General features: G+C 44.0%; 62 protein-coding genes, 12 tRNA genes, 1 pseudogene and 1 other annotated feature (1 of these 76 running past the window's edge). Of the genes and pseudogenes, 56 read left to right on the top strand and 19 right to left on the bottom strand.

What is annotated here, in order from left to right; all coding sequences use genetic code 11:
• The first annotated feature begins 482 nt into the window (after positions 1 to 482).
• From ACRC53_RS12110 to luxS, 13 genes are all read left to right on the top strand, one after another.
• Positions 483 to 572 (top strand) — tRNA-Ser (locus tag ACRC53_RS12110).
• 9 nt (positions 573 to 581) lie between these two features.
• Positions 582 to 658 (top strand) — tRNA-Arg (locus tag ACRC53_RS12105).
• A 34-nt stretch (positions 659 to 692) separates the two neighbouring features.
• Positions 693 to 769, top strand: a tRNA-Arg gene (locus ACRC53_RS12100).
• A 49-nt stretch (positions 770 to 818) separates the two neighbouring features.
• Positions 819 to 908, top strand: a tRNA-Ser gene (locus ACRC53_RS12095).
• A 34-nt stretch (positions 909 to 942) separates the two neighbouring features.
• Positions 943 to 1,019 (top strand) — tRNA-Arg (locus tag ACRC53_RS12090).
• 41 nt (positions 1,020 to 1,060) lie between these two features.
• A tRNA-Arg gene (locus ACRC53_RS12085) sits at positions 1,061 to 1,137 on the top strand.
• Positions 1,138 to 1,256: 119 nt separating this feature from the next.
• Positions 1,257 to 1,333: transfer RNA gene (locus tag ACRC53_RS12080), tRNA-Arg, on the top strand.
• 22 nt (positions 1,334 to 1,355) lie between these two features.
• A tRNA-Arg gene (locus tag ACRC53_RS12075) sits at positions 1,356 to 1,432 on the top strand.
• A 69-nt stretch (positions 1,433 to 1,501) separates the two neighbouring features.
• Positions 1,502 to 1,578 (top strand) — tRNA-Arg (locus ACRC53_RS12070).
• A 362-nt stretch (positions 1,579 to 1,940) separates the two neighbouring features.
• The gene (yqaB, locus tag ACRC53_RS12065; protein ID WP_438643633.1) at positions 1,941 to 2,510 is read left to right on the top strand and encodes a fructose-1-phosphate/6-phosphogluconate phosphatase; all 570 of its coding nucleotides are present in this window, start codon (positions 1,941 to 1,943) and stop codon (positions 2,508 to 2,510) included.
• Positions 2,510 to 2,962: a YqaA family protein gene (locus ACRC53_RS12060; protein ID WP_438643632.1), complete on the top strand. Its 453-nt coding sequence runs from the start codon at positions 2,510 to 2,512 to the stop codon at positions 2,960 to 2,962. Before yqaB ends, ACRC53_RS12060 begins: the two co-directional genes overlap by 1 nt.
• A gap of 97 nt (positions 2,963 to 3,059) precedes the next feature.
• A complete protein-coding gene (gene gshA / locus ACRC53_RS12055; RefSeq protein ID WP_438643631.1) occupies positions 3,060 to 4,619 on the top strand; it encodes a glutamate--cysteine ligase in 1,560 nt (519 codons plus the stop codon).
• Positions 4,620 to 4,845: 226 nt separating this feature from the next.
• On the top strand, positions 4,846 to 5,364 hold the full coding sequence (gene luxS / locus ACRC53_RS12050) for an S-ribosylhomocysteine lyase (protein WP_438643630.1): 519 nt from the start codon (positions 4,846 to 4,848) through the stop codon (positions 5,362 to 5,364).
• A 135-nt stretch (positions 5,365 to 5,499) separates the two neighbouring features.
• Here the strand turns inward: luxS and ACRC53_RS12045 are convergent, their stop codons facing one another.
• Together ACRC53_RS12045 and ACRC53_RS12040 are read right to left on the bottom strand one after the other, a co-directional pair.
• Positions 5,500 to 6,774, bottom strand: a complete 1,275-nt coding sequence (locus tag ACRC53_RS12045; protein ID WP_438643629.1) for a CNNM domain-containing protein — start codon at positions 6,772 to 6,774, stop codon at positions 5,500 to 5,502.
• A gap of 350 nt (positions 6,775 to 7,124) precedes the next feature.
• On the bottom strand, positions 7,125 to 7,916 hold the full coding sequence (locus tag ACRC53_RS12040; RefSeq protein ID WP_438643628.1) for a cytochrome C assembly family protein: 792 nt from the start codon (positions 7,914 to 7,916) through the stop codon (positions 7,125 to 7,127).
• A gap of 161 nt (positions 7,917 to 8,077) precedes the next feature.
• Between ACRC53_RS12040 and ffh the strand changes: the two genes are divergently transcribed.
• From ffh to ACRC53_RS12010, 6 genes are all read left to right on the top strand, one after another.
• Complete coding sequence (ffh, locus tag ACRC53_RS12035) at positions 8,078 to 9,439, top strand: signal recognition particle protein (RefSeq protein ID WP_438643627.1); 1,362 nt, start codon at positions 8,078 to 8,080, stop codon at positions 9,437 to 9,439.
• Between the two features lie 152 nt (positions 9,440 to 9,591).
• Complete coding sequence (gene rpsP, locus ACRC53_RS12030) at positions 9,592 to 9,840, top strand: 30S ribosomal protein S16 (RefSeq protein ID WP_438622498.1); 249 nt, start codon at positions 9,592 to 9,594, stop codon at positions 9,838 to 9,840.
• An 18-nt stretch (positions 9,841 to 9,858) separates the two neighbouring features.
• Positions 9,859 to 10,389: a ribosome maturation factor RimM gene (gene rimM / locus ACRC53_RS12025; RefSeq protein ID WP_438643626.1), complete on the top strand. Its 531-nt coding sequence runs from the start codon at positions 9,859 to 9,861 to the stop codon at positions 10,387 to 10,389.
• 84 nt (positions 10,390 to 10,473) lie between these two features.
• A complete protein-coding gene (gene trmD / locus ACRC53_RS12020) occupies positions 10,474 to 11,226 on the top strand; it encodes a tRNA (guanosine(37)-N1)-methyltransferase TrmD (RefSeq protein WP_438643653.1) in 753 nt (250 codons plus the stop codon).
• Between the two features lie 33 nt (positions 11,227 to 11,259).
• Complete coding sequence (rplS, locus tag ACRC53_RS12015; protein WP_438622501.1) at positions 11,260 to 11,607, top strand: 50S ribosomal protein L19; 348 nt, start codon at positions 11,260 to 11,262, stop codon at positions 11,605 to 11,607.
• Between the two features lie 303 nt (positions 11,608 to 11,910).
• Entirely contained in the window at positions 11,911 to 12,285 is a 375-nt protein-coding gene (locus tag ACRC53_RS12010; RefSeq protein WP_438643625.1) for a hypothetical protein, read from the top strand.
• Between the two features lie 167 nt (positions 12,286 to 12,452).
• On the opposite strand, the gene ACRC53_RS12005 is transcribed toward ACRC53_RS12010, so the two are convergent.
• The 3 genes from ACRC53_RS12005 to ACRC53_RS11995 all read right to left on the bottom strand — a co-directional run bounded on the left by ACRC53_RS12005 (position 12,453) and on the right by ACRC53_RS11995 (position 18,351).
• On the bottom strand, positions 12,453 to 12,932 hold the full coding sequence (locus ACRC53_RS12005; protein WP_438643624.1) for a GNAT family N-acetyltransferase: 480 nt from the start codon (positions 12,930 to 12,932) through the stop codon (positions 12,453 to 12,455).
• A 359-nt stretch (positions 12,933 to 13,291) separates the two neighbouring features.
• On the bottom strand, positions 13,292 to 16,510 hold the full coding sequence (locus tag ACRC53_RS12000) for a M66 family metalloprotease (RefSeq protein WP_438643623.1): 3,219 nt from the start codon (positions 16,508 to 16,510) through the stop codon (positions 13,292 to 13,294).
• A 494-nt stretch (positions 16,511 to 17,004) separates the two neighbouring features.
• A complete protein-coding gene (locus tag ACRC53_RS11995) occupies positions 17,005 to 18,351 on the bottom strand; it encodes an anaerobic C4-dicarboxylate transporter (protein WP_438643622.1) in 1,347 nt (448 codons plus the stop codon).
• 385 nt (positions 18,352 to 18,736) lie between these two features.
• Between ACRC53_RS11995 and ACRC53_RS11990 the strand changes: the two genes are divergently transcribed.
• Together ACRC53_RS11990 and tyrA are read left to right on the top strand one after the other, a co-directional pair.
• Entirely contained in the window at positions 18,737 to 19,801 is a 1,065-nt protein-coding gene (locus tag ACRC53_RS11990; protein WP_438643621.1) for a 3-deoxy-7-phosphoheptulonate synthase, read from the top strand.
• Between the two features lie 24 nt (positions 19,802 to 19,825).
• Positions 19,826 to 20,956 carry a bifunctional chorismate mutase/prephenate dehydrogenase gene (gene tyrA, locus ACRC53_RS11985; protein WP_438643620.1) on the top strand — a complete coding sequence of 377 codons (1,131 nt, stop codon included), beginning with the start codon at positions 19,826 to 19,828 and terminating at the stop codon, positions 20,954 to 20,956.
• A gap of 131 nt (positions 20,957 to 21,087) precedes the next feature.
• Here tyrA and pheA read toward each other — a convergent pair whose 3' ends face one another.
• From pheA to bamD, 3 genes are all read right to left on the bottom strand, one after another.
• A complete protein-coding gene (pheA, locus tag ACRC53_RS11980) occupies positions 21,088 to 22,245 on the bottom strand; it encodes a prephenate dehydratase (protein ID WP_438643619.1) in 1,158 nt (385 codons plus the stop codon).
• Between the two features lie 57 nt (positions 22,246 to 22,302).
• Positions 22,303 to 22,437: a sequence feature (Phe leader region), on the bottom strand.
• 245 nt (positions 22,438 to 22,682) lie between these two features.
• A complete protein-coding gene (raiA, locus tag ACRC53_RS11975) occupies positions 22,683 to 23,057 on the bottom strand; it encodes a ribosome-associated translation inhibitor RaiA (RefSeq protein ID WP_438622509.1) in 375 nt (124 codons plus the stop codon).
• A gap of 496 nt (positions 23,058 to 23,553) precedes the next feature.
• Positions 23,554 to 24,291, bottom strand: a complete 738-nt coding sequence (gene bamD, locus ACRC53_RS11970; RefSeq protein WP_438643618.1) for an outer membrane protein assembly factor BamD — start codon at positions 24,289 to 24,291, stop codon at positions 23,554 to 23,556.
• Between the two features lie 144 nt (positions 24,292 to 24,435).
• Between bamD and rluD the strand changes: the two genes are divergently transcribed.
• The 4 genes from rluD (at position 24,436) to dcuC (ending at position 30,720) form a co-directional block, all read left to right on the top strand.
• The gene (gene rluD, locus ACRC53_RS11965; protein ID WP_438643617.1) at positions 24,436 to 25,413 is read left to right on the top strand and encodes a 23S rRNA pseudouridine(1911/1915/1917) synthase RluD; all 978 of its coding nucleotides are present in this window, start codon (positions 24,436 to 24,438) and stop codon (positions 25,411 to 25,413) included.
• Between the two features lie 58 nt (positions 25,414 to 25,471).
• Positions 25,472 to 26,200: a purine nucleoside phosphorylase YfiH gene (gene yfiH, locus ACRC53_RS11960; protein ID WP_438643616.1), complete on the top strand. Its 729-nt coding sequence runs from the start codon at positions 25,472 to 25,474 to the stop codon at positions 26,198 to 26,200.
• A 203-nt stretch (positions 26,201 to 26,403) separates the two neighbouring features.
• Positions 26,404 to 28,977: an ATP-dependent chaperone ClpB gene (gene clpB, locus ACRC53_RS11955; RefSeq protein WP_438643615.1), complete on the top strand. Its 2,574-nt coding sequence runs from the start codon at positions 26,404 to 26,406 to the stop codon at positions 28,975 to 28,977.
• A gap of 390 nt (positions 28,978 to 29,367) precedes the next feature.
• The gene (gene dcuC, locus ACRC53_RS11950; RefSeq protein WP_438643614.1) at positions 29,368 to 30,720 is read left to right on the top strand and encodes an anaerobic C4-dicarboxylate transporter DcuC; all 1,353 of its coding nucleotides are present in this window, start codon (positions 29,368 to 29,370) and stop codon (positions 30,718 to 30,720) included.
• A 191-nt stretch (positions 30,721 to 30,911) separates the two neighbouring features.
• Here dcuC and ACRC53_RS11945 read toward each other — a convergent pair whose 3' ends face one another.
• Positions 30,912 to 32,129, bottom strand: coding sequence for an acetylornithine transaminase (locus ACRC53_RS11945; RefSeq protein WP_438643613.1), 1,218 nt, complete (start codon positions 32,127 to 32,129; stop codon positions 30,912 to 30,914).
• Between the two features lie 299 nt (positions 32,130 to 32,428).
• On the opposite strand from ACRC53_RS11945, the gene ACRC53_RS11940 reads away from it, so the two are divergent.
• The 25 genes from ACRC53_RS11940 (at position 32,429) to ACRC53_RS11820 (ending at position 65,510) form a co-directional block, all read left to right on the top strand.
• On the top strand, positions 32,429 to 32,956 hold the full coding sequence (locus ACRC53_RS11940) for a DinB family protein (RefSeq protein WP_438643612.1): 528 nt from the start codon (positions 32,429 to 32,431) through the stop codon (positions 32,954 to 32,956).
• Positions 32,957 to 33,058: 102 nt separating this feature from the next.
• Complete coding sequence (gene trhA, locus ACRC53_RS11935; RefSeq protein ID WP_438643611.1) at positions 33,059 to 33,703, top strand: PAQR family membrane homeostasis protein TrhA; 645 nt, start codon at positions 33,059 to 33,061, stop codon at positions 33,701 to 33,703.
• Between the two features lie 473 nt (positions 33,704 to 34,176).
• On the top strand, positions 34,177 to 36,873 hold the full coding sequence (locus ACRC53_RS11930; protein WP_438643610.1) for a glycosyl hydrolase family 18 protein: 2,697 nt from the start codon (positions 34,177 to 34,179) through the stop codon (positions 36,871 to 36,873).
• A 313-nt stretch (positions 36,874 to 37,186) separates the two neighbouring features.
• Positions 37,187 to 37,262 (top strand) — tRNA-Ala (locus ACRC53_RS11925).
• A 113-nt stretch (positions 37,263 to 37,375) separates the two neighbouring features.
• A tRNA-Ala gene (locus ACRC53_RS11920) sits at positions 37,376 to 37,451 on the top strand.
• Positions 37,452 to 37,530: 79 nt separating this feature from the next.
• Positions 37,531 to 37,606, top strand: a tRNA-Ala gene (locus tag ACRC53_RS11915).
• Positions 37,607 to 38,382: 776 nt separating this feature from the next.
• Entirely contained in the window at positions 38,383 to 38,886 is a 504-nt protein-coding gene (tssB, locus tag ACRC53_RS11910) for a type VI secretion system contractile sheath small subunit (RefSeq protein WP_438640319.1), read from the top strand.
• A gap of 33 nt (positions 38,887 to 38,919) precedes the next feature.
• Positions 38,920 to 40,398, top strand: a complete 1,479-nt coding sequence (gene tssC / locus ACRC53_RS11905; RefSeq protein WP_438643609.1) for a type VI secretion system contractile sheath large subunit — start codon at positions 38,920 to 38,922, stop codon at positions 40,396 to 40,398.
• Between the two features lie 5 nt (positions 40,399 to 40,403).
• On the top strand, positions 40,404 to 40,835 hold the full coding sequence (gene tssE / locus ACRC53_RS11900) for a type VI secretion system baseplate subunit TssE (protein ID WP_438643608.1): 432 nt from the start codon (positions 40,404 to 40,406) through the stop codon (positions 40,833 to 40,835).
• 6 nt (positions 40,836 to 40,841) lie between these two features.
• Entirely contained in the window at positions 40,842 to 42,608 is a 1,767-nt protein-coding gene (tssF, locus tag ACRC53_RS11895) for a type VI secretion system baseplate subunit TssF (RefSeq protein WP_438643607.1), read from the top strand.
• Complete coding sequence (gene tssG, locus ACRC53_RS11890; protein ID WP_438643606.1) at positions 42,572 to 43,570, top strand: type VI secretion system baseplate subunit TssG; 999 nt, start codon at positions 42,572 to 42,574, stop codon at positions 43,568 to 43,570. The genes tssF and tssG overlap by 37 nt, the downstream gene beginning before the upstream one ends.
• Positions 43,571 to 43,572: 2 nt before the next feature.
• A complete protein-coding gene (gene tagH, locus ACRC53_RS11885; protein ID WP_438643605.1) occupies positions 43,573 to 44,802 on the top strand; it encodes a type VI secretion system-associated FHA domain protein TagH in 1,230 nt (409 codons plus the stop codon).
• Positions 44,802 to 45,317: a type VI secretion system lipoprotein TssJ gene (gene tssJ / locus ACRC53_RS11880; protein ID WP_438643604.1), complete on the top strand. Its 516-nt coding sequence runs from the start codon at positions 44,802 to 44,804 to the stop codon at positions 45,315 to 45,317. Before tagH ends, tssJ begins: the two co-directional genes overlap by 1 nt.
• A gap of 2 nt (positions 45,318 to 45,319) precedes the next feature.
• The gene (gene tssK / locus ACRC53_RS11875; protein ID WP_438643603.1) at positions 45,320 to 46,660 is read left to right on the top strand and encodes a type VI secretion system baseplate subunit TssK; all 1,341 of its coding nucleotides are present in this window, start codon (positions 45,320 to 45,322) and stop codon (positions 46,658 to 46,660) included.
• Positions 46,661 to 46,668: 8 nt separating this feature from the next.
• A complete protein-coding gene (gene icmH / locus ACRC53_RS11870; RefSeq protein ID WP_438643602.1) occupies positions 46,669 to 47,445 on the top strand; it encodes a type IVB secretion system protein IcmH/DotU in 777 nt (258 codons plus the stop codon).
• Between the two features lie 32 nt (positions 47,446 to 47,477).
• The gene (tssH, locus tag ACRC53_RS11865) at positions 47,478 to 50,153 is read left to right on the top strand and encodes a type VI secretion system ATPase TssH (RefSeq protein WP_438643601.1); all 2,676 of its coding nucleotides are present in this window, start codon (positions 47,478 to 47,480) and stop codon (positions 50,151 to 50,153) included.
• Between the two features lie 2 nt (positions 50,154 to 50,155).
• Positions 50,156 to 51,697, top strand: a complete 1,542-nt coding sequence (locus ACRC53_RS11860) for a sigma-54 interaction domain-containing protein (RefSeq protein ID WP_438643600.1) — start codon at positions 50,156 to 50,158, stop codon at positions 51,695 to 51,697.
• Positions 51,694 to 52,320 carry a type VI secretion system-associated protein VasI gene (gene vasI, locus ACRC53_RS11855; protein ID WP_438643599.1) on the top strand — a complete coding sequence of 209 codons (627 nt, stop codon included), beginning with the start codon at positions 51,694 to 51,696 and terminating at the stop codon, positions 52,318 to 52,320. The genes ACRC53_RS11860 and vasI overlap by 4 nt, the downstream gene beginning before the upstream one ends.
• An 8-nt stretch (positions 52,321 to 52,328) precedes the next feature.
• Positions 52,329 to 53,762 carry a type VI secretion system protein TssA gene (tssA, locus tag ACRC53_RS11850; RefSeq protein WP_438643598.1) on the top strand — a complete coding sequence of 478 codons (1,434 nt, stop codon included), beginning with the start codon at positions 52,329 to 52,331 and terminating at the stop codon, positions 53,760 to 53,762.
• A gap of 58 nt (positions 53,763 to 53,820) precedes the next feature.
• Positions 53,821 to 57,276 carry a type VI secretion system membrane subunit TssM gene (gene tssM / locus ACRC53_RS11845; protein WP_438643597.1) on the top strand — a complete coding sequence of 1,152 codons (3,456 nt, stop codon included), beginning with the start codon at positions 53,821 to 53,823 and terminating at the stop codon, positions 57,274 to 57,276.
• A 15-nt stretch (positions 57,277 to 57,291) separates the two neighbouring features.
• Positions 57,292 to 57,579 carry a type VI secretion system PAAR protein gene (locus ACRC53_RS11840; protein WP_438643596.1) on the top strand — a complete coding sequence of 96 codons (288 nt, stop codon included), beginning with the start codon at positions 57,292 to 57,294 and terminating at the stop codon, positions 57,577 to 57,579.
• A gap of 50 nt (positions 57,580 to 57,629) precedes the next feature.
• The gene (locus ACRC53_RS11835; RefSeq protein ID WP_438643595.1) at positions 57,630 to 59,660 is read left to right on the top strand and encodes a type VI secretion system Vgr family protein; all 2,031 of its coding nucleotides are present in this window, start codon (positions 57,630 to 57,632) and stop codon (positions 59,658 to 59,660) included.
• 611 nt (positions 59,661 to 60,271) lie between these two features.
• Positions 60,272 to 61,738 carry a C69 family dipeptidase gene (locus ACRC53_RS11830; protein ID WP_438643594.1) on the top strand — a complete coding sequence of 489 codons (1,467 nt, stop codon included), beginning with the start codon at positions 60,272 to 60,274 and terminating at the stop codon, positions 61,736 to 61,738.
• A gap of 804 nt (positions 61,739 to 62,542) precedes the next feature.
• Positions 62,543 to 63,187 carry an outer membrane beta-barrel protein gene (locus tag ACRC53_RS11825; protein ID WP_438643593.1) on the top strand — a complete coding sequence of 215 codons (645 nt, stop codon included), beginning with the start codon at positions 62,543 to 62,545 and terminating at the stop codon, positions 63,185 to 63,187.
• Between the two features lie 61 nt (positions 63,188 to 63,248).
• The gene (locus ACRC53_RS11820) at positions 63,249 to 65,510 is read left to right on the top strand and encodes an Ig-like domain-containing protein (protein ID WP_438643592.1); all 2,262 of its coding nucleotides are present in this window, start codon (positions 63,249 to 63,251) and stop codon (positions 65,508 to 65,510) included.
• A 179-nt stretch (positions 65,511 to 65,689) separates the two neighbouring features.
• On the opposite strand, the gene ACRC53_RS11815 is transcribed toward ACRC53_RS11820, so the two are convergent.
• Positions 65,690 to 67,051, bottom strand: a complete 1,362-nt coding sequence (locus tag ACRC53_RS11815) for an esterase-like activity of phytase family protein (RefSeq protein ID WP_438643591.1) — start codon at positions 67,049 to 67,051, stop codon at positions 65,690 to 65,692.
• 207 nt (positions 67,052 to 67,258) lie between these two features.
• Here ACRC53_RS11815 and ACRC53_RS11810 point away from each other — a divergent pair.
• Together ACRC53_RS11810 and ACRC53_RS11805 are read left to right on the top strand one after the other, a co-directional pair.
• A pseudogene (locus tag ACRC53_RS11810) lies at positions 67,259 to 67,543 on the top strand (type I restriction enzyme endonuclease domain-containing protein); the annotation flags it as partial.
• 687 nt (positions 67,544 to 68,230) lie between these two features.
• Entirely contained in the window at positions 68,231 to 72,736 is a 4,506-nt protein-coding gene (locus tag ACRC53_RS11805) for an SslE/AcfD family lipoprotein zinc metalloprotease (RefSeq protein WP_438643590.1), read from the top strand.
• A gap of 55 nt (positions 72,737 to 72,791) precedes the next feature.
• Here the strand turns inward: ACRC53_RS11805 and ACRC53_RS11800 are convergent, their stop codons facing one another.
• From ACRC53_RS11800 to ACRC53_RS11760, 9 genes are all read right to left on the bottom strand, one after another.
• Complete coding sequence (locus ACRC53_RS11800) at positions 72,792 to 74,153, bottom strand: esterase-like activity of phytase family protein (RefSeq protein WP_438643589.1); 1,362 nt, start codon at positions 74,151 to 74,153, stop codon at positions 72,792 to 72,794.
• 157 nt (positions 74,154 to 74,310) lie between these two features.
• On the bottom strand, positions 74,311 to 74,454 hold the full coding sequence (locus tag ACRC53_RS11795) for a DUF2256 domain-containing protein (RefSeq protein WP_438640100.1): 144 nt from the start codon (positions 74,452 to 74,454) through the stop codon (positions 74,311 to 74,313).
• Positions 74,455 to 74,505: 51 nt separating this feature from the next.
• Positions 74,506 to 75,036 (bottom strand): DUF3833 domain-containing protein, encoded by a 531-nt coding sequence (locus tag ACRC53_RS11790; protein ID WP_438622525.1) that lies wholly within the window; start codon positions 75,034 to 75,036, stop codon positions 74,506 to 74,508.
• On the bottom strand, positions 75,033 to 75,605 hold the full coding sequence (locus ACRC53_RS11785; protein ID WP_438643588.1) for a chalcone isomerase family protein: 573 nt from the start codon (positions 75,603 to 75,605) through the stop codon (positions 75,033 to 75,035). The genes ACRC53_RS11790 and ACRC53_RS11785 overlap by 4 nt, the downstream gene beginning before the upstream one ends.
• Positions 75,589 to 76,104, bottom strand: coding sequence for a DUF2878 domain-containing protein (locus ACRC53_RS11780; RefSeq protein WP_438643587.1), 516 nt, complete (start codon positions 76,102 to 76,104; stop codon positions 75,589 to 75,591). The genes ACRC53_RS11785 and ACRC53_RS11780 overlap by 17 nt, the downstream gene beginning before the upstream one ends.
• Positions 76,085 to 77,338 (bottom strand): class I SAM-dependent methyltransferase, encoded by a 1,254-nt coding sequence (locus ACRC53_RS11775; RefSeq protein WP_438643586.1) that lies wholly within the window; start codon positions 77,336 to 77,338, stop codon positions 76,085 to 76,087. Before ACRC53_RS11775 ends, ACRC53_RS11780 begins: the two co-directional genes overlap by 20 nt.
• Positions 77,339 to 77,345: 7 nt before the next feature.
• Entirely contained in the window at positions 77,346 to 78,098 is a 753-nt protein-coding gene (locus ACRC53_RS11770; protein WP_438643585.1) for a DUF1365 domain-containing protein, read from the bottom strand.
• The gene (locus ACRC53_RS11765) at positions 78,095 to 79,345 is read right to left on the bottom strand and encodes an NAD(P)/FAD-dependent oxidoreductase (protein ID WP_438643584.1); all 1,251 of its coding nucleotides are present in this window, start codon (positions 79,343 to 79,345) and stop codon (positions 78,095 to 78,097) included. Before ACRC53_RS11765 ends, ACRC53_RS11770 begins: the two co-directional genes overlap by 4 nt.
• A 3-nt stretch (positions 79,346 to 79,348) precedes the next feature.
• Positions 79,349 to 80,089: an SDR family NAD(P)-dependent oxidoreductase gene (locus ACRC53_RS11760; RefSeq protein ID WP_438643583.1), complete on the bottom strand. Its 741-nt coding sequence runs from the start codon at positions 80,087 to 80,089 to the stop codon at positions 79,349 to 79,351.
• A gap of 314 nt (positions 80,090 to 80,403) precedes the next feature.
• Here ACRC53_RS11760 and ACRC53_RS11755 point away from each other — a divergent pair, with 314 nt between their 5' ends.
• From ACRC53_RS11755 to dptH, 4 genes are all read left to right on the top strand, one after another.
• Positions 80,404 to 80,700: a hypothetical protein gene (locus ACRC53_RS11755; RefSeq protein WP_438643582.1), complete on the top strand. Its 297-nt coding sequence runs from the start codon at positions 80,404 to 80,406 to the stop codon at positions 80,698 to 80,700.
• Between the two features lie 335 nt (positions 80,701 to 81,035).
• Positions 81,036 to 82,655, top strand: a complete 1,620-nt coding sequence (gene dptF, locus ACRC53_RS11750; RefSeq protein WP_438643581.1) for a DNA phosphorothioation-dependent restriction protein DptF — start codon at positions 81,036 to 81,038, stop codon at positions 82,653 to 82,655.
• Positions 82,656 to 82,663: 8 nt separating this feature from the next.
• On the top strand, positions 82,664 to 83,986 hold the full coding sequence (dptG, locus tag ACRC53_RS11745) for a DNA phosphorothioation-dependent restriction protein DptG (protein WP_438643652.1): 1,323 nt from the start codon (positions 82,664 to 82,666) through the stop codon (positions 83,984 to 83,986).
• Positions 83,967 to 88,408: the 5' portion of a DNA phosphorothioation-dependent restriction protein DptH gene (gene dptH / locus ACRC53_RS11740; RefSeq protein ID WP_438643580.1), read on the top strand. The gene runs 643 nt beyond the window's last position; only the first 4,442 of its 5,085 coding nucleotides appear in the window; the start codon lies at positions 83,967 to 83,969; the stop codon falls past the right edge of the window. Before dptG ends, dptH begins: the two co-directional genes overlap by 20 nt.

Genomic DNA, 88,408 nt, shown 5'->3' with positions numbered 1-88,408 from the left:
CATCTTTCATCTTTCATCTTTCATCTTTCATCTTTCATCTTTCATCTTTCATCTTTCATCTTTCATCTTTCATCTTTCATCTTTCATCTTTCATCTTTCATCTTTCATCTTTCATCTTTCATCTTTCATCTTTCATTTTTTCGGTTTTATTTTGCGTGGATTAAAGTGACACGACGTGGCTTTTGATAAGCATACTGCAATTGAATGCCAATATAGTGTATATATTTAAGAATTTACTGAAATAAAATTAAGATCAGGGCCTGTATAACACCGAACGACTACTTTTTGCTATTACGGTATGTTTTCTATGGTGAAGATCTGAGTCGGTGAATAGCACACGAAGATAAGATATTTAGGATAAATGAACTGAAAAATCAGCATATTGTCTGTTAAATGTGCAATTGATGGCATTTTACCAACGAGTGCACCAAAAGTATTTGACTTATAAAGCAGGGAAAGTAATATGTGCGCCACACAACGCCGGTGAGATGGCCGAGAGGCTGAAGGCGCACCCCTGCTAAGGGTGTATAGGGGAAACTCTATCGAGGGTTCGAATCCCTCTCTCACCGCCATTTTGAATTGCATCTGTAGCTCAGCTGGATAGAGTACTCGGCTACGAACCGAGCGGTCAGAGGTTCGAATCCTCTCAGATGCACCATTCAATTTGCATGCGGTCATAGGGAATATGCAGTGCATCTGTAGCTCAGCTGGATAGAGTACTCGGCTACGAACCGAGCGGTCAGAGGTTCGAATCCTCTCAGATGCACCATTTATAGCAATTAATCGCAGATATACATGCGCGGTTAATTAAAGCACACGGTGAGATGGCCGAGAGGCTGAAGGCGCACCCCTGCTAAGGGTGTATAGGGGAAACTCTATCGAGGGTTCGAATCCCTCTCTCACCGCCATTCTTCTTGTAAAATAAGAAAAGTTATTTTCGATGCATCCGTAGCTCAGCTGGATAGAGTACTCGGCTACGAACCGAGCGGTCAGAGGTTCGAATCCTCTCGGATGCACCATCTATTTTTCTTTATCTACAATAGGATTGGCACTGTATTTTGCATCTGTAGCTCAGCTGGATAGAGTACTCGGCTACGAACCGAGCGGTCAGAGGTTCGAATCCTCTCAGATGCACCATGAGTAAAGAAAGATTGGCAACGTAGTGTATGTTTAATAAAATATATTTTATGCCATATCTATTCTGTTTATAGTCAATAGCTGCCAACCAATATGTTGGTTGTTAAAGATAAAAGAGCGCATCCGTAGCTCAGCTGGATAGAGTACTCGGCTACGAACCGAGCGGTCAGAGGTTCGAATCCTCTCGGATGCACCATCTTTATAAAGTAAGTACTTTTGCATCCGTAGCTCAGCTGGATAGAGTACCCGGCTACGAACCGGGCGGTCAGAGGTTCGAATCCTCTCGGATGCACCATATTTTTCTGTAAAGTGTATGGTTAAATAATCAATACTCTTTGCAGCGCAGTGAGTAAGATTAAATATTGCATCTGTAGCTCAGCTGGATAGAGTACTCGGCTACGAACCGAGCGGTCAGAGGTTCGAATCCTCTCAGATGCACCATATTAGTAAAAAGCCTCGTCAATGACGGGGCTTTTTGCGTTTGTTGGCGACTTAAAGGTAAATTGTTTTTTGTTGTTAACATCTCTCCATATTTGTTACTGTTGTATACCTCTGATTTTGGTGTTTCTTTCCCTTTATTGACTCGTTAGTTCTTATCTTTTGTCTTTTTCTTCCCTCTATTTATTCTGTTGTATTTTTGAATATGCACTAACTTAACGGATGCTCAACGCATTGCATAAACCGGTGAAAATATCACAAAACAGCATACGGCCACTGCAAGCGACAGGAGATTACGGTACAGTAACTTAGTTTGCACTGTTTTAGTGTGGTTTAGGGGATTACCCTGTTCAGTAGGAGTTGTTATGTACGATAGCTACCAAGGCTTGATTTTTGATATGGATGGCACGATTATCGAGTCACTGCCAGCACATCGTCAGGCATGGATAGAGATCTTAGGAAAATATGGTCTGCCGTATGAACCTGAGTTGATGGCTTCACTCAGTGGTGCGCCAACATGGTCAATTGCTCAGTCGATTATTGATCGCCACGGTGTTGATTTAAATGCAGTGGCATTGGCTAAAGAGAAGATGCAGCAATCGCAGAAATATCTGTTTGACTTGTGTGAGCCTCTGCCTTTGGTTGAGGTGGTTAAGGCGTATCATGGTCGTCGCCCTATGGCAGTAGGTACAGGCAGTGATACGGCGATGGCTGAGGCTATTTTACAGCATATGGGGTTACGCCACTATTTTGATGTGTTAGTTGGCGCAAATGATGTTACTGCGCATAAACCACATCCAGAGACGTTTTTACTCTGTGCATCGCGAATGGGCGTTGCACCTGAGCATTGTGTGGTGTTTGAAGATGCCGATTTTGGTATTCAAGCAGCCCGCAGTGCAGGAATGGCTGTGGTTGATGTGAGAACGCTGGCCTGATGTTGGCAGCATTTGATGCCTGGGGCGCCAGTAGCGGGCTGTGGGGCCTGCTACTAAGTAGTTTTCTCAGTGCTACGCTGCTTCCGGGGAATTCTGAAGTGCTGCTGGTGATGCTTTTACAGCAAGAACAGTGGCCCGTTTGGCAGCTAATTGTGGTTGCTTCTGTGGGGAATACGCTCGGAAGTGTGGTGAGTTTGCTGATGGGGCGAGGTGTTGCTGAAATAGCGCCACAGCGTGGTCTCACTACAGCGACCCGCTGGGTAAAAAAATACGGTGTCTGGTCATTACTGTTTAGTTGGTTACCACTTATTGGCGATATTTTGTGTCTGTTGGCGGGGTGGTTTCGGCTCTCTTTTTGGCCAGCTACGCTGTTTATTTTATGGGGGAAAACGTTGCGTTATCTTGTTGTTGCACTTATATTTCAAGGTGTTAACCAGATATTTACCTTGTAGTATAAAGAGTAACCGATTGTTCTACCGTAGAAATTTGAGCATTTAACCAGTATCCTTATTAGATCAAAAGTTCAGGTTGGTTGAAGGAAGGGTTATTTTGATTCCTGACGTATCTGCTGCACTCTCATGGTTGGCAGCAAACCCACATGTAGTTCAAGGTCTGGGGCGGGGTATTGAGCGTGAAACATTGCGGATTACGCCTGATGGTCATTTGGCTCAAACTGGCCATGCGCCCGCATTAGGCTCTGCCCTAACTCACAGTTGGATCACTACCGACTTTGCAGAAAGCCTGCTTGAATTTATTACTCCTGTAGAACGAGATGTTGATACTTTACTGACATTCCTGCGCGATATTCAACGTTATACCGCACGCAATATCGGTGATGAGCTGTTCTGGCCGCTCAGTATGCCCTGTTTTATTGGCAAAGAGAGTGACATTGTTCTTGCTCAATACGGAAAATCGAATGTAGGTCGGTTAAAAACACTCTACCGTGAGGGGTTGAAAAATCGCTACGGTGCACTGATGCAAGTGATCTCTGGTGTGCACTATAATTTCTCGCTGCCGGATAGCTTTTGGCTGGCAAGGTTTGGCAACGATCTTGATCCTCAGGCTCTGCAAGATAAGATCTCTGACGGCTACTTAAAGCTTATTCGTAATTATTATCGCTTTGGCTGGGTGATCCCGTATCTGTTTGGTGCTTCTCCGGCGCTGTGCCGCTCATTTATTGCTGGGCGTGAAGATGTGCTGCCGTTTGAGTCAAACAGCAAGGGATTGATGTATCTGCAGTATGCTACCTCATTGCGAATGAGCGATCTGGGTTACACCAATAAAGAGCAGAGCAAACTGGGTATTACGTTTAATCAGTTACGCCCGTATGTGGATGCACTGAAAAAAGCGATCCATCAGCCTTCTCTGCAATATGCCAACATTGGTGTGAAAGTGGGAGGAGAGTATCGTCAGCTCAACAGTAATGTGCTGCAAATTGAGAATGAGTTTTACGCACCTATTCGCCCTAAACGCGTGACACTCGCTGGGGAATCACCGTCTGATGCATTATTGCGTGGTGGTATCCAATACATTGAAGTGCGCGCACTAGACAATAACCCATTTTCTGCGATAGGTATTGATGCCGAGCAGGTGCGCTTTTTAGACCTATTTATGATCTGGTGTGCCTTAGCTGATGCGCCAGAAATGAGTGAAAGTGAGTTACTTTGTTGCCGTAAAAACTGGAATCGAGTGATCCTTGAAGGGCGAAAACCAGGGCAGACAGTGGGTATAGGGTGTGAAGAGGCCCGTCAACCACTGGCTGATGTTGGGCAGCGTTTATTTACAGATCTGCTGAGTGTGGCGATTGTGCTTGATGGTGCGGACTCTGATATCTATCAGCAGTTATGTACTAAACTGATGAAAGCGTTTGTTGATCCCTCGTTGACTCTTTCAGCTCAAGTGCTAGATCAGATGTTGGCAAAAGGGATTCGCGGTTTTGGCTTAGAGTTAGCCAAACAGTATCAGCAGCAGTTATCCAGTGAGGCGTTAGCCATGCTTTCTGATGCACAGTTTGCGCAAGAGCAGGCTGACTCTTTTGCCAAACAAACGGCCATTGAAGCAGCCGATACTCTTAGCTTTGATGATTACTTAGCCAGTCAGAAAGGGTAATAGCCAGTTTTAGACGGGTACAATAGTTTTGACAAGATAAAAAAAAGCCACATCAACCGATGTGGCTAAAAATAACATCTCTGCAGGTGTATTCAGGGATGTGATGACAACAAATAGCGCGTCTTACTGTAAATTAAGACCGGCGTTGTATTCAAAAGTTTCCCAGCTCAAGCAAATAAATTTATTTATTTTCATGTAAGTCAAAATAGTCAAGGAAGTCAATCTCATGCCGTTACTGGATAGCTTTACTGTTGATCATACCCGAATGAAAGCACCTGCCGTGCGTATTGCAAAAATCATGAAAACACCACACTCTGACACCATTACTGTTTTTGATTTACGCTTTTGCATCCCAAATCAAGAACTCTTGAGTGAGAAAGGTATTCATACTCTTGAGCACCTGTTTGCTGGATTTATGCGTGATCACTTAAATGGCCAAGGCGTTGAGATTATTGATATTTCACCGATGGGTTGCCGTACCGGATTCTATATGAGTCTCATTGGTGTGCCAGATGAAGATCGTGTTGCTGCTGCATGGTTAGCCGCAATGCATGATGTGCAGGCAGTACAGCAGCAATCGGATATTCCAGAGCTCAATGAATATCAGTGTGGCACGTGTACAATGCATTCACTGAGCGAGGCTCAAGCTATTGCTGCGCAAGTGATTGCTCGTGGTATTGTGGCAAACTCAAACAGTGAGCTGGCACTTGATGATATACAGCTAAAAACATTAGCTGCTCGCTAATCTTATCTTGATTTACAGATAACACATGTATGTGTATTGGATATAAACCAGTGTGTTTATTATATAAATAATACCTATAAAAAAGCCTTGAACGTGCGCTGCGAACAAGGCTTATTTGTGTTAATCAATGTGGATTTATTCAACAACCGTTGTTTTGGGGTGAATTCTCACCTGTTTAATCATGTTATCGCTAACTGCCAGAATATCAATTTGATTGCCGTACAAATGCACACTAGTGCCAAGCTCAGGAATATCTTCTAGATGCTCAAGCAGTAATCCATTCATCGTGCGTGGGCCAGTGGTCGGGAAATCCCAGCCGAATGCCTTGTTCAGATCGCGAATATTGGCTGAACCATCAACATAAATGGTGCCGTCACTCTGTGGCGTAGTTTCGTCAGCCAGTGTAGGAGACATTGAGGTAGTAAATTCACCCACAATCTCTTCGAGAATATCCTCTAGTGTGATCAGCCCCTGAATATCGCCGTATTCATCCACAACCAGACCAAAACGCTGTTTATTGCGCTGAAATTTGATTAGCTGAACATTCAGCGGCGTACCTTCTGGGACAAAGTAGATCTCATCGGTCGCGCGAAGTAAGGTCTCTTTATTGAACTCATTTTTTTCCATCATGAGCCGGTAGGCTTCTCGCACGCGCAGCATACCAATCGCGTTGTCAAAAGTATCGCGGTACAACACCAAGCGCGCATGTTGGGCGTGATTGAGCTGGCGAACAATGCTCTTCCAATCATCATTAATATCAATGCCAACCACTTCATTGCGCGGCACCATAATATCTTCTACCGTGATCTGCTCAAGATCAAAGATAGACAGCAGCATATCCTGATTACGGCGGGTAATGCGTGGGCCGGCTTCATACACAATGGTGCGCAACTCCTCTTTGCTGACTGATGCTTCATTTTTAACATCAGAGCGCAAACCAAATAGCCGCATTAAGCCGCTGGTGATCAAGTTAGTTAGCAGTACGATAGGCATCATCACCTTTAACAGCAAAGACAACAAAAACGTACTGGGGAAGGCGATTTTTTCAGGATACAGTGCTGCAATGGTTTTTGGCATCACTTCAGAGAAGATCAGTACAACCAACGTTAGCGCACCCGTGGCTACTGCAACACCGGCATCACCAAACAGGCGCATTCCAAGAATGGTGGCAATGGCTGAGGCAAGAATATTAACTAAATTATTACCGATGAGGATCAAGCTAAGTAAACGTTCAGGCCGTTTTAGCAGTTGTTCTGCGCGTTTAGCACCACGATGTCCCTCTTTGGCCATATGCCGTAGTCGGTAACGGTTCAAAGACATCATGCTAGTTTCGGAGCCAGAAAAATAGGCAGAAATTAACAACATTAAAATCAGCACAACAAAGAGCGTGCCGGTATGTATGTCGTTCAAGTAATGGTTCCTTTCAAGAGTAAACAGAAGATAATTATGAATTTAACTGCGAGTTAATGCTACTTTTTCATAGCAAATAAGTAGATAAAGCCAAATGTAGGATAAATATCTAAAGATAAAAAAGAACAGAGAAGGGCAACGCTCACTGTCCTGTTATATGTGATTTTCACCTTTTCTAAAGGCATTATGTCTTTGATATTGACATTACATGATGACGAGAAAATAGAGTCTAAGATTGTGCGTATGTCTCCCTTAGGCTGATAATACGCACAATGCAGAAGGTATATGGTTGTCAATAAAGTTTACATTTTTGTAAATAGAGCTGGCTTGTTGACAATAGTACAAGATAGTTAGCGCAAAATAATCTCTTGTACAAAACGGCTACCAAAATAGGCTAACGTCAATAAAAACGCACCTATCATACTAATGTACACCACACGGCGACCACGCCAACCTTGTTTAAAATGCCCCCACAATAGCGTGCCATAAACAAACCATGCAAACAGTGAAAGCACCGCTTTGTGTGATTGCCCTTGTGCAAATATATCGTGGATAAAAAAATAACCTGAGACAAGGGTTAATGTCAGTAATACTTCCCCCGCGATAATGATCTGAAATAACTGACGTTCAACGGTCATTAACGGTGGGAACATCGGGCTGACGGGTAATTTTTTATACTTTAAACGATAATCAAGCCAAGCCAGTTGAATGGCATACAGCGTGGCAATCATTAACGTAGCATAAGCAAATAGCGCAAGCGTAATGTGCGCTAAAATACCCGGATGTGACTCTAAATGTGTAATAAATGCACCGGGTAAAAAGCGCGCTGCCGCAAGATTTATTCCGGCAAAGCTATAGACAATTGGCATTAAAAACCAAACACGATAACGCAACAATGAGAGCGTCATTAACGCAGTGATGATCACACCAACAAGTGATGCAACGGTTAATAAACTAAGATTTTGGCCATTTACCGCATTGAAAATCAACTCTTTTAGCGTCAGAGTATGAAATATAAGTGCAAACCCAGCGCAACAAAAAACGGCTAACTTATGAGGGCCATTTTTTTGTAGCAAACTTGGAATAATTAACACCAAGCAAGCGGTATAACCGAGTAAAGCCAACATTGCAAATAGAGGCATAAGTTCGGTGTCTGTTATCACATAACTTGAAAATAGGGTATCTAGTATACCGCCCTCTGGGCGCTGCTCCAACCTTGCGACTGCCACATAAGTAGAATAATCAGGTATAATCCCCTCATTACTAAGTCACACAGAACTTGTGCAAGCGGATAATGACTACGATGTTTGAGAATCTTTCTGATCGACTATCGCGCACTCTGCGCAATATCAGTGGCCGTGGTCGGCTTACTGATGAAAATATTAAAGATACTTTACGTGAAGTTCGCATGGCGCTGCTTGAGGCTGATGTTGCTTTACCGGTAGTGCGAGAGTTTATTGCTCGTGTTAAAGAGCGTGCTGTTGGGCAAGAAGTTAATAAAAGTCTTACGCCAGGGCAGGAGTTCGTTAAAATTGTACGAGACGAGCTCGAAACCTCAATGGGCGAGGCAAACAATGACTTAAACCTTGCCGCACAGCCGCCAGCCGTTGTGCTGATGGCTGGTTTGCAAGGCGCAGGTAAAACAACCAGTGTGGCAAAACTGGGGAAGTTTTTGCTTGAGCGTAAAAAGAAAAAAGTTTTAGTTGTTTCTGCTGACGTATATCGCCCTGCGGCAATTAAACAACTAGAAACGCTGGCTGAAACAGTTGGGATTGATTTCTTTCCTTCTGATGCACAGCAAAAGCCACTTGATATCGTGGCAAAAGCACTGCAGCACGCCAAACTAAAATTCTATGACGTGCTATTAGTTGATACCGCAGGCCGTTTGCATGTTGACAGCGAAATGATGGAAGAGATCCAGCAAGTGCATGCTGCGATTAATCCAGTCGAAACGCTGTTCGTGGTGGATGCCATGACCGGTCAGGATGCGGCAAATACAGCCAAAGCATTTAATGAAGCCCTACCGTTGACCGGTGTGATCCTGACGAAAGTTGACGGTGATGCGCGTGGTGGTGCGGCACTGTCGATTCGCCATATCACCGGTAAACCGATTAAGTTTTTGGGTGTCGGTGAAAAAACCGATGCTCTCGAACCGTTCTTCCCAGACCGTGTAGCCTCCCGTATTCTGGGAATGGGCGATATGCTGTCGCTGATTGAAGATCTTGAGCGTAACGTTGACCGTGAACAAGCCGAAAAAATGGCTGAAAAGTTCAAAAAAGGTGACGGCTTTGATCTGGAAGATTTCCGCGATCAGCTAAAACAGATGCGCAGCATGGGCGGCATGATGAGCATGCTTGAGAAGTTACCGGGTGCCGGTCAGCTTCCTGACAACATCAAAGCCCAGATGGATGACAAAGTCACCGTCAAAATGGAAGCGATGATTAACTCAATGACCAAAGCCGAGCGCCGTAACCCTGAGCTGATTAAAGGTTCGCGTAAGCGCCGTATCGCACTGGGTTCTGGGGTTCAGGTTCAAGATGTCAACCGCCTGTTAAAACAGTTCACCGAAATGCAGCGCATGATGAAAAAAATGCGCAAAGGCGGTATGGCAAAAATGATGCGCGGCATGAAAGGAATGTTGCCACCCGGTATGCTAGGCCGTTAATTTTAGCTATAAAATCAATGTGTTTTAGCTAATTATAGAGAGTAGGTTGCTTTTTACCCTAAAACGAGTAAAATTCGACAGCTTTTTCGCAAACTCCCGGAGCCGACCCTCAATACGGTCTCTGGGTGTTGTTGTTAATATAAGAGGACGTTATGGTAACTATTCGTTTGGCACGTGGCGGCGCAAAAAAGCGTCCGTTCTATCAAGTAGTCGTAGCTGACAGCCGTTGTGCACGTGATGGCCGTTTCATCGAAAGCGTTGGTTTTTTCAACCCAATCGCTGCTGGTTCTGCTGAAAAGGTTCGTCTGGACCTGGATCGCATCAACCATTGGATCGGTCAAGGCGCTGCGATGACTGATCGTGTCGCTAAGCTGTTAAAAGACGCGCAGAAAGCTGCGTAATCCGTCTAGGTGGTCACAATGAGTAAGCTGCTTGAGCCTGTTGTGCTTGGGAAACTGGGCTCTACATACGGTATTCGTGGTTGGCTCAGGGTGTACTCTTCCACCGAAAATTCAGAAAGCATTTTTGCATACCAACCTTGGTATCTGAAAATCAGGGGTCAATGGTGTGAGACTGAGCTGGAAAGCTGGCGTCATCACAACAGTGATCTGATTGTCAAACTGAAAGGTATTGATGATCGCGAAGCGGCACATGCAATGACCAATGTGGAAATTGCTGTTGAAGCTTCACAGTTGCCCTCACTAGATAACGGCGATTACTACTGGCGTGACCTGATGGGTTGCAAGGTAGTTAACGTAAGCGGTTATGAGTTTGGTAAAATCATCGACATGATGGAAACCGGCTCTAACGACGTTATGGTAGTCAAAGCAAACCTGAATGATGCTTTCGGAGTTAAGGAGCGGTTAATTCCGTTCCTCGATGGGCAGGTTATCAAAAAAGTCGATCTTGCCGCCCAAACCATTGAGGTTGAGTGGGATCCTGGTTTCTGACCCACAGGTAAAACATTGGTTTTATCTGACGAGTATTGGCACTAAATCTATTTTGGATAGATCTATGTGGATAGGCCGAAACCTATGTGGATAGGCATTGTAAGCTTGTTCCCTGAGATGTTCCGAACAGTGACCGATTTCGGGGTAACTGGCCGAGCGGTAAAAAATGGCTTGCTCAGCATTGAGTGTTGGAATCCACGTGATTTCACACATGACCGGCACCGTACTGTCGATGACAGACCTTTCGGGGGCGGTCCGGGAATGCTGATGATGGTGCAACCTTTACGGGATGCAATTCATGCAGCAAAAGCTGCAGCAGGTGACGGTACAAAAGTTATCTATCTATCCCCACAGGGGCGCACGCTGGATCAGTCTGGTGTGAGTGAGTTGGCAACTAACAAGAAGTTAATTCTGGTTTGTGGCCGCTACGAAGGGATAGATGAGCGCGTGATCCAAACCGAAATTGACGAAGAGTGGTCAATCGGCGATTACGTGTTAAGTGGAGGGGAGCTGCCCGCCATGACCTTGTTAGATGCAGTCGCACGGTTTATTCCGGGTGTGCTGGGTCATCAGGCGTCAGCAGAAGAGGACTCTTTTGCAAATGGCTTGTTAGATTGCCCACACTACACCCGACCTGAGGTGTTGGATGACATGCAAGTGCCTCCGGTACTGTTATCGGGGAACCATGCGCATATCCGTCGCTGGCGATTAAAGCAATCGCTAGGCCGTACTTGGCTGAGAAGACCTGAGCTTCTAGAAAGCCTAGCTCTGACTGACGAGCAAGCGGTGCTTCTGACTGAGTTCCAAGAGGAATCTCAGGGCAGTAAGCAGAACTAAAGATTCAGTTAATTCTAGGGTAAAGAGAGAATTATGAGCAATATCATTAAGCAATTGGAAGATGAGCAGCTAAAACAAGACGTACCTGCGTTCCGTCCTGGTGACACCGTAGTTGTACAAGTTTGGGTTGTTGAAGGTGACAAAAAGCGTCTGCAGGCATTCGAGGGCGTGGTAATCGCTAAGCGTAACCGCGGTCTGCATTCTGCGTTCACAGTACGTAAGATCTCTAACGGCGAAGGTGTTGAGCGTGTGTTCCAGACTCACTCTCCACTGATCGACAGCATGGCTGTTAAGCGTCGTGGTGCTGTTCGTAAAGCGAAACTGTACTACCTGCGTGAGCGTTCTGGTAAGTCTGCTCGTATTAAAGAGCGTCTGAACTAATCGCTGCGCGATACGTTCTCAAAATAGTTAAGTCTATTTCTGGCGGTTAGCAAAAGCTAACCGCTTTTTTTTTATCATACAGTATGATAAATAGTATTTTTTCTCTGTTTTTTTATCTTATTGTGCTCTTTTTGTTTTTGCTCCGTATAACTACTGAAATTGCCTCTATTTGGTTAACTCTTTTATTTACGATTATTTTTTATCTGAACCTTTCTATTTCTGGTTGTCTCAATCAATATAGTGACGTTTTTTGTTAAAGCGCATAACCTGTGTTGACGTGTGTTGTAGGGGCTTGAAATAACTATGATCAAAAAAATCATTCTATCCATAGCATTAATGTTATCGGCATCAAGTGTTTATGCTGCAAATGATCCGATCCAAGTGAAAGGGATGTATGTATGGGGTGAGGATGTTGAAACCTTTCAACCTTGTAATGATCCTAGTGTGTATTGGTTAAACGGAGAGCCAGAGGCTTTAGCGCAATTGCGGACACAAGCGAAAGAGGCTGCAGATAAAAATAACCAACCTTATCAGCCAATTTATGTTGATCTTGAAGTGACAGAAGATGTACCACAGGGAGAGTTTGCTGAGGATTATGATGGTGTTTATCGGTTAGTCAATGTTAATTCAGTCAGCGCCAAAATCCCAGCAGAGTGCAAACGCCAACAAGTATACTAATACATAAGTAGAGACATTGTTTGTTTAGCGTAGATTGGTGCTTTGACAGTGTGTATTTACTTATTTTTATTGTGTTAAATAATAAAATACTAACTCTTTAGCAAAGAGTTAGTATTTTATATTATGATTTTTATCTATATAGGTAAGCAATAGCTTAATTGATGCTGTTATAACGATTGCATATAAGTATAAAACTCAGTATCACGCTGATAACCCATTTTTTCATACAGTCGTTGCGCTGTTGTATTCTCTACACCAGTCTGTAAGAAAACAAAGCCTGCTCCTGTTTTCTCTCCAAATTGTTTGCAATGGGTCAGTAATGCTTCACCAATACCTTGTTTACGGGCATTCGGTGAAACAAACAGATCGTATAAATACCAAATAGGTTTCATTTGCAAAGAGCAAAATGCAGGGTAGAGTTGAGTAAAGCCAACAGTATTTTGCTTTTCATCTTGTGCATAGAAAATCACTGATTGATTCTGTTCTAGACGTTCGTGCAAAAAAGCCTGTGCTTGTTGGGGTTGTGGATCGACATGATAAAATTCACGGTATTGCACATACAACGGTGCAACTTTTGCTGTGTCAGCAACATTTGCACGTAATATAGTAATATTAGCTTTTTTTTCAGTGTGTTGAGATGTGCTCATTTTGTTTATCTCGCATAATGTATAAGTTTTAGTCAGTATGTAAATACGTTAGTAATACAGTATGATCTCACCGACTGAGTGCTTTTTTTTATTGCTCGTTTCAATAGTGTATTTCTTACTGTCTTAGACATTAGCAAAAATTTGCTTCTGAAAACGGGCTTTTAAAAGAATGAAACAATAAAACAGAGTCTGCAATAGAATATAGAATGAGGCATTATTGGCGATATAAACATTTCTTATATTAAAAAAGGCGATCATAAGATCGCCTTGCGCTTTATTTACAGCTATTTTCCTACTAAGTATGGGGCTAATGCTTACCAGAATAAACTGTGTAGGGGTTAATGTCGGGTATTTTCGCGTTAACGGAATGTATATTGCTGATATTTTCCTGAAAATATCCAACGGTTGCCGTTTGACCAATAAACTTCAGGGGTTTGAACACATTGCCCTTGTTCATTCATAAAACCTGCACCATAAAAATTGGCCTGATTGATATAACATAACGCACGATCATCATTGTCTAGAGCAGTGACTTTATGACCAATACTTTGCGGGTTATTCAGTGATAGCCATTCAAACTGGTTAATTTCAGATTGAAAATGTACTTTTTCGCCTTTTTGTGTTTGGTATGTGATGTTTTGGCCACCAGTACAACGGTACTGTTGATCATTGATTGTTTCAACGTAACCATGCAATATGCGCGTTTGATCTTCATCGGTAAAAGTAAAACGACATACGGGGAAGCTTTCACCAAATACAGGTATTTGTGCAAGAAATGCTTTATCCAGTGCCGATATATTTAAAGGATTAAAATCGTTTGGATGTGAGAACCAACCTGATGGCAATTGTGATAGGACCGCATTATAGGCTTCTTGTTGCCCAATAATGGCAGGGCCACTGAGTTGACTCGCTTGTGGATTAACCGGTGTTTGCAGAGTATCAAGTACGGTTTGTGATTGGCCATCATCACAGAGCACTTTTATCTCTGTTGGGTGGTTATCTGCCGGTAAATTAAGATGGAATTTATTACTCTGATTTTGTAAGTATCGGGTGTTATGCAATGCAATACGCTGCTCTTGCCCATCTTGCGTATTAACAACTAGCATACACTGACGTTGCGATTGTGTGGAATAAGTGGTTACCGTACTGTTATTTACTCGGAAGCTCCAATTTTTCCTGTTTTTCCATTTAACCCCTTCAACCTGACGGCATTGGCTATTTTCGATATAACCTGCGCCATAGAAGCCATCAAGATTGAGATAACAGAGAGTTTTTTCATCACTGCCAATTTGTGGGGTGTACGTGATTTGCTCATCACCAAATTTAGAGCGTAAGCTAAATGCATTTACCTCTGAAGAGATCGTGTGGCGCTGGCCGTTACTATCTGCAAAATAGATATCTGAGCCGCCTGTACACTGCTGAGTTGCCGGATCAACATAGCCGACAAAATCCATACGTGTACCTGATGGAGAGGCATAATCAAACTTACATAATAGATATTCATTACCTGCAACAGGTAATGTTTGCCAGATATTGGCTGTTTTTTGTTCTGGTGTTAGGTCTTGATACGAGATCCAGCCCTCAGGATAGGCGGTGGCAACATTGGGTGCTGGTTGGCGGAATAAGTTACCGTAATTTGAGTACAATAACGGGTAAATTTGGCTTGGATTTGTGTTCAGCGGATCGTAAATACCGAGTACCGTAATTACAGGTACACCTATTTCCAAAGGAACTGGGCGATCAGTTTCTGCAGCTTGATAAGTTTGTTGCTCATCGTTCCAACGGGCATAACCACTAGGGCTATTTTTATCCAGTTTTAAACTGGCATTGAGCCACTGCTGAGTTTGGCGTGCTGTAGCTTGGTGATGCAAAGTATAGCGGCTGATTAAACCTTGTGCCATTCCTCCTGCCATAGTATCGCGCAGATACGTAAATTGATTAGCAAAAGGTTCAATGGTTTCATTCCCTGCAGTGTTGCTAATAGGTGCGCTACTCCAGTTTAGGTTGCCAATAAAACGTTGATAGCGAGCATCATATCCCCAGCCGGTAAATTGACTCTGTACCGAGGCTTTATTCGGATAGTGGCCAAGCCCATAATTATGTCCTAATTCATGTGACCACTCATTTCCAATTGTATCATAGAGGGTAACAATACCACCGCCACCACTTAAACCATGTATAACGGTACCATTTTGGTAAATACCAATACTAGTGTGGGCAGTAATATGGTTAAAATAGCGATCATAGTATTGTGAATTTCCTGCTGTATCAGTAATACCAAAGTTAGCATTATTAATACCGATAGAGACCAAGGCTTTGCCTATATCGCCACGCATATCTCCGTCATATACACCGCCATCAACATCACTGCGTTCGGTATATACTTTACCGTTTGGCAGCGTTACCTTTGGGAAATATCCCATAGTGTAGTCAGCCATAATAAGACGTGATACAGGTATTTTTTGGAAATAATCAGCAGCTAATACAGCTAACTCTTTTAATACAAGATTTTTATCGCGAGGCTGTGTTAAAAACCCCAAATCAATATTTTGGATGACTAATTCCGGTGCGCCAGAGAATCCTATTTGTTGAGTAGGCAACTCACCATAACGGCCTTGTCCATCAATAAAACGCAATGAGAGACCAGGTTTCATATATTTCCATGAAAGAGGAATACTCCATGCTGTACGTGAATAGATAACCTTTTGGCGACCATTATCAGGTTGATCACTCAGAGGTAATGCACTGGGTGGAGACATATCTAAGCGTTCGATTAAAACACCTTGCTGATAAATCTCTACAGCCACACGATGCACATCATATTGTTGTTCAGGTATGTTATTTACGGGGGTGAACATTAACAGAGCATCACGTTCAATGACTAAATCTGGGCGGCGAACGTCAGCATTTTTCGCTTTATTACTGCTGGTTGTGTGCGTTTGGGCGAAGGTAATTTGGCCGTGTAAATCACCAGAGAGCTCATTAATGGGGATTAATGCATCAGTAAAGCCTAACTGTGCTGTTGTAGTTGTAAATGTCATGCTCTGGGGTTTACTACACGCATTACCTTGGCAGGCTTTAACCTCTAGCTGATATGCGGTGCTGGCTTGTAAACCCCCAATATATTCATTTGGTGCACTGCCTGACCATGCTCGTGCTGGTGTACTATTATCTTGCGAGCGTAATATCATTGAGTATTGTGTATCCTCGATATGATCTTCCCAGCTAAATGCAGCTCCAGTATCAGATATACTACTAACAATCAGGTTATTTGGGGCTATAGGAGGCTGTTGTTCATTTGCACATTGCCCTAATAGTGACCACTCTTGGTAGGCATTAGAGTATTGTCCGGGATTATTCCCCTGCGTCCACCAATTTGCTTTATATGCAGCATTATTATGTTGAGCTTGATCTCCCCCAACAAAAATTTGGGTGTTATTCCATAGAGAAAGTGAACGACAGTCAATTTCCGCTGCATACAATGGATAGGCAGTTAAAAAAGACAGAGAGAATAAACTTAATGATATTGTTTTTTGCTTGTTTTTTTTATTTGTCAGATGGTGAGTATTCAATGCCATGCTCCCTTTTAAAATTAATAAAATGGCTCGTTATTATCTTTCGTTTAATATGAAATGCAATGATTTATTATTGGCGAACAATGTACGAGAATGTCTTTATTATTTTTGTTTTCTATTTTATGATTTAAATAAGTTGCATATTTAAATGGAAATGGGTTCTGTTTCTGTCATTTATTTGAATTATTTTTTATGGATATTCGATTGTAGTGTCGGTTATTTGACTTTTTATTTTATTAATTTATTTAAAATCAACTTTCATTTTATAGAAGTGATAGAGAACAGATAATTGATATTAAATTAGATGGGCATCAGAGAAAGGGCAAGTTTTCAAGAATATATTGGACTACTTATAATAAATATGTATATAAAATATTTTGACTTTATCAATTTTCATATAGCCATATATGCTCTAGATAGCCACACATGGCTACATCATTCGATATAAGGGGGAGGAACTGTCTCAATCAACCCCGTGTTATTTTTCTTAAAAGAGCTTAAAAAAACGTTTTGACCAACAAGAAACCCACAGCACTGGCAGTAGAAACACCGATTAACCCAGGAGCAATAAAACTGTGGTTAATAATGAATTTACCAATATGGGTTGTTCCTGAGCGATCAAAACCGATACAGGCGAGATCACTTGGGTAGGTTGGCAACACAAAATAGCCATAACACGCCGGAAAGAACGCCACAATCATTTTGGGATCAACACCTAACGCCAAGCCCATCGGTGCGATAGCCGTGAGTGCCGCCGCTTGACTATTAACCAGCTTTGACACTAAAAAGAGTACCAGCGCATAAGTCCATGGGTGGGCAACCACAACATCGGCCAGACTCTCTTTAAGCAAAACCATGTGTGCTTGGAAAAAGGTATCGCTCATCCATGCCACACCAAATACAGAAAATATGGCAACCATACCTGCTTTAAATACGGCACTGTTTGCTATTTCACCCGGTTTAACTTTGCACAGCATTAAGATCAGCGCACCGGCAATCAACATCATCATCTGAATAGCGATGTTCATTGATAGCATTTTGCTCTTTCCATCACCCAGATCAAACACGGGGCGTAGTTGATCAAATGCACCAAGCAGTACCACTACACCAATAGCAGCGAAGAAAATAGCCGTCGCCCAATAAGACTCTTTTGGGAATGAGGTATTAAGCAGTGTGCTATTCCCTCCATAGATATAGTCACGTAGCTTAGGATCTTTCAGTTTGGCTTGAAATTCAGGATCAACATCCAGATCTTTACCTCGAAGTAAACTCCACAACGCTGCAACCAGCACACCACACAATGATGCCGGAATCGAGATTGCCAGCAGGGTCAGCATACTGATGGCTTCGCCAACACCTTGTTTCGCTGCCAGAATAGAAAGTAGTGAGACAACCGCGACAGATACCGGTGAGGCACAGATCGCCATTTGTGAGGCCACTGATGCCACTGCCATTGGGCGTTCTGGTCGGATATTCTTCTTAATGGCGATATCCGAGATGATCGGGAACATCGTGTAGACCACATGCCCAGTACCACACAGGAAGGTCAATGTCCAAGTGGTGAGCGGTGCAAGAATGGTGATGTATTGTGGATGGCGACGCAGCAGACGCTCTGCATATTGCATTAGAACATTAAGCCCGCCAGCAGTTTGCAGTACAGAAGCACAACCAATGACGGCAAGAATTGTTAGCATAACGCTAACGGGCGGCTCACCCGGCATCAAGCCAAAAACAAAACTGAGTATAAATAACCCGATACCACTGATTAAACCTAAGCCCATGCCGCCAAAGCGAGTTCCAATCAGTAAACACAGTAAAACCACTGCAAACTGTAACATGATCATAAAACCAATCCCTGATTATACGTTTTCTATCACTTTGATAATTAACGTACATTATTATGGCTTTACCCTTATAAAACAGAGTAGACGATCACCGAACCTAAAAAAGAAGAGTGATATATATCAGATAACCAACAATCAAAGAGTAGCGTAAAAGATGAGATTTTCATGGATACCCTGAGCTCAGTGTAAATTAAAATATACAAAAATCAGCTTGCTAAGTCGATTTGGTAATAAAATCGTTACACATATGGATTGAAAACTTTACGCATCTTGGTATTGTAACGAAACCCTCTACGTTAATAAGGGTAGAGAAGCTCAACACTGAGGTAGCACTGACTTATCTTGTCTCTCTTATGTTGTAATGCCGACGACCAAGGATGATAAAATGCAGCGAGATCACGTAAATAATGTTCATATTAGCGCCGAACAGGTGATGATTACCCCTGATGCACTAAAAGATAAATTACCGGCCAGTGAACAGGTTTTGAATCACATTGCCGCATCACGCCAGACAATTGCGGATATTATTCACCACCGTGATCCGCGTTTACTGGTGGTTTGCGGGCCCTGTTCGATTCACGATACCGACGCCGCGCTTGAGTATGCTCGCCGTTTACAAGTGCTTTCCAACCAATTGTGTGATCACCTCTATATTGTGATGCGGGTCTATTTTGAAAAACCACGTACCACAGTGGGTTGGAAAGGGCTTATTAACGACCCTTATATGGATGGCTCTTTTGATGTTGAAGCCGGGTTGCACATTGCCCGATCACTGCTGATTGATTTAAATGAGATGGGCATGCCGCTGGCCACTGAAGCCCTTGACCCGATCAGCCCGCAATATATTGGCGATCTGTTCAGTTGGTCAGCCATTGGTGCACGAACAACAGAATCACAAACCCACCGAGAGATGGCTTCAGGGTTATCCATGCCTGTTGGTTTTAAAAATGGTACTGATGGTAGTCTGAGTACCGCCATTAATGCGATGAAAGCGGCGTCTATGTCGCACCGTTTTATGGGAATTAATCAGGCCGGTCAGGTCGCGTTGTTACAAACACAGGGCAACCCTGATGGGCACGTTATTTTACGCGGCGGAAAAAAGCCGAACTATTCGGCAGAAGATATTGCCTTGTGTCAGGCTGAAATGGCCAAAGCAGGTTTGCCAAGTGCGCTAATGGTTGATTGTAGCCACAGCAATTCAAATAAAGATTATCGTCGTCAGCCGGCGGTTGCCGATGAAGTTGTTGCCCAAATTCAAGCCGGTAACCGTGCAATTATTGGTATCATGCTGGAAAGTCATTTACAGGCGGGTAACCAGTCAGCAGAACAACCACGTGATCAGATGGCCTACGGTGTCTCGGTCACCGATGCTTGTATTGACTGGGGTTCCACCGAAACACTATTGCGCAGAATCCACACCGGATTAGCCTCCCACCTGAACGTGCGTTAGGTTGCGGACGAAAGAGGAAAGAACATGGTTCCTGAACTGGCACTATTGCGGGATCACATCGATGCGGTTGACCGCGAAATGCTGGATTTGCTCACACGCCGTTTGGCACTGGTGAAACAAGTCGGAGAGGTAAAAAGCCGCCACGGACTACCGATTTATGTCCCCGAGCGTGAAGCCTCGATGCTGGCCGCTCGCCGTGCAGAAGCACAGGCTCTCGGTATACCGCCTGATCTGATTGAGGATATTTTGCGGCGGGTTATGCGTGAGTCTTATTCGAGTGAAAACGATAGCGGCTTTAAAACCGTTAATCCGACTACGCGACCGATTGTGATTATTGGCGGTCGCGGCCAACTCGGTCAGCTGTTTGCGCGCCTGTTTACACTTTCCGGTTATCAGGTGCGTGTGTTGGATAAAGATGATTGGGTGAATGCTGATGCCTTGCTTGATGATGCAGCAATGGTGCTTATTAGTGTGCCAATCAGTTTAACGGAGGCCGTCATTGATCGCCTGCAACAGCTTCCGATTGACTGCATTTTGGCCGATCTCACCTCTGTCAAACAAGCCCCGTTACAGGCGATGCTGGCGGTACATCGTGGGCCAGTCGTCGGGCTACACCCAATGTTTGGCCCTGATCTCTCTAGTCTGGCCAAGCAGGTCATCGTTTACTGCAATGGTCGTATGCCGCAGGCTTATCAGTGGTTGCTTGAGCAGTTTCAGATCTGGGGGGCTCGGGTGCATGCCATTGATGCCAAACAGCATGACAGTGCCATGACCCTGATTCAAGGGTTGCGCCACTTTGCGACCTTTGCCTACGGTTTTCATCTCTCACAGGAAGATGCCGATATTGAGCAATTGCTGGCGCTCTCTTCGCCTATCTATCGTTTGGAGTTGGCGATGGTTGGGCGTTTATTTGCTCAAGACCCACAACTGTATGCTGACATTATCATGGCACAGCCAGAAAATCTGGCCATGATCAAACGTTTTCATCGCCGCTTTGGTGAAGCCATTGCGCTACTTGAGCAGCACGATAAATCGGCATTTATGCAGCGTTTTGGCGATGTAGAGCAGTGGTTTGGCGAGTATGCCCAGCAATTTCAGGCAGAGAGCCGCGTATTGTTGCGTCAGGCTAACGATAATCTGGTGCACCGCAGTTAAATCCAACCGGTGGAACTTGTTAGTTTGACAGTCTATCGGTTGCCCCGTTTGCAACATAAAACTCCCCGCACTTTATGGGATCAGTTAATTTAGGGCGGGGAAGATCTTAGCAAGCTAACAGTAAAATAACATTACGCAATCTGTGTGGGGATCACCGTTTCGGTTGGATAACAGCCAAGCACCTTCAGATAACGCGTTTGCTGTGTCAGGCTGGCGATGGCAGCCTGCATCTGTTCATCTTGCACGTTGCCCTCGATATCCAAATAAAACATCTCTTCCCACGGATGACCATTAATCGGACGAGATTCGAGTTTTGTCATATTGATACCGTGATCGCGCAAAATGAGCAGCGCCTCAACCAGTGATCCGGCTTGTTGGGCGGTTGACATAATTAGCGTGGTTTTGGCTTGTACCTGTGGGGCGACATCAATCGGATTACGGGCTACCACAATAAAACGGCTGATGTTCTCTTGCTGGTTGGCGATACCATTTTTGAGTGAAACCAGACCGTATAACTCACCGCCCTCAGCACTGCTGATTGCCGCAACATGGGGTGATTGCAACTGCGCCACTTTCTGCATTGCGTGTGATGAGCTTTCACAAAACTCCAGTTGTACTTGCCCAAAGGTGGCCAGAAATTGGCTACATTGCTGAATTGGCTGTGGGTGGCTGTAGACCGTATGAATCTGCTCAATACTCTGTACATCATGGGTAGCCAATAAACAGTGCTCTATCGGGTGGGTTAGCTCACCCACAATAGATAACTGCGTGTGTTGCAGCAAATCATAGACATCATTGATAGATCCCGAACTGGTATTTTCAATCGGTAGCACGCCGTAATCTGCCTCACCAGCTTCCACACACTGCAAAATTTCAGCAAAGGTGCGGCAACTAATGTCAATAATGCGCTCTTGGTGGCGCAGTGCATACTTGCGTGATGCTAGATGTGAATATGAGCCGCGCATTCCCAAAAAAGCCACACGGGTAAACTGATGGGTTTCAGGATTTAACTGTTTTTGCAGATACGCCTGCTGGGTGAGCACCGAATCTTCAATAATGGTGTGGTAGATCTGCGTGATGTAGTGAGCATCAAGCTGTAAATCCTCACCGTAACGGATTAATGTTGCCAGCAGCTCTTGCTCGCGAGTAGTATCACGCAGCGCGGTCTGTGTGTTTGCCTTACTGCGGGCCACCTCAAGTGCCAACTGCTTGCGCTCTGCCAGTAATTTTAACAGTGAGCGATCAAGCTGCGTAATGTGTTGGCGGATCCCGTTTAAATCTTGAGTCATGGCCTGCATCCTTGGTATCAGCAAAAAAATAAACAAAAAAGGGTGAGTAAAAACAGTAAAAAAAAACCTCCCGTAGAGGGAGGCTTACTGTTCGTCTTTGATTTGTTTTTAACGCAAGTCGTACGAGCAGCCCCCTAGCGTGCGGCACTAAAGCTAAAAAAGAAATCAAAGAAAAACAGCGTCATATTCATATTTATTCCTATACCTCTTATCTCTGGATCACACCAGCATACAATAAGTGCCGAGTGTGAGATGTTAACAGTTGTTGAAAAACATTGATGTCTTAAAGTAGCGAGAAGGGGAGGATATTGTCAATTTTTTTATCTGTGAGAATTTAGGTTTATTGATAAACAAAACGCACCGTAAACGGTGCGCCAGTCGTATGTTTAATATGTGCTGTTAAGGTGTAGATTGTTAAAACAACAGCATTTGTGTATTTAAAACGCCTCTTCCTCTTCATCAGAGATCGCTTCTGCAGTGTCATCTTGCACTCGGTTTGACTCTTTAACGCTCTGCGTTGAACGGCGAGACTCGTTCTTGTGCTGCAATTTATTTAGCTGACGTTCTAGTTTTAGCAGCATCTCATTAATTGCCGCATACATATCAATATGTTGTGCACTTGCAACCAGTTGTCCGTTCGCAATACCGATATTTGCTTCTGCAATAAACTCGCCTTGTGGATTTTTGCTCAAGATCACATGCGGTTTAATCAGCGGAGTTTGCCATTTTTCTAACTTAGCCAGACGGTCTTCCACGTGCTCACGAATTGCCGGGGTGATGTCCATTTGTTTGCTAGTAATGTTAACTTTCATAGGCTTACCTCTGTGTCTGTACCGCCATTGGGCTTAACTTCAGAATACTCAATTAGAATAAATAAAGTGTGACTCAGATCACGTTATTGCGAGTAATGTGCTTTAGCACAACAAACTGTGATATCGATTAATAAAAACAGAGAAGAGTACTTGCTGTTCTATTGTGACTGGGGCACGATAAAAAAATTCGAGCAATAAATGGAATCAGCTTATTGGGTTCTTTTGCTTTTAAAACAGTTTGTTATGTCAATTCACTCATACCTCTTTTTGTAAAATCATCTTTTTTATAGCAAATTTAGCTTAAGCGTAATGAAGCACAATAAAAAAAACGCACTGAAAATCAGTACGCTTTTTATTATGTTTATACTTTTTTATCTATGATAACTGCTCTATTTGGCAATTATCAGGTAGCTATCTACAACGGCAGTAATATCTTTACTGGTCGCATTTATACTGCAATATCGCCACGAATATTATCATGCAAAGAGAGACTCTTTTATGCTGCTGATTTATTAGTAGAAATCAGCTTATTTACTTTCTCTGCTTCGTGGGTTAACCCCAGTTTTTGATAAGCATTTTCCATTAAAGGGAGTGCTTCACGGGTTGCTTGAGTGTCAGGATAATCGACAAGCATTTGCTCAACACGATTAATCACCGCGACATACGCGCCACGTTTGGTATAGTACTGGGAAACCGCCAGTTCATGCTTGGCAAGCCGATTTTTCAGAAAGACTAATCGAGCATGTGCATCTGCTGCATAAGAACTGCTCGGATAACGCTGAAGCAACATGGTAAAATCACGAAATGCTTGGCGAGCATGCGCAGGGTTACGATCAGAGCGATCAATACCAAATAATCCATGCAGTAAATTGTCATCGTAGGCCATATCCGTTAGACCCCGCATATACAGCACATAGTCAGCTTGTGGTGATGTTGGATTTAAACGCAAAAAGCGGTCAATCGATGCCATCGCCAAGGCAAGGTCGGCTGATTTATAATAAGCATAAATCAGATCGAGTTGAACTTGCTGTGAATAAGGGCCAAACGGATAGCGGGTATCCAATGCTTCTAATTGGGTAATGGCTTCACGGAAGTTACCATCCTGTAATTTTTCCTGCGCGCTTGCATACAGCTCGGCAGGAGGAGAGTCAGGTACGGTCTCTTTTGTGCTGGAGCATCCCGCTAGCGTGACGGCAAGAGCTACTGATACCATCAGGGCTTTAATACGCTTCATGACGTTCTCGATCATCCTCAAGTGGCTTGTGGGAGTCTTTCCATAAAGATCCCAGCAAAGAAATGTACAATTACAGGCTATTCTAAACGGCATGCCGTTAAAACCCAACGTTAATAAACTCAACGTTAATAAAGAAGTTGCGACATGGCACAACAAATTGAACTAACAGCGACAGTGGCTTACCACCAACTCGGGCAACGCTTAGACCAAGCATTAGCAGAGTTGTTCCCCGATTACTCACGTTCACGCATTAAAACGTGGATCCAAGAGCGTGGCGTTCAGGTTGACGGCAATATCGTTGATCGTCCGCGTGAAAAGGTGCTTGGCGGTGAACAGATCGTTATTGCCGCAGTACTCGAAGAGCCTGCGCGCTGGGAAGCACAAGATATCCCATTGAATATTGTCTATGAAGATGACGATATTCTTGTTATCAATAAACCGCGTGATCTGGTGGTTCATCCAGGTGCAGGCAATGCTGACGGTACTATATTGAACGCATTACTGCACTATTGTCCAACAATTGCCGATGTTCCGCGTGCGGGTATCGTGCATCGTTTAGATAAAGATACCACTGGTTTAATGGTAGTGGCAAAAACAGTTCCTGCCCAAACACATTTGGTTGAAGCACTACAACGCCGTGAGATCACCCGTGAGTATGAAGCCATTGCTATTGGTATTATGACCAAAGGCGGCACGGTGGATGAACCAATCTCACGTCATCCGAGCAAGCGTACGCATATGGCGGTGCACCCAATGGGTAAGCCGGCTGTTACGCACTACCGGATTATGGAGCGTTTCCGTGCCCATACTCGTTTGCGTTTACGCCTTGAGTCGGGCCGTACGCATCAGATCCGTGTGCATATGTCGTTTATCAGCCATCCGCTGATTGGTGATCCGTTGTACGGTGGTCGTCCGCGTCCACCACGTGGGGCATCCGAGGCGTTCTTGCAGGTGTTACGTAAGTTTGATCGTCAAGCTCTACACGCGACGATGCTGCGATTAGTACACCCAATCTCAGGGGAATTACTTGAGTGGCATGCCCCTATCCCTGATGATATGGTTGAGCTGGTTGAAACGTTGCGTGCTGATGCGCAAGAACATAAAGATGATATGGATTATTAATCAGTCACGTCGAGCAGCCGTGTACCTGTGCGCTCATAGCCAATAGTGAGATGGATAGATGAAGTGGATTGAACCTAATTGGCCTGCGCCGACAAATGTTCGCGCGCTGAGTACAACCCGTGACGGGGGTATAAGTGAAGGGGCATATGCGAGCTTAAATCTTGGCACGCATGTGGGCGACTCATCTAGCGCCGTGGTTCAAAACCGTGCGTTGCTGCGTAATGCGGCACGTTTACCAGCTGAACCTGTCTGGCTAAATCAGGTACACGGAACGCGTGTGCTGATTTTACCTGCTGATGCAGAAGCACCGCGCGATGCGGATTCCTCTTTCACCGCGCAGCCTGATATTGTCTGTGCGGTGATGACTGCTGATTGTCTGCCGGTGCTGTTTTGCAGTGATGACGGCACGCAAGTGGCGGCCGCTCATGCCGGATGGCGTGGGTTGTGCGATGGCGTATTAGAGAAAACCATCGCGCGCTTTGGCGTTGCGCCTGCTCGCATTATGGCGTGGATGGGGCCAGCTATCGGGCCGAGTGTGTTTGAGGTTGGCGCTGAAGTCCGTGAGCAGTTTATTCAGCACAGTCCAGCGGCGGTATTGGCGTTTACGCCGCACGGTGATCGTTATCTGGCCGATATTTATCTGCTGGCGCGTCAGCGTATGCTGGCTGCCGGAGTTACCGCGATTTACGGCGGTGATTATTGTACCGTGAGTGATGCCGAACAGTTTTTCTCATTCCGTCGTGAATCGGTTACCGGCCGTCAGGCCAGTCTGATTTGGCGAGAGTAGTACACCATCACCCGATTTATGTATTGAAAAGCCTGCTTTGAGCAGGCTTTTTTTGTTGATGAGTCGTATGCTTTATATACTGATTTCTTATAAACACCTTGTCATACTTCTTTTCAATCGCGCTCTTGAAAATACCAGACTAAACCTCATTTAATAAATAACAACGATGAATAATTGCGCGCAACGACCGTTTAGGAGGAGTTATGCGTCTGGATCGTCTAACCAGTAAATTTCAAGAAGCCATTGCCGATGCGCAATCTTTAGCCTTAGGGCGTGATAACCAATATATCGAACCTATCCACCTGATGCTGGCTCTGCTCAATCAAGAGAGCGGTACAGTGCGCCCACTGTTGACCAGTACGGGTGTTGATGTTGCGGCACTGCGTTCTGCACTGACGCAAGAGCTAGACCGTTTACCGAAAGTTGATGGTATTGGCGGTGATGTACAGCTATCGCAAGATTTAGGCCGTTTAATGAACGTGTGCGATAAAATTGCACAAAAACGGCATGATAAATTTATCTCTTCTGAATTGTTTGTGTTAGCTGCTAGTGAAGAGCGTGGAAAATTAGGGGATACTCTGCGTAAACAGGGGGTGACAGTGGCTAAATTGAATGCTGCTGTTGATCAAATGCGTGGTGGAGATAGCGTCAACGATGCCAATGCGGAAGACTCGCGTCAGGCACTAAAAAAATTCACCATTGATCTGACTGAACGTGCCGAGCAGGGGAAATTAGATCCGGTTATTGGCCGCGATGAAGAGATTCGCCGTACGATTCAGGTTTTGCAGCGCCGAACCAAAAATAATCCGGTACTTATTGGTGAGCCGGGTGTGGGTAAAACCGCGATTGTAGAGGGCTTGGCGCAGCGTATTATTAATGGTGAAGTACCGGAAGGCCTAAAGCATAAGCGTGTTCTTTCTCTGGACATGGGCGCGCTGATTGCCGGTGCAAAATACCGTGGTGAGTTTGAAGAGCGTTTAAAATCAGTATTGAATGAGCTGAGCAAAGAAGAGGGCAGCGTCATTCTGTTTATTGATGAGCTGCATACCATGGTCGGTGCCGGTAAAGGTGACGGCGCAATGGATGCGGGGAATATGCTTAAACCGGCCTTGGCTCGTGGTGAGCTGCACTGTGTCGGGGCGACCACGCTTGATGAGTATCGTCAGTATATTGAAAAAGATGCCGCACTTGAGCGCCGTTTTCAAAAAGTGTATGTCGCACAGCCTACCGTTGAAGATACGATTGCTATCTTGCGCGGGTTGAAAGAGCGTTATGAGCTGCACCACCATGTACAGATTACTGATCCGGCCATTGTCGCGGCAGCAACGCTGTCACATCGCTATATTGCAGATCGCCAGTTGCCGGATAAAGCTATTGATCTGATTGATGAAGCCGCTTCCAGCATCCGGATGCAGATAGACTCAAAACCTGAGTCATTAGATCGCCTTGATCGCCGGATTATTCAGCTCAAACTTGAGCAGCAAGCACTGCAAAAAGAGTCTGATGATGCCAGTCTCAAGCGTCTTGCTATGTTGAACGAAGAGTTAGAGACCAAAGAGCGTGAATACGCTGAGTTAGATGAAGTCTGGAAAGCAGAGAAAGCGGCTTTATCCGGAACACAACACATCAAAGCAGAGTTAGAGCAAGTTAAAACGCAACTTGAACAAGCGCGTCGTGCTGGTGATTTGGCTCGAATGTCTGAGCTGCAATATGGCCGTATTCCGGCACTGGAAAAGCAGCTTGAAATAGCCAGCCAGACTGATACAAAAGAGATGCAACTGCTGCGCAATAAAGTCACCGATGCTGAAATTGCCGATGTGCTATCAAAAGCGACCGGTATTCCGGTTGCCCGTATGCTTGAAGGCGAGCGCGATAAACTGCTGCGGATGGAAAATGATCTGCATAAGCGGGTGATTGGCCAGAATGAAGCGGTTGAAGCAGTATCAAATGCAATTCGTCGTAGTCGCGCTGGGTTGGCTGATCCTAATCGTCCGATTGGTTCATTTTTGTTCTTAGGCCCAACCGGTGTCGGTAAAACTGAGTTGTGTAAAGCATTGGCGAATTTTATGTTCGACAGTGATGATGCCATGGTGCGGATTGATATGTCGGAGTTCATGGAAAAACATTCGGTGTCACGCCTTGTTGGTGCGCCTCCGGGTTATGTGGGCTACGAAGAGGGGGGCTATTTGACCGAAGCGGTTCGTCGTCGCCCGTACTCGGTTATCCTGCTCGATGAAGTAGAGAAGGCGCATCCGGATGTGTTTAACATTCTGTTGCAGGTGCTTGATGATGGCCGTCTTACTGATGGACAAGGTCGTACGGTTGATTTTCGTAACACCGTGGTGATCATGACCTCTAATTTAGGCTCGGATCTGATTCAAGATCAGTTTGGTACACTCGATTACGGTGAGATGAAAGAGCTGGTGATGAGTGCCGTATCACAGCACTTCCGCCCTGAATTTATTAACCGTATTGATGAAACTGTGGTATTCCACCCACTGGGTAGTGAGCAGATTAAATCCATTGCGGCTATTCAGTTACAACGTTTGTACAAACGTCTGGAAGATCGCGGTTATCAGGTACATATGACGGATGCTGCGTTGGAGCATCTGGCGCAGGCTGGTTATGATCCTATCTATGGCGCGCGTCCGCTAAAACGGGCGATGCAGCAAGAAGTTGAGAATCCGCTGGCACAGCAAATATTGTCAGGTAAATTGCTGCCAGGGAAGTTACTCACACTTGATCTGGAAAATGGCGAGATTACCGCAAAACAGTAAATTGAGTCTCTTCTGATAAAATCGGATAAGTTAGCTTTGGTTGGCTTATCCGATAATGGGTAATGCTACATTATGGTTTGGTGGTTATTTCTAGCTATCGATCAAGTATTGTAGTTGCTATTATTGTCATTATCTCTACCTATCTTATTTATCCTACAATATTAGTGAACTCACCACAGTATACCGGTACAGTATCCTGTCTTATTTCACTATCGCCAATGATAATGTGTTTTGTTTCTACTTAGATTTCGAGAGAAATAAACAAACCATATCGTCTTTCTTCGTGCTAAATATAGAGCACCATCACGCCGCAATAGAAAATTAATAGCGAGCTAACACCTGCTACTTTAGAGTGGCGAAACTGAATAAATGAAATAGAAAGGGATGGCTATGCTGGAATTATTAATAGGTGTTATTGTTGCTGCAGGTGTTGGGCGATATATATTTAAAGGCTACTCTGCAACCGGTGTTTTAATGACCGGCGGTATTTTGTTGTTAATTATTTCAGTGTTGCTTGGTCATTCAATATTACCGAAAGGGGTTGAGTCAACCGGTAATGCAGCCACCAATGTCGTGGAGTATGTTAAATATCTGCTGATGAGCCGTGGTGGTGATCTTGGCATGATGATTATGATGTTGTGTGGGTTTGCCACCTATATGACACATGTTGGTGCTAATGATATGGTCGTGAAAATTACGGCCAAGCCGTTGCAGCGCATTAAATCACCGTATGTACTCATGGTTGCGGCTTATTTTGTCGCTTGTCTGATGTCATTGGCCGTTTCATCGGCGACGGGTCTGGGTGTGTTGCTGATGGCAACCTTATTCCCATTGATGGTAAATGTGGGAATAAGCCGTGGTGCGGCAGCGGCAATTTGTGCATCTCCGGCGGCCATTATTTTATCACCGACCTCCGGTGATGTGGTCGTTGCAGCAAATGCAGCGGGATTAGATCTAATTGATTTTGCATTTAAAACCACACTGCCTATCTCTATTGTTGCTATCTTGTGTATGGCGGTTGCACACTTTTTCTGGCAGCGTTATTTAGACAATAAAGAGGGTGTGAGCCATGAACGTTTGGATGTCAGTGATATTCAGGTTGATGCGCCAAAGTTTTATGCCATTTTGCCGTTCAGCCCAATTATTGGCGTTCTGATTTTCAGCGGTGATATTGCGCCAAAATTGCATATTGTCACTATTTTAGTGATTTGTATGATCCTGACAGCTCTGCTGGAGTTTATCCGTAAATTTGATGGGCAAGAGGTCTTTAAAGGTCTTGAAGTTGCCTATCGCGGCATGGCTGACGCATTTTCCAGCGTAGTGATGTTATTGGTGGCTGCCGGTGTCTTTGCTCAAGGGTTAACCACGGTAGGTTTTATTGATAATTTACTGGGAATGGCACAATCTTTCGGGAATGGTGGGTTTGTCATGATGCTGGTGCTGGTGGTGATTACCACATTGGCCGCGTTTACGACCGGATCGGGTAACGCTCCTTTTTATGCCTTTGTGGAACTGATCCCGAAATTGGCTGGGCAAATGGGTATCAATCCGGCATTTTTAATTATTCCTATGCTGCAAGCGTCTAATTTAGGCCGTACTATCTCACCGGTATCCGGTGTTATTGTTGCAACATCCGGTATGGCTAAACTCTCTCCATTTGAAGTGGTTAAACGTACCTCTGTACCCGTATTTGTTGGTTTAGTGGTGGTTATTTTGGCGACTGAGATTATGGTGCCGGTCTAATATTCCACACCATAATATTGCCGGCGTGAATATTATGGTTATTTAGGTTTATTTTAGCGCGTAACGTAAATCTTAAAAAAAGAGGCCATCAATGATGGCCTCTTTTTTCTGTGAGATTGAATGAGTCATCTCCGGTTTAATATTTTTCCGCGCGACTATCCATTCATCAAGCGCACCATTTACCAATAGCGTTACCCACTAATAGCGTCACTGACGAGCTGCGCTCTTTTATACGGCATCACTAAGCTGTGAATAATCAGCTGTAAGCGTGTGAGCATCACATTGATCTCATGTTCGGTGAGGGTCAGTGCGGGCATAAACCGCAGAATATTTGGCCGTGGGGCATTGAGTAATAAGTGCTGAAAACGCGCCTCTTTCACCGCCTCTTCAGCTATTGGATATTTCAGATCAAAGGCCAGCAACAACCCTTCTCCGCGAATCTCACCCAAATCGAACTCTTGGCTTAACCGTTTTAATCCAGCAACCAACAAAGCACTGCTAGCATCAATATTTTGGAGAAAACGCTCCTGTGCAACGGTATTGACCACCGCCAGCCCTCCGGCACACATCAGAGGATTACCATTGTATGTTCCCCCCTGATCGCCTGGCTCAAAACAACACACATGTTCGCGGGCTAAATGCGCTGCCAGCGGAATGCCACCGCCCAACCCTTTACCTAAGGTCACCATATCGGGCATCACACCAAACAGCTCAAAAGCAAACATTTTACCGGTACGACCAATACCCGTTTGCACCTCATCAACAATTAACAACACATGCTCTTCATCACACAGTTGTCTTAATGCTTGCATAAAAGCGCGCTCTGCCGGAATAACGCCTGCCTCGCCTTGAATCGGCTCAAGCATAATGGCTACTGTATCGGCAGTAATCGCATTTTTCACGGCAGCAATATCATTAAAAGGCACTTTGATAAAGCCCGGCACTTTTGGCTCAAATAGGGTGGCAAACTGTGGTTTTCCGGTAGCCGACATTGTGCCTAATGTGCGACCATGAAAGCTATTATCAAACGTGACAATTTTGTATGCCCCGTTTTTATGTTTTTGACCATAACGGCGCGCCAATTTTATTGCACTCTCATTGGCTTCTGCACCAGAGTTGGTAAAGAACACTTTATCTAAGCCTGAAAGCTCGGTTAGGCGGGTTGCTAATTCCGCCATTGGTTGATTAAAAAACGCGGGGCTAGGGTTAATGAGCTGCTGTGCTTGAGTGTGTAACGCTTGTATCAGTACATCAGGGCAGTGGCCTAAGCAGTTTACTGCCCAGCCTTGTACAAAATCTAAATAGGCAGAGTTATCTTCTGTATAGAGCCAATGCCCTTTACCGTGAGTGAAATAGAGATCGGGTCGGTGAGTAATACTCATCAATGAATCAGTATTTAAAGAGGTCATATGCACTCCATGCAAAATAGGGAAAACTGCGCTTACAACGCTTTGTTTTGAACCCTATTGCTCGATTATTTACATTAGTGACTTATTGTGTTTAGCAATGTAGAGGCTAATAAGTGAATATTCAATCATTTATTTTGATTAAATATACATAAAGTGCAACATTGGTCGATATAAGTAAACACGTTGTTGTGATCTTTTTCTATAGTTGAATAACTTTTAATTCACTTGGTGTTAATTTAATTAACATGGAGAGGTGAGCAGGGTAAAATATTGCTACTTATGCAGTTCAAGGAATAACCATGTCACTGCACCTGCACTTACAAAATCAAATGCACTATCACCATTGGGCTTATGGCCAGCTACAGCGTTCCTTACGTAGTTTACCGATTGCACTTCTTGTGCAGGATAATGGGCTCTATTTTGGCTCTATTATCAATACGTTAAATCATCTTTTAGTAACAGAAGAGATCTTCTATACAAATGTGATCCTCAATAAACGTATGGCAATCGCGGCTAATAGTATTATTACTATCGATATTCGGCACTTATTTGCCCGTTTAGACACAGTGACATATCATTGGCAGAATATATTGAAAATGCAGGAAAAAATAGATTTAACTAAAACGTGTATCTGTCATGATCTTCCTCTACTCGACGCAAATATTTCACTTGCTGAAATGTTGATGCAAATTTCACTTCATGCTGTACACCATCGGGGGCAAATTTCAGCCTCAATGACCAACCTTGGTTATGCACCTCCAGTTATGGATTTTTCTCATTTTTTGGCTCAACGACGTATAGATAAAAAACAGTGTGTGACTTGCTGATAGAGGCTAATTTGATTTGAGAGTACACGCGTAAGCTGAAAAGGGTATACTGCAAATTAAGATAAAATGGCATGTGATGCCGTACTTTTTTGGAGATACCTAATGTCAGCAAGATATTCTCGCATTAATGCTGAAGAGTTCGCTAACAGCACGAGCCATGCTTTAGGCGTAATTCTAGGGGCAGTGGGTATGTTTCTGTTATTAAAACAGGGCATTACTGCTCAACAAGGTTTTATTGCGCTATTTAGTTATACAGTTTATGGAATCAGTATGATTATGCTGTTTCTTGCCTCAACGCTGTATCATGCCGCAACAAACCCCGTGGGAAAACACCGCTTAAAAATTGCTGATCACTGCGCTATTTACTTACTCATTGCTGGAACGTATACCCCTTTTTTATTGGTTGCATTGCAAAGTCATTTGGCGATGTCTTTAATGCTTGTCATTTGGGCGTTGGCATTATTTGGAATTATTTTTAAATTATTGTTTATTCATCGCTTTGAAGTGCTTTCTGTCATTACCTATTTGCTGATGGGGTGGCTCTCATTAGTTGTGATTTATCAGTTAGCGGAGTCACTCTCTTTGGAGGGGTTACTGTTGTTAGCTGGGGGTGGTGTACTTTACAGTGTGGGCGTTGTTTTTTATCTTTCAAAACGGCTTCCTTTTAGCCATGCTATTTGGCACTTGTTTGTGCTTGGCGGCGCAATGAGCCACTTTTTTGCAATATATTTTTATGTTGCGAAATAACCCTGTTTTTGTGCTGAAACGAGGTGCAAGAACTTGGCATACAGAACAATGAATCAGGCAGTGCAGCTATCAAAATTATCGATTCGTATTGATAAGTTATTGATCTCATTATCTGACAGATCATCTCTTCTAATAGGATAAACCTCACTGTTTTTCAGCGTTTATTGCTGTGCTAGTGGGGTTTTCTTTTTTTTCCCTTCTCTTTGCTCTCCTCTATGTCTGATATGAGAACTATTTCGCTTTTTTTTAATGGGTATTCTGCAAACCCTGTTTTCCGATTATTCTTATGTTGTGTTTTTGTTAAATAAAATGAATGATTTTTGTTGTCTAAAAATAAGCACAGACATGCAATATTTGTTGGATGGTGAGTTACCTTGATTTGTTGGCTGTTATCGTACGATTTATTACGCAGACAGTGCCGCATAGAGGGTTACTTACTGTAGTTATGTTTGCCTACCTAAAAGGAACGGGTAATGCAATCTAAAGGATTCCCTCTATCTGCACTTTGTTGTTCACTTATGCTGGCAGGTATTAGTCACGCACAGGCCGCACCGGGTAAGCCGGTATTGGCTTGGGGCGAGAGTAATTTTGCTATCGTGCAAGTTAACCAAGAAGCCACGTCATACAACGCGTTAGTGAAAGTGAATAAAGACGGCGCTCCGGTTCCTGTTGCATGGGATCGTTGGTCTGGTGATGCCGGTGATCACTGGAAAGTGTTGTTCGACGGTAAACCGGTGTTTGAAAAAACCATTGCTTCTGCTGCATCCCAAAAAGACAGCGCGACTGTCTATGTGAAAAAAGGCGGCAAATATCAGATGCAGATAGCACTGTGCAGCGGCACGGGCGCAGCTGAAGTCTGTACTGCCAGCGATGCAAAAGCTATCGTGGTTGCCGATACTGATGGCAGCCATCTTGATCCTTTAGTGATGTCGGTAGATGCCAACAATAAGTCCTACACCAACACCAGTGATATGCAGGTAGGCACATACTTTGTTGAGTGGGGCGTTTACGATCGTAAATACCCAGTCTCTAAAATCCCTGCACAAAACCTGACCCATTTATACTACGGCTTTACCCCAATTTGTGGTGGTGCGGGTATCAATGATGGTTTAAAAGAAGTTGATAATGGTAACAGTTTCAATGCATTGCAACGAGCATGCTCTGGCCGTGAAGATTTCAAAGTTGCCATTCACGATCCTTGGGCTGCGCTGCAAATGCCACAAGCCGGACAGGGGCAATTTGACTCCTATAAGGGGACGTTTGGCAGCATGATGGCGCTGAAAAAACGCTATCCTGATCTGAAAATTCTGCCTTCTATTGGCGGCTGGACACTGTCTGACCCATTCTTCTTTTTTGGCGATAATGCAAAACGTAAAGTCTTTGTTGATTCGGTAGAAGAGTTTATCCGCACATGGAAATTCTTTGATGGTGTGGATATTGACTGGGAATATCCGGGCGGCAAAGGTGCTAATCCGAAACTTGGTGACCCAGCAAAAGATGGTGCAACGTATGTGACATTAATGCATGAATTGCGTGAAATGCTCGATCGTGTTGGCGCAGAAACCGGTAAGCGTTATGAGCTGACCTCAGCTATCGGATCGGGATACGACAAAATCGGCGTTATCAACTATGCCGAAGCCTCGCAGTATGTCGATCGTTTTAACGTGATGACTTATGACTTCTACGGTGCATGGAATAATGAACCAGGTCATCAGGCAGCACTGTATTGCGGTTCACACTTAGAAGCTGCACGTTGTCAGGGTACGGGTAAAGACTCAAGCGGTAAGGATTACACCAATAAACCCGATTACAACACCGATAATGCTATTAAGCTAATGCTGGCCAAAAAAGTGTTGGCGAAAAAACTGAACGTCGGTGTGGCCATGTATGGCCGTGGCTGGAGTGGTGTCACACCTGCATCACTGAAAATTGCGGGTAACCCAATGTCTGGTACTGCAAACGGTGCAATAAAAGGCTCGTTTGAAGCGGGTGTGGTTGATTACTGGGATCTGTTAAAACGCTCACTGGGCACAACCAATGGTACCGGTGTTAACGGTTTCCAATATGGTTATGACGAGCAAGCACAAGCTCCGTATGTCTGGAATCAGGGTACCGGCGAGCTGATTACCTATGACAACCCGCGTTCAGTGCAAGCAAAAGGTAACTATGTTCGTGCTAATGGGTTAGGTGGCTTGTTCTCATGGGAAATTGATGGCGATAACGGTGACATTCTCAATGCTATGCATGAGTCATTAGGGCACTCGGTAGCCGGTACGGGTGGCAACAACACCAATAAACCGCCAGTTGTTAGTGTCACTACAACTGTAACGGCTGACAGTAGTAAGAGTGCTACTGTTCAGGCATCAGCCAGTGATCCTGAAGGGCAAACGTTGAGTTATACATGGGTATTGCCTGCTGGTTTTACTGCCACTAACCTCACCTCTCCGGCGCTGACATTTACCGCACCCGCGGTGACTAAAGATACGGTATACAGTCTGACTCTGAAAGTCAGTGATGGCACCAACGTTGTGAGTAATAACGTCAGTGTTACCGTTAAAGCACCTGTTACTGTACCACCAGTGGGAACTAACACCGCTCCTGTTCTAACATTGCCGACAACCTTATCGGTAGAAGAGGGCAAAACGCTGGTTCTGACCGTAGATGCAAAAGATGCAGAAAATGATCCGTTAACTTATAGCTGGAATACTGCTGGTTTAACTGCCAGTGCGCTAAATACTGCTTCAATTACAGTGACTGCACCTGCGGTTACCGCAGACACTAACTATACCGTATCGGTAGTGGTGAGTGACGGTAAGCTTAACGCAACGAAATCAGTTGTGGTGACGGTAAAAGATGTGCCGGTTGTCAGCGGCCAAACCACCTGGAGCGCAAGTAAAGTTTATGTCGCAGGTGATACCGTGGTGTACAACGGCGTGCAGTATAAAGCCAAGTGGTGGACGCAAGGTAATCAACCTGATTTGGGTGGCCCGTGGGAAGCAGTTTCTTCATCAGGTGGCAGTACCGTAGGTACGGCTGCATGGACAGCAACCAAAGCCTATACAACAGGTGAAAAGGCGACTTATAACGGTGCAACGTGGCAAGCCCAGTGGTGGACACAGGGTGAAGCTCCAGGAAGCAATCAGTTTGGTGCATGGAAAAAAATCGGATAATACGTTTGAGAGTTAAGGTTATTTGACTTCAGATATGATTCGGTATTCACCACAATTTGATACTAATGATAAATAGTTATAATAAGCCGAGATAAATATCCACTAAACACTCGTTGGCTAAGTTGCAACGAGTGTTTTTTTATGGGGATGAGCCTTATATTATGGTCGATAAATGATTTTTACGTCTCTTTTTACTTATGGCTGTTGAGATTTCGAGCAATCAGTCAGATTGTGATTATTCAGGTATTGACAGCAGCAGTTTGACTGCCTATTATTCGCCTCGCTTAATCTGTTTTAATTTATGTATCTAGTTGGGGCTATAGCTCAGCTGGGAGAGCGCTTGCATGGCATGCAAGAGGTCAGCGGTTCGATCCCGCTTAGCTCCACCATCTTGATAAGTATAGCTATATGTTGATGTAGGCTAATTCATTAACATGAGAATAAAACAGCTATAGTGTGATACCCATATCCAGTATAGTATAAGCAACTTTGATATAGCGATGGGGCTATAGCTCAGCTGGGAGAGCGCCTGCCTTGCACGCAGGAGGTCAGCGGTTCGATCCCGCTTAGCTCCACCATCAAATCAAAGTACAGTATCCAAAGACACTTTGATAAAGTACCTCTTATAAGTGGTATTTTTAAAAATAGTCAAATATTGGGGCTATAGCTCAGCTGGGAGAGCGCTTGCATGGCATGCAAGAGGTCAGCGGTTCGATCCCGCTTAGCTCCACCAATATTATTCTGCTTTATTTTTCTTCATTTCTTTCTATTAATCATTGTATACCAATTTAAAACTTGCTCATACCATGATATGCAGCAGAGCACTGGTTGAATGTTGACGAGTCTTATTTTTATTCCCTCCTTATTTTAAGTGTTAATTCTCATTTATTTATCTTAATACCCACCTCATTATATATTTCTGTGTAAACGTATTTATCTATAACAAACAGCCAAGAGAAAATGTATTAGCTATACTTTTTGTTTGTAGAGCATTATTGCACACTCTCAAATTCAGTTGTGAGTGGTCGTTTTACACAAAAGCTTATTTTTTATAAAGTATAAAATTAACACTAAGTCATTTTAATTTCACAAAAATGATTAGAGTTAATATGTGATAGCTATTCAATCAATAAAAAATAAATTTAATAAATTGATAATTAATTTTTATTCACCAGTCTAAAGACCATCGATTTTTTATAGTAGTAATCGTTATATTGAATGTACATAATTATATACCTTTCATTTTGCTGTATCCATCTTGCATTGATATGCAACAAGATGTTGTGCGTATTTGTGATTAATGGCGGTGTATCCCATACTCATCTAATTTTATATTAAATATAATCATATATTTAATTTTAGGTGTAGATTCTCTATTGTTCATTTAAAAGATGTAAGTGTTTAAGTTATTTTAATGTGTGTTTTGGCACTGTGATGATGTAAATAATAATCTTTTATTTAATTTCATCACTTTAAATGTAAATGAAGTTTTAACTATGGTGTTTTTATATGGGGAAGGGAATTTCTGGTGTTAGCGTTGCACCTAAAGAACGAATTAACATTAAATATGTTCCATCTGCTGATAACCAACAAGCAGAGATTGAATTGCCCTTGACTATGATGGTTGTGGGAAATATGAAAGGTCGTTCAGAAGACACGCCTATTGAGGAGAGGCAAAGCGTATCAGTAGATAAAAATAACTTTGCCTCTTTTATGCGTGAGTCTGGTTTAGAGTTGAATTTTCAAATTGAAAATGTTTTGGAAGAAGAGAGTGATGGCTCTTTTCCTGTAATGTTGAAATTTAGCTCGATGAGTGATTTCACACCAGACTGTATTGCAAATCAGGTTCCTGAATTACATAAGTTGCTGGCATTGCGTGAAGCCCTTGTGGCACTTAAAGGGCCATTAGGCAATATTCCTGCATTTCGAAATCGGTTGCAGAGCTTGCTATCGAGTGATGAAGCTCGTGCACAGCTACTTAAAGAGTTAGATTTAGTTGCATCAAAGGAATAGTTATTTTCGTTTTCAAAGGATAGAGAGAAAAATATGTCTGTGGTTGAAGATAAATTAAATTCTGGCATGCAGAGTAATTCAGTATCGCTGCTGGATGAAATTATGGCTCAAGCTAGAATAACCCCTGTTGATGAAGGGTACAGTATTGCTAAGCAAGGTATTACTGCCCTGATTGCCAATATTATTGATAGTGGGAATACCACAGGCCTAGTAAATAAAGCATTAGTTGACCATATGATTGTTGAGTTAGATAAAAAACTCAGCAAACAAATGGATGTTATTTTACATGCTAAACCACTGCAAGAGTTGGAATCATCTTGGCGTTCATTGAAGTTATTGGTTGATCGTACCGATTTTCGTGAAAATATAAAAGTTCAGGTGTTGCATGCAACAAAAGAGGAGCTGCTCGATGATTTTGAGTTTGCCGCTGAAATTACACAATCTGGCTTTTACAAACATGTTTACTCCAGCGGTTATGGCCAGTTTGGTGGGCACCCTGTAGGTGCGGTTATTGGTGATTATGCATTGAGTCAGAGTGCTATTGATATCAAATTAATGCAGTATGTCAGTGCTGTTGGTGCAATGGCACATGCTCCTTTTATTTCCTCAGTTGCTCCCACGTTTTTTGGTGTTGACCGCTTTACTGATCTGCCATCGATTAAAGATCTTAAATCCGTTTTTGAAGGCCCTGCATACAGTAAATGGCGGTTATTGCGTGAATCTGAAGACACCCGTTATTTAGGGCTAACTGCACCCCGTTTTTTGGTTCGGCTACCGTATGATCCGGTCGAAAATCCGATTAAAGGTTTTAACTATAAAGAAAATATTAATGAAAGCCACGATCATTATTTATGGGGAAATACGGCGTACTTAATGGGTGTTGCGTTAAACGACAGTTTTGCGAAGTACCGTTGGTGTCCGAATATTATTGGCCCGCAAAGTGGTGGTGCGATTACGGATTTGCCGGTTCATGTCTATGAAGCGATGGGACAATTACAGGCTAAAATTCCGACTGAAGTATTAATTACTGATCGGCGTGAATATGAAATGGCTGAAGAGGGATTTATTACTCTTACTATGCGTAAAGACAGTGATAACGCCGCATTTTTCTCAGCAAATTCAGTACAAAAACCAAAAGTATTTCCAAATACCAAAGACGGTAAAGAGGCTGAAACAAATTATAAATTAGGTACTCAGCTGCCTTATATGTTCATCATTAATCGTTTGGCACACTATATTAAAGTATTACAACGTGAGCAAATTGGCTCTTGGAAAGAGCGTCAAGACTTAGAGCGTGAACTAAATAGTTGGGTTAAGCAGTATGTTGCAGATCAGGAAAACCCACCTGCAGATGTACGTAGCCGTCGGCCACTGCGTGCTGCGCAGATTAAAGTGCTGGATGTAGCGGGGGAAACAGGTTGGTATCAAGTTGTTATGTCTGTTAAACCGCATTTTAAATACATGGGCGCTAGTTTTGAACTGTCTCTTGTCGGCCGTTTGGATAAGGAATAAGCCGTATGCCTTCTCTCATGTTATGGGATCGGAAGAGTACAGCTAGCCTGTTTGATCGTATCCGCGAAAAGCCAGAAATTACCTCAGTAGCTAAAGAGGCTGAGGTATTGATTGCATCGGTGAAAAAGCATCTTGATTGTATTCTTAATACTCGGCCCGGTAGCTGTCGTAGTGCGCCAGAGTTAGGAATTATTGATCTTAATGATGCAACGCAAGGCAGTGCCGATATTCGTGCACGTATTAGGGAAGCGATAAGGCAATGTATTCGTCAGTATGAGCCTCGTATTGTGTATGTTGATGTCTGGCCTTCTGATGTACTGGCTAACCCGCTCGAAATGTCGTTTCAGGTGACGGCACATGTTCGGTTGGAGAATATTGAACAAGTTACATCTTTCAATATTCATATGGATAACCACCGACACTATAAAATGGTGTGATAATTTATGCCGTTGGAACAATATTTCAAGGATGAACTGGCTTATTTGCGTTTGCAAGGCCGTGAGTTTGCAAGTGAACACCCAGATTTAACCCGCTTTCTTTCCGAGCAAACTACTGACCCTGATGTGGAGCGTTTGCTGGAGGGGTTTGCTTTTTTAACGGGAAGTTTGCGAGCAAAAATTGAAGATGAATTTCCAGAGCTAACACATGGCTTATTGAGTCTATTGTGGCCTAATTACTTACGCCCAGTGCCCAGTATGACCATCATGCAGTTTTCGGTGATCCCTGGCGCAATTATGCAACCTACGCAGATAAAGCGTGGTTCTCAGTTAGACAGTTTACCTATTGATGAAGTGACGTGTCATTTTCAAACATGCCATGACACATGGATTTATCCAGCGGACATTCATGATATTAACTCACAAAGTGGTAATGATTTTTCGACTATTTCGGTAGAAATTCGGCCACACACTCCATTATCGGTGTCTGAACTACAGTTAGATAAATTGCGGTTTTATCTTGGCGGTGATAATTACTCTGCAAATGAACTATACCATTGGTTATCTACCCAGTTGGCCTATATTGAATTAGAAATTAATGGTCAACGTGTTAGACAGCCTGCATCCCTATTAAAACCGGTTGGTTTTGAACCGCATGATGCATTGCTGCCGTACCCGAGTAATGTTTATTCTGGTTATCGAATTTTACAGGAATTTTTTTGTTTTCCAGAAAGCTTCCTCTTTTTTGGCTTTTCAAATACTAACTGGTCTTTACATACTTCACGAGTGAGCCAATTTACACTGCATTTTTGTTTTGAAAGGCCACTACCGGCAGGGCTTCATATTCGTTCTGATTCACTATTACTCAACTGTGTTCCGGCAATTAATCTGTTTTCGTACGACAGTGAACCGATTAATTTCAACGGTCGCCAAACCGAATATCCGCTAAAAGTCAGTTATCGTTATGCTGATAGTTTTGAGATTTTTTCAATTAATAATGTCGAGAGTTGGGCTCAAGAGTACACCGGCCGCTCACGGGGAGCTGTGCGTGTTTATCAGCCGTTTGAAAGTTTCCAGCACCAGATCGAGCAAGCGCATGGGCGATTAGCGCTGTATTACCGGAGTCGGGTACGTGAAGCCGTCAGTGGTGGTGGATTTGATTATTCACTTTCGTTTGTACGTAGTGATGAGGTTGAAATGCAAGGCGTTGATGAGTCTATCTCAGTCTCGCTAACCTGTACTAATCGTGAGAAAGCCTCACAGTTACCGATTGGCGCGGTGTGTGTTCCAACCGGCAGTTCGCCATCGTTTGCTACGTTTAAAAATTTGCTGCGGCCTACCCGTCCGTTAAGACCGATATTGGATAGTCGTCTTCACTGGGCATTGATCTCAAACTTATCGCTGAACTACGTCTCTTTGCTGCATAAAGAGGCATTAATACAGATCCTGCGAACCTACGATTTTCCTGCGCTGCAGGATAAACAGGCGGAATTGATATCGCGTAAGCGGCTGGCAGGAATTGAAAAAATAGAGACGCAGCCAGTAGACCGATTGGTACAAGGAATGCCCGTACGTGGCCTTAAATCGGTCTTGTCTCTTCGACAAAGTGCTTTTGGCAGTGAAGGCGAATTGTATCTGTTCAGCACGGTATTGGCACATTTCTTCTCTTTATATGCCAGCGTGAATGCATTTCACCTGCTAGAGGTGATTAATCTTGATAGCAAGGAGTGCTACCGATGGCCGGTGCAGATAGGTCAGCACGCTCTAATGTGATTCGGTTTGATAATGCGTCGAGCTTTAATTTTTTTCAGCTAGTAGAGCTGTTATGCCGTTTGGAGTGCATTGATCAAGAAGCACTATCAGATTGTCATCCTAAGCATGAAAAAATCCGTTTTACGTCAGCCGCTTCACTGGGGTTTCCGGCTAGTGATGTCTTGAATCTTGAACAAGACTCTGTGGGTCGGCATCAGTTAGAAGTGGCATTTCTTGGGTTACAGGGCAGCCAATCACCTCTGCCGGGGTATTACCTTGATGAACTGGCTTGGGATTATGCGCAGGGAGCGCCGAAGCTTGGATTATTTTTAGATTTTTTTCACCACCGTTTACTGATGTTGTTGCATCGTAGCTGGCGTAAGTACCGTTATCACGTGCGATTTCAACATGATGGTGGTGATGGTTTTTCCCGCCTGATGTTTGCATTGGTTGGGCTGAGTAATTCGGCTGTACGTGAAAATCTACCCATTAATCGCGCCAAAATGCTCTCTTATGCTGGCATGTTGGCCAGCCCAAGCCGTTCTCCACAGGTTGTAGCTGGGCTGATTTCTCACTGTTTTGATCTCGTTGATGTAAAGGTAATGGCTTGGCAGCCACGCAAAGTGGCGATTCATACTGAGCAGCAAAATCGGTTAGGAAACCTGAATACCGTTTTGGGTAACGATTTGATCCTTGGGGCATCAGTGAATGATTGTGCCGGAAAGTTTCTTTTGCAAATTAACAAACTGAGATTTTCTCAATTTTTGAGCTTGTTACCTAATGGCTCGCTTTTTCAGCCGCTGGCTCAATTTGTTTCTTTTATTTTGCGGGATCAGTTGGCATGGGATCTGTGCCTGAGTTTTGGTGATAAACAAGCCTGCGGATTATGGTTGGGTGATGAGCAAAGCAGTCGGCTGGGATGGAGCAGTTTTTTAGGGCAGCCCCCGCATAATCCCAATGTGACGATTTGCATGCAGGAGTAAATATGAACGGAATCAACCAGCAACTCTCTTTAGTTGTGCTAAATAGCGAACAGCTCGATGGCCATTCATTAGTGCAATATCGGTTTGATCAATATGGCGGCACGCTTGGTGCCGCAGATCATGATGACTGGTGTTTAACTGATCGTTTAGGGGCCGTGTTGCCCTCTCATGCTCGTATTGAGCTGCATGATGGCCGTTTTTGTTTAAGTGATTTAAGTGGGCAGACATTTATTAATGGCGCAACAGCACCCATTGGCCGTCATCGTAAAGTGTATTTGGAGCAGGGTGATGAGCTGTGTGTTGGCCCGTTTCGTTTGCGTGTGTATCTCGGCGCTATGCGAAGTAAAACCAATATTGAGCAGACTCTGGAAAATCATGTAACAGATGAACTAGATAACTGGTTAGCCGGCGATCTTGAATCACCTATTGAGGGGCGTGATGCTTTACTGCAAAGCGATCCATTACAGGCTTTGGAACGAGAGCAAGCGAGCTCGTTGGCAGCCTTACTCAAACATCCGGTAACGGAACACTCGGTATTAATGTCTGCCATTTCTGCACCCCTTTTTTCAGCTATCGAGGACACCATGGATCAGGAATTCATTGATATGCCGAGCATTGATCACCCGTATGCCCTATCAACTGAAGAGGATGATGTTGATCATGTGGCACTCACACCGCTTATGCACGGATTAGGTCAGCGGCTACAGACTAAAGATAGCCAGCAAGCGCATGAGATGCTCGAAGAGATCGGCAAAACGTTACGTGCAATGGTAGAGGGGCTGCTCACTTTGCAGGTTGAACAGGCGGCCTTGGCAGATAAGCACCTTCGCCCGATTGAGGATAATCCTCTGCGTTTGGGGCTAGATTATGAGGCGACATTGGCGTTGTTGTTTGCTGATGGTAAAAGCCCTGTACATCTGTCTGCGCCTGCTGCGGTCAATGAAGTGCTACGTAATGTACGGATACACCATATTGCTAATCAACAGGCTATAGCGGCTGCGCTGGACAATATTTTGCAGGCATTTTCTCCGCAAGCGTTGTTAGGGCGTTTTACTCACTATCGCCGTACTAGCTTATCAATGGAGCATGAAGAGGGCTGGGCATGGACGATGTATCAACACTATTACCGTGAACTGACCTCGGTACGCCAGCAAGGGTTCGATAAATTATTTCATCAAGTTTATGACCAAGCCTATGACCGAGCTGTGCGTGAACAGCAGGAACAGTTCTGATGATGCGGACATTATGGTTTGTACTGTGGCTATTTTTACTGGCCGGTTGTACTACGCTCGGCAAAATAACCGATGTTGTGATCAATCCGGATATACAAGTGGGTAGTCATGCAGATCAACCCTCGACCGTAGGGTTGACTTTGCTCGCAGAGCCCGATGTTAATCCGAATGAGAGTGGTGATGCCGCCCCAATAGAGTTTCAGGTACTAATGCTATCAGAAGACTCACGTTTGCTGGCTACTGACTACGATCAGGTGACAGATGATGTGGCGAAAGCCTTAGGGAAAAATTATATAAATCATCAAGATTACACGTTATTACCTGGGCAGTTTAAGTATTTACCACCGGTGGTACTGGAAGAGGGTGTTCGTTATGTCGCTGTTATCGCTCGCTATTCTGAGCCTGATCAGGCTGAGTGGCGCAAGGTGGTAAAAGTGAATTATACCGGGCGGGCTTATCAGATTCTGGTGCATCTGCGTCAGAGTGATGTTGAACTGCAAAAAGAAGAAGAATAACCATGTCGAGCCGAAATAAGGTGATTTGGCGCGAGGGGTTGTTTATTAAACCTCAGCATTTTCAGCAGCAACAGCGGCATACTGATCACATATTGCATGCCCGTTTTAGTGCATTGAGCGATTATTTTTACGGATTACAATCTCTGACGCTTAATGAAGAGTACCTCGGATTTGGTCGGATAGCATTGGTGAGTGCCCGTGGTGTCATGCCTGATGGTACGGTATTTAATCTTCCGGCTGATGATGTGCTGCCACCTCTGCTAGAGATCACTGATGTTTCAGTGGCCAATCAAAAGATTTATCTGACTCTACCTTTATCTATCAGTGGTGTTAAAGAAGTTGGGGAGGTGGGGCATGCTGTTGCGACAAGAATACAAGCAAGCCGTCATGATATTAGGGATCTGCACAGTGACAGTGGTGATGTGACCTCACTGGAGGTGGGGAAAGTAAGTCTGCGTTTGATGCTTGAGCGAGAAGATCGTAGTGCGTATGCAGCCATTGCGATAGCCCGAATTAGGGATAAACGGCCAGATGGCGGATTGGTGCTTGATCCGAACTTCATGCCTTGCAGTATCAGTATTTCTGCTATTTCAGCGTTGAAACGCTTTTTAGGAGAGTCGGCAGGTCTGGTTGTTGAACGAGCGCGTAGTTTAGCACAGCGTTTAGCTGCACCTGGCCAGCAGGGTGTGGCTGATGTTGCAGAATTTATGATGTTGCAACTGCTCAACCGCGCGCAGCCTCAGTTATCTCATTTGGCGCGCCTTGATACATTACATCCAGAGCGGCTACATGAAGCATTGGTGCAACTGTGCGGTGAGTTGATGACCTTTACGGATGAGTCTCGTTTACCCCCTGAATTTCCTGCATATCAACATGATGAACCACAAACGAGCTTTGAGCCTGTGATGTTGGCACTTCGTCAAGCCCTCAGTACCGTGCTTTCACCAAAAGCCGTCTCTATTCAGTTACGAAAGCATCAGCATGGTGTGCTGGTTGCTGTTATTGGGGATCGGGAGTTGATGACCCGTGCTGAATTTGTGTTGGCGGTGCGTGCGCGTATGCCACAAGAGCAGCTGCGTAAACAGTTTCAGCAACAGACCAAAATAGCCTCCAGTGAGAAAATCCGTGAACTTATCAATTTACAACTGCCGGGTATTCCCTTACTGCCTCTGCCGGTTGCGCCACGCCAATTGCCTTACCACGCAGGTTACAGCTATTTCCAATTAGATAGGCAAAGCCCTGCATGGCAAATGTTGGTTCAAGGCAACACATTGGCTTTCCATATCGCAGGAAGTTTTCCTGAGTTAGATATGCAATTTTGGGCGATTCGCAGTCAGGGATGAAGCGATTAATGACCACCGACATAATCAAACATGAGCAACTCAATGATCTTTTATACGACCATGCTACTCAGCTCGATTTCGATTCTGATTACTGGTTTCGTCTTCGTGGGTACAGTATGAATCCGATCATTGATGCGGTAACCCCACTGTTGGGCATGGTGTTACGCATTCGACAACTTTCTAGTCATGATCAGGTTGCTGAACTTTATCAGCGGGTAGTCACTGAAATTCAGGCTATCGAACAGGAGCTGATCGCTCATGGATATGAGAATGGTATGGTGCTCTCTTTTCGTTACATTTTGTGCACTTTTATTGATGAAGCGGTGATGAGCCAAGAGTGGGGCAGCTTGAGTGAATGGTCGGAACACTCTTTACTTACCCGCTTTCATAATGAAACGTGGGGAGGTGAAAAGGTCTTTGTACTGCTAAACAAATTACAAGAAGACCCAGCTCGTTACCGTGAGGTACTGGAGTTTATTTATCTGTGTTTGTGTCTTGGATTTGAAGGGCGTTATCGCGTGATGAACCATGGGCGTGAAGAGTTTGAGCGGGTTGTTCGGCAGTTGCACCACCAATTGAGTGTAGATTGTGATGATTCCCCAATAGTCTTTCATCTTAATTTAGGACAACAGATTTCGAGTTCACCATTAAAACCGGAAATTTCATTACGCAGTCTATGTATTGGAACGGTCATTACTCTGCTAGGTATATTCATTTTTTATTATAGCCGGTTAGATAACCAGACTCAGGATGTGCTGCGTCAGTTAAATGAATTATTGAAATAAGTTTAATTAAAATAAGTTAAGGAGAACTTGTTTTGATTCGTATCGAACTGCCTGTATTGGTGGAAAGACTTAATCCTGTGTGTCGGCATATGCTCGAAGAGTCTGCGGCCCAGTGTGTCAGTCATCAGGGCGCTGAGATCCGTATTGAGCACCTATTGCTCAACATGGTAGAGACCCCTCTAAGTGATGCCAGAATGATTATGCAGCGCGCCGGAGTAGACATTGTCGCGCTACGTACATTGTTGCAACCTGCCAATACGAGCCATGCTTTCGAACCAGGATACCCCGCTTTTTCACCGCTGCTGGTGGAATGGATACAGGATAGTTGGTTGCTCGCATCCGCCCAATTTAAGCATATTCAGTTGCGAAGTGGGATTTTGTTGCTGGTACTGCTAATGACACCCTCCCGCTACCTGCCTACTGCTGTTGTTCGGCTGTTGACGGTCATTAATCGTGATTTGGTGCATCAACAATTTGATGAGTGGGTTAGCGAGTCAGCCGAAACGAATATTGAACCTGACATTAAATCAGTTTCTACAGATAAAGTGGCTGTGCTGGCCGAAGCGTCATTACTGGGAAGGTTTACACAAAACATTACCGAGTTGGCGCGCAACAACGGTATTGATCCGGTACTGTGCCGAGATCATGAAATTGATTTGATGATTGATATTTTATCCCGCCGCCGCAAAAACAATCCGATAGTGGTCGGTGAGGCGGGTGTCGGTAAAAGCGCGCTTATTGAAGGGCTGGCACTGCGGATAGTGGCCGGCCATGTGCCAGAAAAATTACGTGATGTCATACTGCTGTCTCTTGATTTGGGCGCGATGCAGGCCGGAGCATCAGTAAAGGGTGAGTTTGAAAAACGCTTTAAAGGGGTTATTCGGGAGGTTAATGCGGCTAAATATCCGGTGATCCTCTTTATTGATGAAGCGCATACGTTGATAGGTGCGGGTAATCAGGCCGGTGGGTTGGATATCTCTAACTTGATTAAACCGGCACTGGCACGTGGTGAGTTACGCACTATTGCAGCAACAACATGGCATGAGTACAAAAAATACATAGAGAAAGATGCCGCGCTTTCTCGCCGTTTTCAGCTGGTGAAAGTGAATGAGCCTGACATTGAGCAGGCCATTACTATTTTGCGTGGTCTACGTGGGGTCTATGAAAAAGCACACGGCGTACTGATTGATGATGCTGCATTACAGGCTGCCGCGCAGCTCTCTGCCCGTTATATTTCCGGTCGTCAATTGCCTGATAAAGCGATTGATGTTCTCGATACTGCCTGTGCTCGGGTTGCGATTAATCTGACCGCTCCCCCGCGCGTGATTAGCCATTTACAAAATAGGGTGCATCAGCGCGAATTAGAAATTGCTCAGTTGGAGCGTCAGTGTGTCATCGGATTAGGCCAGCACTCTGAGCGTTTAGATACTCTACATATAGAGCAACAGCAGGCTTGTGATGAACTGACCCAGTTGGACATCTGCTGGCAGCAACAAAAATCACAAGTACAACAAATTGTTGCGTTGCGCTTGGCGTTGCTGGATACGCTAAAACCCAATGGCAAAGCGCCACCCTATTCCATTAATAAAATAGATGATGATGCTCAGGCACAGATGCCGGTACAAGCGCAGGCGAGTGCATTGGCGTGTTTGGAAAATGAACTGGTGATGTTGCAGCAAGAGTCGGTACTGATTTCTACGCATGTCGATACAGCGCAGATTGCCGCTGTCATTGCTGAGTGGACCGGTGTTCCCTTGAACCGGATTTCACACAGTGAATTGGATGTGGTGACACGATTGCCTGAGTATCTTGGGGCTCACATCAGAGGGCAAGATACGGCTATCAACCACTTGCATCGCCATTTACTGACGGCACGTGCTGATTTACGTCGTCTCGGTCGTCCTTTGGGCACCTTTTTATTGGTTGGCCCCAGTGGTGTTGGCAAGACTGAAACGGTGGTACAGATTGCTGATCTGATGTTTGGTGGGCGGCAATATTTAACGACCATCAATATGTCTGAATATCAGGAAAAACATACCGTTTCGCGTTTAATTGGCTCACCACCAGGTTATGTCGGTTTTGGTGAAGGCGGTGTGCTAACTGAGGCCATTCGACAAAAACCGTACTCTGTAGTGCTGTTGGATGAAGTAGAGAAAGCACATCCAGATGTGTTGGATATTTTCTATCAGGTATTTGATAAAGGTGAACTGGCAGATGGAGAGGGGCGGGTTATTGATTGTAAGAATGCGCTATTTTTCCTGACCTCAAATTTGGGTTATCAAACCATTGTGGATTATGCCAATACGCCGGAGAGTTTCTTCTCTGAGAGTCTGTTAGATGCGCTGTACCCAGAACTGGCTGCATTTTTCAAACCGGCTTTGCTGGCGCGTATGGAAGTGATCCCATACTTTCCGCTAAACCACGATACATTGGTTGCAATTACCCACGATAAATTGTCCCGTATTGAAGCTCTGTTGCATAGCCGTTTTGCTGCTACTGTTCTCATTGAACCTGCGGTGTATGAGGAGATCTTACGTCGCGCCAAGCGCAGTGAAAATGGTGCTCGGATGCTTGAGTCGGTGATTGATGGTGCTTTATTGCCACCTGTGTCACTGCAACTGCTGCAACATGTCTCCGTTGGAAAGGCTATTCGGCAGATTAGCTTTCGTGTTGTTGACGATGAGTTTGACGCTGAGGTGGTGTGCTAAATATGCAACAGGCACTCGAATTTGCGTTATCTCTGACTCAGACGCGTGATGAACCGCTGCTTTGTCGCTGGTTGTTGGATACTGTCCGGCAGGGTTGGCAGCCGCAAGGAGCATTGCTGGCAATGCTCGATGTCAGTGGGCGCATGCTCCAATGTCATGGCTGGATGGGAAAACGGACGGTGGCGTTTGCGTTGAAAGCCGATGACTTTAGTCATCCACTGGCATTTGTACTTTGTCATGATCAAGTTAGAACATGGGATTCGCTGCACAGCGGAGTGAGGATTGGGCATACGGGTTTACGCAGCATGCTGGCGGAAGCCGGTGCGCGGTGTGGTATGCATTGCCTGCCGTTACATGGGCAGAATGCAAAGCCTGTCGCGGTATTGGCGCTGTTTGATACCGCGCAGCACCTGTCAGGCTGGCAAGAACAGGGAAAACTGGCTTTATTAGCACAGGTGTTTACTGGCCAGCTGACATTGCTTAGAGATTTAGGACAGTCACGCCGTGGTGTGAGTGATTTGCAAGACTCGCTGCGTTTGATTCGTGGTGAAAATAAGCAACGCCGTCAGCAAGATGCCTGTTTAAACGATGCACTCATTGGTCAGTCTCGTGCCATTCATCAATTGCGTGAACAGATAGCACAAGCGGCGGGTCATCGTCTGAATGTCATGATTCAAGGGGAAACAGGGTCGGGAAAAGAGGTGGTTGCACGTTTACTGCATCAGTATTCTGAGCGTGCCGATAAACCATTTGTGGCGATTAATTGTGCAGCCATTCCTGAAAACTTGATTGAAAGTGAGCTATTTGGTTATCAAAAAGGGGCATTTTCTGGTGCGTTAAATAATAAGCATGGGCTGGTGGCTCAGGCAAATGGTGGCATCTTATTTCTTGATGAGGCCGGCGACATGCCGTTGAGTATGCAGGCTAAATTATTACGCGTATTAGAAACGCGTTACTTTCGGCCATTAGGCGGAGAGAAAGAGATTTATTCTGATTTTCGCCTCATTGCTGCCACTCACCAACCTCTGATGCAGCGAGTCACTGAAGGGGTATTTCGGCAAGATTTATACCACAGGTTATGTCAGTGCATGTTGATGGTGACACCGTTGCGTGAGCGGCCAGAAGATATCAGTCTGCTCAGTGAGTATTTTATTGCCGATTTTGCTCGCCAAGAAAGGAAGACCTTTGGCCCATTGCACCGTAATTTCCTCAAACAGTTAGTGGGATATGACTTTCCGGGTAATGTGCGTGAGTTACGTAATTTACTGGAAGTGGCTTGTGCTCATACTCCATCAGGGCAAGAGGTTACGCTAAATGCATTATCACCAGAGAGTCGTCATCGAATAAGTACCGATTTGAATCAAAGCGATGATGATTTTTGCCATATTAATAATCTGCGTGAGGCATTACAGCAGTATGAAACTGCAGTCATAGAAGCACGTTTGCGTTACTTCCAAGGAAACCGCACCCGCGTTGCAGAGAGTCTGAATATCCCCAAGCGAACCTTAGACCATAAGTGTCAAAAGCTGGAGGTAAACGGATGAAGCTATGGATAGCCATTTTTTGGATGTTAAGCGGAGTGTTATTACTGATAAAACAAGCAGATGCTAAATCTGTTTTACCTACACAGTGGCAGCATTGTCGTGAACAACCCGCCCCTTTAGTTCGTCTGGCATGTTATGACGCGATAGCTGATGTACCCGCGCAAAGTGTGTTTGGCGCTCTTTCCGAACCGCATTCGGCAGCATGGCATGATATTCAGCAACAAGAAACGCAGCGTAGCGGTGACTCTCCGTTGTTTATACTTGGACATAAGCCTGATTCTGATGCGTTATTGTTGACCCGTCCGGCACTACGTGGCGCAACGCTGGCAATCAGTTGTGCCGATGTGATCACCCGAATTTGGTTACGATTAGATGCACCATGGCCAGATACTCAGGTTATCGCGCAGACCGATGATCTGCCCGCATCGAGTAACTGGTTTGTGCGCGATAAAGGCAGGTTGCTGGAGTTTGGTCGTGGATTACCGGCCATTGAGGAGCTTAAGCTCTGGGCAGGTCAGCAGGTATTAACGTTGCAGGCAAAAAATAAAAGGATGACTGTACGCGTAGACCTCAATGGATTAGCTGATGCACTGCGCCCTCTGCGTCAGCAGTGCCGCTGGTAGGTGATAATATGACTGATTCACATCCATGGTGTTTACGTTTATTGGCTCCGTTACCAGACGAAATGATACCGCTTCCTATCTCTGCCGATAATCCAATATGGGAAACGGTAGATACCGAGTTAGTTAAGCTCGGATCTTTGGCTCATAGTCAGGTGGATCTAAATAAAGTGGCTGATCAGTGTTTATCTTTGTTCGAGACACAGACCAAAGATATGCGGGTATTAGCACATTTGCTACGTTGTTTGCAGCACCCTGCCAACGTAGCATCGTTTACCACCGCATTGTTGCTGCTCGATTGTTGGATTCAGGCATACTGGGTGTCTGCTTGGCCAGTGAATCCGCAGCAAAAGTTACGGATATTTAACCAGATAATTAAACGGTTTGAGGGGATATTAACGCGGGTATGCCACAGTGCATCGTCAGAACAAATAGAACACCTACTGAATTTAACCCTGCGGTTGCAGCAGCATTGGCTGGAGCTTGTGCCAAATCATGGTGTGGCGCTAGAAGCGTTGCTTGCTGGTTTGTACCACATACAACGCCATCAACAAGAACAAGCTCATGCAGATAAAGCCAACATAGATAAAGACGGCAATACTCAAACAAAACTCTCTACCCCGCAACAAAGTGCTTTTTCTGTTTCCCCTATCCCTGTATCAGTCAGTTCAAATGCACAGGTCATGAATAGTTGCGATGATCGGCAATGGCGTAGTCGCCAAATGCAGATGGCCGAATTATTGATTGAGCAACAGCCTGAAAGCCCGATAGGTTATCGCCTGAGGCGTAATGCACTGTGGCATGGTATTACTGCCCCCCCTTTAATCAGTAAAGGGAATAAAACCCCGTTATCGCCGATGTCGCCAGACCGAATTAATGAATATCAAACGGCTTTATCGCAAGCTGATCAGACATTATGGGAGCAGATAGAACAGAGCCTGACACTCTCCCCGTATTGGTTTGATGGGCATCATCTGTCAGCTCAGGTGGCGGTGAAGCTCGGTTATGGAGCTGTCGCTATCGCAATGGCTGAGGAGCTTGCCGCGTTTTTAAATCGGCTTCCGCTGTTACGTGAACTCACCTTTAGTGATGGTTCGCCTTTTTTAGGCAATGCGTGCATTCAGTGGTTACAAACCACATTAGCTTCTTCTGAAATGGCAGGAAAAAGCAATCCTATCACGGATCTGCAACGTTGTTTTCAATCTCAGGGGCTGGTCGCAGCACTGACTTTGTTAAATGACCGCTTGAGTCAACTGAAAGAACCACGAGCACGTTTTTATCATCAATTGGCGGGGGCTGATTTACTCGCAGCAGAAGGGATGCCAGCTCTGGCAGCCCAACAGTATCAAACTCTGTGGCAGGAAGCCCAGAGTTTGGGGCTGGCACAATGGGAGCCGGGTTTGGTAACACGCCTTGCTCATTATGCGACCTTGCGGTCGAACTGAGACATTCGGAGTTGAATGGTCATTTATGTTCAAAACCCTTTTAATCTTCATAAAACAGATGATGCCGCGTTTCCCTGCGCCATGGATTGCCACGGGTATTTTCTTTTGGGTGTTGATGCTGATTTTGGTGTGGTGGCAGGGGCCTGCTCTGAACATCATGCAGAACAAACCACTGGCTGGTGTGTGGGCTAGAGTTGTTTTTACATTGGTCTGGTTATGGCTGATCTTTGGCATCACCTCTTGGTGTATATGGAAAAAGGTGAAGCAGCTTAAAGCTGAACAACATATACAAGAGAGTATGGAGTCTGACCCGGTTCAGTCATTGGTGGATGCTCAACAGCAATTTTTAGACAGCTGGTTACAGGTGCTACGTGAGCATGTTGGCTCACAGGTTTTATATCGCCAACCTTGGTATCTGGTGATCGGTTTATCTGGCAGCGGTAAGAGTAGTCTTATTCATCGGGCAAATCCGGCCAATAAGTTAAACCCTCGCTTGGAAGCAGCATTGCGTGATTACGCACCCGATCTGCATGTCGACTGTTGGGTGGGAGAACAGGCGGTGATGTTAGATCCTCGTGGATATTTGTTGGATCACAGCCCTACCCGTGGTGAAAAGGAAGATAACAGCCATGAGCGGTTGTGGTTACATTTGCTTAATTGGTTAAGTCAGCATCGCCATCGGCAGCCGCTTAATGGCGTGGTTTTGACACTGGATCTGGCTTGGTTAGCACAGGCAGGGGTTGCAGAGCGTAAAGCTTATGCTCAGTTAATGCGTGCCCGTCTGCAAGAGATGAGCGCCAACATGCATACTTGTTTGCCGCTGTATATCACGCTGACTAAGTTGGATATGTTGCATGGTTTTGATGTTATCTATCAGCAGTTAGACAAAAATGTGCGCGAAGCTGTGCTCGGTATTACATTCAGCCCAGATGCGGCGTCTGGTGACTACTGGTTACAGGAGTTGGCTATATTTTGGGAGCAATGGCTGGCCCATTTGAATACGCATATGCCGACGATGATGTTAGGGGGGCTTGATGCTTCGCAGCGCAGTGCTCTGTTTTTATTTGTCAGGCAACTTGCGGGTATAAAAGATTATGTATTGGATGTACTTGGTGAGATGTTGGATGAAAAAGAGCAAAAAAGCTTCTTGATACGCGGGGTGTACACCAGTTCAGTTTATCAACAAGGTGTCCCTTTTGATGCTTTTATGCATGCAACAACTCACCGTTACCAATTATCCGAACCGGTTTATTCTGCGTTACGTGGTGAATCAAATACCTTTTTTGTGCGTCGTTTGTTTGCAGACATTATTTTTCCTGAAGCAGATTTAGCCGGTGAGAGCCGCGTATATGCATTGCAGCGGCAGCGCAGGGTGTGGGCAGGAATTAGCGGGCTTTTCTTTTGCAGTGTGTTGTTGATTGCAGGCTGGCAGCACTTCTATCACATAAATGATACGGCTGTGCGTAATGTACTGACTAAGACGCAATCGTTTACTTATGCAGAGGAAACGAGTGGCCAGCAAGAGTTTGGTTATAACCAACTACCGCGTTTGAACTTGATTCGTCAAGCCACACTCTCTTTTGGTGATTATCGTGAAAAAGTACCGTTCTTCGTCGATCTTGGTTTATATCAGGGTAATAAAATAGGGCCTTATGTTGAAAAAAATTACCTTGAACTGCTGAGTTTGCGTTTTTTACCGGCAGTGATGCAGGGCTTGCTCGATGATCTGAATCAGGCCCCGGCAGGCAGTGAGCAGAAGCTGGCTATTTTACGTGTCATGCGGATGCTCGATGACGCATCTGGCCGCAATAAGACGGTTGTTGAACAATTTATGGCGCAACGTTGGCAACGTGCGTTCCCAGAGCAAGGGCAGGTGCAAGAGCAATTGATGCAGCATCTGGATTATGCTTTGCAGTATACAAACTGGAACGGGGCTCGCCAGCAGAAAGATTTGGCGGCTATTGCTGCTTTTATTCCCTTTCAAAAACCGATTTACAATGCCCAGCATGAGCTAAGTAAATTGCCGATGTCTCAGCGGGTATATCAAAATTTGCAGGTTAAAGCCGATGATCAACTCTCTTCAGAGCTGATGATACAAGATGAAGTCGGCCCGATTTTTGATACGGTTTTCGCCTTAAATCATGATGCTGCAGGGAATATTCCACGCCTGATGACGTGGTCTGGTTTGAGTGATTTCTATCTTAAGCAAGATAACGCGCTGCTTGAGTTGACGGAGATGGACAGTTGGGTACTCGGCCAGCGTCAGCAAGTGCATTTGAGTCAGGCTGATCGTGGTGAGATTATCCGTCAAGTGAATGATCGTTATGTGGCTGATTACATCAATCAGTGGCAAACGTTGCTGAGGGATGTGGATATACAACCACTGACCAGCCTTGAGCAGGCACTGAGTGTTATTTCGGCAATTATCAGTAATGACCAACCGTTTCAACGCGTGTTAACAACGCTCAATGAAAACACACAGCGTCGTCAACAGGCTGGTGAGAATAGCCAGATATTGACAACCCGCATAGGGCAGCCGTTTATAGCCAGTAATGCGGTATTGGTCGCAGCTGGTGAACAAGAGCCATTGATTCAACAAGTTAATCAAAAAATGACTGAGTTATACCACTATCTTGATCTGATTGTGAATGCAACAGACCCCGGTCAGTCGGCGCTGAAAGCCGTACAGTTACGATTAAACAATAAGTACTCAGATCCGGTCTTTGCACTACAACAGTATGCCCGCAATCTGCCTGTACCACTGGATCGTTGGGTCAGTCAGTTGGCGGAACAAAGTGCACAGTTGGTGGTTGATTTGGCGATCTCTTCTCTGAATCAAGCATGGTTAGATCAGGTTATTGTGCCGTTCAATACTCAGTTGGCTGATCGTTACCCGTTTGATCCCTCTTCAACCAAAGATGCGCCTCTTTCTGAAATAGAGCGTTTTTTCTCTCCAAATGGCACATTAAACAGTTTTTATCAGGCCAATCTTAAACCGATGGTTGAAGGCGGATTGATGGATGCTGATTTAGGTTCGCCTATTCAGTTGGAACTGTTAAAGCAACTGGAGCGGGCAACACAGATCCGAGAGACCTTCTTTAATAGCCAAGGATCATTAGAGGTACAGTTTGCGTTAGAGCCAATTGAACTGACGGCCAATAAACGCCGTAGTGTTCTGAATCTTGATGGCCAATTGTTGGAGTATGCCCATGGGCGGCGTAATAAAATCCCCTTGATCTGGCCGAATTCGATGCGTGATGGTGCGGAGAGCAAGATTACTCTGGTGCCTGATAATCAAGAGAGATCTCCTCGCAGTGAAGGGTTTATTGGCCCTTGGGCGATGTTTCGTTTGATACAAAATGGTGAGCTAACGCAGGTGAATGAGGCGACTTTTGATGTGCGTTTTCCTGTTGATCAAGGTGCCATGACATACCGCGTGTACGCAGATGCTAGCTATAATCCGTTTGCGGGTGGGTTATTTAGCCAATTCCGCTTACCAGAGTCACTCTATTAATTCAGGGAGAAGTGCATGTGTCCTTCAATTGTGTTGCTTGGTGATCTGGGAACCGATCATGATGGTTTTCACCCTTCTCCCGTGATAACGGCAAGTTCAGATGTCTTTCTCGATAGTAAACCACTTGCTCGGCAAGGCGATGCATTGCAGCCACATGATAAACCCGGTAGCCCACCGCATCCACGCAGCATCTCTGGAGGTATTGATTCGGTGCTAGTTAACGGCAAACCGATTGCAGTGACCGGAAGTACTGTTGGTTGTGGTGGTGTGATGATTGGTAGCAGCAGTGGCAAGGCAGGGTAATGTTAAAAATGATAATCCAGCAAAATAACCAGATCTTAAGGTGAAGATGGATGGCAGAGAGTACGGGATTACAGTTTACCGTGAAGGTGGGAGCTTTACCTGATTCGACCTTTGCAGTAGCCACGTTCGATTTGGATGAAACATTGAGCGAGCCTTTTACCTTAAGTTTGGCATTGGCCAGTTTACAGCCAGATATCGATTTTGGTGCCGTATTGGATCAGCCCTGTGAGCTTTTGGTGTGGTTTGAGGGCGTTTTGCAGCGGCGGATTAACGGTGTTGTGAGCCAGTTTGTACAGGGGGAAACTGGTTTTCGTCGGACCCGTTATCGTATGGAAGTCAGGCCAATGTTATGGAGATTGAGCCTGCATCACAATGCTCGAATTTTTCAGGCGCTGCAGCCACAAGAGATTATCAGTATTTTATTGCAAGAAGCGGGGATCACCGAATATGCGTTTGCGTTGAGAAATGTGCATGCTCAGCGAGAATATTGTGTGCAGTATCGAGAGACAGATCTGGCTTTTATCAGCCGATTAGCTGCTGAAGAGGGTATGTTCTATTTCCACGAGTTTGAGCAGAGCAAGCACCGTGTGGTGTTTGCTGATGATACTACAACCTTATTCCGTGGCCCGGATCTGTTTTTTAATCCTGCGAATCAGGAGATGCAGCGGGGAGCCTATATCCGGCAGTTTCGCTATCAAGAAACCGTTCGGTCGGCGGATGTGGTGCTGAAGGACTACTGTTTTAAGACACCTGATTATGCACTCATGCATAAAAATCAGACAACAGAATTGGCACACCAGCAGATGGGCTATCAGTATTTTGATTATCCGGGGCGTTTTAAACAGGATATCAATGGCAAAGCTTTTACTGGGTATCGTCTTGATGCATTACGTGTTGATGCGGTAATGGGGCAAGGCACATCGAACGCGGCAGAACTCAGGCCAGGTTTGTATTTTTCCTTATCAGAGCACCCGAATAATAACGTCAATATTAACTGGCAAATAGTACGAATTCATCACCATGGAGAGCAACCACAGGCGGTGGAAGAAGAAGGGGGAGCTAGTGCTACCGTTTACTACAACAATTTTGACTCGGTGAAAAAAAGTACAGTTTGGCGTTTGCTCGCACCGCATAAACCACAGATTGATGGCCCACAGATGGCTACTGTTGTTGGTCCTCAGGGGGAGGAGATTTACTGTGATGAGTATGGTCGGGTCAAACTGCAATTTCCGTGGGATAGGCATGGTGCGAGTGACGCGCAAAGCTCTTGTTGGGTTCGAGTATCACAAGGTTGGGCGGGTGGGCAGTATGGCATGATAGCTATTCCGCGTATTGGCCATGAAGTGATTGTCTCTTTTTTAGACGGTGACCCTGATCAGCCTATTGTGACCGGTCGAGCTTATCATGCCACTCAGCGCTCGCCGTATGCGCTGCCTGTGCATAAAACGCGTACTGTGCTGCGCACCGAGACTTATCAGGGGGAAGGCTTTAATGAATTGCATTTTGAAGATAGTGCCGCGCAGGAAGAGATCTACATCCATGGCCAAAAAGATCTGAATGTGTTGATAGAGAACGATACTACGTGGTGTCTTAAACACGATGAACATTGTGATATCGACCATCAGCGCATAACACATATTAATGTTAATGATTACTTGACGATAGAGGGGGAAAAACGTGAGCACATCAATGCTGATCTTTCTCTGACCGTTGATGGTTCAATACATCAGAAGGTGGGGCAATCATTACGGGTAAATGCAGGGCAAGAGGTGCACATTCACATAGGGGACAAGATCGTGATCGAGGCAAGTAGTGAGGTCACTTTTAAGGCAAGTGGCAGCTTTATCAACGTTGACCCAAGTGGCGTTCGGTTAGTTGGTCCTGAAATCAAACTCAATGCTGGAGGAAGCTCTGGTTCGGGGTTGGATTGGGCAGGGCTAAGACCTAAACAACCTAAAAATATTAATATAGAAAAAGAACCTACACCATTAGAGCCAGTTAAAATAACGTCAACTAAGGAAGGATTTGAAACATTGATTAAAGATCACGCGTTTGGTGTGGATTATCAACCATCTTCTTAATGACTATAGTATAACTCTTGTTAAGAGACATTATATTGCATACTCGTATGTAATTGTTTGAAATGAGTATACGATTTGTATAGAAACTATCGATGGAAAAATATTCATATCGAGTATTTTGTTATAAGAATAGCCGAAAACACTAAATTGCTGCACATTATCTTTATATCAACAAAGACTATTTCTATCTATATATGCTACCAATGAGTAAACAGCGTACTTTTTTAAAAAATAAAACTTTGATTATTTGGTCCCTTAATGTAGTTACCTACAATTGTTATTTATAGAAGATTTTTTCATTTGTAGAGTATCTTTTCTTAATAATATAACTAAAAGTCATTAAAGAGTGATATTTCTCTCAATAGCGAAAAAAATGGTAATTTTTACTCATAATTAAATTTAAGTTTTAGTGATATAAAAGAAGTACAGCTCTGTCTGTGCGATAAATCACATATTTATGCAGTATATAACCTATTTTTATTTAACAAATATTGCGGTTTATTTTCGCTTACAAAAAGTAACCGTCTGTTTATTTCGATAGTTTGTGAGGTAAAAAGAGTCAGTCTATTGTTTGCATATCTATGAGACTAAAAAGAAAAACGGAGTTTCCGATGAAAACAACACTGCTTGCTGCTCTAATGACAGCTCTCTTTGCTGGACAGGTATCTGCTTGTACCACTATTTTGGTAGGGAATCAGGCATCAGCGGATGGTTCATTTATTGCAGCACGCAATGAAGACTATTCTGCAACAAATGCTAAACACATGGTGATTCATCCTGCGGTACAAAACCAAAAAGGCACGTTTAAATCGCACGGTAATGACTTTACATACCCGCTTCCAGAAAATGCATTGAGATATACCGCTATCCATGATTTTAGTACACAAGATCAATCAATGGGTGAAGTGGGCTTTAACTCAGCAGGTGTTGGTGTTACTGCAACAGAAACAATTTATAATGGCCAACCTGCACTGAAGGCTGACCCTTATGTCGAAAAAACAGGGATCACCGAAGACTCTATTCCATCAGTTATTTTACCTCGTATTCACTCTGCCCGTGAAGGTGTTGAGTTGCTAGGTAAAATTATTGAGCAGCAAGGTGCTGGCGAAGGGTTTGGGGTAGCATTTGTTGATCAGCATGATCTTTGGTATTTAGAGACAGGCAGTGGCCATCAGTGGATGGCCACTCGTGTACCGGCAGATCAATATTTTGTTTCAGCGAATCAGGGGCGCTTACAACAATATGATCCAAAAGATACTGCCAACTATTTAGGTTCGCCAACGTTAGTCAGTTTTGCCGAGCAGCATGGCTTATATAATCCACAGCAAGGGCCATTTAATTTCCACCAAGCATATTCACAAGATGTAGAAAATGATTTGACCTATAACTACCCACGGGTTTGGACATTGCAACATATGTTTAATCCTGAGCTAAAAACAGTGATTACAGATGGAAAGAATTTCCCTGTATTCTTAAAACCAGCTCAAAAAATCTCAGTCGCGCAAGTTGAGCAAGCATTGCGTAACCACTATCAGGGAACAACGCACGATCCGTATACCAATAATAATCCAGCAGAGCCTTATCGCCCAATTGCTGTGTTCCGTAGCCAAGAGTCACATATTTTACAGGTTCGTCCTAATTTACCTAAAGCCATTGGTGAAGTGGAGTATGTTGCTTATGGTATGCCAACGCTGAGTGTATATGTTCCTTATTATCAGGGAATACAACACTATTTACCTGGTTATGATAAAGGCACCGATCAGGCTGATGATGCCTCTGTTAACTGGAAATACCGTAAACTGCAAACACTGGTAATGCAAAACTTTAATGCTTATGCGCCAGATGTACAGCGAGCTTATAAAGCATTTGAAGAGCAAACGGCAGTGCAGCAACAAGCCATGGAAAAAGAGTATCTGAAACTGTATAAAACTGAGCCAGCAAAAGCACAAACAGTGCTACAAAATTTTGAAGATAAGACTATGCAAGGGGCATTAGATCTTACTGATAAATTAACAAATCAAGTGTTTACTAAAATGACAACAGATACAGATATGAAGTATCACTTTGAAGGCGCGTAATAGTTTACATTTTATGCTGTAAATAGAGTCATACAGACTATGAGTGTGTTAACAGCCAGAGTAGAGAGATCTACTCTGGCTGTTTTTTTACTGAATATGATAAAACTGCAGTGATTGCTTTCTCTTCTGACTAATTATGACTAAAAATATAAAGTCATTTTCCTTTTGATTTTATATTTTTTTGTTTTGATACTTTATTGAAAATACGTGAAAAGTTGCGTGGTATTTAAAGGTTAATATTAAAGACAGAGTTGATGAAAATGAGAAAGTGATTTTATATTCTATGATGATATTTTTCTCTGTTGTATGTTCTGACTGTTCGGGTATTTTGTTTTTTTTTGTGATTTAAAATTACCGTATATTGATAGGTGTATGTGATATCAATGTTTATTGAGTGATTTTAAATTGATCATTCATGATGTTACTCTTTTTTAGCTGCTCTCTTGTTTATATGCCCATTCACAGACGTATTCATGATTATCCTTGAAAGGCGATTCAATTTTCCTTATTTTCTTTTGCTCTCACTCTTTTTCCTTCAGTTGTTTTCACACAAGAAATAAACAAGGTGTATTTATTTCCTGTGTTGACCATGTAAATGAATTAACTCTAGAATAAAAGTCTAATTTAAATGGTGCAATTTAACGAACATAAAGCAAATGACATAAAGTAAACTGTGTAGTTTATATTATCACGTGAAATTTTAGTGTTCATGAATATTATAAATATATCCCCGCTGGGGTTATACAGTATTTTTATGCCTGAATCTTTATCTCTGAATAGTAATTTCATAGTGTGAATATAAAAATGTCTATTTCACAATATACCGTATTACCAAAAGCGTGGCTGGGAGCGTCTTCCCTTCTGCTGTTGTGTTTATCATTTGGAGTGAGCTCTGCCCCCCCCCCAAAGGGGTGGTATATCGGTGCAAAAACGGGCCTTATTCATGCAACGGGGGGCTGTGAATCGCATGCGACTGACTGTGACAAGCAAACGGCCGGAGGTGAGCTGTTTACCGGTTACATGCTAAATACGTGGTTATCTGTTGAGGGGAGTTATGGCCACTTTGGCGAGGTTAAAGCGATTTATCCTGCACTAGGGCACCCTACTCAAGCGGCTTTTTATAAGGGGGAGCTGCAGGGTTTTACCCTGAGTATTAAACCCTACTGGCAATTCAATGATGAGTGGTCGGTATTTGGCAAAGTGGGAGGGATTCGCTGGAATATGGATGTGACAGGCAGTGAAGTGGGTTTTGTGCATGATGCAAGTGACAGTGGATGGTCACCGGTATTAGGCGCAGGGGTAGAGTATGCGTTTAATCGCCAATGGAGCGCAGCAATGGAGTACTTATGGGCAAATAATGTTGGGGGACATCAGACTGGAGGCACTGATCTGAGTGTGCTTAATTTGGGTATCACTTATCACTTTGGTTCTTTGGGCTTTTTTCGCTAATCCTTGCAGCAACACGAGTGTTGTCTGAGAGGGTTTTGTAAGCAAAATGGAATAAAATCATATGGCCAAGTTAAAATATTTATTGATGAGTGCTTTCATGCTGATGTTAGGAGGGTGTGGCGGAGAAGATAATGGCGCGCCATCTCAGCCTGATTTGGTTGTTATTACAGAGTTGCAAGTAACTCCGCAAAATGCACATATTCCCGTAGGTCTTGAGTTACAGTTAGTGGCACAAGCACTAATGAGTAATGGCGATGTTGTTGAGGTGACAACGCATCCTGCGATTACATGGCGTAGTAGCGACTCTGGTATTGCAAGCGTTGATGATAAGGGGTTAGTGAAAGGCGTTAATATTGGTAATACAACAATTACAGCTTCTGGCCATAATGATCGAGGGCAATATTTTGAGGCGACTACCGCTATTAACGTTACTGATGCAACGGTTGTTGGTTTACAAATTACCCCTCCGGTCGCAGATATTGCTGCTGGACTGACACAAGATTTTGTTGCAACGGCTATCTTCTCAGATAATTCAACGTTAGATGTCACTCACTTTGCAGAGTTAACATGGAGCAGCAGTAACGAAAGCATTGCCACGATCAGTAATGATCTTGAAAGCAAAGGGATAGCGACAGGTATAACGCCAGGCGTTGTAAGCATTACGGCATCAGGGCGTGCTAACGGAAAACCCTTTAGCGCAACGGCTCAACTGACGGTGAGTAATAAAGTCATTACCGGGCTGCGTATTAGCCCTGATTTAGGGTCAACACCTGTTGGCATTGATTATAAGTTTTCTGCTTTTGCAATATTCTCTGATGGTTCAATGTTTGATGTTACCACACAGCCTGCACTGACATGGCGCAGTGATAACACGGCGATAGCAACCATTGATGCAAGCAAGGGTAAGCAAGGTATTGCAACGGGGGTTAGCGTTGGTACAGCAACGATGAGTGCTTCGGCTGTACTTCAAGGGCAGACATTTAGCGACACAGCAACATTAACTGTGACTAATGCAGTAGTAACCCGTTTAGCCGTTACACCAAATATAGCGTCAGTACCGGCAAGGTTAACGGTATTTTTCACGGCAACTGCGTTTTTCTCTGATGGAACAAGTAAAGATGTGACAAATAATGCGGCACTGAGTTGGCACAGCCTCAATACCGCGGTTGCTACCGTAAACAGTATACCGGGAAGTAAAGGAGTAGCCACAGCTGTTCGCGCGGGTGAGGCTATTATTACGGCATCGGGTACATATCATGGCAAATTGTTTAGTGCCGATGCGACGTTGACCGTCACAAATGCCGTGGTTACACGATTAGATATTACCCCTTTAAAAGCCTCTGTTGCAAAAGGGAATAGCCTACCGTTTACTGTTATAGCAACATTAAATAATGGCCAACAAACGAATGTGACGAACCATTTAGCGTTGAGTTTTAGTAGCAGTAACCCCAATATTGCCACTATCACGACAGGTCATCGTAACAAAAACGGTATTGCAACCGGTGTGACTGAAGGCACTGTAACCATACGTGCTCAAGGGTGGGATGGGCTTGCACGTTTTGAAGGAAGTGCAGAGTTGACAGTCACAAAGGCTGAGATTGTTGCTCTGAGTGTGACACCTTCTAATCTTGATGTGCCGAGAGGATTAACAGAGCACTTTGAAGCCATAGCCATAATGTCAGATGGCACAACAGATCTGAATGTTACCAATAGCACTCATATTAGCTGGAGCAGTGATAATAAAGATATTGCAACTGTTGTGAGTGACCAACCTAATAATAATGGGTTAGCCACCGGGATAAGTGCAGGAAGTGTCAATATTACTGCAACGGTAAAAGAGAGTTTAGTGAATGGCTCGGCAAAAATGAATGTGCTTAATACAAGCTTAAGTCAGATATTTGGTGAGCGGCATGATAATGATAAAACAAGAAACTACCTGTTAGGTAGCAGTAATAGTCTGGTCTTTCACTGTGGTGCAATTGTAGATGCTGTTGGTACGCCCGAATTAGGTATTACCGGTGGTACGGGTGGAAATAGACATGTTGTTAGCGGGCTGAATGTCTCTTCTATTGAGGTATCTTGGGGAGTATATCGCCAAGCGCCAGGAGATGGTAATGATATTACATTGAGTCAAATTATTTTAAGGTATTCAGATGGAACGCCAACATTTACATGTGGTAATAAATCTGGCGTAGGTGGTTCAGAAGTCAGTAATGTTCGAACTGACTCGTGGAGTATTCCAGTTGGAGAGAAGTTTTATGGGGTCTCTATTTATGCGGGTGGATATTCACATGAGTTAAGAGCCATTTCAGTAACAAAATAATCAAGTGGGTATTTTATATACTCATATAAATGGTCGTGTATTTTAATATATTGGTATAGGCGCTATATTTTTTGTTGAGCGATTAAATCAATAGAAAACTATTGGTTATATAATAAAAAGCAAACTGTATGTGTTTTATTTAGGGCTTGGTAGTAACCAAGCCCTTTTGTTTTTTATTATTAACGCAGTGGTTGAGGCAGTGTTAAAATCCACAATTCACTGAGTGATTCAGCAGGCTTACGCGGTTGCAGTTCAAGTGTTGTTTTTACTGGATGACCATTAAGGCTAAGTTTTCCTTGTTGATCCACTTGATAGTTAGAGATTTTCTTTTCTTTAGGGTCTGCATTCGCCAGATTAGGTTGTAACCCAAAATCATTATCGTTGAGCACAGCAATACGTTGGTTATCAATCAATGCCAAGCCTTCTACTTTATTGTGTTGCCAGCCAAGTTTACGCAAATCAGCTACTTCATGCTTTTGTGCTAGTTTTACACCACGTTTAGCTAATGTGGCTGCATCATTAAATTCAGGGGAAGTGCCACTGCTATCTAACGGTGTCAAATCACTGGCTTGAGTAAGATCAACAAGATAGATCTTATTCATCATTTGTTTGTTTTTATTGTTACCTTGTTCTATGAGTAAAATATGCTGATTATCGATAGCAACGATATCACTCACGATAGCATCTTGAACACTTGTATAATTAGCTACATCAATAGGGTAGCCATACATTGCCGTTTGACCGGTTGTAGGGTCAAAGCTGATAAGTCGGGTAAACTGCGCAGTATTTTTGCTTTTACCGTTGATATCTAGAGTGCTTTGTACCGCGATTAGGATTTTCCCGTTTGGCAAACGAGTAATTCCCTCAAAACCCCGGTTAGGCTGACGCCATTTAAGAATATTAGGCAAACCGGTTGCCACACCTTGTTCATTTTGTGCAGGTGTTGGGCCATATTTCGCCAGAATTTCGCCTTGGTGATTAACATGGATCAGGAATGGGCCATATTCATCACCGAGCCAAAAGCCGCCTTTGCCATCAGTAGTGATTCCTTCGGTATCTAACCCGCGCTTGTCAGTGGTGAGTGCGTGTAGTTTATCGTTTAGGGCTACTTCATTGGTTGAACCAATCAGATTACTGGGTAAAGGTAATCCACTCACCAGCCCATTTTTATCATGTAATGGGCGAGCATTCGTTGCGATTGCCTGATCTTTGCTTACACGAATATCCATCAACAGTGGCACAAAAGTAGGATTTGCAAAGATTTTAGCATCTTGCTTACCTACTGAAGGTGCATCGGCATTTGGCCCACGATCTGTGATTGTTGTCAGCAGCAAATCACCGTTTTCTACGCCATTAAATACCAGCCCTGAGCCAATACCTACAGGTAATCCGTTTGGAAAATTCTTAGCAAACTCCCCTGAATAACTGACACGATCGCCCTTAGGAAAGCTGACGTTATAGCGTTCAACGTTAATATCTGCAGCATGAGACAGTAGAGGTAGGATAGAAGCAAAAAAGATACAAAGTGGTTTGAGTTTCATTGTATTAGTTCGTTATTAAAATTAATAAAATTTAGAAAATTAAGTATATCAAAATAAGAAATTAATCATAAAAAATATGTTTTTTTTGGTGAAAAGTATGTTTTTAGGAAGCCATCATGAATAATTATGCTGAGTTGGTGCGTTTATAAAGATGAATCGGTAATAAGTATTGTGCTCTGCCTGACTTCCCGCCAAACACGGCACAACTACATGTGTGAAAAGTACCAGTTTACCTATGACGAAGAGAAGATGCTGGCGCTGGCCAAAGCCATGAAAATCACCGTGGATGACTCAGCGCAATACCCAGACTGGAGCAACCGTGATGATATCAAAGCCAAGCTGAAAGTGGATCTGATCCTGCTGCTGCACAAATTCGGTTTCCCGCCGGTCGCCAATGATGAAGTGTATAAAAGCGTATTGGAACAAGCGGAGAATTTTAAGAAGTTTCAGGGGCGTGATACGTATAAAGCCTTTCTTGTTTTGCATGCTTAATCATTTTCTGATATGCGAGAAGTTAACTGGCATATCGCTGAACAATAAGACGTTGTTTTATTTTTTTAGTGTAGCAAGAGGGAGTATTAATTAGCCGATATTTCAGCAATATCACGATAGTTCTTATGCCAATATATTTTAAATTATGAAAATAGTTTCAATAAGCCAGAAATCTCTATTGAACTCAAATACTGTGCCGTGGTTGAGTTGTTTTTTTTAGCGTATTTCTCTGAAAGGAAAACCTATCTTGAACATGTTGATATGTGAATTGACGGTTTGGAGTATCAAAGCCGAATAGGGTTTTATTCCTAATACATTGGGTTGTGGTGCAATACGCTTGTTCAATGAGTTTGTTTTCCCGTGAGGATTTTATGGTCATCACAATGATTAGCCTATTTTTTGGGTGCGTTTTCGTTATTTTGAATGATTTAATAAAATATATTTTGAGTATTTTATAAGATGTTGGGTTCTATATGGCATAACAACTAACGTTGTTGCATATGATTGGTTTTGTTCTAGAGATAATTGCATACGATCAAACCTTAAATAGCACAAAGTGTTAAAGGAGTTAATGAGTATGCAGAGTAAGGTTACTGTTTAATAAAACACTAAATTAATTTATCACACAATATCTGTTGCGTGAAGTAAATTAATTTAATGACTTTCAATCAATATTGAATATTTCTCATGAATAAAAAAATAACATCAATAATATTAAGCAGTATTTTACTTTCTGGATGTGGTGGTGATGATTCATCGAGTGCTGTTGAGCTTCCTCCGAGTATTGAAAAACCACTTCCCCCAATTGAGCCACCTACTGAGCCACCGATTGAGCCACCAGTAGAACCGCCAATAGAACCACCCGTTGAGCCACCAGTAGAACCACCGCGTCCACCAGAAGAGGGGGATCGTCCTGAAATTAACCTAACAAGGCGTGGTTATTTGACTTTAGGATCAGAAAAAATACAAAGCAGTGACATCACATGTAATGCTCAACCACTTTCGTCTACAGGATTTACATTTAATGCCGGTGATCTTGTTCGCTGTGTATATGATGGTATGACACTGGCTTCATTTCAAACCAGTAGACCTTTGGCACGTGATGCTACCGAACAAACAGACTTAACACTCAGTTTATCAGATGAGTTTATCTTTAATGAGCCTAAACTTAAAAATGCAACATTGTTATTACAGACGAATGATTCGTGTGCTGATGACAAAACGTTGTGCTTAAATTTAGATACTGTTAATAAAGTAAAATTCAAAAATTTTTATCAAAATGATTTGGATAAAGACCCTGAAATCTTTAAAAAAGAGATCATTGAAGAGATTGCTAATAATGCTACAACAGACTCTGTACCCAGTACGCATCAACCCAATGTTGAAGCAGCAACTACACCAGGCACACAACCTGATTTAAACTCAAGTTTTGTTTCAGCGAATGCAGAGAGTGCTTATCAGTATCAGCCTGAAACACTAATTCTTTCCTCTGGCCGTTTAACGAATCATCTGAATCAAGGTGTTGCGGGTGTTGATTATTACTCACCTTCTGGTCGAGGCGTCACGGATGAAAAAGGGACGTTCACGTTTAATTGGGGTGAAACCATTTCATTTGGTATCGGCTCTTTTGAGTTAGGTAGTGCTAGAGCAAATAAAAACACGATTCAACTCATAGATCTTGGTAATGATACACACGGTAAAAATATCAGTTATCTGATTCAGCGTTACTCAATCAGCAATACTGGGAACAGTATTAAGATTATGGATTCGGTGAGGTCTGTTTTTGCAGAGTACCCAAATGCGATCAATACGATTATTAATACATCATTAAGCAGTATACCTTTACAATCGGCAAGCCCTGATAACAAGAGTGAGTTTGTTTCTCAATTTGACAATGGGTTAGCTAAAGAGGTTGACGATAAAATATGTACCATCAATACTTGCAATAGTAGTGCTTCATATAATACGCCATTAAAATCATCTGTTGATTCAGAGATTAAATCAGTTATTGATAAGTTATGGGGTATTAATGATAGAGGTTTACCTGTATCTAAATTTCATGTTTTTCATGATGCCACAAACTTTTATGGCAATACAGGGAATGCACGAGGGCAAGCGGCTATTAATATTAGTAATACTGCGATGCCTATATTAATGGCACGTAATGACAGTAATCATTGGCTCTCTTTTGGTGAAAAGCGTGCTTACGATAACGAGGGGTTAGCATATATAACAGAAGCACCTTCTCTAGTAGTACCAGAGAATGTACAGTCAAATTCAACGACGTTTAATTTACCGTTTATTTCTCTTGGTAATATCGGTCAAGGGAAATTGATGGTCATTGGAAATGCGTATTACAACAGTGTACTTCGTTGTCCAAATGGTTACAGTTGGAATGGCTCTGTCGATAAAAATGGTGAGTGTGGAGTAAAAAGTGACAGCGATGACATGAAAAATTTCATGCAAAATACGCTCAGTTACTTAACCAATAATGCGTATAATCCAACAACTGGCTCAATTAATATAGGCACAAACATTGACCGTGTCTATTTTACACGAGGCGGGCAAACTACGGGGAACAGTACTGAGTTTACTCTACACCCTGATTTTAAAGCAAAACTCTCCACAATAAATCAATTTGGAAACATTAACCCACAAGAGACTCCATTACTCATATTAAATGGATTTGAATATTTAACCAGTTTTAATGGTAATGGTTATGCCATACCATTAAGTGCAGTAGTCTCTCAACCTAAGTTAACTGAAAAAGACATTACAGATCTTATTCAATATGTTGAATCAGGTGGTTCAATATTGATTATGGAAACTGTGCTGGATAATTTGAAGGGTAACAGCAGCGGACCATATACTCGCCTATTAGATAGCGCCGGGTTATCTATGGGTGTGAATAAAAATACCGTATTGAATGGGAGTTCTGGAAATTACAAGTTTCCAAGAAATGTTCGTGAAGAGGGTATTTGGGTTTATGAGCATTATCCACTTACTGATAATGACACCCCATATACGATCACTGATGAAGGTAAAGTTGAGTGGACATACCAAATCAACAATAAGCCTCAAGATAAACCCAAACTTGAAGTAGCTCGTTGGGTTGAGATGAATAATGAGAACAAAGAGATCACGCGTTATGCGTATATTGATACGAAAGGGAAGAGTGAGGCAGATATCGCCACAGAGAAAGCTTCAATCCTAAATGCGTTTCCAGGGTTGGCTGAGTGTACAAAAAATGATTATCATTATGAGGTCAACTGTTTAGAGTACCGTCCTGGTAATCAAATTCCTCTTCGTGGTATTAATCCACAATACACTCAACTACCACTTGATGAAGCAACCGCGAAATCAATGGTACAAGCGGCTGATTTGGGAACAAATATTACTCGACTTTACGAGCATGAGCTCTATTTCAGAACAAAAGGAAAATCAGGCATTCGTTTAAATGAAGTTGACCTTAATCGGCTTTATCAGAATATGTCGGTTTGGTTATGGAATAATGAGCCTTATCGCTATGAAAATACCAGTAATGATGAGTTAGGTTTTAAAACATTTACTGAGTTTTTAAACTGCTACACTCAAAATAGCCATTCAGGTACAAGCTGCCCAGAGGCGTTGCAAAACATTTTAGTGCAACAGAAGATGTTGCTTGGTGATAAAACAACACTTAACCCAAGTTATCCATTAAATTATATGGAAAAACCACTAACACGCTTAATGTTAGGGCGATCATATTGGGATTTAAATATCAAAGTTGATACCACGCAGTATCCGGGTAATGCTACGGGTGGATCTTCTGCAACTATTCCTGTTTCATTATATTCAAATACCGCAAAATGGTTTGCAGGTAATTTACAATCAACCGGTTTATGGGCTCCAGCGCATCAGCAAGTGACTGTATCGGCGCCAACCAATGAGCCAATAGCTATTACTGTAGCACTTGCCGATGATTTAACTGGCCGTGAACAACATGAAAAAGGGTTAAATCGCCCACCTCGTGTCAGTAAAACCTTTACCATGAACAGTGGCAGCACCTCTTTTACCGTTCCTTATGGTGGATTAATTTATGTTAAAGGAAATAGCAAAACAAAAGAGACAGTAAACTTTACCTTTACAGGAGTCATTAAAGCGCCTTATTTCAAAGATAATGCATGGGTTGTTGGACATGATCTAAGTGCCGCAGCACCTTTTGGTGAAATTGAGAGTAATGCTTTTATTTATACTGCAGCAAAGAGCAATTTAACGGCCAATAATATTATACCGTCGAATGAAACAGAAAACGCATTGAGTAAACAAGCTATTTTTAGCCAACAGATTGATCGTTTTGCTGATGCAATGCACGATTTTTATGGCCGAGATGAAACTCAGCGATCAGTACATCAAAAGTTTACCTATCCAGAGCTAGTTGGGCATAAACAGCGATTTGTTAATGATCGACAAATATCTATTGGTGCAGCACATTCGGGTTATCCGGTCATGAACGGTTCATTAAACCCAACAAGCAATAATATTCAAACTACACCACTGAATGACTGGCTATTGTGGCACGAAGTTGGGCATAACGCAGCTGAAGCGCCATTAGTGATACCTGGGGGTACTGAGGTAACAAACAACGTTTTAGCACTGTATATGCAAGATAAATTTAACGGGAAAATGAGCCGTGTTGAAAGTGATATTCGCATTGCGCCTGATTTACTTGCAAATGCCAATGGTCAAGGTTGGGCGATGGGAGGCGCGGGTGACCGTTTAGTGATGTTTGCGCAGCTTAAAGTGTGGGCTGAACAATACTTCGATATTCACCAATGGTACTCTGATACTTCTTTACCTGCCTATTACAGTGATAAAGAGGGAATGAAAGGGTGGAACTTATACCAATTAATGCACCGTAAGGCTCGTGGAGATACAGTAGGTGATGAGAAGTTCGGTGGTATTAACTATTGTCAGATGAACGAGGGTACGCAAGCAGATAAATTAATGCTATGTGCCTCTTATTTAACACAAACAGATTTATCGTCATTTTTCAAAGCATGGAATCCGGGGGCTACTAGCAGTAAAACTCCTGGTTCACCAGAGCTTTTGTTTAATGGTGGAGTCTCTACATTTGGGTATAGCAAATTACAAAGTTTGCAACTTAAACAGCCAGAGAGAAAGGTTGAGTCAATTAACAGTATTACTCTCTAATCACATATAGTGTTATACCGTGCCCCGCCAAAGATGAGCGGGGCATTTTTTATTATTATTGTAATGCCTTTGGCAGTGTAATCACCCACAATTCACTGAGTGACTCAGGTTTTTTTAACGGCTGTAAAGCCAGTGTTGTTGCTACTGGATTATCCTTAAAACTGAGTTTTCCTTGCTGATCCACTTGGTAGTCGGTGATCTTCTTTGCTTTCGGATCTGCGTTAATCAATGTGGGTTGTAGGCCGAAATCATTGTCATTGAGTATGGCAATACGTTGATTATCAATCAGCGCCAGACCTTCCACTTTTTCGTGTTGCCAGCCAAGTTTACGCAGGTCGGCAATCTCACGTTTTTGTGCCAGTGTTACACCGCGTTTAGCCAGTGCTCCAGCATCATCAAATTCAGGCGGGGTACCGTTATTATCAAATAGGGTTAAATCACTGGCTTGAGTAAGATCGACAAGATAAATTTTATTGATCATTTGCTTATCTTTATCACTGCCTTGTTCCACCAGTAAAATACGCTGATTATCGATAGCGACAATATCGCCAATCTTGGCATCTTTGGCTTTTTTATAACTCGCTATATCAATAGGATAACCGTACATTGCGGTTTTGCCTGTTGCGGGATCAAAACTGACAAGGCGGGTAAACTGCGCAGAGTTTTTACTGTTACCTTCGATATCCAACGTACTTTGCACAGCGATTAAAAGCGTGCCATTGGGTAGGCGGGTAACACCTTCAAAACCTCGGTTTGGCTGACGCCATTTGAGAATATTAGGCAGACCTGTTGCAACGCCTTGCTCACCTTGTGCTGGGGTTGGGCCGTATTTCGCCAGAATCTTCCCCTGATTATCAATATTAATCAGGAAAGGGCCATATTCATCACTTAGCCAAAACCCACCTTTGCCATCAGGGGTGATCCCTTCGGTATCCAGCCCGCGTTTATCACTGGTTAAGGTGCGCAAAGTATCACTTAACGCCACTTCATTGGTTGAGCCAATCAGGTTACTTGGCAGTGGGAGCCCGCTGATAGGGCCATCTTGGTCATGTAACGGACGAGTGTTAGTTGCAATGGCTTGGTCTTTGCCAACGCGGATATCCATTAGAAGAGGTACAAAATCTGGATTGGCAAAAATTTTAGCATCTTGTTTGCCAACCGAAGGTGCATCAGCATTTGGACCACGATCAGTGACTGTAGTGAACAGTAAATCACCATTCTCAATACCGCGAAATACCAGCCCAGAGCCAATACCAACAGGCAGCCCTTGTGGAAAGTTTTTGGCAAACTGACCAGAATAACTAACGCGATCTCCTTGAGGAAAGTTGACATTATAGCGTTCAACTTTACTGTCAGCAGCGTGAGATAGCAGGGGAAGCACTGAAGCGAAAAAGAGGCAAAGTGGCTTTACTTTCATGGTATTAACTCGCTGTCAAAATCAGTAAGAGCCAGTAACCTAGTTTATCGAGATGACATTTTAATGACATACCGCACATCAGTGCGCAGAGGTTCAGGCTGATCGAACTTGCGGTGAGGAATATTCAACTGATTACTGAGAATAAGCCGCCGCGTTGTCATACTGAACCTCTACGTCGAGCACAAGCTGCGCTGCAGTATTTGACCATCGGCCAGTTCTTTTCCCATTTTTTACGCCAGCTAAAGGGCCGATGGCAAACAGGGCAGATTTTTTGCGGCAGCGTTAATTTGTGATGTGGCATTGTTAAGCGTCTTGAGTGAATAGACTTTAGTTATAGATATAGCTTATCGCCTCAGGCTTTGGGTTTTTGTTCGATATAAATAATCACTTCACCGACTTTAAAGCCAAATTTGGTGATTTCGGCTTTATTAATCAGGCGATGCTGATCAATAAGGTACATCCAGTCATCAAATTTGACGTTAACGTTTTTACCGCCACTGAGTTCCAGATCTAGCGTATAGCGCCAGTTCATAGCAAAACCGTAGGTATTTCCACCGGCAGTACCGACAATATCACCGGCAGTGCCTTGCCACTTCTGATTAACCTTCTGTAAATGCCAGATGCGCTCTTGTTTTTTGCCATCATCAAACAAGAATTGTTCATGCAATTCGCCTTTGTCCGCGGAGTTCCAGATCCCCTGCATGGTGACACTGAAACGCCGTTGCACTTCACCGCTGCGGTCGGTCACTATGCCATAGCCGACCAAATCACCACTGAAGAAGGTGGGCAGATTCCATTCTGGTGTTTTACCCGCATAGTTTTCCGGTTTTACGCCGCAGCCGGTGACCATGCTTGCTGCTAATAATAAGGGAAGGGCTTTCATGGTTGTTCTCCTTTGAGTTGCCGAGTTAGGGCAGGTTGTAAGCTGTTTTCCGATAGCCAGATTGCCAAAAACGAAGGGCTAAATTGTGGTGCACGTATTTGGCCGATGCGCTGGGCGTTATGGTAGAACTCACCGATATTCGGACTTGATGCATAAAAAGTGAGCGTATCGTAGGGCTTAATATCGGGCCAGATCTGTTCGAGTTGGGTTAGCCAGTTCTGGCGTACTTTTGGTGTCTGGATTTTGAGGCGCTCCCACTCATCGCGTGTGGTGCTGACTAAATCTTCAGCATCGATATCAGTAAAATAGGCAATGGATAAGGCAACTGGATAGGTGTTGGGTTGGTAAACGCCACTGCGGTTTAGCAGGGTGACGCTGTAAATATCGGCCCATAACCAGCTCATGGTGCCTTGACCGACCGGTTTTAACTGTTGGGTGGGTAAGGCGTAGAGCACAGGGCTAAATCCGCACACAACCAAAAGGGCCAGTTGCACTATACAGGGATAGAACAGGCGATGTGGCCAGAATGGGCGGCTTAGTGTGTGGTGATTATCACTCAGAGACATCATCGGGATACCTCGTTGAAATACATCGAACAAAGTAAATAAGCAGGGGGAGCAGCAGTGCCCAGATAGCCGCAATACCGATGATCACCGGTATCAGTGGATAACCAAAACGGACAACACCCAAAGCATATGCAGAAAAATAGGAAAGTGCGCCCCCCAGTGCGCCAAAAAAGATCTGCCAGCGTAGGTGAAACGTAAATAACCAGTTCAAGCCGTGTGGCAGCGCCAAAATAAAACCGACCCATAGTGCCATCATCCATACAGGGAAAGTGCTTGGGAAAATAAACACGCCGGAGTCAGTCAGCAGAAAATCAATGCCAATTCCTAATGCGGATAGCGGTAAGATCTTTAGATCGCGCAGCGGTGTGGGTGTAAGAACCAGATGCAGCAGTACCAGTAGCAGGCAAAGCACGGTCGCATGGAACTGCACTGCCGCGAGCCAATACAGTTCAAAGGCAAAAAAGTGGGCCCAGCGCCAATATTTAGCGTGTAAGCGGGGCATTGAGAGCATTCCATGCCAGTGGGCTCGGCTTGCAGCCGGTGATATGCACGACACTGATAGCGCGCTCTAAAAATCCGGCTTCACAGTAGGCAAAGTAAAAATTCCACAGACGAATGAACTCATCAGAAGCGCCAAGTTGTTGTATGGCGAAAGTGTGCTCATTAAAGGCTGCGCGCCACAAATGCAGTGTGCGGGCATAGTGGTGGCCGAAATCGTGCATCTGCACCACATTCAGATCAGTATGGCGGGTGAGGGTATCGAGTATGACGCTCAGGCTGGGAAGAAAGCCGCCCGGGAAAATATAACGGCGGATAAAATCGGTTTGGCTGCGGTACACCTGATAGCGTTGATCGCGGATGGTGATCCCCTGAATCAGAAAACGCCCTTGTGGGGTAAGTAGCGAGGCGATTTTGGCAAAGTAACTCGGTAAAAAGGCTTCACCGACTGCCTCAATCATCTCGATAGAGACCACTTTATCAAACTGACCTTGGATATGGCGGTAGTCTTGTAACAATATGGTGACTCTATCTTGCAACCCTTCGGCCTGAATACGCGTTTTTGCAAATGCAAACTGCTCTTGCGACAAGGTGACTGTGGTGACTTTACAGCCATAATGCCGAGCGGCATACACCGCCAAGCCGCCCCAGCCACTGCCAATCTCCAGTAGGTGATCGTGCGCCTGTAAATCGAGTGTCTGGCATAGTGTCTTGAGTTTGTTGTATTGCGCGTCAGCCAGTGATTGGTTCGGGTGGCTGAACAGGGCAGAGGAGTACTGCATTTCGGGGTCGAGAAACAGCCGATACATCTCATTGCCCAGATCGTAGTGCTGGGCGATATTTTTGCGTGCGCCCTGTAGGGTGTTACGGGTCAGAAAGTGGCGTAGGCGATTAAGAGGCGCAGTCAGCCAGCGTAAACGGGCTTCGAGCTTATCAAAGACCGCCTGATTACGTGCCAGTAAACGGATCACCTGCACAGGATCGGGGCTACTCCACTGCCCTTGCATCCACATTTCACCGGCGGCGACATCACCGCCCCAGAGTAGTCGGCGATAAAATAGCGGATCATGCACCGTTAATGTGGCGGTGATGCTGTCATCGCGGTGAATCGTCAACCCGCCAACGTGGTCATCATGAATAATTAACGTGCCGTGGGTAATGGCGTGTAAAAATTGCAATACCAGCTTACGGGCATGGCTATTAACGGATGACAGAGTTTGTATACGGGCTGAATCCATACGAGCCTCACGGATGCGGATAAAAACGAAAGCCTTTGAGCAGCATTTTGGCTGCCTGATAATAAATAAGAACAACCACTTTTAGTGTCATCGCCGGAAAACGGCGCAGCAGTTGCCGCGTGCTGGCCTGCGTAACAGGTTGCGCACGTAATGACAAATGCGCGTGAAATACTGCCTGTCGGGTCTGTTTATCAAGATTGGTGATACCGACGGAAAAATGGTCGGGATCATAGTGAATCTGCCATTGGTACTGCATATCCATAGGCATAAACGGCGAAACGTGAAAGGCCTTATCCGTATGCACAGCCTCTGCAGGTAATGGGACCAGATAGTAGTCACGCTCACCCCAGGGGGTATTCGACACTTCAGCCAGCAGATAACGCGGTTGCTGTTGCTGCATAAGCAGATAAAAATTAATTGGGCTGAAATACACGCCAAGACAGCGGGGGTTACCGATAAATAGCACGGTGACATCGTCATTCAATATTGCACCGAGCTGGCGCGCTTTATCCCGTGCAGCTTGGCGCAGTGAACCTTCACCGGAGAGATAATCGGTGCGGCAAAAACGGAGTAATGGAAATCGCCCTAATCGGCTGGCTACCCAGTTTTGGTGCTCAGGCAGATCATCTAGCCACTTTCCCAGCATATAGATCTGATATTTAAAGGCATTTTTTTTCGGTGATCGGCGGCTGTGCAGTACCTCACCGTGCCAGTACAGGGTGTGCGGCAATGTATCGGCGTGGGCAGTCGGCTTTGTCATGGGAATACCACGCCGAGCTGCCGTGCGATATCGACCGCACTGCGCACGCCATCTTCGTGAAAGCCGTTGTACCAATAAGCACCACAAAAATAGGTTCGGTTAACGCCAGATATCTGATCACGCTGTTGTTGTGCCCAGATCCCTTCCGGTGTAAATGTCGGGTGGTGGTAACGTAAGCGTTTGATAATACGATCTTTGGCAATAGGGAAATGTGGGTTTAAGGTGACACAAAAGGTATGTGCAGACGTTATTCCCTGCAAAATATTCATGTTATAGGTGATTTGCGGTAACGCGTGTAGATCTGGTTGCAGGCGGTAGTTCCAACTGGCCCATGCCAAACGGCGTGTAGGTAATACGCGGGTATCGGTATGTAACACAGCTTCATTTTCCGCATACGGCAGTGCGCCGAGGATATGCTGCTCATTCGGCGTTGGCGCGTCTAGCAGTGCTAGCGCCTGATCGCTATGGCAGGCAAAGATCACTTTATCAAAGGTCTGCATTTGACCACCGGCTTCTATCTGCACCGTATCGGGTAACCTTCTAACACGCTGCACCGGTGTGGCTAAACGTACCGTGGCGCGTAAGTCTTTCATCAGGGGCTCAATATACTGGCGTGAGCCGCCTGGGATCACGTACCACTGCGGGCGGTCTGCTACATTCAGCAACCCGTGGTTGGCAAAAAAACGTGCGAAAAACAAAAAAGGGAATGCCAGCATTTGCTGCACGCTGGCTGACCAGATAGCGGCACCCATCGGCAAAATATAGTGTTGCTGGAAAAAAGAGCTAAAGCCGTGGCGATGTAAAAATGTGCCGAGTGTGGATGTATCGTTCGCCTCTATTTGGTGCAGCTCGGCGCTCGCCAAGCGGTTAAAACGCAATATCTCAGCGATAAAGCGATAAAACGTTGGGCTTAATAGATGGCGGCGACGGGCGAATAGGGTGTTTAGATTGTGCCCGTTGTATTCAAAATCATTGTGACCACAGACCGAGAAACTCATTTCGGTTTTTTGTGCTTTGACGCCGATGCGGGTAAGTAGCTGATTAAAAAGTGGATAGGTGCGATCGTTAAATACGATAAAGCCGCTGTCGATACAATATTGGCGGCCATCTAGTTCGATATCGTGGGTGTGGGTATGGCCGCCCAAACGTGATTGTGCTTCAAACACGGTGATATCGTAATGCGGATCGAGCAAGTGGGCGGCTGTTAGCCCTGAAATTCCTGAGCCGATAATGGCGATCCGTTCCATGGATTATGTCCTTTTCAAGAGTCGGGCCAGCCAGCGTTCGGGTAAAAGCCGTAGCAGTTTTAGGCTGAAAATAAACAGTGCTGGAAAACTGATGATGGGCCGACTTTTTTCAATTCCCTGAATGATGTGTGCAGACGCGGTTTCTACGCTGATTATTCCTAACATCGGGAAGGTATTTTTATCGGTTAACGGGGTTTTGATAAACCCCGGTTTGACTAATAGCACATCAATACCGTGCGAGCGAAGATCTAGACGCAGTGATTTGGCCAGATAATCTACAGCGGCTTTGGATGCGCCATAGGCTTCGGCACGTGGCAGCGGTAATAGGGTGACGGACGAGCTGATAAAAACCACTTTGGCGTGTGAAGCTAGGCGGGGCAGGAGATAGTGCAAACTGTAGCCAAGGCTTTGCACATTGGTATTTATCACGCGCTGAAACAGGGCTGCATCAAAGTGCAGCGGATCGTCGATATATTCACAGGTGCCAGCATTGAGGATCAGCAGATCCCACTGTTGTAACTCAGGCAGTTGTTGGTAGGTGTGCTCTTCGGTGAGATCACCGCAAAAGACGTCGATACCCGCTGCTGTTAATTGGGCGATTTTCTCTGGGTTACGCCCAATACCACTAACCTGCCAGTGGCGTGCCTGATAATCGTAAGCCAGTTGCTCACCAAGGCCAGAGGTGATTCCGGTGATTAAAACTCGCTGTGGGGAAGCGGTGCCAATATTCTTAGATTGCATCATGGTCAGCCTCATCATTAGGTTGCGAGAACGCCTAAGAGTAGTCAGCCGCTGATAGGCAGGTTTTGCCTGCTTACCCATGCTTTTGGCCTACCGCTATATAGTTATGACAATCTGTTAATAGAGAGTAAAGGAAAATAGCGGCAAACAAACAAGGTGAACGTTAAAAGAATAAAGAAACTTTTTTATAACGCTGGTGGTTATAAAAATGTGGCTCGCAAAACGGCCAAGTGCAAGTGGGAAGAGAAATCATATCAGCGATAAAATAACAGTAGATGATTCTGTGTTTTTACTCTCATGGAGCAAGGAAGCTACCGATGTTTGATCCTAAAGATATCTATAACCCTCGTGAGTTCCGCGAAGGTGAACGAGCAGATTTGGGTTATTCTGCTGGAGAAAGACCTTCGTATCATGAATCGAAAAGAAATGATTGTCATGATGGTTGTGTGCATAAAGAACGCACATCGAGTCATTGGTTGTCACCTGCATGGTTTTTCTTTTTAGGGTTTATGACGGCTTTGTTCATTGCGTATCGCTGGCCACTGTTGTTCGTGCATGTGTTAACTGAGTTTTGTCATTTTTTTATGCGCATTGGCGGGGGTGTTATAGAGTAAGCTATCACTCATAATGAGCGAAAAATTTGGGTAATATTTAGGTAGTATTTATTGCTAGCTATCTCAATGGATCTTTTTATCATGCATTTTCTACAAAATGATATGTAAGGCAATTATATCCAGTGTAGTTGTGTTGTAATCGCCCACGATAGTGATTTTATGGATAGTGTATCTGCCTAGACACAATTTAAGGTGATTTTAACTAGTAGTAATTCATTTTAAGGTGAAAAAATATGATAGATGTCAAGGAGTCATAAAGTCGAGGCGATGTAAGTAGTAAATCTGTGATTCAATGAGTTAATGTTTTAAATATATGAATATGACAGGGTTATGTTGTGAGCTCAATCTCTCTTCGCAAAGCTCTTGGCGTCTTAGCTAAATCATCTTCTTTTTCAGTAAAAACAACAAGTAATCGTAAACTTGATGTTTATGATGATCTAAAAGAGTATCTCTATATTAAGCCTGAAATTGAGTTTGAATTTGAAAAATTTCTAAGCAACTTAAAGAAAGGCGAGTGTGTGTTTTTGTGTGGTAGTAGTGGTGATGGTAAATCAGAACTATTATCTAGAAGCTATGAAAAATATAGTAATCGCTACACTTTTCACTTGGATGCAACGCACAGTTTTTCTCCATATCAATCTGCTATTGACGCATTAAATGAGGTGTTCGATCAGCTCGGTGAGGGACATCCACCATTAGTCATTGGCATCAATATTGGTATGCTGGCAAACTTTGCAAAAGAGGGAGCGGAGCGACATCAACATTTACGTAATGTGATTGATAAATACCTTGATAAAGGTGAGTCGTTTCAAGGTCTATATAGTTTTTTTGATTTTGAATCTTATCCTAAGTTTCGCATCAGTGACGCTGATAATAGTTACTCTACGTTTATGCGTGAATTGCTACAGCGTTTAACAAAGGAATGTGATGAAAACCTATTTCATATTATAGCTTTGGGCGATGAGTCTAGAAACATTGAGCGGAGGATTACAACAAATTTTAGATTGCTTGCAAATGATGGAGTGCAAGAGGTAATTATTAGTGCCTTATTTAAAACGAGGTTATTTAAAGGGCAATTCATTACTACGCGAGCGTTATTAGACTTAGTGCACCAGCTTTTGGTTGGTGATGGTTACTTATTTGATAATTTATTTTGCGGTCAGCATAATGAGCTGAGCGCCCGGCTGTCTGATTTTGACCCCGCGCTAATTCATACAAAGGCTATTGACCAATTTATTCTTCGCTATGAATTGAATTTACCAGATCAAGACCTTGATTTATTTATGACTGAGATAAATAAAATTGGTATTGAATTTAATTACTCAAACGAGCCTCCTAGGGAGGCGGCATCGCTTATACGACTATTTTATCTGTTAAAAAATAGTGAGTTAGGTAATAACTACCACCATAGCTTCCGTGCTGATTTTGAGGAACAATTACTCGAATGGTATACAGCAGTTTGGCTACAGCACAACCAGTATCTTGGGGAGGGCGAAAGCCAGTTAGCTCTACGTAGTTTCTATGTGAAAGAGCTGATTCCTGCGATTTTTGTCTATGCAAATCGTAATGCTCCTGAACTTTCAAAACGTGAACTTTCGCTTGGTCAATTTGGACAGTGCCACGTTGCAGCCCCTGTTGAGTTGAAAGCTGACTTTAATTCAATTAAGCAAAAGCATGTAGAGAAACACGATCACTTTTGCGCGTATTTGAAGGTTGGTGATCAGCTCTTAGAACCGATGACGATTAATCTCAATTTGTTTGAGTTAATTTGTAAACTCAACAAGGGGTATCGGCCAAACAAGTACGATAAGAATGCAATCGTAATGCTTGATGAGATGGTAGAACAAATCCGCTCAGTCGCAAAAAAAAGTCCTGAGCTTCACTATTTCGAAGGCGATCAGCATTATCGTCTAGGCCTAGATGACGACATGATCACTGTAGAGGGGACTAGATAGCTGTGTCTCTGTATCCAATTCCTTTCGGATTAGCTCCTGCTGATAAAAACATACTTACTAATTACTGGCCTATTCGTAATAAAGGCAATGAGTTTGACTGGGATACCGTGACTGGTGTTGTGTTAAGTCTTGCCCTACGAAAGCAGGTGACGTCTTATGAATTTGAACAGTTTAAGAATGAGTGTAAAGATCGGTTTGAAGACAAACTTGATGACCCCAATTTTTGGCCGGTATTAGAGCGCGCTTATTTCTCAAATGACTCGCTGTATCGCATTTCACCGCTGTTTTTATTGTTCAAAGCCAGAGGTAAAATGGAGGGGAAAGCCGATCTTTGCACTCCAGATAAGAGATTGTGTAAATTTTTTGCAGCTCTTATGGGTGATTTCTTTCTCGAGGATCCGCTCGATGATCGGCTCAACTTTGTTGAGCAAGAGCTATTGTCAGTTTTGCAAGACAACCTGCAAAGTGGCAGTTTGGTAAAAAATGATGATGAGCAACCTTATCTGCCTTTTTTGAATACCGTATTTCGTGAGGATATTCGTTTTCTTGCAGCAAACCCTCAATATCTGCTGCAAGCGTTGCCCGGCACGCTCAAACTTTATGCTTTTGCCTACTGTGCTCAGTTGGCTTTAAATGTAACCGATTGGCAAAACGAACCACAGAACAAGCCTCTCTATTTTATTCTTGATTCAGAAAAAGCTAGCTCGGAACGAATGTCTGTAAAACGTTCGGGATACAAGTTGCTAGCTGCTGCCAGTGAACGCGTTTTCCCGCTCCTTTCTGCTCTTGAGGCGCTTCAGTTACAGGGAAATGCAAAAAAAAGACCTCTTTGGCAGGTTTATCGTGATGCCTCACAATACGTTAACCAAAAGGAGTTGCTTGAGGCATTGAATAACTATCTACAGGCCTTTAAAGAAAAGCGCAAATTACAGTCTGTACGACCTTTGACTAACAATGTAGCGGAAGCTTTTGAACAGCTCAAAGAGTTGGCATTGGAGCAATTCCGTGATGTTACAACTACTCGTTGCGGTGTGAACAAAAAATATGTCAAAGAGTTGGAGGATAAGTTTTTAAGTGATTTTATTCAGGCCCGAGGATCAGCTGGTCGTACCCTAGTGTTGAATCAGGATCAACTGTTATTGCTGACTAATCTTACCATTGGTAAGGCTGAAAAGCTGCGTTTACACGAACTGCGCAAAGGGTTCGAGTTGAGAGGTTTTTATCTTGATAATCAGTCATTGCAGCAACTGGTGAGCTTCTATGAGCGAATGGGTAATGTAGAAAGAATGAGTGATAGTGGAGATGCTGTGTATGTCCGTAAGACCCTTTGAACATTTTCTGGCCGAGCGCTTTATCGAATGGGTGAGTGCAGACATTGAGCCTGGCTCTCGTTACCAGTTTAAATCCCCTAGCACTGATAACGGATTCAGGTTATATCAATCGCTAGTGACTTTTGCTGCTACAAATTCATTAGCTACAGCTGATGGCATTGCTCTGCCATATATAGAGTGTAATGGCGTGCGAGTTTTACCCGTATTACATGGTGACACGCCAGGATTTACTGAGAACTATATTTCGCGCTTACGCGACCTAGTGGCTGGGCGCAGTGGAGAATTTGAGAAAACAGCCTTGCTGATTATTCATAATAGCATGCTGGATACCCTGATCAATAGTGCGCTTGATTTGGGTGCTCCCGGAGTAGTCTGGCATCCCGATTACCTCTCACAACAGCTTAGTACTCTCATTGATATTGGCAGTAACAATAAAGAGTTGTCAGCCTGTTTACTCGAGGAGCAGCTCGCACTGATTACAGAAGATGGCGCGACTGTATTTGGTTTTGCACCTCTATTTAGTGCTCTCGATCAGGATGGGGTACTGGAGTTTGATGAACTTCAGCTATTCGATGATCCTGTCATTTTGAACTGGAGTGGGAAAAAGACGCAAATCAGCAAAAGGTTGCAAGCCAACCGCAAGCTGCGGCGAGAGATTGAAGATGCGGTGGAGCATTACGACATCGATCAACTCGAAAGTGTTCTTAAAGAGTTCAGTGCTAAGTTTATTCGTGAGCATTTTCAGGATGACCGCTGGCGTGAGCTAGAGTTTGAAGCCTATCTCAAAGAAATAGAAGCTAATAAAACACAAAAACTGCAACTAGAAGAGGTTGCTGTTGATTGTGGTTTACTGCAGCAAAGAGCCAAGAGCCAGACCAAATCAGGCCAACGTGAGCTAAGTATGCTGATCCAGCTTCCGCCTGGAGAAAAATTCCTCAACCTCTCGCTTACTTTCATCGGCAATGATTTGAACTCTAGTCAGTTCAAACTGATGCACAATGCATCGCTCAAAAATGTGGTGACTTACTCAGTAAACAAGGCGGGTGGTAAGCGTTGTTGGACAACGGTGTCGCTGCCAGTAACGGGAGAGCCAACTTTTTTTAGTCTTGAACTCAAAAGAGACAACCGCTCTGAAGAGTACAAATTTCGCTGTCTAGTTGTAGAGCAAGGCAATTTTTATTTCGATGATTTGCTGCATTGTTTTAGAGTTGATGCAGGTAAGCAACGACTAACATTTTTGCTGGAGGAGAACAAATTTAAAGTTAATCCAGAGCAAAATACCATCATGTACTTGTCTGGCGATGATGAAGAAGTCGATTGTAGTACTTGTGGTTGGGTGAACTTTGATGCCTTGGCCGAGCAGAGTGAATTGACCCAATTCGATTTGGTTAATGGTGAGTATCGCTTGCCGATCAATATTGAAGGGCCTACCGCTGATGAGAGCATTTGTGTCCCGCTTTTGTTTGACCGAGATCGTTTCAGCAAGTTGCTTAGAGATGATCGTAATGCTGAGTATTTACGAGCCAAAAGCAAGATTATTTTCGATAACAGTGAAAGTGGCGTAGTTGGGATTCGTCAGCAGTTGCTGAATCTTGAAGCTCGCATGGTTGATGAGCGGTCGCTGTATATCGGTTTGAGCGCTGATCCCATGTATCTAACGGCGATTAGTGGCGCATTCTCTTCTTTGCATAGTGCTTATGCCGCCCTGTTTGATTATTTGCAACACCATAAAACATTACCTAGTTTGGTTGCTTGGGGGGACAATTATTGTGCTCTTGTGCAGCGGGTATTGGACGCTTATGAGGCAGCACTAAGAGAGATTCCTACTAATGCGGTGTTGTCGCTTCAACATAAGCAATTGATGCGCATTGGCTTGTGCCGTCAGGAAGAATGGCTTCGAGTTAGTCCGTTGCATCCTTTAGTATTAGCCTATCACCAGCAGCTGGTGACCGAGATAAAAGCCGATCGCGATGAGGATGGTGCTAGTTCCTTTGCTGAATTACCTGAGGTGACCCGCGAGCGTTTAGTTGCATCGGGATTGCTGCCTTTCGTTTACGACAATGATTCAGGTTATGCCCATTTGCTGCCTGTGCGAGAGAACTGTGTTTGGCTTGATGTGGTGCCACAAAAGCAGGAAAGCTACAGCTATATCAAACGGTTAGTTCGTGATAAATTGGCCGAGTTTACACAAGCCTATTCCCGCTTATTCAGTGCGGGAGCTAAGAGCAGTCTGATCGTCAATGCCATCAATCAAGCGAACGCAGCAGAGCTCTTCCTCGGATTAATCGAGCATTTCAAACTTCATAAAGAGCAGGCGATCGCTATTCATGTGAACTTTTATGATGGGCAGTTGCAGTTTAATGATTTTGACCGCTTTTCTGAAATGTCTTCCTATGATGAGTTGAAAACTTGGCTAGGTTTGAATACCACCGCTTTGCGGGCAGAAGCCGATATGTTGATTGATCTTATTCGTAGTGGTTTGACCTATAGTAAGTTCACTTTACCTAACGAGAATGAGCAGTTTACTTATGCCCATTTGGCGTTTTTCCGCAATCAGGAACCGGTAGAATGCCGTCCTATCAAGATTGATGAGGCTTTGAGTGGTGTACTGTGTAATGGTTTGATTGCTGGCGAAGCGTCAGAAACACAAGGTACGGCCTATTTCACCGCGTTTGGCTTGCGTGGTGTAGAATATCAAGAGGTGCAGTCCCTACGTATGGCCCATATGTTGGGTAATTTATGGCAACCGGCTAGCCAGAGTAATGCTCAATATTTAGAGACTAGTTTGGGGCTGGCGGTCAGTGCCAATTTCAAGGCGTTGTTAGCTCGTTCTTATGACAGTGCGTTGTGGACGACAATTATCGATCCTAAGGTGACTTTAGATTTCTTTACTAGTCAGCAAGATGTGGTATTGCTCCACTACTCAGATCAATATACCAGCGCGACTGGTTATGATGCCATCACTGTGACCAAGCAAGTCGATTTATTTAAACGTTTGCTGCAAAAAGAGGGGCATGGCGAAGGGGATACTCTACTCTCCGAATTCAACGCCTTTAATGGTGAGTGGCTGCTTAAAATGCTCACTGCTAATGATAAGGAGCGCAAAGAAAAGAACGGAATCATTGGTGCTTATAAGTTTGTCTCTGCACTACTGCGACAATCCGATATTTGCTGGGTGCCCCTGTCTGTGGCCGAGATGATTCGAGTATCGGGCAATGTAGGGCTCAAGATGAACGATAGTGAGTTCTCTCGTCATGTACATGGGTATCGCAAAGGGGCTATTTCCGATGATGTGTTGTTTGTTGGCTTTAAAGGCAAGCAACTTTATTTGCTGCCTTTGGAGGTTAAAACGGGGGTTAGACCAGACTTTGCTTATGCTGGTCAACAAGCATTGGAACTCAAACGCTATTTAACAGAAGAAGTGCTTGGGCCTAATACGCTAGCCTCGCGGTTTTATCGTAGTCTATTTATTCGCCAAGTACTGATGCAGGTCGACAAACTTAGTCTCTATCAGGTTATGCAACCAGAGCAGCTCGCGCCATTAATGGCCGACCGGGAGTGGTGGCTGAAAGGGGAGTACACCTTATCTAGCGTGTTAGATTACCCTGAAGGCTTTGTGGTAGCTCATATCGAAAACGATACCTTTTTTAAGCCTCACTATCAAATGACCGAGCGAGGTGTGCTACAAGTTGAATTGCCCTATGCCTTGTTAGGTAGTCTTATTCAGTCCTCCAATGCTCCAGCGCTTGATGAGTTAGTGACCCTCTGCCACGTAGATAAACAATATTTGCTGGGGCAGAGAGATGAGGTGGTAAAGCTTGAATCTGGCTCTGGGGCGCGCCAAAACGGAGGAGACACTGCGGTAGTGGATGCTGCGTCAGCGGGTGGGGCGCAAAACACCGATGACTTGGTTATCCCAGTTGTGGTTGAAAGTAAGCCAGCAAAGCCTTTGCGTATCCTGTTTGGCCATGAAGCACTGCGGCAAACTCCGCTCTATTGGGAGCCAACTAATACCGCTCGTTTTATGAATACTAATACTGGCATTATAGGCACTATGGGTACCGGTAAGACTCAGTTTACCAAGTCGCTAATCACCCAGCTGATGCGTCAGCAGCAGAACAATGTCAATGGCGCGCCGATCGGGCTGCTTATCTTTGATTATAAATCTGACTATGTTGATGATGCTTTCAGTCAGGCTAATCAAAGCAAGCGATTACGCCTTCATCATTTACCTTACAACCCGCTTTCACTCTATGGTGATATGCCGATGCTGCCGGTTCATACCGCTACGGGGTTTGCTGAAACCTTAGCTAAAGCCTTTGGTCTTGGCCCAAAGCAGCAGTTACGACTGCGTAAGTTGATCCTTGATGCCTATGAGTTGGCTGGGATTAGTAAGTCGGACTCCAGTACTTGGTCAAGGCC

It is taken from the genome of Plesiomonas sp. (assembly GCF_051652165.1).
In the GTDB taxonomy this organism is placed as follows: Bacteria; Pseudomonadota; Gammaproteobacteria; order Enterobacterales; family CAMTGL01; genus Plesiomonas.
Note: the sequence above shows the minus strand (reverse complement) of the source record. Positions and strands in the feature narration are given on the sequence as shown.

What these genes read in the sequence shown, in the direction of transcription:
- yqaB (WP_438643633.1), top strand. Translation starts at nt 1,941, where the DNA reads ATGTACGATAGCTACCAAGGCTTGATTTTTGATATGGATGGCACGATT.
- ACRC53_RS12060 (WP_438643632.1), top strand. Translation starts at nt 2,510, where the DNA reads ATGTTGGCAGCATTTGATGCCTGGGGCGCCAGTAGCGGGCTGTGGGGC.
- luxS (WP_438643630.1), top strand. Translation starts at nt 4,846, where the DNA reads ATGCCGTTACTGGATAGCTTTACTGTTGATCATACCCGAATGAAAGCA.
- ACRC53_RS12040 (WP_438643628.1), bottom strand. Translation starts at nt 7,916, where the DNA reads ATGCCTCTATTTGCAATGTTGGCTTTACTCGGTTATACCGCTTGCTTG.
- ffh (WP_438643627.1), top strand. Translation starts at nt 8,078, where the DNA reads ATGTTTGAGAATCTTTCTGATCGACTATCGCGCACTCTGCGCAATATC.
- rpsP (WP_438622498.1), top strand. Translation starts at nt 9,592, where the DNA reads ATGGTAACTATTCGTTTGGCACGTGGCGGCGCAAAAAAGCGTCCGTTC.
- rimM (WP_438643626.1), top strand. Translation starts at nt 9,859, where the DNA reads ATGAGTAAGCTGCTTGAGCCTGTTGTGCTTGGGAAACTGGGCTCTACA.
- trmD (WP_438643653.1), top strand. Translation starts at nt 10,474, where the DNA reads ATGTGGATAGGCATTGTAAGCTTGTTCCCTGAGATGTTCCGAACAGTG.
- rplS (WP_438622501.1), top strand. Translation starts at nt 11,260, where the DNA reads ATGAGCAATATCATTAAGCAATTGGAAGATGAGCAGCTAAAACAAGAC.
- ACRC53_RS12010 (WP_438643625.1), top strand. Translation starts at nt 11,911, where the DNA reads ATGATCAAAAAAATCATTCTATCCATAGCATTAATGTTATCGGCATCA.
- ACRC53_RS12005 (WP_438643624.1), bottom strand. Translation starts at nt 12,932, where the DNA reads ATGAGCACATCTCAACACACTGAAAAAAAAGCTAATATTACTATATTA.
- ACRC53_RS12000 (WP_438643623.1), bottom strand. Translation starts at nt 16,510, where the DNA reads ATGGCATTGAATACTCACCATCTGACAAATAAAAAAAACAAGCAAAAA.
- ACRC53_RS11995 (WP_438643622.1), bottom strand. Translation starts at nt 18,351, where the DNA reads ATGATCATGTTACAGTTTGCAGTGGTTTTACTGTGTTTACTGATTGGA.
- ACRC53_RS11990 (WP_438643621.1), top strand. Translation starts at nt 18,737, where the DNA reads ATGCAGCGAGATCACGTAAATAATGTTCATATTAGCGCCGAACAGGTG.
- tyrA (WP_438643620.1), top strand. Translation starts at nt 19,826, where the DNA reads ATGGTTCCTGAACTGGCACTATTGCGGGATCACATCGATGCGGTTGAC.
- pheA (WP_438643619.1), bottom strand. Translation starts at nt 22,245, where the DNA reads ATGACTCAAGATTTAAACGGGATCCGCCAACACATTACGCAGCTTGAT.
- raiA (WP_438622509.1), bottom strand. Translation starts at nt 23,057, where the DNA reads ATGAAAGTTAACATTACTAGCAAACAAATGGACATCACCCCGGCAATT.
- bamD (WP_438643618.1), bottom strand. Translation starts at nt 24,291, where the DNA reads ATGAAGCGTATTAAAGCCCTGATGGTATCAGTAGCTCTTGCCGTCACG.
- rluD (WP_438643617.1), top strand. Translation starts at nt 24,436, where the DNA reads ATGGCACAACAAATTGAACTAACAGCGACAGTGGCTTACCACCAACTC.
- yfiH (WP_438643616.1), top strand. Translation starts at nt 25,472, where the DNA reads ATGAAGTGGATTGAACCTAATTGGCCTGCGCCGACAAATGTTCGCGCG.
- clpB (WP_438643615.1), top strand. Translation starts at nt 26,404, where the DNA reads ATGCGTCTGGATCGTCTAACCAGTAAATTTCAAGAAGCCATTGCCGAT.
- dcuC (WP_438643614.1), top strand. Translation starts at nt 29,368, where the DNA reads ATGCTGGAATTATTAATAGGTGTTATTGTTGCTGCAGGTGTTGGGCGA.
- ACRC53_RS11945 (WP_438643613.1), bottom strand. Translation starts at nt 32,129, where the DNA reads ATGACCTCTTTAAATACTGATTCATTGATGAGTATTACTCACCGACCC.
- ACRC53_RS11940 (WP_438643612.1), top strand. Translation starts at nt 32,429, where the DNA reads ATGTCACTGCACCTGCACTTACAAAATCAAATGCACTATCACCATTGG.
- trhA (WP_438643611.1), top strand. Translation starts at nt 33,059, where the DNA reads ATGTCAGCAAGATATTCTCGCATTAATGCTGAAGAGTTCGCTAACAGC.
- ACRC53_RS11930 (WP_438643610.1), top strand. Translation starts at nt 34,177, where the DNA reads ATGCAATCTAAAGGATTCCCTCTATCTGCACTTTGTTGTTCACTTATG.
- tssB (WP_438640319.1), top strand. Translation starts at nt 38,383, where the DNA reads ATGGGGAAGGGAATTTCTGGTGTTAGCGTTGCACCTAAAGAACGAATT.
- tssC (WP_438643609.1), top strand. Translation starts at nt 38,920, where the DNA reads ATGTCTGTGGTTGAAGATAAATTAAATTCTGGCATGCAGAGTAATTCA.
- tssE (WP_438643608.1), top strand. Translation starts at nt 40,404, where the DNA reads ATGCCTTCTCTCATGTTATGGGATCGGAAGAGTACAGCTAGCCTGTTT.
- tssF (WP_438643607.1), top strand. Translation starts at nt 40,842, where the DNA reads ATGCCGTTGGAACAATATTTCAAGGATGAACTGGCTTATTTGCGTTTG.
- tssG (WP_438643606.1), top strand. Translation starts at nt 42,572, where the DNA reads ATGGCCGGTGCAGATAGGTCAGCACGCTCTAATGTGATTCGGTTTGAT.
- tagH (WP_438643605.1), top strand. Translation starts at nt 43,573, where the DNA reads ATGAACGGAATCAACCAGCAACTCTCTTTAGTTGTGCTAAATAGCGAA.
- tssJ (WP_438643604.1), top strand. Translation starts at nt 44,802, where the DNA reads ATGATGCGGACATTATGGTTTGTACTGTGGCTATTTTTACTGGCCGGT.
- tssK (WP_438643603.1), top strand. Translation starts at nt 45,320, where the DNA reads ATGTCGAGCCGAAATAAGGTGATTTGGCGCGAGGGGTTGTTTATTAAA.
- icmH (WP_438643602.1), top strand. Translation starts at nt 46,669, where the DNA reads ATGACCACCGACATAATCAAACATGAGCAACTCAATGATCTTTTATAC.
- ACRC53_RS11860 (WP_438643600.1), top strand. Translation starts at nt 50,156, where the DNA reads ATGCAACAGGCACTCGAATTTGCGTTATCTCTGACTCAGACGCGTGAT.
- vasI (WP_438643599.1), top strand. Translation starts at nt 51,694, where the DNA reads ATGAAGCTATGGATAGCCATTTTTTGGATGTTAAGCGGAGTGTTATTA.
- tssA (WP_438643598.1), top strand. Translation starts at nt 52,329, where the DNA reads ATGACTGATTCACATCCATGGTGTTTACGTTTATTGGCTCCGTTACCA.
- tssM (WP_438643597.1), top strand. Translation starts at nt 53,821, where the DNA reads ATGATGCCGCGTTTCCCTGCGCCATGGATTGCCACGGGTATTTTCTTT.
- ACRC53_RS11840 (WP_438643596.1), top strand. Translation starts at nt 57,292, where the DNA reads ATGTGTCCTTCAATTGTGTTGCTTGGTGATCTGGGAACCGATCATGAT.
- ACRC53_RS11835 (WP_438643595.1), top strand. Translation starts at nt 57,630, where the DNA reads ATGGCAGAGAGTACGGGATTACAGTTTACCGTGAAGGTGGGAGCTTTA.
- ACRC53_RS11830 (WP_438643594.1), top strand. Translation starts at nt 60,272, where the DNA reads ATGAAAACAACACTGCTTGCTGCTCTAATGACAGCTCTCTTTGCTGGA.
- ACRC53_RS11825 (WP_438643593.1), top strand. Translation starts at nt 62,543, where the DNA reads ATGTCTATTTCACAATATACCGTATTACCAAAAGCGTGGCTGGGAGCG.
- ACRC53_RS11820 (WP_438643592.1), top strand. Translation starts at nt 63,249, where the DNA reads ATGGCCAAGTTAAAATATTTATTGATGAGTGCTTTCATGCTGATGTTA.
- ACRC53_RS11815 (WP_438643591.1), bottom strand. Translation starts at nt 67,051, where the DNA reads ATGAAACTCAAACCACTTTGTATCTTTTTTGCTTCTATCCTACCTCTA.
- ACRC53_RS11805 (WP_438643590.1), top strand. Translation starts at nt 68,231, where the DNA reads ATGAATAAAAAAATAACATCAATAATATTAAGCAGTATTTTACTTTCT.
- ACRC53_RS11800 (WP_438643589.1), bottom strand. Translation starts at nt 74,153, where the DNA reads ATGAAAGTAAAGCCACTTTGCCTCTTTTTCGCTTCAGTGCTTCCCCTG.
- ACRC53_RS11795 (WP_438640100.1), bottom strand. Translation starts at nt 74,454, where the DNA reads ATGCCACATCACAAATTAACGCTGCCGCAAAAAATCTGCCCTGTTTGC.
- ACRC53_RS11790 (WP_438622525.1), bottom strand. Translation starts at nt 75,036, where the DNA reads ATGAAAGCCCTTCCCTTATTATTAGCAGCAAGCATGGTCACCGGCTGC.
- ACRC53_RS11785 (WP_438643588.1), bottom strand. Translation starts at nt 75,605, where the DNA reads ATGATGTCTCTGAGTGATAATCACCACACACTAAGCCGCCCATTCTGG.
- ACRC53_RS11780 (WP_438643587.1), bottom strand. Translation starts at nt 76,104, where the DNA reads ATGCCCCGCTTACACGCTAAATATTGGCGCTGGGCCCACTTTTTTGCC.
- ACRC53_RS11775 (WP_438643586.1), bottom strand. Translation starts at nt 77,338, where the DNA reads ATGGATTCAGCCCGTATACAAACTCTGTCATCCGTTAATAGCCATGCC.
- ACRC53_RS11770 (WP_438643585.1), bottom strand. Translation starts at nt 78,098, where the DNA reads ATGACAAAGCCGACTGCCCACGCCGATACATTGCCGCACACCCTGTAC.
- ACRC53_RS11765 (WP_438643584.1), bottom strand. Translation starts at nt 79,345, where the DNA reads ATGGAACGGATCGCCATTATCGGCTCAGGAATTTCAGGGCTAACAGCC.
- ACRC53_RS11760 (WP_438643583.1), bottom strand. Translation starts at nt 80,089, where the DNA reads ATGATGCAATCTAAGAATATTGGCACCGCTTCCCCACAGCGAGTTTTA.
- ACRC53_RS11755 (WP_438643582.1), top strand. Translation starts at nt 80,404, where the DNA reads ATGTTTGATCCTAAAGATATCTATAACCCTCGTGAGTTCCGCGAAGGT.